Raw genomic sequence first — 115,343 nt, forward strand, 5'->3', positions numbered from 1 at the left:
CAAAAAGCGCAGGAAGACGGCCTTGTGAAACACATCGGCCTATCGGAAGTGACGGTGGAGCAGATTCAGAAGGCCCAGGAATACGTACCCGTCGTGTCGGTGCAGAACATGTACAGCGTCGACAACCGCAAGTAGGAAGCCGAGCTGAATTACTGCGAACAAAACAACATGGCCTTTATTCCGTGGTACCCCTTGAGCGGCGGCAACACCGACGCGCTTGCCAGCCTCGATCGCATCGGCCAGAAGTACGACGCTAGCCGCCAACAAATTGCCCTGAGCTGGCTGCTACACCGCTCGCCCAACATTCTGCTCATTCCGGGCACGTCGAAGGTGAAGCACCTGGAAGAAAACTACAAAGCCGTTTCGATTTCGCTTTCGGAAGAAGACATGGCCGAGCTAGAAAAGCTGAGCGACGCCCAATAAACCAGCCGAAAACTGGGTTGTAAGACGGCTTTTATAGCCCAAAGCGGCTTCTGACGACCTGAATACACGGTCGTCAGAAGCCGCTTTTTTGTACTCCCAATCTGCATTGTGTGTCATAAATATTTACACAATCGTTTGTGTTACATGGCATAAATCCTTATGATTGGCAGACCATTCCGTCTTCCCACCTGCCCTTTCATAAGACCCAATAAATCAGCAATTTATTATGGCAGACAACCTGCTTCTTCCGAAGGCAAAGCCCGCCTTATACGCCGCCGCTGGCCTGCTCTTGCTCTCTGGAATTGCGCAAACCGCTTTTTCAGCTGAGCACGATGGCGCCCGCCAAGGCACCAAGCCAGTGGCTGCCGAAGCCGGAAATCCGATCATCAAAAACAAGTATACTGCCGATCCGGCGGCGCTGGTGCACAACGGCACCGTGTACCTCTACACCGGCCACGATGAGGCTGCGCCGCGTCAGGAAGGGTACGTGATGCACGAGTGGCTGTGCTTTTCGTCGAAGGATATGGTCAACTGGACGGAGCAGCCGGTGCCGTTGCGCGTGAAGGATTTTGCTTGGGCCAAAGACGATGCCTGGGCGTCGCAGGTGATTGAGCGCAACGGCAAGTTTTATTGGTACGCGGCTGTGGAGCACGGCACCATCCACGGCAAAGCAATCGGCGTGGCTGTTGCCGATAGCCCAACCGGCCCGTTTAAGGATGCCCGCGGTTCGGCCCTGATTACCAACGACATGACCACGGAGGCCAAGATTTCGTGGGACGACATCGACCCCACGGTCGTCATCGATGGCAATAACCAGGCGTACTTGTTCTGGGGCAACACGATTTGCTACTACGCCAAGCTCAAGCCCAACATGACCGAGCTGGACGGCCCTATTAAGAAGGTAGAAGGCCTCAAAAACTTCACCGAAGCGCCCTGGATTCACAAGCGTAACGGCTGGTATTATCTGTCGTACGCGTACCAGTTTCCCGAAAAAACGGCCTACGCCATGAGCCGCACCCTCGACGGCCCGTGGGAATACAAGGGCATTCTGAACGAGTTGGCCGGCAACTCCAACACCAACCACCAGGCTATCATTGATTTCAAAGGGCAGTCGTACTTCATTTACCATAACGGCGCTATCTCGCCCGACGGGGGCAGCTTCCGGCGCTCCGTCTGCATCGACTACCTCAACTATAACCCCGACGGCACCATCAAGCGCATCGTGATGACCACGGAGGGCGTGAAGCCAGCAAAATAAGAACACTTACATAAACAATTGATTATCAATACTTTATGTAAAAAGCATTTTTAAGAAATAATGTCGGTCGTGCCGAGCGCAGCGAAGCACCTCTCCCGCTTCGTTGAGTTACCAATCAGGAGAGGTGCTTCGCTGCGCTCGGCATGGCCTTTTATATGCGATAACAACTCACTTTTTGTTATATACAAAGCCAAAAAGGCCCCGCAAGACGGGGCCTTTTTGGTGGCTTAAAAAGAACAAGAGAAGACGAGCAAAAACTTTTTTAGGTAGCCAGATGCGGTAGCACGACATCGAGCGTTTAGGATACATCCGGGTTTGGTTTTGTCATTTACCCGATCGATGTGATGATTTGGGGGTTTTGACGTTTTCGGCACCCATCTTGCCCGGTACTTTTCGTATGCGTTTGACTTTTTCCTTGAGCGGCGGCCTGGTGGCATTGCTGCTTGCTTCTGCTCCGGCTGCGTTTGGGCAACGCGCGGCTCTTCCGAACCTAACCGGCCAATGGACCGGAAGCCTGCGAATCCCAACGGGTTCTTCGCTTCAGCTGTTGCTGCACATGCGCGACGCCAACGGCCGCCGCTCCGCCACGCTCGACATTCCGACTCAGGATGTGCAGGACGTTGCAGTAGACCGGGTGGAGTCGCGCGGCGACAGCGTGTTGCTTTTTCTTACGGATATGAAGGCCCAGTTTGCGGGCCGCCTAGCTCCCGACGGACGGCAACTCAAGGGTACGTGGCGCCAGAACAACGCGCGCTTGCCGTTGATGCTACAGCGGGAAAGCGCCGAGCCAACTCCGGCCTACGCCAAAGGCAACGCCAGGTTGAAGCGGCCGCAGGAGCCCGTACCGCCCCTGCCCTACCGCTCGGAAGAAGTGCGTTTTTCCAACGCCAGTGCGGGCGTGCAGCTGGCGGGCACACTCACGTTGCCGCCCGGCAAAGGTCCTTTTCCGGTGGCGGTGCTGCTGACTGGCTCCGGCCCTCAAGACCGTGATGAAGCCGTATTTGGGCACCGGCCTTTCTTGGTAATAGCCGACTATCTTACCCGTCAGGGCTTAGCTGTCCTGCGCTTCGACGACCGCGGCGTGGGCCAATCAACAGGCGATTCGAAGAACGTGACGGCAGTTGATTATGCGCAGGATGCCCATGCGGCTATGACTTATTTGCGCAGTCGCCCCGATATCAATAGCAAGCAAATTGGCCTGATTGGGCACAGCGAAGGCGGGGCCGCCGGTGTGCGCACCGCCGCCCAGGGCCTGAGCCCGGCTTTCTTGGTGCTGCTGGGCACGGCCGGCTTGCCCGGCTCAGAAGTAGCAGTACGTCAGGCACTTGACATGGCCCGCTTCAAAACCAGCGACCCCAACGTGCTGGCCAACGTGGAGAAGCGCCAGCGCGCTGCCATTCAGGTAGTGCAGCGCACCTTAGACAATGCGCAGGCTCAGGAGCAGATTGTGAAAATTATGCTGCCCGATATTCCGTTGCCCGCCGAGCAAGCCAACCAGCTCAAGGCCGTGGTGCATGCGCAGGCAGCCACCATGACAACGCCCGCGTTCCGGTTTCTGCTCTCCGACAACCCGCAGCAAACTCTGCGCGCAGTAAAGTGCCCGGTGCTGGCCCTTATCGGCTCCAAAGATTTGCAGGTGGCCCCCGACGCCAACCTACAAGCCATCGACAAAGCTTTGAAAGCCAGCGGCAACCGCGACGTAACCGTACGTGAGCTGCCCGGCCTCAACCACATGTTCCAAACGGCCACGACGGGCAACATTGCCGAGTACTCGCAGATTCAGGAGACGGTTTCGCCGGTGGCCCTGCGCACCATGAGCGATTGGCTCATCAAACACGTGCGCTAGCTCAAAACCAGAAACTGATCTAAAGCCGAGGCCTGTTTTATAAGATTCTCACTATAAGGGTCTTATCAAACAGGCCTCGGCTTTACGGCTTTCTTACTTCGCCAGATATGGCGTTACCAGCCGCGTCCAGATGTCGTAGCCGGCGCGCGTCATGTGCAGGCCGTCTTCCACGTATAGCTCCGGGCGCGGTTTGCCATCAGGGCCCAACATCGCCGTGCCGACGTCCAGAAAGTGCAGCCGCTTCGGATGTTTTTGTATGTAACTCTTAATCATGTTGTTAGCACTTTGCATTTGCGGCCATAAGGCCCAACGCGCTAAGCTAGGTTTGATGGAAATGAACACCAAGTCCGTCTTGGGCAAGTCGTGGCGCAGGCGCTTTTCGAACGCGCGAAAGGATTCGTACACCTGCTCCGGCGTGGCGCCAGCAGCAAGGTCGTTATCTCCTTCATACAGAAACACTTGCCGCGGACGGTATTTCAGCACCAGCTGCTCGAAATAGAAATTGGCGTCGGGAAAACGGGAGCCGCCAAAACCACGGTTTAGCACCGGGTGTCCCGCCAGATCAGTAGCCAAGGTTTCCCATTTGCGAACCGAGGAGCTACCCGTAAACACAATGCCCTTGGTGGGAGGCGGCGTCAGGCTGTCTTGGTGCGCAAAGGCCGCCATTTCGGTAGTCCATTGCTGCGGGGTAGCAAGTTGCGGGGTTACGGTTTGGGCCCACGACGGACAGCCCAGAAACAGCAACAAGAACAGGAAGGCCCCGTGACGCAAACGAGTTGATAAAGCCATAAGAGTGAGTAAATGAGATATGCAAGCAAGCTATAAAACGGCCGCCATCGGATAAAGTCCAGCTTGGCCTATGTAAAAAAATGCCTTGGTGGCTTCACAATTCAGAGCCGGGCAAAAAGGAAACAATATCTTACTGCTTGATTAGCACTTTTTTCCGAACTTTCGGGCGTAATAGCGGCTATGCGCTACTGATATTTGTACTATATGCATAAACATTTATACAGAGCCTTTCTCACCTACTTCTTCCTGAGTATCTCTTTGCTAGCGATAGCTGAGCGGAAGCAGACCATTGAAGCGGCCGCGCTGAGTGGCCAATGGAAAGGCCCTTTGAAAGTACCCGGTGGTAGCCTCGACTTGGTTGTCACGGTGGTGCCGCTCACCAACGGTACATTTTATGCCGCGCTGGATGTGCCCCAGCAAAAAATTAGCCGCATGCCGGTGGAAGTGCAGCTACAGGGCGACGAGGTAACGTTTCGCATTGAGCAGGCCGGCAGCCGCTTCACGGGCAAGCTGGCCGCGGGTGGCAAGCAGCTCACCGGTACTTGGCAGCAGCCAGGCCTCACTACGCCCATAGTGCTACAGCACGCTGTCGCGTCGGCCCCAATGGCCAAACGCCTCACGCGCCTCACGCCGCCCTACCGCGAAGACGAAATCGTATTCCCAAACACGGTGGCTAAGCTGCGGCTCAGCGGCACACTCACGGTACCAGCCGGTCCGGGGCCTTTCCCGGCCGTGGCTTTGCTTTCCGATACTGGCCCCCAAGACCGCGACGCTGCCCTCCAGGAATACCGCATGTTTGGGATGCTGGCCGATTTCCTGACGCGCCGCGGCATTGCAGTGCTACGCTTCGACGACCGCGGCGTGGGCAAATCGGGGGGCACCTATGCCAGCACAACCACCGCCGATTTCGTGACTGATGCACAGGCTGCCATGGCTTTTTTGCGTTCTCGCAATCTCATTGATCCTCAGCATATTGGCTTGATTGGCCACGGCGAAGGTGCTAATGTGGCCCTACTGGCTGCCGCCCAACCTCAACCGCAGGCGCCGGCATTTGTGATATCCTTGGCGGGGTACGGGCAGCCGGGCCGTGACGTGCTCGTGCGTCAGCAAGTTGAGATTATGCGCCTCATCGGGGCGGATGCAGCCCAAGTAAAAGCTGCTCTCGATCTGCACGAGCGCATGGTGGACATCATTCGCCAGACGCCTAACGACGCCCAGGCCCGCGGCAAAGTGGCCGGCATTATTCGCCTCAACAACATGGACATCGATCCCGTGATGGCCCGCGCCCGCGCCGCACAACTCACCTCGCCGTGGTCGCGCTACTTCCTCGACTTTGACCCAACCCTTAAGCTGGCGGAAGTGCAATGCCCTGTGCTAGTTCTCAACGGCACCGCCGACCTGCAAGTGGGCGTTCAGAACCTCGCGATTTTGCAGAAAGGCCTCAAAAACAACCGCGACCTCACGGTGCGGAAGCTGACGGGCGTAAACCATTGGTTCCAGCCACCGTCGTCCGAATGGCCCTTGGTCAATGGGCAGCAACAGCCGGCGTTTTCTCCCAAAGCCCTGGAAACCATGCGCAGCTGGATTGTGGCCCGCAGCGCCAAATCCAAAGCCACCTCGGCCGCTAAGATTCGCAGCACATTGTTCGGCTCAAAAGACACCCAGAAACTTTCGCAGTAAAGGCGATCGACAACGGTGCGCTTGAAACGCCAAGGGCCCACGGAAATACTGCATTTCCGTGGGCCCTTGGCGTTTCTATTTGCAGTAAGTGCGGCACTTTCGCTTTGGGCTTTATTGAGGGCGCACGGGCGTAACCGTTTTGGGCAACACCGTATCGCGGCGAGGCAAACCGCTCTGCGACTGCACTTTACGCTTAGCAAGCGAATCGATGGCCGCCGTAGTGCGCCGGGAAAGGCGACCCAAGGCTTCGGACGTGGATTTGGCCTGAAGTTGTGCTTTCTTTTTGAGGCGGGCCAACGTGGCAGACAGCGATTCGTCACGCGCGGCGCTTGCTTTTCGGGCTACGCTGTCGCTGGCCGCTGAGGGTGGCAGAGCGCCGGGAGGCGCTGAAGCCGAAGCGGTTGGGGGCGCGGGCAGGGCTGGTCGGTTGGGGGATTTCGTGACTGCTGTGGGCACCTTTTGGGCTGCGCGTGCGCGGTCCGATTTACCGGCGGAAGCTACGGGCGCATTCGACTTGGCAGATGCGGTTGTATACGCACGTTTCCGCAAAACTACCTGGTTACCAATTACTTGATAAGTAGCCCCCGTTTCCTTAAGCAACACATCCAGCACCTCACCTACTGGCTGCGGGCCAGCCGTGTGCAGCGTAACGCGCTGTTGTAAAGGCACAAAGTTGCTGCTGTAGCTAAAAGCGACATCGCTGCTGCGTGAGATGTCGCGGAGCACCTGTTCCAGCGGCACATTGTCGGCGGCTACTTGCACCGGCCGGGACAGCACCGACGCCGACGCTTGCGCCAGCAGGGAATACGCAGGCAGCCCCAAAAGGAAAAGCAAAGCAAGAATGCGTCGCATGGCAATCGAAAGTATTACCTACTGAAAGTGAATAACTTAACTGCCGCTAAGCACAAGCTGCCGTTACTCGGGGCGCAGCTCGTAGCCGCTGGCTGCGTCGCCGGTGAGTTGCGCGTTGGTGGCGGCGCCGACAACCTGCAACACCTGCGCCGGGGCGGGGCTGTGGAACGTGCCCGTGAAGCGATACTCGAGCAGGCGCGGATCGGCAACAGTGATTTTGGTGCCGAACGTGGTGCGTAACGTGCGCAGCACATGGCTCAGGCGGGCATTTTCGAACACGAGCTCGTCGTTTTGCCAAGCCCGGAAATTGGTGTCTTGCACAACCGTCCGCCGTGGCGTAGCGCGAACCGGCGCAGTACCGTTGGCGGCGTACAGAATCCCGCGCTTGCCGGGCGTGAGCAGCACGGTATCGCGCTGCTGTGCAAGGCTTGCAAAGGCCACCCGACCCGTCACGACGGCAACTTCTACCGAATCTTCGGCCTTGTACGCCCGCACGTTGAACGACGTGCCGAGCACCTGCGTGCGCGAAGTAGCGCTCAGGACCGTGAACGGTCGCCCGTGGTCTTTGCGCACTTCAAAAAAAGCTTCGCCCACCAAATGCACTTCGCGCGGGCCACGGCTGAAATCGGCAGCGTACTGCAGCGTTGAATGGTGGTTTAGCCACACTTTGCTGCCGTCGGGTAAGGCCACCAGGCGTTTCTGCGCGCCCGTACGCACGGCCACCGGCTCAGCTCCTGACCTGCTTTTTCCGCTGTACATCCGGAACAGGAGCGTTGCCCCAATCAGCAGGGCCAGCGCCGCCGCAATGCGCAGCCACGATTGCGTAGAAGGCCGGTTGATGGGTACTATCTTAGTCTTGCTTGGAAGATGTTCTTTTTTATCTATTTGATTATCAAATACTTGCAAACCATCATCCGGAACCAGTTTTGCCAGCATCTGCGGCCGGAAGCGTTGCCAGGCGGCTTCGACCTCGGCATCCGAAAACAGATCGGCGACCGGTGCGGCGCCCACGCGCTCCCAGGCGCGCGTGGCGTCGGTGAGCAAGCCGAGGCGCTCGGGGCGCGCCGCTACCCACATTCGCAGCTGCTCTTGCTCCGTGGCCGTAGCTTCCCCGGCTAGGTGTTTCGCTAGCAAGTCCCAGGGCACTTCGGTATCGGCAGGCAGGGCAGACATGAGGGGCGTTAGAATCGGGCGCGGCGACGGCTGCGCGACTGGGTCACAAAATCCACAATTTCTGCGGCTTTCAACAATACCCCGAGCGGGCAACTCCAAAGCCGCCCCCGCTGCCCCGATTCTGGCGGCAAAATCTAGTTCGAGCTAAGCACCTTCCCTGAGCCCGAAATGCGCGAGTTGACGGTGGGGTTGCCACGGTAGTACACCGACCCGCTGCCGGAGATATCGGCGGTGAGGGTGCGGGAGGCATACAAATGGTTTTTGCCTGATCCTGAGATCGATACGTAGGTATCCTGCGTGATCAGGTCAAACGCGTCAACGTCGCCAGAGCCGCTGATCGACGAGGTATGGCTTTGGGCCGCACCGCGCAGGCTGATTTTGCCCGAGCCCGAAATGTGGCTTCGCAGGCCTTCGACTTGCTGCAACTGCATGTCGATTTTGCCCGAGCCCGCCACGTCGAGCTTGAGGCTGGGCGCCGTCCAGGCCGTGCTGCTGCGCACCTTACCCGAGCCCGACACATTCGCTTCCGAGAGCGTTGGCACGGTGATGTAGATTTTGATGGGCGAGTGGCTGCGCACGTTGTAGTGCCCGTACTCGATTTCGAGCTTGTTGCCGGTTATTTCCGTTTCCAGCACGTCGAGGATGTTGCGTTGGGCTTCGATCCGGACTTCTTGCTGAGGGCCCTGCGTGAGGTACACGTCGGCATCGATTTTCAGATCCAACTCGGTAAAGTTGTTGACGGTGCGCGTTTGGGACTCGGTAGGGCCGACGCCGCGCACCCGCGGCGCGATCACATCGTTGTTGCAGGCCGAGAAGAGCAGCGCCGGCACGAAAGTGAGAAGGAGAGCAAGTCGTTTCATAGTTAAGGAGTAGAAGAAAAGGAACGGATCAGATGCAGCATGCTTTTGCTCTTATGATCCGCAACCCCGCTTCTACCCCCACGCCCGCTCCGAAAAAATTTTCTCGTCCCACCCAAAAACTTATAACAGCAAGGAATACAGGTTTTTAAGCAACGTACTCAGCTCCCGACGCAGAATGCGCAGGGCCTTTCCCATCTGGTTTTCCACCGTTTTAGGCGAAAGCTCCAGCGCCTCCGCAATCTGCTGGTAACTCAATTCCTCGTAGCGGCTTAGCTCAAACACGGCGCGGCACTGCGGCGGCAATAGGTTCAGGGCCGCCGCGACGGAGCTTTCGGCTTCCTGGTAATGCAGGTCGTCGGTGGCCGCGCTGCCAGTTGGTTCGGCGCTGGGCGGGGCGGCGTCCCAGGCAACTTGGCGCTTGCTGCGCTCTTGGTGGCGCAAGGCCGCGTTGAAAGCTGCCCGGTACAGATAGGCCCGGTAAGTGGTGCTGATGGTCAGCGTTTCGCGATTGTTCCAGACGCGCAAAAACACGTCCTGTAGCAAATCTTCGGTCGCATCCCGGTCTTGCACTACCCGGTAGATGACCTGCCCCAGCGGCTTATAGAATTCCTTGAATAGCAGCTCCATAAAGGCCGCCTCGTCGGTGCTGCGCAGGTGTGCGAGCCGAGCTTCGAGAATGTCGGGAGCGAGTGCGGCCATAACAGAAGACTCCTTTGACAAACCCAACGCCAGATGAGCCCGGCTACAAATTTAAGCTATATAGCGAAACACCAATAGAAGGCTACTGGATGGCGTGGGCTAGGCTAAGCGGGCGTCGGCTCCGGCGGTTTGGGCGTCAGATCGAGCCGGCGCAGCTTATCGGCTCGCAACGCTGTGAAGCCGACCACCACCAACGTCATCACGCCGCCAAATACCACCGACGGCACCGTACCCATCAGTTTGGCCGCCACGCCCGATTCGAAAGAACCAATCTCGTTGGAAGAGCCAATAAAAATGTTGTTTACGGCCGAAACCCGCCCTTTCATGTACTCCGGCGTGAACGTATGGATGAGCGTGGAGCGCACAATCACGGACACCGAATCGAAAATACCGGTCATGAATAACAGGAACAACGACAGGTAGAAGTTTTTGGACAGCGCAAATAGAATGGTGGCAATGCCAAAGCCCGCCACGGCCCACAACAGCTTCCAGCCAGCCTTTTGCCGTAACGGAAAGTAAGTCAGGGAGATAGCCATAATTACGGAACCCACTGCTGGCGCCGCCCGCAAATAGCCCAAACCGTCGGGACCAATTTTCAGGATGTCGTCGGCGAAGATTGGCAATAAGGCCACTGCCCCGCCAAAGAGCACAGCAAACATATCCAGCGATTGCGCGGCCAGCACCAGCTGGTTGCGGAAGATGAACTGCACACCCGACAGAATGCTCTCCTTAAGCCCCAGCTTTTCTCCTTCGATGGGCGGCAAGGGCCGACCGGCAATGCTCAGGAATAAGAGCAGCGACAACCCCATCAGCACAGCATCGACGGCATAGGCCGTGGGCTTGCCTAAGTGGGCAAACAACAAACCGCCCACCGCGGGGCCCAGCACCGCGGCTGTCTGCCACGTCGAGCTATTCCACGTAATGGCGTTGGCCAATCGCGGGCGGTCGGGCATGAGCTGGGGCATGAAGGAAAACAAAGCCGGCCCCAAGAACCCCCGCGCCACGCCGCTCACAAAAATAACCGAGTACAGCGGCAGGGTATAAAATCGGTCGCGGGCGAGCAAGGCAGCCCCGGCCGGCTGGGTAAGTAGCCACAGCGCCACCGAGCACCCCAATAACACCGCTACCGTGGCAATGATGATGTTTTTGCGCCGCACCGAATCGGCCACGTGCCCGGCGTACAACGACACCACAATGCTCGGGATGGCTTCGGCCAACCCAATAAAGCCCAACGCCAACGGATCTTTGGTCAGCTCATACATCTGCCAGCTTACTACCACCCCCTGAATCTGGGTGGCAACGGTCATGCAAACCCGCGCCGAGAGCAGGCGACGGAATTCGGGCAAGCGCAGGGCGGCATATGGGTCGTGGCGGAGGGCAGATTCGGAAGCAGACATACTATCACTGAGGCAATTAGCGAAGGGCGCAAAGGTAGCCTAAAACCGTAGGAAGAGAGGTGAAATCCCTTGTCTAACGGTTTAGTTTTTTGTATACTTGTTTCCCTGCCCTCTTCCTGTTCCCGCACCTAGCCACGCTCTCATTTTGCAAGCTCTATGGCTATTGTGGCAGATTCTGCGCATTTCCTTGTCCGCCCCGAACAGCAGTTGCTGGAGGTTACGTGGCAAGCGCCCGTTTCGTCGCCGGAACTACGTTCCACATATCGCTCTGTTTTAGAACAAGTTACCCAGCAGCATATTTTCCGATTGCTGTTTGATGCCCGGCGCCGGGGTCGGGCCAGCTCGGCCGATGAGCTTTGGGTCGCCAACGAGTTCATGCCGCTTCTGCCTGCGCGCCTGCCGCCGGGCCTACGTCCCCGCCTCGCCTATTTGGTTGCCCCTGTTTTTTACGAGTCCGTGCGGGCCGAAACGCACAACGGTGATATGGTCACGGAAAGCGAGTTGCTGACCCTGAACCACTTCACCGACAGCCTGAGTGCTCGCCAATGGCTGCTCAGTGAGTAGCTGCCCGCGCTTCATCCGCAAGGTAAGTTTCCACCGTTTTCCTACGCCCATGACCGGAACCGCTACAAATTTTGTTGAACTGACCTTCCGGGCCGATTTGGATACGCTGCTGGGTCGGTGGCTGCGGGCTGTCACACACAGTGAGTTGCAAGTGGGCTACGAGGCCACCATGACCGCCGCGCTCTACAACAAGGCCCGGTGTTGGCTCCTGGACGTGCGCCGCCGCGGCCCCATTCCCGAAGAATCCACGCACTGGGTGATCGAAGCCTTTTTGCCGCGCTTGGTGGTAGCGCTGGGCGGCCGCGTGTACATGGCGTTTCTGGTATCGCCGGCTCACCTCAACAGCTTAGAGCAGGAGCAGCAACTGATTTCCCACAGGTCCGACGCGTACTGCGAAGTGCAGCTGTTTACGGAAGAAGGACCGGCCACCCAATGGCTGGCCGGCCATTGCCAGCCCGGCTGCGAAGTGCAACCTTCCGCCTGACCCACCTGTAAGAATTGATAGCGGCCTGCTTTTCGGCTGCTGTTAACCCTCACTTTTCATGCGCTTAAGAATGTTGCTCTGGGGCTGCCTGTTTGCCGTCTTAGCAAACCTCACGATTCTATCGGCGGTCCGTTCCCAGTCGAAGGCGACTGTTGCTCCGGCCCTGCGCGACGGTGTTTTTCGGCGCGGCAGCATAATGATGCGACTGCAAGCAGGGCGAATTTCGCGCCTGACAGCACCGCTTACGCTGGCCAACGGTATGGTAGTCGAACCCAACGGCACGGTTATCAGCAAAGACGGCGCCCGGCAACTGCTGGGAGCCGGTCGTGCCGTCAATCTGCAAGGTGAAATCGTGAACTTCCGCGACGACATGATGTCTGCGACCGCCATTGAGCAGTATGATCAGCAGGTTACCGGCGCCGCGGCTACGCGCATCGAGGTGCCCAGCACCGGCCCAGTCCCTCCCAATGCCGCCGCCGAGCTGTTGCGGACAGAGCGCCGACTGGCCTTGCTTCAGCAACTATCCGAGCTCCTCGACCAACGGGCTTCTACTACTATTAAATCGGCGCGCTTTCAACAGCTCGACGCCGAGATCAAGTCGCTTGCGGCGCAGCTCTAGCTTATTACCAAAAATACCAGCGCCCGTCAGCCCGCAAAAAAGCCCGTGTACACGGGCTTTTTTGCGGGCTGACGGTGTTAGCAAAGCCCTTAAACTGATTTATTTTTTCTCGATAAAACAGTATATTAAGTATGTCAGATTTCGAATTCTGGGTTTTATTTTCTTGTAAAAAAATTTTGTTATTGGACTTCTAAGGCATTGTGTTTGCGGGAGCAGTTTTCTACATTTGATTTCTTCGAGAAAATTCATCTGCCCCTCATTCTTCTAATCTCACCGGTAACCTGCATCTATGGCCTAAAGCTCTACGTTCCCTAACCCGTAGCCTTTATGGAAACCACCATGCAGCCGAGCGATTCCGCTCTGATTTCGCTCTATATAACCGGCAAAGAAGAAGCATTCGAGCTATTATTAGACCGTCACAAAAGCCGTGTTTTTACCACGATCATGCTGATCGTGCGCGATGAAGACATTGCCGAAGATTTATTGCAGGATACCTTTATCAAGGCCATCCACACAATGCGCAGCGGTCGCTACAACGAAGAGGGAAAATTCTCGTCCTGGATTTGCCGCATTGCCCATAATTTGGCGATCGACTTTTTCCGACGCGAAAAACGTAGCCCTTTATTGAATCTCGACACAACAAGTCACGCGTTCAATACGTTGTCACTAGCAGAAGAAGGCGCGGAAGCCGTCCTTACTCGTGAAGAAACCTACGCTCGGCTACGGGAACTGATCCAAGAGCTGCCGGCTGCTCAAAAGGAAGTACTGATCATGCGTCATTACGGCGACATGAGCTTCCAAGAGATCGCAGACGCAACGGGGGTAAGCATCAACACGGCGTTGGGGCGCATGCGATATGCGCTAATCAACCTGCGGAAGAAGATGGCCGCACAACCCGTTTTCTATGATCAAAACCTTTACCCACGAGAAGCTGCTCCGGTACGTGTACAACGAATTGCCAGCTAAGGAGCACCAAGCCATCGAAGAAGCCCTGCTCCACGATCCGGAGCTGGCCTCCATTTGCGCCGACCTGCTATTAGCACAGCGCACTCTTAATGAGTTGCAGCGCGGGCCACGGGAAAGCACGACGCGCTCCATTCTGCAGTACTCCAGAACGTTCATGCAGAAATCTTAGCACGACCCTTATAAATACTTGGTAGTCAAGTATTTATAAGGGTCGTGCTTTTAGCTCCTTTTGGTGATTCGGCTTTTGCTAACTCCCTTGTTGGCCAAGCCGGTGCAATTTGTGCGCGCCCTGCTTGAGGGTTCATCTTGCCCTGCGTTCCTTTGCGTAAGTCTTTTATCCGATAGCAATGCGCAAGTCAGAGCGGTTTCGCCGCTTCCTCGAGTATTTCCTGACCAATTTCCCCAAGCCTAAAACCGAGCTTCTCTATACCAACCCCTACGAACTGATTGTGGCGGTGGTGCTGAGCGCGCAGTGCACCGACAAGCGCGTTAACCAGATCATGCCGGAATTGCTGAATCAGTTTCCGACGCCCGCTCATTTGGCGCTGGCTTCGGCTGAGGAAATTTTTCCGTTTATCCGCAGCGTATCGTACCCCAATAACAAAGCGAAGCACTTGGCTGGTTTGGGTCGGATGTTGGTTGAGGATTTTGGGGCAGAAGTACCTAGTTCCATCGAAGAGCTTCAGCGCCTGCCGGGCGTGGGCCGCAAAACGGCCAACGTGGTGGTGTCGGTGATTTATAACCAGCCCGCAATGGCCGTCGATACCCACGTATTTCGGGTGTCGCACCGGTTAGGCTTGGTTAGCCGCACAGCCACTACGCCCCTGGCCGTGGAGAAGGCTCTGGTTAAGTACATACCCGAAGAATTGATTCCGAAAGCGCACCACTGGCTGATTCTGCACGGACGGTATATCTGCGTGGCGCGGCAGCCCAAATGCAACATTTGCCCGCTTACTGACATCTGCGAGTACTACGCAAAAAACGTTGCTAATAATCCAGACACGCCTCAAAACCAGCCTGCAAAGCGCCTACGCCCCTAATTATCTGACAATCGGCACAACTTAGCACAAAAGTAGTACTAGGAGGTTTTAAAGTTACCTGCTGCTGTTTCCAGTACGCTTTGCATCGTTGTCGCAATTCGTTTTCGGTCGAACTGCGCGTACGCAACGGCTTTGGCAGCTTCTCCCGCTGCCTCCAGAATGTCGGGTTTATCCAGCAAATTTCGAAGGCAAGCAGCCAAGGCTTGGGCATCGCCAGCCGGGGAGTGCCACCCGCACCGATGCGTTTCGACCAGCGATTTGGTCCAGCCCTGGTTGGTGACTACCACTGGCGTCCCGACGGCTAGGCTATCGTAGAATTTGGCCGGCGAATTGGCATCCAGCACCGGCAAGTTTAGAAATGATACCACCGACACATCGGACATCCGGAACCACGCAAACACGGCGTGCCGCGGCTGCGGGGCCACCAACCGAATAGAAGAACATCTTGCAGCGGCTGCCCGAATCAGAGGCTCATAAAAGCCAAGGCCCATAAACAGCCATACCACATCGGGCTGATGTACAGCCAGTTGCTCGGCTGCCTGCACCAGCGTTGGAATGTCGTTGGCTCGGCCGAAGGTGCCGGCATACAGAATAACCCGCTTCCCGAGCAAGTTGTATTGCTGCCGGAGCTCGGATACTGCTGCTTCCGTAGCCAACGTGGCCAACTCAAGATCCGTGCCGTTGAGTACGGTTGTAATTTTCTGGTTATCAATGCCTTGCTCTTCGACGTAGCGAGTCATGTCGGGCGAGAGGGGCAGAATATGCGACGCGCTCTGGTAGAGGCGCTTTTCCAAAGCAAACAACTGGTTTTTAGCAACCTGCGTCGGAACAGCACCCATCGCAATCGGGAACGAAGGCCACAAATCCTGCACCTCAAATACCCACGGCAATTGCCGCCGCCGCGCCACCTGTGCGGCGGCCCAAGCGGCCGTAAGCGGCGTCGAAATTCCCCAGATTACGTCGGGGCGCTCCATGCGCAGTCCTTCGCGCAGCGCAAAGGCGGCATATTGCCCAAACGACAGGAGCCGGCGCGCCACGCCCATCTTGTTTTGGTAGGGTACATCGGCAGTGCGGATCTCTACGCCTTCCGGTACCCACGGAAAATCATGCGTCAGGCGTTGGCGCTCCCAAGTGCGGGTCGTAATCAGCGTAACGCGGTGCGTGCGGGCAATGTGCGCCAGCAACGAGTAGTGCCGACTAGTGGCCGGGCAATCGGGGTTGGTGTGGTACTGACTGAAAACCGCGATGTGCACCGCTAGCGAATTAAGAAGCAGGAGGTAATATCAACAGAACAGCTGCCACTTATGACTCAATTACAACGCACTATATAGCAATACCTTAGCTTTTCTTCCGCGGTCGATAATGCGACTCCGACAGGATGCACTGCGGATTCTTCTCGGCCATAAGCTGAGCCAGTGTCACGTTAGGATGCTCCGTCATGTATTTGCGCACGATTTGCCACCCAATCCAAGCCCCTACCCTACCGGGGCAGGTTTTGTCGATCTCGGGCACGTTGGGCCGCTCGCCCACGTACTTCTGAATGGTGAAGGGCGCAGTGTTGTAGAGCAAGTTTTTCTCGATAAAATGCGCCCAGACTTTGCCTTCGTTGAACTCTAACCCTTCCAGCTCTTTGGCGGTGTAACCCATAAGCACTGAGTCGGGCGTGCAGGGCAGCGTCTTTTCGGCAAAGTAGAGCGACTTGCCGTACTGCACCATCTCGCCGAGCATGGTCTGGTTGGTGAGCTGGTGCTGGTTGTACTTGCTCGATACGGCCAACGCAGCCGTGGGCATCAGGTGGGCAGGTGTGTAGCGGCGCAAAATGTAGTCGGGTACGTTGGGGCGATAGCTGGCTTTGGGGCCAACGAAAAAATCGAGGCCAACCACCATCAGGCTGTCGTTGACGAACATATCCTGGCTCAAACCGCTAATGAAGGTTTTCACCGGCGGCACCCGGAAGCTTGGGAAGTAATAGCGTACGTGCTGAAAAAATTGCTTCAGTTCGCCTTGCAGCTTGTTGGTATCCTTAAATTCTGTTTCGGTTTCGCGCGCTAACTTTTGCAACCCAGCGTTGGTAGCCAACCGCGTAAGCGTATTGGCCAGAATTGCTTCCGACGGATATTGCCGGCGCTGCAAAAACTGATCAGCGAACAGCGAATGCTGCTTGAGAAACTGTTTGGCGTCGGCTTCGTTTCGGATTTTGAAGAAGGGCTGTTCGAGCCTTTCCAGTTGCACGGGGGCAGCTACTTTGGCCACTTCCGGGTTTATTTCGCACTTCTCGCTTTCCCGCTTGCAAGCCGTGAACAAGAGGGTGTAGCCAAGCAAGGCAACGAGTAAAGGACGCATTCGGGCCGTATTGTGAGTCACGCTTCTATCTTTAGGGCGAAAATAGCCAAAACGAAACGCCGCACGGCGTGCTTTCGTGTTTTACCTAGCGTTTTACTAGTTCTTCTATGAAAAAAACATTGTTGTCTCTGCTTGCTGTCGCTGCTACGGCGGGCACAGCTTCCGCGCAAGTTGAAATCGGCCTCAAAATATCGCCCTCCATCACCAACCTCCGCGTTGATTCGCCCACGCAGTATGCTTTTCAAAACGAAAGCAGCAAAGCCAGCCTAGGCGGCGGTGTGATCGTTGATTATTTCTTCGGACAAAACTACGCCTTCAGCACGGGCTTGCTTTTAGCCGGCAAGGGCGGAACTATCAACTATTACGACGAGAATACTAAGGTTCGGGAAAAGCTGAAGTACGGCATTCAATACCTCGAAATTCCTGTCACCATCAAGCTGTTTACAAACGACGTTGCCACCGACACCAAGCTTTACTTTCAGGTAGGCGGCGCGGTTGATGCGGCTATCGCGGGCAAGCTCAACGGCAATAAGTTTTATACCGATCCCGGTACGGGCGCTGAAACGAAAGCCGCCAAGCACGTTATCGTTCCGGATGCCGCCCTGATCGCAGGTTTTGGTGCCGAATACCAACTAGGCCAGAGTACTAAGCTTATGGCAGGCATCTCGTATCACCGCGGCCTGTTCAACATCGACCGCTACTTCGACAATACGCGCAAATTCAAGAGTGTGACCCTCAAGAACAACGAGTTTGCTCTGGATCTCGGGCTAAAATTCTAGCTCTCGCATAAGTAATTGACTATCAACTACTTACGAAAAAGCCCGTCCTGCTCATCGAGCAAGGCGGGCTTTCTTCTTATCAGGAAGGTTTTTCGCAGAAAAAACCGGCTAATCTATAACGTCTTCGATCTCACGATCTTGTAAGCGACTCATGGCGGCAGCCGGAGAATGCAGTTCAATCTCCTCGCCGCGTTCATCCTCGATGCGATAGTCGGTGAGGCCCATAGAAGTGTCCTTCATAACCTTCACCCACTTGTAATACTTAAGATACCACTTCATCTGCTTCGACACCAATCCCTTGGTGTAGTAGGCGTGCAGGAAGGGGTGCACATACAGCGTGATGCCCGACTGGTTTTGAGTTACCAACAAGTCCTCAATGCTGTTGTCGATTTCGTCCGTTACGAGGATAGAGGCCGAAATCTTGCCCGTACCACCGCATGTGGGGCACACCTCACCGGTCACGATGTTCTCGGCGGGGCGTACGCGCTGCCGCGTAATTTGCAGCAGCCCAAATTTGGTGATAGGCAGAATGGTGAAGCGCGCTTTGTCGGACTTCATAATGTCCTTCACGGCGTCTTCTACCTTTTTGCGGCTCTCAGCCGATTTCATATCAATGAAATCGACTACAATGATGCCGCCCATGTCGCGCAGGCGGAGTTGGCGGGCCACCTCCCGCGCGGCCGACAGATTCACGTGCAAGGCCGTAGCCTCCTGATCGCTTTCCTGATTGCTTTTGTTACCGGAGTTCACATCGATAACATGCAGTGCTTCAGTGTGTTCGATAACGAGATAGCCGCCACCTGGCACTGTCACGGTTTTGCCGAAAAGCGTTTTGAGTTGCTTCTCTATGCCGTGTTGCTCAAACACTTTTACCTTGCCAGTATGCAGCTTCAACAAGCCCATTTTGTCGGGCGCGATCTTCTGCAAATAGCTGTGCATTTCCTCGTACATCGGCGCCGAATCCACAGTGATAGAATCGAAGCTTTCGTTGAGCATGTCGCGCAGCATGGAACTCGTTCGGCCCAGTTCGCCCAGCACCTTATCCCGCTCTTTGGCAGTGCGTAAGGTTTGGAAAAGCTGTTCCCAATTGGCGACCATGCTTTGCATGTCCTTGTCGAGTTCGGCTACCTCACGGCCCTCTGCTACGGTACGGATGATGACGCCAAAATTGTCGGGTTTGATGGAAGCAATAAGGCGCTTGAGGCGCTCCCGCTCCGTCTTGCTGACGATTTTTTTGGAAATGCTGATGGTATTGGAAAAAGGAACCAACACCAAATAGCGCCCGGCCATGGAAATATCCGTGGAAAGCCGAGGGCCTTTGGTTGAAATAGGTTCTTTTACGATCTGAACCAGCATTTGCTGGCCCTTTTTGAACACGTCGGCCGCCTTGCCGACTTTGTCCAACGGCCCTTCCAACTGAAAGTTCTTCAGGGCCGCTACGGTAATTTTCTGCGATTGAACGCCTTTCACCCACTTAGCCAGCGAAGGGTATTGTTCTCCCAAGTCGCCGTAGTGCAGAAAAGCATCTTTTTGGTACCCAATGTCAATGAACGTAGCGTTCAGACCGGGCATAACTTTCTTGACCGTGCCCAGGAAGATGTCGCCAACCGAATAGTTGGTGTCATTGCGGTCGAAGTGGTATTCGATGAGCCGCTTGTCCTGGAGCAGGGCAATTCGTTCTCCTTCCTGAGTAGAATTAATGATTAATTCGTTACTCAATGGATCAGATAGGTTAATTGATCCGCCAGCCAGCAGCCATACGCCACCCCCGAAACCCGTAAAGGGAAGCCAGCGCACGCAGCGCCAGCTTCCCTTTCAAGCCATGGGGAAAGCGAACTATTAGCCACTCTCGGGGATACTAGATGAGAGATAAACAAGTGTCTCTGAGCTACTTACTCATTACACTCGCCAGCAAACCCCAAAGGCTTACTTCTTCTTGTGACGGTTTTTGCGCAGGCGCTTTTTCCGCTTGTGAGTGGCAATCTTGTGACGCTTTCTCTTCTTACCGCAGGGCATGAGATGATGGGTTAGATGGGTGAATGATTGAATCTTCGGGTTACAGCTGCCAACTGAAGGCAATAATCCTCAGCACTATGCAAGCAATTGGGAATCAACGACTTGCAAATACCACACTATTAGCTACCAACAGCCGACCGCTATTTGCTATTCAGCTTTTGTAGTTGCTCGTCTACCGAGGCCAGAAACCCAGGATCAGTACTTAAGGTTCTGGCTTTGGTGAACGCTTTTCGGGCGTCGTCTTTAGCCCCAGTCAGAGCTAGGGCCACGCCCAAATAAAACTGTCCGTTTAGGTTTTCAGGGTTGATGATCGTCAACTCCCGGAAACGCTCTACGGCTTTGTCGTTCTGGTTACTTTGCAACGAGAGCAGGCCTAAATTGTAGATGGCTTTCTCGTTTTTTGGATCGGCCACCAACACTTCACGTAACAAAGTCACGCCCTGTACTGGGTTTTCGCTGGCCATGTAGGCCATGCCTAAGTTGGTTTTTGCATCGAGGTTTTCGGGGTTGTTTTTCAACACCCGCTCGTACAATTCCCGCGCTTTGGCGCCCAACTCCTTCTGCCGATCTTGAGTGGCAGCAAAGCTAAAAGCTTCAAAATATTCGTCAGCGGCGCGCTTCCATGCCTGCTCGCCGGGGCGAGCCTGCGCTACTTGCTCGTAGTAGTAGCCGGCACTGTCGAATTTCTCAACGGCTTTATACTTGACGGCCAGATCAGTAGCCAGCCGTAGCTTAGCCATTGGGTCTCGCTCAGCAGTGTATTTGGCCAGCAGTCCTCCGATTTCTCGGCGTTGGGCTGGCGCAACCTGCATGTGCGGCTGTTCAGGCGTAGCTCCGGTTGGGGCACTGCTCTCTACCGAAGCGGTAGAAGGCATGGCCGCTCCGTTATCGCGGTTGGCCGTTTGGGCAGCACCTTGAGCAGTCAGTTGGCTTTTGCCCTCTTTTGGCTTCACAATGACCTTCGGCAACAAAAACAGCGCGGCTACCAACCCAAGAGCGACAGCCAGAACAATCAGTTGATGCGAAGATTTGCGAGGAGCCATAAAGCAAAGACAGGCCGCCGGACTTCGCAAAACGAAAAGCCCGGCGGCACAGCCGACATGTTACTAGAACGAAAACTAGGCGTTAGCCGATTCTTTGATCTTCTTGCTGTTCTTGATCTTGCTGGTGAAGGTCTTCGAAGGCTTGAAGCTCGGGATGAAATGCTCGTCAATGATGATCGACGTGTTTTTCGAGATGTTACGGGCCACTTTTTTAGCCCGCTTCTTGTTTACGAAGCTCCCAAAGCCGCGCACGTAAATGTTGCTGCCTTCGGCCATCGAGTCTTTTACAACTTTGAAAAAGGCTTCGACTGTTGACGAAACGTCTGCTTTTTCAATGCCGGTTTTTTCGGCGATTTCGGCGATTACTTCTGCTTTAGTCACGCTGGTAAGTGTACTATGTGGAGTGAAAAAAATGTCTTGGGCAAAAGGTCCTAATTCAAGACGTAAGCCCTTGCCCGGTAGGCTGTTCGCTACTGAATTAGGGCCACAAAGGTAGTCCCCTTTTTTGGTTTTGCAATACTTTTCCAACAATCCTCGTCGATCTAGGTTCCATCGACAACTCTTTCTGCCTCACCACATTGAATACACAAACTGCCCTACCTGCACACCCTTACTTCGCACAGGCACTCTTGGAATGGTACCCGCGGCACCGTCGCGATCTGCCTTGGCGCCATACCCGCGACCCTTACGCAATCTGGCTTTCGGAAGTTATTCTTCAGCAGACTCGGGTGAAGCAAGGACTGCCGTATTATCTTGATTTTGTTACTACTTATCCCACCGTTCATGACCTTGCAGCTGCCCCAGAGGAAGAGGTTTTGCGTCACTGGCAAGGGCTTGGTTATTACTCGCGTGCTCGCAACATGCACCACACTGCCCAGCAGGTAGTGCGCGAGTACGGCGGGCAGTTCCCCAACAACTATGCCGAGCTGCTGAAACTGCGAGGTGTAGGCCAGTATACGGCAGCAGCTATCGCCTCTTTTGCCTTCGGCGAAAAGGTAGCCGTGCTCGACGGCAATGTGTTTCGTGTTTTGTCTCGCGTGTTTGGCATCACGGCTGATATTGCGGCGCCGGCCAGCCGCAAGGAATTTCAACTTCTTGCAAATCAGCTTATTCCGGCTGAAGCTCCGGATGAGTTCAACCAAGCCGTCATGGAATTTGGCGCTATTCAGTGCACGCCCGTTAACCCCGATTGCCTTTTTTGCCCGCTGCAACGCGAATGCTATGCTTTTCAGCACGGTATGGTTAACCAGTTGCCAGTTAAGACAAAAGCCAAGGCTTCGCGCACGCGGTACTTTCACTATTTGGTGCTGCGCCACGGCGATACGGTGTACATGCGCCGCCGGGGTCCGAAAGACATTTGGCATGGACTTTACGACTTCGCGCTCACCGAAACCGAAACGCCCGAACTCTCTGCCCTAGAAGTACTTGACACGTTAGAGGCGCTTGGCGGTCAGGTAGCGACCAATCGGGCTGAGGAGCCGGTACAGGCGTTGCGCCACGTGCTCAGCCACCAAAAAGTTGAGGCCCGCTTCCACTCGATCTGGCTTGAAGCGCCTTTACCAGCTTCAGTTATAACCACTTCAGGATTAGCACCTTATACTGCATCGCAAACAGAAGAATTGCCCAAACCCATTATGATTGCTAATTATATTAACAATAGACTGAACAAAAACTAATTTATTTGGAAATGTTGCCTGAGTTTTGTATTTTTATATCAAATACAACTCCCTTTTCCAGTATCATAAAAACTTAATTACCAACAAGATGGCAGGCATTAACAAAGTAATCTTAGTAGGCAACCTGGGCAAAGATCCGGAGGTTCGTCATTTGGAGGGCGGTGTGAGTGTAGCCAGCTTCACGCTCGCCACCAACGATCACTACAAAGACAAGCAAGGCAACCGGGTGGAACGCACGGAGTGGCACAACATTACCGCTTGGCGTGGCTTGGCCGAGATGGCTGAAAAGTATCTCAAGAAGGGCCAGCAAGTGTACATCGAAGGCAAAATCCGGACGCGGCAGTATCAGGATAAGGACAACCAGACGCGCTACATCACCGAAATCGTGGCCGATGAGATTTCTATGCTGGGAGGCCGCCCGCAGGGCGATGGCCCCACGGCGCAGGACCAAGTACAGGTGCAAATGTCTGCGGAGGAAACTCCGCAGACGTTCCGCCAAGAGCCCGAACTCAACCAGTTGCCTTTCTAACTCCAGAATACAGGCGATGATCGCCTCAAACCGGGAGCCTCGGCACGAAGCCGGGGCTTTTTGCGTTGTGAGCGTACTAACCGCGCTTTCCGGTTACCTTTGGTGAGTAAATTCGCATCGCTTCGCATGCTTTCTTCTCGATTTTTTCGCGGCATCCTTTTGGTATCAGGCGTTGCGACGCTGCTCGTAGGCTGCACTTCTGCGCCCGATTATACGCCCAAGCCCAAGGGCTACAACCGCATCGACTTGCCACCGCATAGCTACCAGCAGCTGGCGCCAGGGCATCCGTACACGTTTCAGTATTCGCGCTATGCGAAGGTGCTTCGCGACTCATCATACTTGGCGCAGCCCCACTGGATTAATGTGTATTACCCGACGCTCCACGCCAACATCCAGATTACTTACACCGACATCAATCGCGATAAAAAAGTGTTTAACAGAATGTTGGAAAGCGCTCGTAAACTAACCAGCAAGCACGAGATCAAGGCCATAGCCATCGACGAGAGCATGCTCAAAACGCCCAGCGGTATGCGTGTATCGGTGTTTGAGCTTTCAGGTGAGGTGCCCAGCCAGTTTCAGTTTTACACCACCGACAGCACTAAGCATTTTTTCCGCGGCGCCTTATATTTCCCCACTGCCACTGCCAACGACTCGTTGTCGCCCGTCATCGACTATGTCAAGAAAGACATTGTGCAGCTCATCAACACTCTGAAATACAAGTAGTTAAATCGCATGACATTTATCAATTAACAGCAGCAAGGCCTGCCAAAGCCTATGTCTTCGCAACTATTTGATTATCAAATGCTTGCAATTGTTATATGATGGATGTTAACTGTTGATTGAAATGAGTTTTTTCAACACCAAAATAGAGTATTTACGGGGCGTAGGCGTACAGCGGGCGCAGCTGTTGCAGAAGGAGTTAGGCATTTTTACCTACGGCGACCTTATCCAGCGCTATCCATTTCGCTACCTCGACCGCACGCAGTTTTACAACGTCGTTGACTTGCACGACGACTTGCCTTACGTGCAGGTGAAAGGCATATTGCGGGGCCGCGAAGTGATCGGCGAAGGCCCCAAGCAGCGCATGGTTGCCAAAGTAGCCGACGCCAGCGGCGAGCTGGAGTTGGTGTGGTTCAAGGGGGTAAGATTTCTGGAGAAGATCGTTAAGAACCACCAGGAATACATTGTTTTTGGCAAACCCTCCCTGTTCAATGGCAAGCCGCAAATGGCGCACCCCGAGCTCGAAGAGGTAACGGAAACCAAGGCTGGCCAAAGCTATTTGCAGCCGGTATACAACACCACCGAAAAGCTCAAGAACTACCATCGCATTGATAGCAAGGCAATTATGCGCATGGTTGCTGACCTGCTGCGCATTGCGTTGCCGCAGGTGCACGAAACGCTTTCGCCCGAACTGATCCGACAGTATGGGCTGATGAGCAAGGCGGAGGCGTTACAACAGATTCACTTCCCGCAGAGCACGGATCTGTTGCAGGCGGCCCGTTTTCGGCTGAAGTTCGAAGAGCTTTTTTACGTACAGCTCAAGCTGTTGCGTCAGAAAGATCAGCGCAAGGCCACTTTGGCAGGCCAGATTTTTAAGGAAGTGCCCACGCTGGTCGACTTTTACAAAAACCACCTCGCCTTCGACCTGACGGGTGCCCAGAAACGTGTCATCCACGACATCTACAAAGACTTCTGCTCGGGCAAGCAGATGAATCGCCTATTGCAAGGCGATGTAGGCTCCGGCAAGACCATTGTAGCCTTCATTTCCATGCTCATGGCCGCCGACAACGGCGCGCAGAGTTGCCTGATGGCGCCCACGGAAATACTTGCAGATCAGCATTATGTGGGGCTGAAGGCCTACGCCGACCTGCTGGGCATCAACTTGGGCAAGCTCACGGGCTCGTCGCGGACTTCGGAGCGGCGCGAGCTGCACGAACAACTTCGCAACGGCACCATGCACATGCTGGTGGGCACGCACGCGCTGCTCGAAGACGTGGTACAGTTCCGTAATCTCGGCCTTACTATCATGGACGAGCAACATCGGTTTGGCGTAGCGCAACGCTCGAAGCTGTGGCAGAAAAATCCGCATGTGATTCCGCACGTGCTCGTGATGACGGCAACGCCCATCCCGCGGACGCTGGCCATGACGCTCTATGGCGACCTCGACGTATCGGTGATTGACGAGTTGCCGGCCGGGCGGAAGCCCATCGTGACAGTACACCGCTACGATTCTAACCGCCTGAAAGTCTTCCAATTCTTGCGCGATCAGATCTTGCTGGGTCGGCAGGTATACATCGTTTATCCGCTTATTGAGGAAAGCGAATCGATGACGGAGTACAAAGACCTCATGGACGGCTACGAAAGCGTACAGCGGGCCTTTCCGGAGTGCCAGATCAGCATTGTGCACGGCCGCATGAAGGCCGAAGAGAAGGACTACGAGATGCAGCGGTTCGTGCGCCGCGAAACCCAGATCATGGTGGCCACTACCGTAATCGAAGTGGGCGTGAACGTACCGAATGCTTCGGTGATGGTGATTGAGTCGGCGGAGCGCTTTGGGCTCTCGCAGCTGCACCAGCTCCGGGGCCGCGTGGGCCGGGGCGCCGAACAGAGCTACTGCATTCTGATGACGGGCTTCAAACTCAGCAAAGACTCGCGCACCCGCCTCGAAACGATGGTGCGGACCAACAACGGCTTCGAAATCGCTGACATTGACCTCAAGCTGCGCGGTCCCGGCGACCTAATGGGCACCCAGCAAAGCGGCGTTTTGGATTTGCTGATTGCCGATCTGGCCAAAGATGGCCGCATCCTGACCGAGTCGCGGGCAGCAGCGCAACAGCTTCTTAGTGAGGATGTTACATTAAGCAAGCCCGAAAATCAGAATATCCGCCGCCACATAGAATCGTTGCCGGCAACGGCGGTCAACTGGAGCCGCATTAGTTAACGCCAAGGTAGCTCGTCAGGTAAGGGCACAAAAAAGGCGACTTCGAGGAAAGTCGCCTGCTTCAAATTATTCGTACCGAACGGATGCTTCTGTATGCATCGGGGGGGTTTGCCACAAATGGCTCGCGTTGCTGGAAAAACTTCCTTGGTTGCTTACCTGTCGGGTGAAAAAGGAAGTCTGTTGAGCGGGACTAGCAGAAGCATTAACAGGAGCAGGTAACGGCTGTTTGGAGAATTTTCCTGCTACGATCAAGGCAAACAGGACTAAGAAACGTAATAAAAACTTCATAAAGTAAAGACACTAGGGTAAGACACGAAGGCCACGCGCATCAAAATTAAAGCCAAAAGGAGAAAGATTTCAAAAAAAGATTTGGGCAACTGTGCAATTTAGGTTTGAGTACTTTGCGCCGTTGCTCCACGTTTGAAGTTGAATAGTTCAGCTTGTACCCGAGTCGCATTGCTCGTCTTTGCTGTTTAGCTTCTGGGCAAAGATAAAGGGGTACAAGGCAGCAAAGTGGCTAACGGAAGGTTAAGGATGCGTGAAGAAAACGTTGCAAGACCTTTGCTACTGTTGAGATTCGGGCGGTGTACGAGGGCAGACCGTAATTGGATACCCCGGCGCAGCACTTTTTTCTGATATTTGTATTATTCCATACTTAACTCGCTTTGTTCGTGCGTCTTAATTTTTCGATTTTCACAGGTTTAATGCTCGCGTGTGGCCTTCTAACCCAAGAGCTCGCTGTAGCACAACGCGTAAAATCCGCACCGTTTAGCTACTTGCCCGAGCAGACAGAAGACCGCTATAACCAGCGCGTCACCCGCAAAACCCTTCCGATTGGAAACGACGGCTTTATCATTTTAGCGCACAAAGCAGCGGGCGAATACGCGGTAGAGCGCTACGATAACGACCTTAAGCGGTTGTGGTCGACGGGAGTGCCGGTTGGGGCGGGGGAAAGTATAGAAGCCTTTGCTCGCAGCGCCACGCAGGCCTTGGTAGTTATTCACCATAAAGATGCCGCCACACAATCTTTGTCGGTTGCGCCTATCGAGCTGAAAAGCGGACAAAAAGGCCCTGCCAAGAAATTAGTAGACGCCGCTGCCCGCGACCGCCGGCCGGGGGTTGCGTTTTCTCCTGACGGCTCGAAGCTGGTGGCCTTTCGCTACCTGACCCGCGACGTGCAGATCCGGGCGATTACGGCGGCGGTATACGACCAATCGCTTACCAAACTGAAGGACCGCACTTACGATTTCCATGATCTAGGCGACTTCTTCTCCCCTACTGTGTACATCGGCAACGACGGCACGCAGTACGTAGCCCTGATCAGCGACGCCATGAAAAAGCTGACCGTGCGGCGCTACCGCAACGACAACGCCGATATCAAGGTGATGTCGGTGGCCGTAGGCGGCACGTTTGGCGGCAAGGAAGTGATGGTGTTCGACACGAAGTATGCTTTGCAGCCCGACAGCTCGCTGTACGCGGCGGCCATCTGCACGGATCGCAAAACCGGCCAGTACTACAGCCTGAAAGTGGTGAAGTTTGATTTTGCGGGCAAAAGCGATATGAAGTTTGCCCCCGAAATGCTATTTACCCCAGCGTACCTAGCCGAAACTAACAAAACGACACAAAGCGCAGCTAAACGTCTAGAGGACATCTACTTATCCGACCTCTTGCTAACGGATGATAAGCAACTGGTAGTTATTGCCGAAAAGAAGTACGAAGAAGGGGGCGACGAATCGCCGGTGCATGCGCGCGAACTGCATTTGTTTGGCTACAACGAGTTTCAGAGCCCTGCCTGGCATTCTATAATCCCTAAAGATCAGGTGGCCTCGCCCACGGAAGCGTTTGCGGGAATTGGATACCGTGCCGCTGTTTTCGGCCCCGACGTGCTTATCCTGACTCAGCAGAAAGTAAAGGGCAAAGCCGACCTTTTCCTGACGCGCGTAAATGCCCAAACCGGCGTCGTGCAGCCTACTAAAAGCTTGGGCCTCAACGTAGCCAGCGACCAGAACTTAGCATACGTGAAGGACTTTACGGCCTGGCAGGACGCCAAAACCATTATCGGCGTGAGTCGCCCCAACAAGAAATCGGCGGCGCTCATGTTAAATAAGATTATGGTGAAATAGCGCCGCTGACCCGAGCGATAGCACGTACAAAAGCCACCCGGATGAATTTGGGTGGCTTTTGACATTTAGTATATATCTGAAAATCAAATAAATATGTCCTAAAATTATTATTTTCCCTTCTAAATCATCGTCCCACCCTTTTTCAGCAAACAGCATGGGTTACTTTGAGATTTACCAAGGCAAAAACGGCGACCACTACTTCCGGCTGAAAGCCGGCAACCACGAACCGATTTTGCACAGCGAGGGCTACAGCAGCCGCGCCGCCTGCGAAAATGGCATCGAGTCGGTGAAGAAAAACTCGCCCAACAACGACCGGTATGTGCGGCGCGAAGCGCCCAGCTTTTCTTTCTCGCTAAAAGCCACCAACGGGCAGGTAATCGGGCAAAGTGAGACGTATAACAGCGCCGCCGCCCGCGAAAACGGCATCGAATCGGTGAAGCGCAACGCTCCGGAAGCCGTTGTGAAGGATCTGACGGCCGCCTGATTCTCCGGCAGCAAACTCACAAAAAAGCCGCTCCTGATCACAGGAGCGGCTTTTTTTGCAACTAATTGACTACCAATCAATTAATAGCAATACTCGTTTGCCTCGACCAAAGCAGCAGCGATGCGGCGGCGGGCATCTTTAACGTTGAACAGTTCGGCTTTGGTGAAGCGCTTCAGGCCCATGGCCAGCAAGCGCTGCTCATCGCCTTCGGTCATGGAAGCGATGGCGTCTTTGCCCGACTTATTCACATGATCCACAGTATCAGCCAGGTACACGCGAGCGATGTCCATCTGGTTGGCAAGGGCTTCTTCGCCTTTCTCGCCGGCTTCTTTTTCGACGCGCAGCAGCGTGCTTTCGGCCGTGTATACTTTGATGGCCATGTCGGCGATGTTCATCAGAACTTCCTGCTCTTTGGCGAGCGAGTTCATGTACTTCTGAACGGCCGTACCCGCCACCATCAGAATGGCTTTCTTCAGCTTGGCGATGGTTTTCTTCTCGGCAGCAAACAAGCCAGTTTCTTCTTCCGTGTTGAAATCCGGAATGGCCATCAGTTCCTGCTGCACGGCTTGCGCCGGCCCCATCAGGTCGAGTTCACCCTTCATAGCCTTCTTCAGAATCATGTCGACGGCCAGCATGCGGTTGATCTCGTTGGTGCCTTCGAAGATGCGGTTGATGCGCGAGTCGCGGTAGGCGCGATCCATGGGGTAATCGGCCGAGAAGCCGTAGCCGCCATATACCTGCACACCTTCATCTACCACATAATCAAGCACTTCCGAACCTTCTACTTTCAGAATAGCACACTCAACCGCAAATTCGCGGGCAGCGCCCAACAGCGCTTCGTTGGCCGATTTGCCCTGGGCCATCAGTTCCTGCTCCATGCGATAAATGTCCATGCCCGCACGGTAAATGGCCGACTCCACGGCGTAAATGCGGATGGCTTGCTCAGCCAGCTTGTGGCGGATGGCGCCAAACTTGGCAATCGGCATCTTAAACTGCACGCGCTCATTGGCATACTTTACGCTCAGCGTAGCCGCCATTTTAGAAGCGCCCAAGCAGGCGGCGGCCAGTTTGATACGGCCGATGTTGAGTACGTTGAAGGCGATGAGGTGGCCTTTGCCAATTTCGCCCAACACGGCATCTTTCGGCACTTTCACGTCCGACAAGAACACTTGGCGCGTGCTGCTGCCCCGAATGCCCATCTTGTGCTCTTCGTTGCCAAGACTTAGGCCGGGTGTATTTTTCTCGATGATGAAGCCGGTAAACTTGTCGCCATCGACCTGCGCAAACACAATAAAAACGTCGGCAAAACCACCGTTGGTGATCCACATTTTCTGGCCGTTGAGCACGTAGCCCGAGCCATCTTCGGTCGGAATGGCTTTGGTTTTGGCACCCAGCGCATCCGAGCCCGATCCGGGTTCGGTGAGGCAATACGCGCCCATTAGCTCACCGTTGGTCAGGCCGGGCAGGTATTTGGCTTTCTGCTCGTCGGTGCCAAAATAGAGAATCGGCAGCATTGCGATGCCCGTGTGCGCGGCAAAAGCCACCGGGAACGAGTGCCCACCGCCTACACCTTCCGTCACGCGTAAGGCGGTGGTGAAGTCCATATCGAGGCCGCCGTATTGCTCCGGGATGCTCACGCCGAACAGGCCCAATTGGCCCGCTTTCTCCATCAGGCCACGCATCAACCCTTCCTCATGGTTGTCGAGGCGCTCGAGTAAGGGCTGCACTTCCGCGCCCACGAAGTCCAGACAGGTCTGGTACATCATCCGCTGCTCCTCGGTGAATTCGGCTGGGGTGAATACGTCTTGAGCAGCAGTTTCTTTGATGATGAACTCGCCGCCTTTCATCAGTTTGTGGGATACTTCCATGACCGTGAGAGAATTGAAAATTTTGAGGGAATTTCTAAGTTACTATTTTGTTAGGCTTGCAGCCTATTTAGGGCGAAAGAAACCCCGCTTGCGGGGCTTCTAATCTTCTTATTCAGAACAGCTTATACAACCGTCTGGTTCTGTATGTTGGATTGTGATTTGGCTACTTCAGCAGCTCATAAATACCTGCTACGCCTTGGCCACCACCGACGCAGGCGGTTACCATGCCGTACTTTTTGCCGCGCTCACGCAACTCGTCGAACAGCTGAATGCTGAGCTTAGCGCCTGAGCAGCCCAGCGGATGACCAAGGGCAATAGCACCGCCATTCACGTTAAGCTTTTCAGTATCAATGCCTAGCTCACGCACCACCGCAATTGACTGCGAAGCAAACGCTTCGTTCAGCTCAATCAGGTCGATGTCGTCGAGCTTCATGCCGGCTTGCTTCAGGGCCTTCGGGATGGCTTTCACCGGTCCCATGCCCATGATGCGCGGGTCGATACCTTCGGTGGCGTAGGTGACCATGCGGGCGATGGGCTCCAGGTTCAATTCCTTTACCATGCGCTCCGACATCACGATCACGAAGGCCGCGCCGTCGGAAGTTTGGGACGAGTTGCCCGCCGTAACCGTGCCGCCCGCTGCGAACACGGGCCGTAGCTTGGCCAGCGCTTCTAACGATGTATCGGCGCGCGGACCTTCGTCAGTATCTACTACGTACGAGCGCTTTTTCTTTTTGCCGGTCGCCTGATCGAGGTAGGTTTCTTCGACCGTAATCGGCACGATCTGCTTCTTAAACTTGCCTTCCTGGATGGCTTTAATAGCCTTTTGGTGCGAGTGAAAGGCAAATTCGTCCTGGTCTTCGCGCGAAACCTTGTAGTCCTGCGCTACGGCTTCGGCCGTCAGGCCCATGCCCAAGTAGTACGAAGGGTGCTTCTGCGCGAGCTTATAATTTGGCACCGTTTTCCAGCCCACCGTAGGCACTTGCGACATGTTTTCGGCGCCGCCCGCAATGATGCAGTCGGCCATACCGGCCGCGATTTTGCCCGCTGCCATCGCAATTGTTTCGACGCCCGAACCGCAGTAACGGTTTACTACCAAGCCCGACACGTTCATGGGCAAGGCCAGCAGCGAAATCATGCGGCCAATTTGCAGGCCTTGCTCCGCCTCGGGTACCGCGTTGCCCACGATCACGTCATCGACGCGTGCGGGGTCGAGGGCAGGCACCGATGCGATCAGGTGCTTGATGACCTCGGCGGCCAGATCATCGGTGCGGGTGAAGCGGAAACCACCGCGCGGCGCTTTGCCCACGGCCGTGCGGTAACCAGCTACGATATATGCATTCATCTTTTTGCTCCTTAAAGAGTTGATTGTCAGAACTTAATATTGCCCAACGAGCCACAAAGTCCTTTTATACAACAATTTGTTAATCAATTAGTTACGCAAAGGCTTGCCCGTCGTCAAAATCGACTGAATCCGCTCCAACGTTTTCCGCTCGCCAGTCAGCGACAGGAAAGCTTCGCGCTCCAGATCCAGCAGATACTGCTCGCTCACTTCCGTAGGCTGCGACAGGTCGCCGCCGCACATCACGTACGCCAGCTTGTTAGCAATTTTCACGTCGTGATCGGAGATGTAGCGGCCTTCTTTCATGGCGTACACGCCGGTCATGAACATGCCCAAAGCGCCTTGGCCGTGTACTTTGATGTTTGTTTTTTGGGTCGGTTGGGTGTAGCCAGCATCCGCAAGTTCCAAGGCAGCTTCTTTGGCCGCCGCAATGGCGCGGTTGCTATTTACCACTATCTCGTCGCCGCGGCGCAGGAAGCCCAAATCATAAGCCTCTGCTGCTGAAGCAGATACCTTAGCCGTACTGATCGTCATGAAGGTGTTGCGGATCAGGTTGAACTCCGGTTCGCCCTCCTCATACTTCGCAGCCGTGCGCAACGTCATTTCCTTGGTGCCGCCACCGGCCGGAATCAGGCCGACGCCAAATTCCACGAGGCCCATGTAGGTTTCGGCCGAAGCCACCACCTTGTCGGCGTGCAGGTTCAGTTCGCAGCCACCGCCCAACGCCAGTCCGTGCGGCACGCCTATTACCGGAATGCTGCTGTAGCGCATGCGCATCATGGCGTTCTGGAACTGCGCGATCATCATATTGATCTCGTCAAACTCCTGATCCAGCGCGTACATGTACACGAGGCCTAGGTTGGCGCCCGCCGAGAAGTTTGGCGCGTCGTTGCCGACCACCAGACCGCGGTAGCCTTGCTCGGCCATGTCTACGCCCTTCAGCAAGCCCTGAATTACGTCGGTACCCAGCGTATTCATCTTGCTGTGGAACTCCACGTTCAGGATGCCGTCGCCGAGGTCGATAACCGAAGCACCGGCGTTTTTCCACAACACCTTGCCCGAAGCGCGCAGGTTGTCGAGAATGATGAAGTTCTCGACGCCCGGAATCGGCTGGTAGCTCTTCGACTCGAAGTCGTAGAACTGCTTCACGCCCTGCTCGTTAACTTTGTAAAACGACGTATTGCCGGCATCGAGCATTTCCTGCACCCAGCCCGCCGCTTGCTTGCCTTCGGTCTGAATCAGCTCCAGACCTTTCGGCACGCCCAGCGCATCCCAGGTTTCAAACGGACCCATTTCCCAGCCGAAGCCTGCACGGAGCGCGTCGTCGATCTTGTACAGCGAATCGGTGATTTCGGGTACGCGGTTGGTCACGTAAGCAAACAGGCCCGCAAACATTTTGCGGTAAAACTCGCCGGCTTTGTCTTTACCCGCAGCCAAGACCTTGAAACGGTCGCCTAGCTTTTCAATGGGCTTCGTAGCTTCCAGCGTAGCGAATTTTACGCGCTGGCCGGGCTTATATTCAAGTGTTTGTAAATCAAGTGCTTGTATTTCCGACTTGCCGCCCTCGCCTTTTACTTTTTTGTAGAAGCCCTGGCCGGTTTTGTCGCCGAGCCATTTGTTTTCGCCCATCTTCTTGAGGAAGTCGGGCAGCATGAATGCGGCTTTGGCTTCGTCGTTGGGCAGGCCTTGGGCCAGGCCATTGGCTACGTTGATAAGGGTATCTAAACCAACGACATCCGACGTGCGGAACGTGGCCGACTTGGCATGGCCAATTACCGGCCCCGTCAGCTTATCGACTTCCTCCACCGTCAGGCCGAGTTGCTGCATCACTTGCAGCACGTCCATGATGGCGAATACGCCCACGCGGTTGGCAATAAACGCCGGCGTGTCCTTGGCCAGCACCGTAGTTTTGCCCAGGTATAGGTCGCCATAGTGCATCAGGAAATCTACGATGGCCGGATCGGTATCCGGCGTCGGGATGATTTCCAGCAGCTTCAGGTAGCGCGGCGGGTTGAAAAAGTGCGTACCGCAGAAGTGCTTCTTGAAGTCATCCGAACGGCCTTCCGACAGCATATGAATCGGAATACCGGAGGTATTGCTCGTGATGAGCGTGCCGGGCTTGCGTACCTTTTCTACTTTCTCGTAGAGACTTTGCTTGATGTCCAGCCGCTCGACTACTACTTCTATGGTCCAGTCGCAGCTGGCAATGTCTTTCAGGTTGTCGTCGAAATTGCCGGTCTTGATCTTGGCCGCATCGGCCTTACGATACAGCGGCGAAGGATTAGAGGCAACAGCTGCCTGCAACGAGCTGTTAACGATGCGGTTACGCACCGCCGGGTTTTCCAGCGTCAAGCCCTTTTTTTCTTCGTCGGCGGTTAGCTCACGGGGCACGATGTCGAGTAGCAGCACCTGCACGCCAATGTTGGCAAAGTGGCAGGCAATGCGCGAGCCCATGACACCGGAGCCCAATACGGCAACTTTCTTAATAATTCGGTTCATACGAAAAGGAAGCGGGTGTTCGGAATGGCGGGATTGGATATAAAATCAGACCAAGCAAACGCGCCCCGACCGACCTAGGCGGAGGTCGATTCGGAGCGCGAGCTTTTGAGTTTAAAATCGTCGAATAAGCTTTTGCTTTCGATCATGCCAGTGATTTGGCCTACGACCTTAAAGAACACATCAAGCTGATTCTGAGGGATTTTCTCATGCACTTTCTGGTTGAAATGGCGCACGGTTTGGCGCGAAACCTCTTTTTTGCGCAAGCCTTCTTCCGTCAGGAAAATGCGCACCGAGCGTTTGTCCAGCGCGTCGGCTTGTTTATAAATCAGCCCTTTCTCCTCCATCGAGCGCAGAATGCGGGTGAGGCTGCGCGTTTCGAGGCCCAGCAGCGGCGCAATCTTGGTAGCCGGCGTGCCGTTTTCCTGATCTATATTCAACAGCACGAAGCCAATGCTCGTCGTGATGTCGTGCTTGGCGGCCTGCGTATTATACATGCGCGAGATGGCGTGCCAAGCAATTTTGATGTTGTAATCGACGGTTTCTTCGGGTTTCATCGTAGTGCTGAGGTCCGGTAAACATACAAAGAATATGTTAGGCTTGCATACTATCTCCGCAGAAAAAAGTTCGGGGAAAACAGCAGCCTTTCGGCTCGCCTGCTTTCCCCAAACTCAGCATCAGCAGCGATTTTCGGCGCGGCCTATAGCTTTCTAGCGCCGGTCGTCGTGATGGTATAAGCTCTCTATGAGGTCTTTGTTGTTTTCGGTGATGATTTTCCGCTTCACCTTCAGGGTCGGCGTCATCTCGCCGCTTTCTACGGTCCATTGTTGGGGCATCAGCACGATCTTCTTCACCTGCTCCCACTGCGCAAAGCTCTTGTTGTAGTCTTTTACAAGGTCTTCGTACATTTTCACAATGCGCTCATCCTTAACGGCTTGCTCGTTGGAGCCAATTTCCACGCCGTGCCGCTTGCCCCAGTTTTTGAGCTCATCGAAAGCTGGTACTACCAAGCAGGCCGGGAATTTCTGATCGGCACCCACAACCATGGCTTGCTCCACGAGCGGCGACTCTTTAAGCTTGCTTTCAATGACTTGCGGGGCGATGTATTTGCCGCCCGAGGTCTTGAACATTTCCTTCTTGCGGTCGGTGATTTTCAGGAAGCGCCCGTTGACAAATTCGCCGATGTCGCCGGTATGGAACCAGCCTTCGGCATCAATTGCCTCTTTGGTAAGGTCAGGCCGGTTGTAATACCCCTTCATTACCGAAGCCGATTTGGTCAGGATCTCGCCGTCCGGAGCGATTTTCACTTCCATGTTGTCGATGAGCGGCCCCACGGTCCCGATCATGTTATCTTCAGGTTCGAAGCCCCCTACGGCAATCACCGGCGAGGTTTCGGTCAGGCCATAGCCTTCCATCACCCGAATGCCTGCGGCCCAAAACACGCGCGCCAAGCGGGGCTGCAACGCACCGCCACCCGATACGATGCATTTTAAGTTGCCGCCCAAAGCTTCCCGCCACTTATTGAAAATGAGCTTGTTAGCCAAGGCAAGCTGCGTATTGTACACGAAACCCTGGCTTTTCTGGGTATCGTACTTCAGGCCCAGATCCAGAGCCCAGAAAAACAACTGCTTCTTGACGCCCTCCAAGTCGTGCCCTTTGGCGACGATCTTATCGTAGACTTTCTCCAGCAGACGCGGTACCGTGGTGAAGATCTGCGGCTTTACTTCGCGCAGGTTATCGGCGATCACCTCCATGCTTTCGGCGTAGTAAATGCTCACGCCGTTGATCATGTATAGATACGTCACCATCCGCTCGAAAATATGGCAGAGCGGCAAAAAGCTGAGCGCCGTATCGTTGTCATGCACAGGCACATACCGCTGCGAGTTACGGCAATTGCTCAGGATATTGTCGTGGCTAAGCATGACGCCCTTAGGGCTGCCAGTCGTGCCGGAGGTGTAAATCAGGGTCAGCAGATCATCGGGCTGAACGGCAGCGCGCAACGGCTCTAAAGTCTTCGGATCACCTTTTTTGCCGGCTTCCAGCAGCTCAGAGAAATGGCGAGCGCCTTCAATTCGATCGAAAGTAAAAACGTTTGCGGCCGGAATATTCATGCCGGCGGTGGCTTCTTTTACCTTGTCGTATAGCTTCTGATCGGCCACGAACACGGCCTTCACCCCCGCATCGCCGAAGATGTATTTGTAATCCTCGACCGTGATGCTCGGGTACATGGGCACGCTCACCGCACCGAGCTGCGAAATGCCGAAATCGGCCAGCATCCACTCGGGCCGGTTCATCGAGATGATGGCAACTTTATCGTCTTTCCGAATGCCCAAGCTCGCCAAACCTAAACTTACCAGGTTGGCTTGGTCGAGCACTTGCTGCGTGCTTAGTTTTCGCCATTCCCCGTCGACCTTGGCCGCGAGGCAATCGGCTTTGGGGTATTTGGAAAGCTGATACGGGAGAATATCAAACGCACGACGGACTTCCATGAAATAGGGCAATAGGGTGGGAAAAGCAGCTTAAATAAATGGATTTTTTGGCGTAAAGCCTATTAGAAGGGCCTGTGAAGCGCCGCCGCTCCGGAAAAGGCAGGCGGGGTGCTGCTATTTGCTTAGTTTTGTCTGCCTGCACTGCCTGCTCCCAATGAATCTGGCTATTTTCTTTGATCCGCTCCGCGAAGAGTTGGTAGGCTCGCCTTCCGCTCCAACCACGCTGGCAGCTTACGTTACCGCTTTTCTCGATACGTTTCCCGACTGGCGCGACGCCGATCTGGCCCTTATCGGGCTGGACGAATGGCGCGGAAGCTCGGCAGGTGCGCCGGCGGCTCACGGTGCCGATGCCGTGCGCCAACGCTTTTATCAGCTTCAGAAAGGTACTGGCGCTCTGCGCATTGTGGACCTGGGCAACCTGCGGCCGGGACTCACCCTTGAAGACACCTACCTTCGGGTGCGCGAAATTGTGGCGGCGCTCTTGGAGTACAACACAGTACCGATTTTGCTGGGCGGCAGCCACGACCTCGACTACGGTCAATTCCTGGCTTACGAAACCGTGGAGCGCGCCATCAGCTTTGCTACCGTCGATGCCCGCGTAGATATGGCCGAGCACACGGCTGCCCCCGCCGAAGAATCGCACCTTAGGCGCCTACTGGTGCACGAGCCCAACTTTATCTTCAATTTTGCCCAACTAGCTCATCAGCAATACTTTGCTGCTCCTGATGTATTGGCCGCGCTGGAAAAGCTGCACTTTGAAACGCTGCGCCTTGGCGAAATTCATACGGATGTGCGGCAGGCCGAGCCGCTGCTGCGCCAAGCCGATTTTGTGAGCTTCGACGTGGCCGCTTTGCGCTGGAACGATGCCCCCGCTTATTACCCAGCCAACCCGTTTGGGCTTACCAACGAAGAAGCCGCGCAACTGGCTTGGTATGCCGGCCACAACGACCAGCTCAGCAGCTTCGGCCTCTACGGCTACCGCCCCGACCACGACACGCATGGCTTGGCCGCGGCTACGTTGGCCACCATGCTCTGGTATTTTGTGGAAGGCTACTACCATCGGCGCGGCGAAACGGATTTTCAGAGCCGACGCTTTATTCGGTACGCGGTGGGGTTGCCGGGCACGCCGGCTAAGCTGGTCTTTTACAAAGCCAAACGCACCGAAAAGTGGTGGCTGGAAGTCGAAAGTCTGGCCGACAGCAATTTGAAACGCATCGTGCCGTGCAGTTACCAGGATTATCTGCATGCTGCCCAAGGTGATTTGCCCAACCGTTGGATATTAACCCAAGCCCTGTTAGGATAACCAAACCAATACCAAACATATCTATTTGATATTCAATTAGTTATGAAAACACCATCCCATAGTTTGCCCACTACTGCCCTGCCGGAATATAGCCTTGCACAGCTGGCTTTGCGTAATGGGCAGGATCGGGATGAAATTTGGGTGTGTTACCAAGGCTTGGTGTACGACGTTAGCCGGTCGCGTTTGTGGCGGCGCGGCAACCACTACGAGCACTGGGCCGGCCAAGACCTGACCCAAGAGCTTCAACGAGATGCGCCGCACACGGAAAATGTCTTCGACAATTTCCCTATTATCGGTCGCCTGAAAGCTGCCGCCACTCCCAACTCCTAACCCGCGCAGCCGTAAGCGGCCAAGCATTTCTTTTTCCCCTTCCGTACCGTGAGCACTACCGAAAGCCCGTCCCTTTTCAACAACCTCGAAACCCTTTCCACGCGTGAGCTGCTCGCCGGCATCAACAGCGTCGACCAAACGGTGCCCTTGGCTGTAGCCAAAGCCCTGCCGCAGGTAGAAGCGTTGGTGGAGGCTACAGTTGCTCAACTACAGAAGGGCGGCCGGCTGTTTTACATCGGCGCGGGCACCAGTGGGCGTTTGGGCATCTTGGATGCTTCGGAATGCCCGCCTACGTTCGGGGTGCCGCAGGGGCTGGTGGTGGGCATCATTGCCGGTGGCGATACGGCCATTCGCAAAGCCGTAGAGAATGCCGAGGATGATGCTGAGCAAGCGTGGCACGACCTTTCAGAACATTCTGTGAACCAGAACGATATCGTGGTGGGGATTGCTGCTTCAGGCCGTACGCCCTACGTGATCGGCGGGCTGCAAATGGCTCGTCAGCAGGGCATTGCTACGGGGTGCATCGTCTGCAATGCCGGTTCGGAAGTGGCCGCCGCCGCCGAGTTTCCGGTGGAAGTCGTAACCGGGCCCGAATTTCTGACGGGCAGTACGCGCATGAAAGCCGGCACGGCTCAGAAGCTGGTACTCAACATGTTGACTACCGCCACCATGATTCGGCTGGGCCGCGTGAAAGGCAACAAGATGGTGGACATGCAGCTCTCCAACCAAAAACTCGTTGACCGCGGCGAGCGCATGATCATGGACGAACTGGGCATCGGGCAAGAAGAAGCCGCCGCACTTCTGCAACGCTACGGAAGTGTGCGCGCGGCGCTAGACGCGCAAAAATAGCAAACGCTTTCCGGGGTGAGTCCGTTAGAATGAAACTGAAACACGGAGCTTTTTTGCGACCGAATTGTTAGAATTTCATCCGCTCACCTTTACTCGCTGCCCCCGTGCATACCATCGAGCCGCATTACAACTGGATCGAGCAATATTCTGCTTCCGAAGACCCACGCTCGCCGCTTTTTGAAGCCGAAAACAGCCTCGACAGCTTCACCAATACCATTTATGGCTATTACATTCATCCTCAATGGGATAGCCTCGACTCGGATACGCTGTTCCTAAAAATCCTGTTTGTCGATTACGAGTTGGGGCTGGGCGTAATCGAGTTTATCGGTGAGTGGAACGACGCCATCGAAAATGACATTATGCTGCTCAAGCGCAACATCATCGACCTGATGGTGCACGAAGGCATCCGCAAGTTTATCCTGATCGGCGAGAACGTGTTTAACTTCCACGGCTCCGACGACGACTATTACGAAGAGTGGTTTGAGGATGTAGAAGACGGCTGGATTGCGGGCGTCAACTTTCAGGAGCACGTCGTTCGCGAAATGCGCCAGTACAATCTCGACAGTTACATCAACTTTGGCGGCCAACTCGACGATCTCCCGTGGCGCACGTACGCGCCGCGCAAGCTCTTTACTGTAGTCGATGGCATGCTCCAGCGACGACTGGGTTAAAATACTTTTGCCAAGTGCTTGAAAGCAAAAAAGGCTCCCCTGTTTGGGGAGCCTTTTTTGTAGCTAAAGATTGGGTCAGACTACTTGGTAGTTGCGCCGTTAGCAGGCTGAGGAGTTGCAGTCGAAGGGTTAGCATCAGCAGCATCTTCCATTTTGTCGGAAGTAGCGTCAGCTGAGTCACGTACGGCGTCAGCCTTATCTTCCAAAGAGTCAGCCTTTACTTCGCCAGCGTTCTCTACTTGGTCAGCAGCATTCTCTTGAGCGTTTTCTTTTTTGCTGTCGCAAGAAGTGAACGAGAAAGCAGCAGCAGCGATGGCAAGAAACAGTACTTTTTTCATGGTTTTGTTTTTGAGGGAGGTGTTGGAGTCTATTTAATTAATTATCAACACCTTGCGTAGCAGTTGATGTTGAAATTCGAGACTTTATACCTCGTCTTTAGAAAGGTAACCCAACCAATTAAAAATAATTACCCTGTTTTTTCAGGACGTGAAGCTATTTCTTCCGGAAAACGATGCCGATGGGCACGCCTTCGAAGCCGAAGTGTTCGCGCATGCGGTTTTCCAGGAAGCGTATGTACGATTCCTTCACGTACTGCGGCAGGTTGCAGAAGAAGGCAAATACGGGGTTGTGGGTGGGCAGCTGCGTTACGTACTTGATACGCACCATCTTCCCTTTTACCGACGGCGGCTGGTGCTGCTCGATCTCGCGCAACATGACCTCGTTGAGCTGCGACGTCGGGATTTTCTTCCGCTTGTTTTCGTACACCTGAATTGCCACTTCAATGGCTTTGTGCACGCGCTGCTTGGTGAGTACCGACGTGAAAATGATAGGCGGATACGCAATCGGAGCAATTTTCTCCTTGATGCGCTCTTCGATTTCCTTGATGGTATTGGTCTCCTTGTTCTCGATCAAGTCCCACTTGTTCACCAAGATCACGATGCCCTTGCGGTTTTTGTCGGCCAGCGCGATGATGTTAACATCCTGAGCCTCAATACCACGCGTGGCGTCAATCATCACGATGCACACGTCCGACTCTTCCATGGCCCGAATGGAACGGAGCACAGAATAGAACTCGATGTCTTCGCTTACTTTCGACTTGCGGCGCAAACCGGCCGTATCGACCAAGATAAATTCGTTGCCAAAAGCACTGTAGTGCGCCTGAATGGCGTCGCGGGTGGTGCCGGCAATGTCGGTCACGATGCTACGCTCGGCGCCAAGCAGCAGGTTTACCAACGACGATTTGCCCACGTTTGGGCGACCTACTACGGCAATCTTGGGCAGTCCCGAATCGGGCTCTTCTTCCCACGGATCATCGAAATGCGATACTACCGCATCCAGCAGATCCCCAGTGCCGGAACCGTTGGCCGAAGACACCGTGAAAATCTCGCCGTCGCCAACTCCTAGCGCATAAAACTCACCGGCAGCGTGGGCACGCTGGTTTGTATCTGCCTTATTAGCAACCAGATAGATCGGCTTCTTGCCTTGGTAGCGGCGCAGCACGTTGGCAAATTCTTCGTCGAGACCGTGCAGGCCCGTGTCCACGTCGACCATGAACAGAACCACATCGGCCTCTTCAATAGCGAGTTTTACCTGCTTGTTGATTTCGCCCTCGAAAATATCGTCGGAGTTATGGACGTAGCCACCCGTATCGATCACGGTGTAATACTTGCCCGTCCACTCGCCGTAGCCATAGTGGCGGTCGCGGGTCACGCCGCTTTGGTTGTCCATGATGGCCTTGCGCTGGCCGACCAAGCGGTTGAATAGCGTGGATTTGCCCACGTTGGGCCGCCCCACAATGGCGATGGTATTTTTCATACAGTCTGACTCCAGCCGCCAGTCCGACCAAATCTGGCGGTGCCCGGAGTAGTTAAGTGAATGTGTGGTCGGAATATAGGGGCGCTTTGCGAGCGCCGTTATTCTTTATAACCGAAGCGGCTCAGGGCCTTCGGGTCAGTGCGCCAGTTTTCGTTGACTTTGACGTGGATTTCGAGGAACACCTTCTTGGCGAAGAATTTTTCCATTTCCTCGCGCGCCCAAGTGCCTACTTTTTTCAGCGCCTCGCCTTTTTGGCCAATGATGATGCCTTTCTGGCTGGCGCGCTCCACGTAAATGATGGAGCGCATCCGGATGATATTTTCTTCCTCTTTGAACTCCTCAATGGCCACTTCGCAGCTATACGGAACCTCTTTTTTGTATAGCTTGAAGATCTTTTCCCGAATCATCTCAGCCGCGAAGAAACGCTCGGGCTTGTCGGTGAGTTCATCTTTGGGGTAAAACGGCGGGTGCTCCGGCAGGCGCTCCAGCACCAGTTCCAGCACGCGTTCCGTACCCAAGGCATTGAGCGCCGAAATGGCCAACACCTCGACCGCATTGGGCAGTTGCTCGCGCCAATATGCGATCTTAGCTTCTACCTCAACCTGCTCGGCTTGATCTATCTTATTGATTATCAATATGATAGGTGTATCCGACTTGCGCAGACGCTCAACGATGGGCTCTTCGTCGTGCTTTTCGTAAATATCTGTTACAAAGAGAATTACGTCGGCGTCTTCCAACGACGAATACACAAAGCTCATCATGGCGTTGTGCAGCTCGTATTTGGGCTGAATAATGCCGGGCGTATCGGAGTAGACGAGCTGGAAATCGTCGCCGTTCAGAATGCCCATGATGCGGTGGCGCGTGGTTTGGGCTTTGCTCGTAATGATGCTGAGCCGCTCGCCCACGAGCACGTTCATGAGCGTCGACTTGCCGACGTTGGGCTTGCCGATAATGCTCACAAAGCCAGCGCGGTGCGGTTTAGATTCGGGGTTCACGGGATTTCGGAATAATTTTGCAAAGGTACGACATTCCGGCCGCCGGGCCGCTCATCCCTAAAACATCCGCCGTAGGTTGCTTGTCTGATGGACACGGCAGCTTATGGAGCGGCCACTTTCTCTGCATTCATGGCTTCACCTGCTTCTTCTTTAGGCCGCATCGGCGTTTTGTTGGTTAACCTGGGCACGCCCGACTCGCCCCAAACCAGCGATGTGCGGCGCTACCTCAATGAGTTTCTGACCGACGGCCGCGTCATCGACATTCCGGCGGCGGTGCGGTATCCGTTGTTTCAGGGGATTGTGGTGCCGTTGCGGGCACCCAAATCGGCGAAGGTGTACCAGCAGCTCTGGACCGAGCGCGGCTCTCCCCTGCTCTACCACGGCCTTGATCTGAAGCGCCTTGTGCAGGAGCAACTCGGTGAGCAATACGTAGTTGCCTTCGGGATGCGTTACCAGAAGCCCAGCATCGAAAGCGCTTTGGAAGAATTACGCGATGCTGCCGTCGATCGCATTATTGTGCTGCCGCTTTTTCCGCAATACGCGGCGGCCAGCACAGGCTCGGTGCAGCAAAAAGTAATGGAGATCGTGAGTAAGTGGTGGGTGGTGCCCAGCATCAGCTTCATCAGCACGTTCACCAACGATCCCGGTTTTATCAACACGATTGCCACTCTGGGCAAGGAAGAAATGGCCAAGCACAAGTACGATCACATCGTATTCAGCTACCACGGCATTCCGGAGCGCCACGTGCTGAAAGGCAGCTACAAGGGTTATTGCCAGCTCGGCAGCTGCTGCGATACTTACAACGAAAAGAACCGCTACTGCTACCGGGCCCAGTGCTACGAAACCTCGCGCCTGGTAGCCAAAGAGCTGGGAATCAGCAAGGACCAGTACACGGTCTCGTTTCAGAGCCGCTTGGGCCGCGACCCGTGGCTGCAACCCTATACCGACTTCGTCTTGAAGGATTTCCCCGCCAAAGGCATCCAGAATGTGCTGGCTTTCAGCCCCGCTTTCGTCGCCGATTGCCTCGAAACTACTGTGGAAGTGGGATTTGAATTCAAGGAAATGTTTGAAGCGGCCGGTGGCAGCCATTGGCAGTTGGTGCCCTCGCTCAACTCGCACCCGCTGTGGGTGCAGGCCGTAACGGATATGGTGCGAAATAACTAGGCAGTATTAAACTGTATAAGTATTTGACAATTAAATACTTATACAGTTTAACTTACGTTCTCAGACGGATGCTGCGCGGAACCTAGCCGGGCCGGACGACGCGTGTAGAAGCGCGAAGCATCGTAGGAATCGCCGGTGTAAAAGTCATTCGAACTGGCTATGGGCACCGGCAAGTTGAGGGCGCGCAGCATGGCTTCCTCGTATTCGCGGGAGATGTAAATGTCGGCGTAGGGCGGATAGTTGACCACGGCTTCTTTGGTCAGCGAAGGCACGAACACGTTGTCGGCTTCGTCGTCGAGGGCGGCAGCTCCGATGGGCAGCAGGATGTGGCGGTCGCGCTCGTTCACGTTGAAAGACGCGTCCAGCTCCACTTCCAGATAGCGCACTTTCATGGCTTCGGGCTCCACGATGAGCTCGTACACTTCGCCGAACTTTTCGCCGTCGTTGCCGCGCACATCCCAGCCGCGTACGTCGGGGTTGCCGTCGGCTACTTCAAAATCGGTGAGGTCGCGCAAGCGGCGCAAGTGCATGCCGGCGGCTGGCGGTATAGCATTGGGTTCCATTGCAGAGGATGTGGAATTGAATCAAAAACGTTGAAAAGCAGCGGACCGGCCTTCAAACATAACTAACTCTAAATCAAATATTTACTTCTCAGCCGGTTGACTAAGCGTACGAATGACCTCAGCCGCTTGGGCAAAAAACTTGTGCAACTGCTCCTGATCGGCGGCGGTGCTACGGCCGCTCAACTGCTGCGCTTGTTCCGCCAATTCGCCCACCGGTTTCTCCAGCTCCGGGTACGATTTCTGTTGCATTGCCTGCATCAAGGATGTAGCCGCTACTAGCCCGGGGCGGAGGCTGGCGTTCTCTTCGTTGAGGCGGCTGGTGGCGCTGGTAAGGTCGTTGCGGCGCTCCTGTACAGTGGCGTCGCGCAGGTCGTCGCGGTCGGCCAAGTCCACCAAGGTCGCGCTTAGCATGCGCATGCCACGCCGGCCGTAATCGGGTTCGTTGCTTTCGGATTTGGCATATGCAGCGAGCTCCTCCGGCGAAACGGGCGCATCGTCGGTGGCCATATCGGCCACGGCGGCCCCGCCATCGGCGGGCGGCGGAGTGGGTTGAGCGGTCTGAGGCGAGTCGGCGACCGCTCCCGGAGCGGCAGCACTGGTCCCGACTGCTCCGGCGGGCAGCGGCTCGGGAGCAGCCGTTGGCTCACGAAGGAAAAAATAAGCCAGCAACCCCAGCACCAGCAAAACCACCAAAACCAGCAGCCACGGACTGGGCGAAGATTTCTTTCGTTGAATGTTGATGTCGGCCATGGAAAAGCGGGAACGAGTGAGGAAAAATCGGCCATTGCCACCAGCGGCAATGGGATATCGGCAAAGAATACGTAATTCGCTGGAGTTGGTATGCTTGCCTGGCTTTCGTTCTCCTCTTTTGCTGCGAATATGGTATCCGATGAAATCCTCATCGACCTACAGGCCAAGGGCTTGTTGTCGCCAGAACAAACTGCCGTTATTGGCAATTACGAGCATACCCGGCCTTTTTCCCTGCACTACGAGCTGCGCACGGTGCTGTATTTGGGCATCGTGTTGCTCAGCGGCGGACTGGGCGTTTTGCTCTACCAACACCTCGATGACATTGGCCACAGCGTAATAGTGGCCGCCATTTCGGGCCTGATGGCAGCGTGCTTTGCCTATGCCGTTCGGCACCAATCGCCGTTTACCTGGGAGCAAGCACCGCGTGCCGGCGTGGTCCCCGACTATCTGCTGCTCCTGGGCTGCCTGCTGTTTCTCACGCTCGAAGGATACTTGCAAGCTCAGTATGAGCTGTTTGGCACGCGATATGGGCTGGCTGTATTCATTCCGGCCGCGTTGTTTTTCTGGCTGGCGTACCGCTTCGATCACCGGGGCGTGCTCTCGATGGCCATTACGGCCTTGGCGTCCTGGATTGGGCTTTCCATTGCGCCGCTGTCGGCTTTTACTGAGAACAATTTCTTCCGCTCCGGCCTCGGCGGCGCGGCGGTGTTGCTGGGCTTGGCCCTGATGGGCGCCGGATTCGTTTCGGAGCAGCGCAACCTGAAGCGCCACTTTGCTTTCACGTATCTTTCTCTGGGTAGTAACCTGGCCCTGATTGCCACTACGGCCGCGTTGCTTTCGTCGGAGCCCACGCTGTTGGGTACTATCGCCGCGCCGCTGGTGCTGCTTCTGAGTGGGTTCCTGATCTGGTATGCCCGTCGCACGCACTCTTACTTGTTTTTGCTGATGGGTGCGGTGTATGGCTATATCGCCTTCACCTACCTGTTTTTCAAGCTGTTCGATTCTAGCTCAGAGCTCCTTACCCTATACTTTCCATTCACCACCTTCGTGATTATCCTTCTGTTTGTCAAAGCCAAAGAGATTGTCGGAAAGCCATGATTCTGAAAGCCTATAATCCGGCTTGGGCGCGGGCTAAAGCCACCCGTGAAGCTGCTGCTCGCTGGCAAAAACAAGGACTCCTTAGCCCAGCACAGCTCGACAGCATTTACGCGACCCATCCGCTCGACTATTACCGGCCGCATATTTTTCTGCGCATTGCGCTGTTCATTTTCACGTGCTTGGGAAGCGGTGCAGCGTCGGGTTTCTTTAGCTTGTTTGGCCTGAGCAATTACTTCCTTGTGGTTTGCGTATTGTCGGCTCTAGGATGCTTGGTGGTGCTGGAAATCTCGATCAAAAGCTCACGTCTTTACCACGCTGGCCCCGATAATGCGCTGTTGTACATGACGCTAGGTTGGCTGACAGCGCTGGTGTTTTACAGTGTCAGCCTTGCGGTACCGGCAGCGTTTCGCAATAGCTTTTCACCAGGCAATCCGTTTTTGCCCTTGGCGCTAATTCCGGTGCTGGGTCTACTAGTAGCTGCTGTTGTCCGTTACGCCGATCGGCTTGTATCGGCCTTCGCCTTTATGATATATATCCTATTGATATTCAATATATTATCACACAGCACTATAGGCCGCTTATTACTTCCCTTTGCACTCATGCTGGCTTCCGCAGCAGCCTATTATGCCGTTTGGAAAGTCATGCAGCACGTCGACCGGTTTTATTATCAAGCGTGCTTCACCGTGCTGAAAGCCCTGTCTCTGAGCGTGTTCTACCTCAGCGGCAACTACTTGGTTGTGCGGGAAGGCAATGCCCTGCTCAACGACATGCCCGCCTCCACTCAGATTCCTTTTGCTGCGCTTTTTTACTTTTTTACGGTCAGCATTCCGGTGGCATATGTGTACGTCGCGCTGCGAAAGCACGACCGCGTCTGGCTGCTGATTGGGCTTTTGAGCGCGGCTTTCTCCTGCTACACCATCCGGTTTTATCACAGCATTCTTCCACCCGAAATAGCGGCTACGATTGCCGGCGTGGTGCTTATCGCTTTCGCCATCTGGGCGTTGCGGTACCTGCACACGCCTCGCCACGGCCTGACCTCAGTGGCTGAGGGCGAAGAGCCTCTCTCGTTTAGCCTAGAGTCGCTGGTAGTGGCCCAAACCGCACCTAGCGCTTCGCAGCCCGAGCCGGCTAGCTTCCAGTTTGGGGGCGGGCATTCGGGCGGTGGCGGGGCCGACAGCAGCTACTAATGGCCCGTTACTGCACGATCGGCAGCGGAATAAAGTCGGCCGGGGCCGGATTCAGCGTACCTCTCGGGCCTTGCACCTTAGCCAAAATAGCCTCCAGCAACGGCCGCATCGAGTTGAGCTGCCGCGTTTTGATCATGAAATTCCAGAGTGTCTCGAAGCGTTTCCAACCGCCAGCATAGGCAAAATGCTTGATCTGGTGCTTGAGGGAAGTATGCGCCAAACTGGCTTTCGTGATATTAGCCCACGAATAAAATTCGCGATAGGCCCAGTCGTAACCCGTTTTGAGCTGTTCGGCCGTGAGGAGTGGCCCTGGTTGGTGCACCACCGTGCGGGTGTCGTACTGATCCCAGCGGCGGTGCAGCAGCCGCCCTTCTGCCTCGATACGTTTGAAGTAGTCGGTGCCAGGGTAAGGGGTAGCGATGTGAAACGTAGCGGTGGTAATTCCTTGTTTCACAGCCCATTCTACGGTGCGCGCAAACACATCGGGCCCGTCGTCATCGAGGCCAAATACAAAACTACCGTTGATCATTATGCCGAGGGCATGCAGGCGCTCGATGGCTTGCGCGTAGTCGCGGCCCAGGTTTTGGCGCTTGTTGCTGGCCCGAAGGTTTCGCTCACTGAGCGTTTCAAAGCCCACAAACAAACTCCGTAGGCCCGCTGCCGCAGCTTTTTCCAGCAAGCTCGTATCGCGCAGGATACTATCGACGGTGGCCGCGCCCTGAAACAGACGGCCCATGCCGCGCATGCCGTCGAAGAGTGAAGCCGCAAACCGCTGGTGCCCCAGCAAATGATCGTCGAGAAAATACAGATGGCGGCCCGGCAAGCGGTCGATTTCGGCCAGCGCATCGTCGACGGGCTGGGTATAAAACGATTTGCCACCCTCAAAAAAGGCATCTTTGTAGCAGAAATCGCAGTGGTGCGGGCACCCGCGCGTCACGACAATAGAGTTCGGCACTAGGTATAGCTCCCGCCGGATCAGGTCGCGCCGGATTGGCGGCACGCCTACCAGCGTCCGCACCGACGACTCGTAGCGCGGTTGGGGCCGCCGTTGCTGCCAGTCGCGCAAAAACTGCGGAAACGTTTCTTCGCCCGGCCCCAGGAAGATGCTGTCGGCATGCGCCGCTGCCTCGGCAGGCAAGCTGGTAACGTGCAGCCCGCCCAAACACACGTAGCTCCCCCGGCTGCGGTAAATGTCGGCCAGTGCGTAAGCCCGATATGCGTTGGTGATATATACTTGAATCACAACCAGTTCCGGCGCATCGTCGAGGCGCAGGGGTTCGACGTGTTCATCCTGCAATTCTGCTTCCCAATCATCGGGCAGATAAGCAGCTAGCGTTGCTAAGCCCAGCGGCGGAAACAACGAATATTTGATCGGGCGCCAGTAAGGGTTAGTAGCCTCTGTAAGGGCCGGCAGAATGAATTTGACACGCATAGCTCGTAACCGTTAGGTAATGACGAGCGAAAGGAAGAAAATTTACTTTGAAATACAAAGTACTTTATAACATGAAGAAAAATTATCAAGTAAAAAAGTAAAGGCCAGACACCTAGCAGGTATCTGGCCTTTGCAACTAATTAATTATCAATTACTTACACAGCCACCTTGCGATACATTTTGGCAAGCTGTTCCACGGCGAAGTCCACCTCTTCCGGCGTGTTGTATTTACTCATCGAAAAGCGAATGGCCCCCCGATCCGGGTCGGCCGCTAGGGCCGTGAGTACGTGAGAGCCCGCGTTGGCGCCGCTGGTACAAGCCGAGCCACCCGAAACTGACACATGATTGATGTCCAGATTAAATAGCAACATCTCATTCAACTCGGACGGCGGCAGGCTGACGCTCAGCACCGTGTACAGGCTTTGGTCGGCTTCGGTCGAAAGTCCGTTGAACTGTACATCCTCAATTTCGGCGCGCAACCGCATAATGAACCGGTCTTTCAGGGCTTGAATGTAGCGTTGGTGGTCGGCCATGTTGCGGCAAGCGATTTCCAACGCTTTGGCCAGGCCTACGATGCCATACACGTTCTCGGTACCGGCGCGAAGGTTGCGCTCCTGCGAACCGCCATGAATTAGTGAATTAACCTGAATTTCGGAGCGCCGATACAAAAACCCCACTCCTTTCGGGCCGTGAAACTTGTGTGCCGAACCCACCAGAAAATGTGCCTTGAGTTGCTGCACATCGTGGCGGTAATGGCCCATGGTCTGCACCGTATCGGTGTGATAGACAGCCTTATGCGCTTGGCAAATTTCGCCGATGCGCTGAATATCGTTTAGGTTGCCAATCTCATTATTACCGTGCATCAGGCTTACAAACGAGCGCGAATGCGTTGCCAGCAGCTCATCCAGATGCTGCAAATCCAGGCGGCCGCGCTCGTCGTGGCGCACGTAACTCAGCTCAATATCTCCGGCTTTCTCCAACGCCTGCAACGTATGCAACACGGCGTGATGCTCGAGCGGCGACGTGATGGCATGACGCAGCCCTAGCGTGCGCACAGTCCCGAACGCTGCGTAGTTATCGGCCTCCGTCCCCCCCGACGTAAAGGAAATTTCGGCCGGTGCCGCGTTGATCAGGTGGGCAATGGTTTTGCGGGCATTTTCGATGGCTGCGCGCACCTTTCGGCCGTGTCCGTGGATGCTGCTGGGGTTGCCAAAGTGCTCCCGCATAAACGGCAGCATGGCGTCCAGCACCTCCGGGTCGAGGGGTGTGGTGGCGGCGTTGTCGAAATACACTGCCATCGGAGCAGGCGACAAAGGAGAATCGGAAGAGTGATGCATAGCGAGCAACCGATTGGAAAAGTGAGTTGCGCCGAGGTGACGCAAGAAAAGTTTGGCCCAAAAATAAAGGATTCCGGCAGGGCAGCCAGAATCCTTTAGCAACTAATTGACTACAAGCAATTTACAACAAGGCATTAGGCTTTCACCGAAATGATTTCTTTGATATCGGCAATGATCTTGTTGGCCAAGTGGTCCGCCGTAGCATTGGAATCGGACTCGGCGTAGATGCGAATGATGGGCTCAGTGTTAGACTTGCGCAGGTGCACCCATTCCTTGTCGAACTCAATTTTCACGCCGTCGATGCTGTTGATGGGCTGCTTGATATAGCGCTTTTGCATCTGACTCAGCACCTGGTCAGTATCGATGTCGGGGGTCAGCTCAATCTTATTTTTCGAGATAAAGTAACTTGGGTACGAAGCCCGCAGGCGCGTCATGGTAAGCCCCGATTTAGCTAAGTGCGTCAGAAACAGCGCAATGCCTACTAAGGCGTCCCGGCCGTAGTGCAGCTCGGGGAAAATGATGCCTCCGTTGCCTTCACCACCAATGACGGCATTGGTTTCCTTCATCATGTTCACCACGTTCACTTCGCCCACAGCGGCGGCGGCATATTGGCCGCCGTGCTTTTCGGTTACATCGCGCAGGGCGCGGGTGCTGCTGAGGTTGCTGACGGTGTTGCCGCCGCCGTGCTGCTTAAGCACGTAGTCGGCCACGGCTACCAAGGTGTATTCTTCTCCGAACATAGAGCCGTCTTCGCTGACCAGCGCCAGACGATCTACATCCGGATCGACCACGATGCCCAAGTCGAAGCTACCTTTTTCGATCACCCGCGCAATGTCGCGCAGATTTTCGGGCAGCGGCTCTGGGTTGTGCGCGAAGTCACCAGTGGGCTCGCAATACAGCCTCTCCACTTTTTCTACACCCAATGCTTCCAGCAACAGAGGCACTGCAACGCCGCCGGTCGAGTTAACGCAGTCGATAGCCACCCGGAATTTTTTGGCGCGAATGGCTTCCACATCCACCAGTGGCAACTTCAGGATGGCTTCAATATGCTTTTGCAGAAAAGTATCGTCGGTGCGATACTGTCCGAGCTTCGTAACCGGCGCAAAATCGAAAGCTTCCTCGTCGGCCAAGGCCAGCACGCGTTGGCCTTCAGTATCCGAAATAAATTCGCCCTGTGCATTCAGCAATTTCAGTGCATTCCACTGCTTGGGGTTGTGCGAGGCCGTCAGAATTATGCCACCGCCCGCTTGGTGAGCCGGCACGGCAAGCTCCACGGTAGGCGTTGTGCTCAGCCCCAGATCAATAACGTCGATGCCTAATCCCTGCAAGGTCGCGGTCACCAACTTATTGACCATTTCGCCCGAAATACGGGCGTCCCGCCCGATAACGATCGTGTTATTCTGAGTTGTTTCCTGCACCCAAGCGCCGAATGCGGCTGCGTACTTGACGACATCAATGGGGGTAAGGCCTTGGCCTGACGCACCGCCGATGGTACCCCGAATGCCTGAAATAGATTTGATCAGTGCCACAAGAAATGGATGTGTTGAAGTCGCAAAAATAGATAAATGCGCCTGCTTTCCCTACGGCTACCTCCGATTGCTACTGCTGGCTAAGTGCAAATTAAATAGCTGTACGAAGCGGCAACCGAAATCGCCTTGCTCTAGTAGTACTAGTCTGGGAAATGTATATTTGACTCAATGGAAAATACATCATCTATCCGACGACAGGAGCAGTTAGCGGCTTTTGGGCGCTTGCTCGACGTGCTGGATCGGCTGCGGACCGAATGCCCATGGGATCAAAAACAGACCATTCAAAGTTTGCGACATCTTACTATCGAAGAGACCTACGAGCTCTCCGATGCCATCCTGCGCAACGATTTGTCCGACCTGAAAAAGGAACTTGGGGACGTGATGCTGCATTTGGCTTTCTACGCCAAAATTGCCTCCGAAACCGGCCACTTCGATATCGCAGATGTACTTAATGCTCAATGCGATAAACTTATTTTCCGTCATCCGCACATCTACGGCGACACGAAAGTCAACGACGAAGAAGACGTTAAGCGAAACTGGGAACAAATCAAGCTTAAAGAGAAAGGAAACTCCTCCGTGCTGGGTGGCGTGCCTACCTCGCTGCCCGCCTTGGTGAAAGCCATGCGTATTCAGGAAAAAGCGCGGGGTGCCGGGTTTGACTGGGAGCGGAAAGAGCAGGTATGGGAAAAGGTACAGGAAGAACTGCAAGAGTTTGGTACCGAATACCTTGATGCCCAAGTTTCGGATGAGGCCCAGCAGCGGGCCGCCGATGAATTCGGCGATTTGCTTTTCTCTCTTGTCAACTTTGCTCGTTTCGCCGGCATTAACCCTGAAGAGGCTTTAGAACGTACAAACAGAAAATTCATCCGCCGCTTTCAATATTTAGAAACAGAAGCTGCTCGTGAAGGATACCGCCTTGCCGAGCTTACTTTGGCTGAAATGGATATTTATTGGGAACGCGCAAAACAACTCCCCACCACAAACGATCCCATCCCGACTTCCAAAAACTAGCTTTTTTCATAAAAAAAAGCGGTTTAACGCGCTTAAACCCATTTTTCTTTTGGCAGCGTGGGTTTTTTCCTTAGGTTTGCCAAGGCTAGACTCTCTAGGGAACAGGCCCCGCACACGAGCAGACCCACGATTTTCACACTGCATTTTTGGTGCAGAGCGTGCGGGTGAGCGGGGCCAGCGTTTTTGTTTAGTCAACCGTTTGTTTACCTTTTTTCTCTCATTCAACCTTTCACCAACAACACCCTAATTCTCCGGAACAATGGAACAAAAGAATGCCATGAACAAGAACGTGCGGCCTGCCGCTCCTGCTGCACCTAAAGGTGAGGCAAAAGGCGGGTCTGTGTTTGCCGCCATCGTGATTCCGTTGGCACTTGTAGTCGCCGTCGTGATTTATATGTTTGTTCTGGGCAACCCAGGGAACTTTCAGGGCAATAACCCCGAAAACAACCCGTTGCCAGGCAACTACTTAGGTGTTGTGTACAAAGGAGGCTTTATTGTGCCTATCCTGATGACCATGCTCATCTTGGTAATCACCTTCTCGATCGAGCGCTACCTGACTATCGGCAAAGCAAAAGGCACTAAGAGCATCGAAAGCTTCGTGCGCTCAATCCGCCAGAAGCTGAACGTGAACGACATCACGGGCGCTATCGCTGTATGCGATCAGCAAAAAGGCTCGGTAGCCAACGTAGTAAAAGCTGGCTTGCTGAAGTATCAGGAAATGGCGCGTGAGCGTGGTATGGACAAAGACCAGAAGATCCTGTCGATCCAGAAAGAGATCGAAGAATCAACTGCTCTGGAACTGCCAATGCTTGAGAAGAACTTGGTTATCATCTCGACCTTGGCTTCGATCGCCACGCTGGTTGGTCTGCTCGGTACGGTATTCGGTATGATCCGGGCATTCGCCGCACTGGCTCAGGCTGGTAACCCAGACGCAGTAGCTCTTGCCAACGGTATCTCGGAAGCTTTGATCAACACGGCTTTGGGTATCGGTACTTCGGCGCTGGCTATCGTTGCCTACAACTTCTTCACCAGCAAAATTGACGAGCTGACTTACAGCATCGACGAAGCTGGTTTCAGCATCATTCAGACGTTCGCTGCTCAGCACGGCGAAAAGGAAACTTATACGGCTTAGGCTGCGGTTAACGCACTAAAGGCTAGTTCCCTTACGTTACTGAATCAAGCTACTTAACCACACCACAAATGCCCAAAGTAAAGCCCCATAGAACGTCCCCTTCGCTGGATATGACCCCGATGGTGGACCTGGCATTCCTGTTGGTGACCTTCTTCATGCTCACCACCAAGTTTTCTCCTGAGGAAGCAGTGGTGGTGGATACTCCCTCTTCTACGTCGGAGCTACGCCTGCCAGAAAGCAACGTTATCACCATTTCCGTTGACAAGGACAAGCGTGTGTTCTTCGGCTTTGACAGCGATAAGGCCAAGCCCAAGTTGCTGGATTACGTTGCTGCCAAGCGTGGCGTAAGCTTTACGCCGCAGCAAAGAGCGGAATTTGCCAACCTGCAAAGCTTCGGCGTTCCGGTTGAGCAGCTCGGCTCTTTTCTTAACGTGGAGAGAGAACAACGGAAAAGCATCAAGCAGCCCGGTATTCCTGCCGACTCGCTCAACAACCAGATCACCGATTGGGTAGTTGAAGCGCAACGGGCAAACCGGGAAGCAATTGGTAAGCCGGCTTATATCGCTATTAAAGGCGATGGAAATGCTGATGTGCCAACCGTGAGGAAGATCATCAAGTTTCTGCAGGACAAGAACATCAACCGTTTCAACTTGATCACGGACTTGGAAACCAAGCCAACCGCGCTCAAATAACCTGACTGTAGAGAAATGGCAGAAATCCAACAAAAAGCCGACTCCGGCGGGAAAGGCGGGAAGAAGCGGGCCAAGAAAATGTCGACCAAAATCGACATGACACCGATGGTGGACTTGGCCTTTCTGCTCCTGACTTTCTTCATGCTGACAACTACGTTCAGCAAGCCGACTGTAATGCAGGTCACCATGCCGGTAAAGCCGGATCCCAAAGATCCAGAACCACCGGCAATCAAAGCTTCGAATGCTTTCACCATCTTGATGGGCGAAAACAATAAGGTTTACTACTACGACGGCTTGCTGTCGTCGGATACTAAGCCCGAACTGAAGCTTTCGAATTACGGCCCCGATGGCATCCGGAAAGAGTTGCTGCAACGCCGCAGCAACAAAGATCTGGTGGTGCTGATCAAGCCTGACGACAAGGCACAATACAAGAACATGGTCGATATCCTCGACGAGATGAATATTACCGGCCAGAAAAAATATGCGCTGGTTGACATTTCCAAGGCGGATGAAGACCTAATTAAATCATCAGGATTATGATGGACAATGCACAACTGGCTACTGCGAGCTTCGACGATATCGTCTTCGAAGGTCGTAATAAAGCCTACGGAGCTTATGTGCTTCGGCGGTTGTACAGCAGTCACATCACTCGTGCCCTTCTTATTGCAGTAGCGCTTTTCGCACTCTTCGTAAGCTTTCCGCTCATCGCGCGGATGTTTAGCCCAAAAGAGGATGTTCAAGCAGCTAAGAACCTGAAGGTCAATGAGTTGATGGAGGCTCCGCCGCTGGATGAAACCAAGCCACCGCCCCCCCCACCGCCACCTGAGGCGCCACCACCCCCACCGCCCAAGCTCTCCACTATCAAGTTTGTGCCTCCAGTTGTTAAAAAGGACGAGGAAGTGCGCAAGCAAGAGGAGATTCCGGACCAAGAGGAGTTGAAGGATAAGGTAGTTGCCACTGAAACTGTAAAAGGTAACACGGACAACCCTGCTGACTTGAACGGCCTTGAGTCTGGAGATGGCAACAAGGTGGTAGAAGAGGTAGTAGAAAACAAAGTCTACACCTACGTGGAGCAAATGCCCACACCTCCTGGTGGTATGGAAGCCCTCCTGCAGTACATCGGCAAGAACATTAAGTATCCGGCGATGGCACTGCGCAACCAAGTTGAAGGCAAAGTATTCGTTGCCTTCGTAGTTGGTCCGGATGGCGCCATTTCGAACGTTACAGTGCAGAAAGGCATTGGCGGCGGCTGCGACGAAGAAGCAGTTCGCGTGATCAAAGGCCTCCCGCGTTGGACACCTGGTAAGCAGAACGGACGTGCAGTAAGCGTTTCGTTTACGGTTCCGGTAACTTTCGCCATCAAGTAAATTCTACTAACGCGACATCTTTTGGCCGCTACTTTAGAACCCGAATTGAGCTAGCTCAATTCGGGTTTTTTGTTGGCAAAATTGTTCTCGCTATGCATACTAATATTTCTATACATCACGTTTTTAAGTCGAAAGCCAGAGCTGGAGGCGGTTTGTGAAGGGTGCTTTAGGCTTGGGTAATGCGCGTCGCGAACCTCGTTCACCTCTAGCCATATAACCCCATGAAAACCCTCAACTTGCTCACCGCCTCACTGGACGAAATTGTCTTCGAGGGCCGCAACAAAGCGTATGGTGCTTTTGTCCTGCGCCGGATCTATAACCGGCACCTTATCACGGCGGCCTTCACTGCGTTTGCGCTGTTTCTGCTGTTGGTTAGCATTCCGTTGGTTGTTCAGAAACTATGGCCAGACCCTGTTGTAGCGCCAGTAATTGAAATTTTGCCGCCGCCAATAACATTCATTGCTGACCCCACGCATCCTAAACAGCCGGTCGTCCCTTCTCCTACTGCTAAGCCGATTGTAGTTACCCCGCAGGCCAGTATAGCGACGAGAGTTGTGAAGGATGATCAGGTTAAAAATCCCGTCAAGGATGTACAGCTACCGCTGGCCAATAGCACTACGCCAGGCGATGTCACCGGCTTAGGTGATATTCCGGCTGGGACGGGTGTGGGAATTGGTACTGGAATAAGTGATACCGGTCATGCAGTAGCGCCTCCTCCTACTAAACCTTTCATCTATGCTGAAGTGATGCCCGAATTTGCTGGTGGGGCCGACGCACTGCAACGCTACATGCAGCGCAACCTCAGGTATCCAAGCCAAGCTTTGTCGAACAGCATATCGGGGCGCGTATTTGTTGCCTTCACCGTAAATGCTGATGGAAGCATTTCGGACGTCGAGGTTGTGAAGGGCTTAGGCTACGGTACTGAACAGGAAGCCGCTCGCGTGGTAAGAAACATGCCGGCCTGGACCCCCGGACGCCAGAATGATGTAGCAGTGCCGGTTCGCTACACCATGCCCATTACCTTCCGTTACGAATAATTTTTTGCGTGTCCGTTCGTTCTGAGTAACACCTCCAGAACGAGGGACTTCGCCTTTCCGAAGTCAAAAATTGGTTAGCTTCTTTGAAGCGGCCAATTTTTGACTTTTTTTGTACCACTGATAAATAGCGTTTTTCAGATTTTCCCGTTAAGAAAAGCGAACAATCTGCCCGCTATTTCTCGTTATAGAAGAAATTCATCTATTCTACATCCATCAGCATGTCAAACCTTCCGACAACGGATGAAAGATTAGGCCAGCAAACACCCCAGCGAATAGTCCGTTACTTTTCGCTGATTATGGCCGCTGTGTATTTAGGGCTAGGCCTATATTTGGCATTCGCCGCGGGCGATACGCTGCCTCTCGCACCCGGCGCACGCCGTATTTTAGGCTTCGTTTTCGTGATGTACGGAATCATTAGATTTGTTCGCACCTACCAGCAACATTTTAGAAAGCGTTCCGACCATGTCCGTTAACCTGCGAAAAATCAGCTCATCTTTAGTACTAGCAAGCTTAGTGCTGGCAGGGTGCAACCGCGGTGGCGGCGCATCAGATGAGTCATCGGATACAGCCACCAGCGGCAAAATCAACATCAGCGTTGACGAAACCTTCCAGCCTATTGTGAAGTCTCAGGTTGATACCTTCCAAAAGCTGTATCAGTATGCTAAAATTCAGGCGGCCTACAAACCGGAGGAAGAAGTAGTACAGGACTTGCTCAAAGGCTCAGTGCGGGTAGCGGTAATAGCTCGTGATCTGAACGCTACCGAAAAAGCTGAGTTTGATCGCCTAAAAATCGTACCCCGCTCTACCCGTATTGCTACCGACGGGCTGGCCATCATCTTGCACCCGAGCAACCCTGACACCTTGCTGACTATGAGCCAGTTACGTGATATCTTCACGGGCAAAACGCAACAGTGGAGCCAAGTCAGCGGCAAGAAAGGCTTGGGCGAAGTAAACGTAGTATTCGATGCCAACCGCTCCAGCACTACGCGTTATATTCAGGATTCGGTATCGAGGGGTGGTCCGCTCACCAAACGGGCTTTTGCTGCCAAATCGAACCCTGCGCTGCTTGATTACGTTGCTACCCATCCCAACGCTATTGGTGTTGTGGGAGTCAACTGGATCAGCGACCGGGACGATACTGCGGTGCAAAGCTTTCTTAAGAAAGTCCGCGTAGCAGCGATCAGCCGCGCCGCTAATCCGCAGAAAACAGATGATTATCTGCAACCGTATCAGGCATACTTGGCGCTGAAGACTTACCCGCTACGCCGAGATGTGTATATTATCAGCCGGGAAGCCCGGGCAGGTCTTGGCACCGGTTTTGCCTCCTTTGCAGCCGGCAACAAAGGCCAGCTTATCGTGTTGAAGTCGGGGCTTATGCCGGCCACGGGTCAGACCCGCATCATCACGACCAACCAACAATAATACCCTACTCCTTTTCCTTTCGCTTTTTCACTAAACCTTTTGCTCATGAACTTCAAGCCCTGGAAGCTTTCGCTCCTCGCTGTCTTGTCAGTTTACGGCTCTGCCGCTTATGCTCAGGATGTACAAAGTGCCAAGAAGGCCATTGACCTAGAGCGCTATAGCGAAGCCCGTGCTTCGTTGTTGCGTCAAGGACAATCGCCAGAAGCCTTGTTCCAATTGGGCCGCCTGTACCAAATGCGGGATATGCCTGACTCGGCTGCGTTTTACTTCAACCGGATTCCCCTCAACCCCAAAGACGCTACCAGCCTGGTAGCTGCCGGCCGTGCAGCGCTGGCGCAAGGCAAAGCGGCTGAGGCCCAAGTGCAGTTTGACAACGCTGTCAAAGTGACCAAAGGCAAAGATGCCAAGGTGTTGACGATGATCGCGCAGGCATATGCCGAATCGGACATTAAGGACATCACCAAAGCAGTTGGCTACGTCGACGCGGCCCATAAAGCCAACAAGTTGAAAGACGATGCTGCCCTGATGGTGGCCCGCGGCGATATCTACCAGAAAAGCGAAACCGGCGGTGGTGAAGCGGCTAGCAGCTACGACCGCGCCATTGCCGCTGACCCCAACTACGTGGCGGCCTACGTGCACAAAGGCCAGTTGAACCAGCGCTCGCGCAACTACAACGAAGCCCGCGCCAACTTTGAGAAAGCCATCAGCCTTGATGCCAATTACGCCCCTGCTTACAACGGCTTAGCCGAGACGTATTTTTACGCCGGCAAGTACGACGACGCTCTGGCCCAGTTTCAGAAGTACACCAGCGTTGCTGAAAAGTCACCGACTACGGACGCCAAATATGCTTCGTTCCTGTTCCTGACCAAGAAGTATCCGGAAGCGCTTGCTGAAATTGACAAGGTTTTAGCCCGCGACCCTAACAACGTGACTATGAACCGTTTGCGCATGTACTCGTTGTACGAGACAGGCAAAAACGATGAAGCCGCGGCCGCCATGCAGAAATACATGCAGGTAACCCCGCCCGATAAGCTCATTGCGCAGGACTACGTGTACCAAGGCAAAATCCTGTCGAAAAGTGGTAAAGGTGCTGAAGGCATCGCGGCCATTCAGAAAGCCATTCAATTGGACCCGAAGCAAGCCGCTGATCTGCAGAACGACTTGGCTTCGGCGTACTTAGCGCAGAAGGACTATCCGAAAGCCATTTCTACTTACAAGGCCAAGATCGCGCAGAACGGTGGGAAAGCAGAGCTAACGGACCAAGTGCTGCTGGCCCGTGCCTATAGTTTCAACAAGCAATACCAGCAGGCTGACAGCCTTTACAACATCGTATTGACTGCTCGCCCTACTTACACAGCCGGCTATCAGCTACGGGCTCAAAATGCCTATAACCTGGACCCGGACTCCAAGCAGGGCTTAGCAAAGCCTTATTATGAGAAGTATATCGAAAGCGCCAACGCCGCCGATCCGTCTAAGTTCAAGTCGGGTTTGGTAGAAGCTAACGGTTACTTGGGCTACTACTATTACCAGAAAGGCGATAAGGCCGCTGCTGCGCCTTACTACCAGAAGGTACTGGAAATGGATCCCGGCAACGAAAATGCCAAGCGCGTACTTGACTCGATGCGCAAGCCAGCTGCAACTAGCAAGGCACCTGCCAAGAAGAAGTAATCACTTCCTGCTCAGTAAAAAGGCTCGTTACGTATGTAACGAGCCTTTTTTTTGTAACTACTTGTTTATCAATCAATTATCTAACTAACGTATTGTTCCCATTTTGCCAGCACAGCTTCAAAGTCGGCGGGCAGTTCGGTTTCAAAATGCATAAACTCGCCGCTTACGGGGTGCACAAAGCCCAAAGATTTAGCGTGCAGGGCTTGGCGGGGCATCACTTCAAAAGCCTTTTCCACAAATGCCTTGTAGGCTCCTACGCGCTGCCCATACACAATCTTATCGCCACCGTAGGTCGCATCCGAAAACAGCGGGTGCCCGATGTGCTTCATGTGAACTCGAATTTGGTGCGTACGCCCAGTTTCGAGATTACACTGAATGAGGGATACATACTGAAATGATCGTAGCACCTTATAGTGCGTAACGGCTTCTTTGCCATGGTCCGCGTCGGGATATACGGCCTGCACCTTGCGGTCTTTGAGGCTACGCCCAATGTGGCCGCGCACAGTGCCCTGCGTTTCTTTGGGTACGCCCCACACCAAGGCTAAGTAAGTGCGCTCGATGGTATGGTGGAAGAATTGCTGCGAGAGGTGCGTCATGGCGTACTCAGTCTTGCCAACGACTAACAGGCCCGAAGTGTCTTTGTCAATGCGGTGCACCAAACCCGGACGGATTTCGCCGTTTCGGCCCGTGGGCAAGTTGCTCAGATGGTAAGCCAACCCGTTTACCAACGTACCGGTCCAATTGCCAAACGCGGGATGTACTACTAGTCCAGCCGGTTTATTGACGAGCAGCAACGACTCATCTTCGTACCGAATATCCAACTCCATCGGCTCGGGCGTCACCTTAAAATCTATCGGCGGCTCCGGCAACGTGATGGTAATCAGGTCAAGGGGCTTGACGCGGTAGTTCGATTTGATGGGGTTACCGTTTACCTGCACCGCCTCCGCCTTGATGGCACTCTGAATTTTGGTGCGCGAGGAATGAGGCAGCCGGTTCATCAGGAATTTGTCGATCCGGAGGAGTTCCTGCTTTTTATTAGCTCGGATGCGGTGGTGCTCATATAGCTCATCACCACCTTCTTCCTCCTCTTCTTCCTCGGGTAATTCGGGCGACGGCAGATCTTGATTCGTCATGAATCGGCAAAATGTATGTGGGGTTCAAAATAAGAAAGCCGGAACGTAGGGTTCCGGCTTTCGCACTTCGAAACAAGCAAACGAGTTACTTATTTCTTCTTGGTTTTGGTCTTGGAAGCGCCAGCCGGCGTAGCGGCAGGAGCTACGGAAGGAGCAGAAACCTTAGGAGCCGCAGCGGCTGCCCCGGGGGTAATGCCCATTTTCTTCAGCACCAAGTCAGAGATGTCGCCATCTTTCGGGCCGTGCAACAGCACTGGGCTGGCACCGTCCGAATTCAGCACGTACGTGTAGCCATTTTCGGTAGCTACGTCGTCAATGGTCTTCTGCAATTTGTCTAGAGCTGGCTTAAGCAGGGTTTGCTGCTTTTGCTGCAAGGAAGTCTCGGCGTTCTGCTGGAACTCCTGAATCGAGTTCTGCAGGTTTTGCAGTTCTTTTTCTTTGTCAGCCCGCACGACATCCGTCATAGTCGAAGCGCCTTTCTGGTAAGCTTCGCCTTTGGTGCGGTATTCGGTAGCCTTTGTGTCCAGCTGGGTTCTCAATTGGGTGCTATAATCCTTCAGCTGCGACTCAATCTGCTTGCTTTCTGGCATTTGGCTTAGGATGTACTCAACACTGGTATACCCGATTTTCAGGGGTGCCTGCGCTTGAACAGCCGTAGCCGTAGTAAAGAGAAGAGCGGCCGCAGCCAAGACAACGCGAATTTTGTTCATGGTGATCATTAAGGAGAAAGTCAATTGTTGATGAGGCAAAGTTAGTTTTTTCGGTTAGTTGGTTGCTGGCTGCCTGTATTGGTGCGTACAGGCTGACGCCCAGTAGGGGCATTCTGGTCCGTGCCAGTAGCGGCGTCGCCGGCAGGCGTTTGGGGAGTGGTAACGCTGCGCACGGCCCCTTTCTGCCCTGGTTGGTTGCGTTCCTCTGAAGCTAAGCCCAGTTCCTCCAGCACAAACTCGGTGTAGTCGTGCGCTGGATTGGTGTAAAGCATAGTCAGATCGCCAGCTTTATCGAATACGATGGCCAGCTGCTTTTTCTTAGCCACTTTTTCGATAGCCTCAAACACCTGATCCTGAACGGGTTTCGTCAATTCTTGGCGCTTCTTGAAGAGCTGGCCCTCGAAGCCGAAGATTTTGTTTTGGTAGGCCTTAACTTCTTGCTCCTTCTTCAGAATCTCGTCCTGCCGCTTTTTCTTCATCGGCTCGGTAAGTAACACTTCCTCAGCCTGATAAGTGCGATACATCTTATCAAGATCCTTTTTCTGGTTTTCGATATCCTTTTGCCAGTTCTGAGAAAGAAGGTTTAGCTCCTGTTGAGCCTGCGCGTAAGCAGGAATTTTGCTCAGCACGAACTCCGAATCTACGTAACCAAACTTCTGCGCGAAGGCTGTCGGCACGGTTAGCACCGTTAGGAAAGCCACCGACAGCCAGAAAGTTATCTTGTTCATAGCAGTAGAGAAAATCCGGCCTCAGGCTGACCGGGGAGTTATCGTATTTGCTGACCGATGATGAAGTGGAAGTGGCCTTTGGGAGCCACCGCCGGATTAGCTCCAACCGTAGCATTACCGGGTACGGCAGGTACCGTGTCGAAACCGTAGCCGTAGTCGAAACCTAGCAAACCAAATGCCGACATGAAAATGCGGGCACCTACGCCGGCCGAACGGTACAGTTTGTAAGGATTGTACTGCTTGTAATTGTCGAAAGCATTACCTGCCTCCGCAAAACCCAGAACATAGACGGTCGCAGCCGGGTTCAACGAAACTGGGTAGCGTAGCTCCATTACGTACTTGTTATAGGCTACGCCGCCTGCTGACACCTGCTTGGCAGAAGGAATGGCTTCGGCATCGTTTGGATCACCGTAGCCGCGCAGACCAATGTATTCGGTACCTACAATGAAGTTCTGTGCCCCGCCGTAGCCTAGGCCGGAGCCGCCCATTTTGAAGCGCTCGAAAGGCCCAATAGAACGATTTGAGTTATAGGAGCCAATAAAGCCAAAATGCGCGCGGGTGTTCAATACCAGCTTGCCAACAACAGGCGTAAACCACGAAGCGTCGAACATCCATTTATGGAATTCTATCCACTCGTTCACGCTGGGATGTGCGCCGGGCAGAATAGAATAAGGCGGCGTCAGGTTAACGCTGAGCGAAAGCGACGAGCCCCGACGCGTATAAGTCGGGTTGTCGATGCTGTTGCGCGACAACGTGGTGTTGAACGAGATATTTTTGGCATTTCCCGTATTATTTTTGAAAAAGTCACCGCCAATCGGGTACTTCTGCAAAATATACTGAGTAACTGATAATGAGTTACTTAGTGTAAAGTAGTCATCGGGGAAACGCAACTGACGACCAAGGCCAATTGAGGCGCTGTTTGATTTGATGAACGCATCAGACTTAACATCAAACACGCCCGTAGTAGAGTAACGGCTGATACTCTTGTTCAAGCTGAATGACAAGGAGTTAGGCCGACGACCGCCTAACCAAGGCTCTGTGAAGGAGAAGGAGTAGGCTTGGTATTGCAAGCCGTTCGCCTGCACGTTCAGCGACAACCGCTGACCATCGCCGGCTGGTACCGGGGTCCAATTGCGTAAACTTCCGGCTTTGCGCAGCGAAAAGTTGTTAAATACAAGTCCTACGGTACCAATAAAGCCTTGGTAACCACCCCAGCCACCCGAAAGGGTAATCTGGTCAGAAGGCTTCTCCACCACGGTATAGTTGATGTCTACAGTGCCATCAGCGGGGTTAGGCACCGGGTTGATTCCTACTTTCTCCGGGTCGAAATAGCCCAACGTAGCCAACTGCCGTTGCGAACGAATCAGCAGCTCTCGGTTGAAGTTATCGCCAGGCAGCGTCCGGAGTTCGCGGCGTACCACATGGTCGCTGGTTTTAGTATTGCCCGCAATGTTGATTTCTTTGACGCGAGCCTGTACGCCTTCGCTAATGCGCATTTCGATGTCAATCGAGTCTCCTTCTACCTTAGTCTCAACCGGATCGATGGAGAAAAACAGATAGCCATCGTTCATGTAGAGCGAGGTAATATCCTGCCCTGTAGGGTTGTAGTTCAGGCGCTTGTCCAGGGTTTCCTTGCTGTAGACACTGCCTTCCTTAATGCCCAGCACCGAAGCGAGCGTTTTGTCGTCGTAGAGGTAGTTACCGCTCCACGTAATGTTGCGGAAGTAGTACTTGGGACCTTCATCTACTCGAATACGAAGCGCAAGCCCCTCAGTATCACGCTTTAACGAATCAGATAAGATAACAGCATCTCGGTAGCCCTCGGCATTGTAGAAGTCGAGAAGCTTTTTCTTATCTTCCTCAAACTCAGTCTTTTGGAATTTACCCGAGGTGAGCAGCTTGTACGGCTTCTTTTCCTTGGTCTTCTTGAGTTTGCCCTTAAGCTTACGATCGGAGAAAGCGGTATTGCCTTCGAAAGTGATGTCGTGAATGCGGACTTTGTTGCCTTTGTCGACGTTGATATTCAGCACCACGCTGTTCGATAAAGCTGAATCCGGAGTTTGCGTGATAGTTACTTTGGAATCTAGGAAGCCCTTATTTGTGTAAAACTTCCGAACCTGGGTCTTGGTATTGTTCAGCAAAGCATCGGTTACTACTTTGCCGCGAATGAGCTTAATCTTATTCTTAAGCTCATCAGCTTGGCCTTTACCAATGCCCGTAAACACAAATTTGGACAAGCGCGGACGCTCCTGCAGGTTGAAATCCAAGAAGATACGCTTGCCTTCCGTACGAACGATAGACACGCTGATATCACCCAAGATGCCCTGATCCCAGAGCTTACGGATTGCCTTGCCAATTTCTTCGCCAGGAACGTTTATCGGATCGCCGATTTTTAAACCCGAGATTCCGATAAGCGTATTAGAGTCCAAGTAACGGGCACCACTGACCGTAATACCGCCCAACTCATAGTGTTGCGGCTCGGCTTCGGCACCGGCTGCCGGCTTATTTTGCGCCGCAACCTGTCGCGCCGACAAGCTGAACGTCAGCACGACTGCCAGCAGCCAGAAAAATCTATTGCAAGAAGAATTCATTCGAAATAATTACGAGACGGTTATCTGCTCACTGGTTTTGCCAAAGCGCCGTTCCCGACGCTGGTAAGCCTGAATCGCGTCGTAGAAATGCTCACGGCGAAAGTCCGGCCATAGCAAGTCGGTGATATACAATTCGGTGTAGGCAAGCTGCCACAGCAAGAAGTTGCTGATGCGTTGTTCTCCGCTTGTCCGGATAAGCAATTCTGGATCAGGCATTCCGGCGGTAGCTAGGTAGCCTGCTACGGTAGCCTCGTTTACTGCCTCGGGCAATAACCGGCCAGCCGCTACATCTTGGCTAAGTCGCCGAGCCGCCTGGGCCAGGTCCCACCGGCCACTATAGCTCAGCGCCAACACTAATGTCATGCGGGCGCCTTCCTTAGTCAATTCAATAGCTTCGCTCAGTTCACGCTGACACGATGCCGGAAGGCTAGTGATATCGCCAATAGCTTTGAGGTTGATGCTATTTTTAAGCAACGTGGGCGTTTCCTGCCGGATCGTGTGCACCAACAGTTGCATTAAGGCCGAAACCTCGTGCGCAGGTCGTGCCCAGTTTTCGGTTGAAAAGGCATAAAGCGTTAGAAACCGCACACCTAGTTCCGCTGCCGCCTCTACTGTGTCACGCACAGCAGTGATGGCATTCTGGTGACCAAAAATGCGCAATCCACCTTTTTTCTTGGCCCAACGGCCGTTGCCGTCCATTATAACGGCAACATGCGTGGGTATATTTTGGGAATCTATCTCGGACCGGGCGGCCATCGGTACTTTTTGCGTAAAGAGGCCGCAAGTTACGCAAATGGTTGCATTTAGCCCTGATTTGAAGCGCTCTACTTCAAGAGCTTGGGGTTACGCTTATATTGATCGGGGCAACGAATCTTGAAGAAAGTATACGATATGCTCACGCCATTGTAGAAATACCAATCCATGTCGTGCTTATTGGCATAGGTCGCATCCTGATCGCTGAGGTGGTCAATCTGATCGGTAAAAGTCTTTCGGGCGCCGGCTTCCAGCCCTAGATTCCAATGTTCGGATAGCCCTATTTTGAAGCCCAAACCGGCTGGCACAGCAAAATTCAAGAGGCTGCCCTGCCTCTTATCGAAACGGCTTTCGGTGGTGGTTTTGGTATAAAATCCTGCCAAGCCGACAAATACGTACGGCGTAAAGTGACTTTTATCCTTGCGGTAATGGTAGTCGAAGAAATTATACTCCAATACGCCAGAAAGTTCGAGCAAATGCCCCTTCATGTTGGCATTGCGATAAGTCGACAAAGGTGCCTGCTTGCCATTTATGCCGTTCACATTGGCATCGTCTGCTCTAAGAAAGCCACCCGTAAAAGCGCCACGTAGCGTTACGGGTGCTGAAATGTCCTTCCGGTAGAAAACAGTGAGCGCCGGACGGTTATTTTGAAATTGATAGTTGGGAGAGATTTCGCCTTTGTAATTCAGGCCGCCAATTCCAATACCTATCTCACTGGTATTCTGAGCAATAGCGGAAGAGGCAAAAAAAACACTCCCTGCATGCACGAAGCAAGCAAGGAGTGTCAAACGGAGAACCGAATTCGTCATTAGGCTGGCTGATTTGGGTAAATGGCAGCCAGTAAGAACTGGCTAGCGGAATTTAGGGCTTTTAACGCGGGGGGCGAGAATATAGTTAACGTGGATACCCGTAACGATGTACCAGTCTTTTTCATTGCTCTTACCCCGACGCTCGCTTGGACTCGTGAACGAAGCAAAGTCGATGCCTTGGTCTTTTCTTGTGATATCGCGGCCAAAATACTGAGCCAGCGGGGTAGGTAGGTTAGCAGCAGCTGTGTAGTTTTTGCTAACGTCGTCAAGATAATCGGTAAATGTTTTGCGCCAGCCGATTTCTAAAGCAATGTCAAATTGCTTGTTGATTTTGTAGCGTACGCCACCACCAAAAGGAATAGAAAACTGTGTGAGGTTGTAGGTGCCGCCTCCGCCTGCTACACGCTGGCCTTCAGTGCCCAAGGGCTGAAGCGCTACGTATTCGCCTTGGCTGCTAGGCCCATCGCTACCTACTAGACCTTTAGGATTGTGGTGAAATACGGCTACACCAGCAAATACATAAGGAACCAGGTCTGGGCGACGCAGGTAATTGTTGCGGTTTTCGATCAGATCGAAAATACCTACGGCCGATAACTCAAGGATGTCGTTGCGGAAGTTCATGTTCCGGTTGTAACGGAAACGAGCGTCCGGATCGTTTTGATCAGCAGCTTTAGCATCATCGCCGGTTATACGACCATAGGCGAAATTGGCACGGGCCGAGATACGGGGGGCAAAACGCCGGGTGAAACTTAGACCAATATTGGGGCGGGTAGCGGCAAACCGAAAGCTAGGAATGCTCGGTTTCGGCACAATGTCACCGAAGTAGTTCATTGCGTTCAGGCTGACCCCTACGGAGTTATACTGCTTACGCTTACTGAATTGTTGAGCACTCGCCTCGGTGGCTACCAGCGTTATCGCCAGAAGCAGAGTCAAGATGTGAGCGAAAAGATGCTTCATATTAAGCGAAGGTTAAGGATATCTAGATTCAGAAAGCGATAAAAACCCGTATGGACACGGTCGCAGTCACGCACAAAAGTAGAAGTTGCTGGGAACTTAAAAAATAAATACTTAAAAAAGTCGATGTTCTTATACCGGCAGCCCCGATGGATTTCGCCGGTCTAACCCCCAATTTAGCTTGCTACGAAGCGTACTGAGGAAGTTTACATGGTTGAGCTTAACTAAGCGGGCGTTGAAGGTTTCCCGCCTAACTGCAATTTGCACACTTGCATCAACGGGTACCGAACGCGAGTCCAGCGACAGCAAGAAATTGTTACTCCTACCCTCAATTTCGAAGGAGATCACACTTCGGTCCGACACGATCAGCGGGCGAACGTTCAGATTGTGGGGGCATACGGGAGCGATAATGAAATTGTTTGTTTGGGGCAGCATTACCGGCCCGCCACAGCTCAGAGAATATCCGGTTGAGCCCGTAGGAGTTGCCACGATAAGTCCATCTGCCCAGTACGAATTCAGGTATTCGCCGTCGATGTAAGTGTGCACCACAATCATCGAGGAAGTATCACGCTTCAGAATAGAGAACTCGTTGAGTCCGAAGTTGATGCCTCCAAAAACATCTGGATCGGTATCTACCCGAATTAGGCTGCGCTCTTCGATTACAAAGTGTCCCTTAAACAAGGCATCGAGGGCATGCGAGATGTGACCGGGCGTAATGGTGGCCAGAAAGCCTAGCCGTCCGGCATTGATTCCCAAGATCGGAATCTGTAGGCTGCCGACGTACGTTACTGTATCAAGCAAGGTGCCGTCGCCGCCGATGCTGAGCACAAACTGCACGCCGCGCAGCGAATCGCCGCGCCGAAAGGTACCTGTTCCTTCTGGCAGTCGCAGACGGTTGTCGAGGTAGGTGCGAAACGATTCGGCAATCAGCACTTCCGCCCGCCGTCCGATCAGATCGTCGAGTAAAGTCTGCACAAAAGGCAGCGTTTCTTCATTGAAAGGCTTACCCAGAATGGCGATTTTCATAACGATACGTTTCCGTCAGAAGCAAGTAGCTGCATCAAATAGGGAATTCTGTCCGGAAGAAAAACCCGCGCTGACCGAGGCCATTGAGGGTATATTCCATGGTGAGCACACGGTCGTAGTACGTAACCAAATGCAGGCCTACACCAACTGCTGACAGTAGTTGATTGGGCAAACGGTTATTGGCTGCTACCGAACGGCTAGCTACGTAACCAGCATCAACAAAGGTATTTAAATAAAATACCAGCGGGATGCTGTTGAGTTTGGGATTGTTCAGCCCGCCTAGCTTCAGACGGCCCGCATCCAGCAATCGGTACGATACGCCCTGCTGCACCAGCCCGTAATGCCGGCCGTTTATTACGTAGCGGTCGTAGCCTCGCACCAAGGCATCGTAGCCAAAGGCGCGGTTGTCGGCGTAGGCCACACGTTCGGCAAAACGTAGCTGGCCCTGCAAGCTGAAGTTGTAGTAAAAATCGCCTCCCAGGGCAAAATACTGGGAATACTGCGCTCGGGCGACCGTAATATTAGGGCTTCCTGAGGTAAGAAAAGCCCGGTATGCTACCCCCACCTGCACGTAGCGCCCCGTAAGCGGATAGGCAAAGGTGTTGCGGCGGTTGAGGGTAGTGGTAAGGCCAAACTCAACGTAACGGCGGCGGGAAGGGCCCAGGAAAAAATCCGGGTTGAGCTTCTGAATTGAATCCGAGATGCGCTCTTGGTGGTACGAAACATCGAAAGCCGTCAGGCGCTGCACGGTGTGCCGCCAGCGCACGCCCGCAGTAACATATTGACGCTCAATAGGATAGATATCATGCTCCCGGAAGTTCACCAGTCGGTCGCTGACTACGTCGTAATCGAGGGCACGGCTGCGGTAATAGGAAACCCCGCCGCCAAACCCAACGCGCCGGCGACGACCGTAGCCAGGAGCCTCGTAAAAGAGTTCGTATTTTTTGTTGAAGCCGAGCTGTAAGTTGGCGGTAACTTGCTCGTTGCGGCCGCGAAAGTTGCTGCGCACGACGTGCAGACCGTAATCGACGCGTTGCCAGCGATCGCGCCGGTCGAGCCAGGAGCGGAAGTTGCGGTCGGCCAACGAAAAGATAGGGACAGGAAACAGATACCACCGTTCCTGCACGCCAAACAAGATGGTGATGTCGCCGTTGCGGCACACCGTCTGAATCCCGACCGAGTGGAAAAGTTGCAGGTTGAAAATCCGACGGCGGTTGGCTTCTAGGCGCTTGGCCAGAGAGGTTGCCGGCAGCGTGTCGCCTTCGTGAATATCGAGTTCAGCGCGCAACACGCGCTCTTTGGTTACCTCATTTCCTACAAACAGAATGGTGGCCACCCGCAGCGTCGCGTATTCCGGGCACTGCGCCCGAACCAAACTGTCGAGAGATGAAACTCTGAGAGTATCCGTAGAAGTCGCCTTCGGGGCCGGCAGACAGCTCAGCAGTACGGAAAGTAAACAAACAAGCACTTAGGGAGGAGTTATGGCGGGTAGATGCTGAGCCAGTGAATTGAGGTGAGCTTCAATTAGCAATCCGGAACTCAACATTCAAAATTCATAACACCTTTATTATCAAAGACTTAGATACTTAAGAAGCGCATCAAAACGCTCTTGCTCATTCTCGCTGATTTCGCCCGCTCCGGCAAATTGCGCTGTGATAACGTAGCCAAATCGCTCGAGCGTGGCGATGATGCGGGTCAGGTTGGCCGTGTTGAGCTTGAGCGTGAGCCGGATTTTGTAAGGATCGTTTTCGTCCTGCGCGACGTGGGAGCTCAAGATTTTGGCGTTGTTTTCTTCAACGTACCGGCTGATCTGCGTCAGGGAATAGTCGCGCTCGTCCATTGAAAGGACGAGGATGCCTCCCTGCCCAGCCCCGATGGTCAATTGCCCAAACGCGGCAATGGTGTCGCCTACGGTCACGACTCCCATATACTCGTGCTGATCGTCGAGCACGGGCACCAGTTGCAATTTGTTTTGAATTGCCATCTCCATCACGCTGTAAAAATGCTGGTCGCGCTGCACATGCACGTTGGCGTAGCCGAAAGGCACGGCAGCCAGCAGTTGGGTAGAATTCTCGTAATCCAGCAGATCGCTTTCCGTGATCAGGCCGCGATATTGGCGGTTTTCGAGCACGGGAAGCTGGCCGACGTGAAATTCTCCAAGCCACTTCGCCGCCTTCCCGGCCGAATCCGAGACCTTGAGCGGCGGAATCATTTGATTTATCAATTCTTCGGCAATCATCGATGCAGCAGCGAAAAGCGGGAGAAAGGTGAAGGGCAGACCAGCGGACGAACCCCCTCAATAAGCCTTGAATATAGGACAATGTTCAACGCGGCGTAACAATACCCTGTTCTTTCTTCGGCGACTATCGGCTAATGGCTTGTTCGGTGGGTTGCTGAAGAAACTGTCGGAGCAGGCCATTAAATTCCTTCGGGCGCTCCATCATGGGGGCATGGCAACAATGGTCGAGGAAGCGCAACTCGGAATGTGGGATGAGCCGGTGAAACTCGTGCGCTACTAGGGGCGGCGTAATCGTATCGTTTAGGCCCCACACAAGCAAGGTGGGGGCTTTTATTTTACCCAGCTCCTTGCTCAGATTATGCCGTTGCGCCGAACGAGCTATCGCGATGATACGCAGGCATTTAGCATTTGAGTTGGTAACGTTGAATACTTCGTCTACCAGCTCTTTGGTGGCCACAGCCGGATCGTAGAAGGTGTAGGCAACTTTTTCCTGCACGTAGGCATAATTGCCGCGCTTGGGGAAGGAGCCGCCCATGGAGTCTTCAAACAGGCCGCTGCTGCCCGTGAGCACCAGCCGCGCCACACGCCCGGGATTGCGCAGAGTATACACAAGCGCCACATGGCCGCCCAGCGAGTTGCCCAACACGGTAGCCGGCTCCGTCAGGCCAAGCTCGGCGAGGAAGTCTTCCACAAAATTTACCAGCCCCGGCACGCCGGCTTTGGTGAGGGGCATATCGTAAATGGGCAACAGCGGGATAATGACGCGGTAATCGTTCTGAAATTCCTCGACTACGTCCTGCCAGTTGCTCAGGGCGCCGAACAGGCCGTGCAGGAGCAGCAACACGTCGCCGGTGCCCTCGTCCACGTACTCAAATCCGTTTCGTTCCTTAATCAGCAAATCCATATGTTCAGGGGCGGACGGGCGCCAGATTGAGCGGCAACCCCTCCTGTGCAATGATACAACACTTGACCCAATTGCCCAGAATGGCGAGCCCGTGGGTCGTGAGCAGGGCTTCGGGGTGAAATTGAACACCGTACAGCGGTAAGCTACGGTGCCGGAAGGCCATGAGTTCGCGGTGGTCGTCGGCGGTGTAGGCCAACGGCACTAGGTGCGCCGGCAACTCTTTGAGTACCAAAGAGTGATACCGGGTAACCGAAAGTTGCATGGGCAGGCCCGCGAAAAGCGCTTCATCGGGCACTGCCTCTATCTCCGAGACTTTTCCGTGCATCGGCCGCGCCGCCCGCGTAAGCCGCGCCCCGAAGAACTCGCCCAACGCCTGATGCCCCAAGCACACGCCCAGAATAGGTACCCGGCGGTGATATTCAGCGATGGCGGCAGGCATCACACCGGCGTCGGCGGGGTGGCCGGGCCCAGGCGAAAGTACCAGGGCGTCGAACGTCTGCGCTTGTAGTTCGGCTAGCGGCACATCGTTGCGCAGCACCTGCACCGTCGCGCCGAGCTGCCGGAAGTAGTCGAGCAGGTTGTAGGTAAACGAATCGAAGTTATCGAGCAGCAGGATTTGCACGAGCCAGGCAAACGAGAATTGCAGACGCAAACGGCACCAGAGAGACAATATATAACTAAATGACAATCAGATAGTTATATAAGTATCAAAATACCCCGCGCAGTTTGTTTAATAGGGTGCCCGCGAACGGCAATACGAAACCAACCACGCCGAGGGCAAACGGAGTGGCTTGCTGTACCACCGGCAACACCTGCGACTCTGCAACCAGCGAAGGCGAAAGTAGTTTCAAACCCGCCAAACCCAGTCCGTGCAGCAACAAGCTCAGGCCAAGCACCCACTTCACAACGCCCGCCGCGCCACCCAGCACATTATCGAGCACGCCCAGCGGCGTGAGGTGCACAGCCGTTTTCAAAAAGCCGCCTAGTAAATGCACCCCCCAGACAATAAGGGCGAAAACCAAGACGAATGACACCAGCGGCAACGCCCCAAAGGCGTCGCCCACGTAGTGTCGCACCAACGGAATAGCGTCGTTGAGCAGCATCAGGCCGCCCACTACCCCCAACACAAAAGCCAGCAGCGAGGCTACTTCCAGCACCAAACCGCGCCGAAAACCTTTGACGGCACCAACGCCCAGCGGCAGCAAAAGCAGGATATCAAAGCCGGACATTTTTCTGGGCAGAGCGAAGAACAAGGAATGAAGAATTGTGCAGATGCTATGCACCCTCGTTCTTCATTCCTTATTCTTTCTTCGTTTATAAGTTGGTGTTATTCAGCAAGTTACTTACTACTTGCGAAATCATGCGGCCGTCGGCCTGGCCCGAAAGCTCGCGGGCAGCTACGCCCATTACTTTGCCCATGTCGGAAGGGCCGGTAGCCCCTACTCGCTGGACGATTTCGACCAGCTTTTCGATCAGATCGGCTTCGGAGAGCTGCTGAGGCAAGTACTCCTCAATGATGGCCAACTCGGCTAGCTCGGTTTCTTCCAGGTCGGAGCGAAATTGCTTTTGGTAGGTTTCGGCGGCTTCGCGGCGCTGTTTGGCGGCTTTGGTCAGGAGCTTGATTTCGGCGTCGGGCGTGAGGGCCGCGCCGTGCGCGCCTTCGGCGGTTTCGGCCAGCAAAATCTGCGATTTGATGCTGCGCAAGGCTTGCAGACGGATCTTGTCTTTAGCCAGCATGGCCTTTTTGATATCAGCGTCGATGGTTTCTTTCAGGGCCATTGGGAAAGGAAATGGAGCGTGGGAAGGAAGGATGGCAAGGCCGCAATGCGCAAGCCACCTGGGCTCGTATATAGCCACTGTTACCGATATTTGTTTTACTAGCTGAGCCTACTCAGCGACTGCAACGTAATCAGCGGCAAACAGCGATCCATGACGAAACTAAGCGTAAACATAAATAAAATAGCCACGCTGCGGAATGCGCGCGGCCACAACCGCCCCGACCTGCTGCAGGTAGCCCTTGACTGTGAGCGCTTTGGCGCGCAAGGCATTACGGTGCATCCGCGGCCCGACGAACGCCACATTCGCTACCAAGACGTGCGCGACCTCAAGAAGATCGTGACCACCGAGCTTAACGTCGAAGGCAATCCGACCCCCGACTTTCTGGCCTTGGTACACGAAGTTCGGCCCGAGCAGGTGACCTTGGTGCCCGATGCGCCCGATGCCATCACCTCCAACGCCGGTTGGGATACGATTGAGCACCAAATTTATTTGCTGGGTGTTGTGACGGAGCTAAAGGCCATCGGCTGCCGGGTTTCCATCTTTCTCGATCCCGATCTGGCGATGGTGAAAGCCGCGTTGGCAACGGGCACCGACCGAATCGAGCTCTACACTGAAGCCTATGCGCAGCAATACGCCCAAAACCCCGCAGCGGCCCTCGCGCCGTACCGTGCGGCGGCCGAGCTGGCCAAAGAGCTAGGCATTGGACTGAATGCAGGCCATGATCTTGATTTAGAGAACCTTGCGTATCTGCACCAGAATTTACCCGGCCTGGAAGAAGTAAGCATCGGGCACGCGCTCATCTGCGATGCGTTGTACCTGGGGCTTGAGAATACCATTCAGCTGTACCGCCGGCAACTACAATAACCCTTACGTTCCTTTATGCCTCGTCTCTCCCTCCCCGACTTTCTAACCGGCCCTACCGAAGCGCCCATCCTGGATGCGCGAGCGCCGGTGGAATATGCGCAGGGCCACATACCGGGGGCAGTCAGCTTTCCGCTATTCTCCGACGAGGAAAGAGCCCGCATTGGCACTACTTACAAGCAAGTAAGCAAGGACAAAGCCGTGCTGCTGGGCCTCGATTTCTTCGGCCCCAAGATGAGCCGAATGGTAAAACAGGCGCAAAAAATCGCCCCCGACAGGCAGGTGCGGTTGCATTGCTGGCGCGGCGGCATGCGCAGCGGTGCCGTGCAGTGGCTCCTGGAACTAGCTGGTTTTCAGGTTTCTCTGCTCGACAAAGGCTACAAAGAATATCGGCACTGGGCACTGGCGCAGTTTGCGCAGCCTCGCTCCATGCTGGTGCTGGGCGGCCTGACGGGTTCGGGCAAAACCGATGTATTGCATGAACTGATCCGCCAAGGCGAATCGGTGATTGATCTGGAAGGCATTGCCCACCACAAAGGATCTTCGTTTGGGGCCATTGGGTTGCCTCCGCAGCCCACGCCCGAGCAGTTTGAAAATAACCTTGCCTGGGAGTTGGACCGGTTACCGGCGCAGGCCGTGTCGTGGGTGGAAGACGAAAGCATTGCCATCGGGGCGGTGCCGGTGCCAAAACCCTTTTTCACTCAAATGCAGCAAGCGCCGTTGGTTGTGCTGGAAGTTCCACGCACGGCCCGAACACGCAAGCTGGCCGTAGAATATGGCAGCCAAGATCCGCAGCTACTCGGCGAAGCCATTCAGCGCATCAGCAAGCGCTTGGGCGGTTTGGCCACGAAAGAAGCACTGGCCGCTATTGAGGTAGGCGACATGGAAAAAATGGTCGACATCGCGCTTAGCTATTACGACAAAACCTACGGCTACGGCCTCACTGTCAAGCAAAACGTGCGCGTGGTGCGCGTACCCACCGACTCGACCGATGCCGCAGAAAACGCCGCGCGGGTGCTGTCGGCGGCGCGGCAGGCAGGATTGTACGCACTGGCCAAAACTTCGCTCGTTGGCAATGCCTCTTTCCTATCCTAAGCTGCGCGTAGCCCGCCCCACCGATAACATATTGCTAGTCAAGCAGTTCTATTGCGATGGATTGGGCTTGCAGGTTCTCAGCTCCTTCACCGACCATCAGGGCTTCGATGGCGTGATGCTGGGTCACCCGCAAGCGCCTTACCACCTGGAGTTTACGCATCAACAGGGGCACCGGGTGGGCCGGGCGCCTACTGCCGATAACCTGCTCGTCTTTTATTTACCGCACGCTGTCGAGTGGCAGGCGGCCGTACAACGCATGTTGGACCACGGGTATGCTGCTGTGCCCGCCTACAATCCTTATTGGGACGAGCGCGGGCGCACGTTCGAAGATCCTGACGGGTACCGCGTAGTTTTGCAACAAGCCGCTTGGGACCTTTAAGGGCTTACGTGGTTGTTCTCTGATATACTTAGCCAAAAAGCCTTCTGATGCCTTCTCAAATTCCCGCTTCCGAAACCTCGATCGAACAAGTCCGCCTCACCCAGTATAGCCACGGGGCTGGCTGCGGCTGCAAAATCGCGCCCAAGGTTCTGGATCAGATCCTGCACACCAGCATTCCCCAGCCCCACGACGATAAGTTGCTGGTTGGCAACAGCTCCCGCGACGACGCAGCGGTTTACGACATCGGCGGCGGACAGGCCTTGATTAGCACGACCGACTTTTTCATGCCCATCGTTGACGACGCCTACGACTTCGGGCGCATTGCCTCGGCCAACGCCATTTCCGACGTGTACGCCATGGGCGGGCGCCCCGTGATGGCCATTGCTATTCTGGGGTGGCCCATCGATAAGCTGGCGCCCGAAGTGGCCCGCCGGGTCATCGAAGGCAGCCGCAGCATTTGCCTGGAAGCCGGCATACCGCTGGCGGGTGGCCACAGCATCGACTCACCGGAGCCCATTTTTGGCCTCGCCGTGACCGGCATGCTCGACATCAAAAACCTTAAGCAAAATGACACCGCCACAGCCGGTTGCGAGCTGTATTTGACTAAGCCGCTGGGCGTAGGGATGCTTACCACAGCCCAGAAACGCGAGATTTTGCAGGACGAGCACGCCCACCTTGCTCCTCAGCAAATGATGCAGCTCAACAAAATTGGGGCAGAGCTAGGCCAGCTGGAAGCCGTGCGCGCCATGACCGACGTTACGGGCTTTGGTTTGCTAGGTCACCTTTCGGAAGTGTGTGAAGGCAGCAACCTGACGGCCGAAATCGACTTCGGCAAAGTGCCCCTGATTGCCGAAGCCGAAACCTATCGTTTGCAAAAGGCCATTCCGGGCGGCACGGTGCGCAACTGGGCCAGCTATCATCACAAAATCGGGGAACTGACCGACGAGCAGCGCGAGTGGCTCTGCGACCCCCAAACTTCGGGAGGCTTGCTGGTGTGCGTCGATCCGGCGGGCCGCGCCGAAGTGCAAGCCATCTTCCATCGCTACAACCTTGATCTTCAGCCTTTTGGCGTATTGCGCGAGCATCACACCGACGAGCCCTGGATTCAGGTTCGCTAACCGATGAAGTTTCTGCCGTTTTTGCGGCCGTTGCTAGAGTTTAGCTTCGCCGTACTTGCCATTATTCTGGGTCTGCGTTTCATCACCAGCTTTTTCAGCCGCGAAAGCAAGGTGTACCGCCCTATGTTTTTGCGGCAGCTTTACCTGCTGTTCTGGCCGCTGCTGTGCATGGGGGTAGGCCTGCCGTTTCTGGCGTCCTTTGTGTATTTGGGCAGCATTTCTTCGGCTTTCGAGTTGGTGCTCTTGCTGGCTCTGGCGTCCGTGGTGTTGGGCTTTTCGATACCGGCGCTGGTGCTGCACGCGCAGTATTACGCTCGCAATCTGCGCACTACGCTGGTTTTCGACCCGAAGCAGAACCGCTTGGAAGTATACGAAGGCCGCGTGCGAATTCCGTTTCGGCAAGCCGACATGGTGCGCGTCGAGCGTGTGACCTGCAAATCGCGGCGCTTGTTTTGGAGTAACTACGACTACGTGCGCCTGTACCTGCGCACCGGCGAAGTTCTAACTTTGACTTCCATCCTGACCAACTTAGAACCCTTAGCGGAGTTCTTGCGCAACACCAATCTGCAACACCGCGAAAGCTGGTTTTGCTTTGCATGATTTTTCATAAATAATTGATATTCAATTATTTATGAAATTTAACATTTCCTCTCTTATGCAACTACATTATCGCGAAATGGGCGCCGGATCGCCACTGGTGATTTTGCACGGCCTATTTGGGACTGCTGACAACTGGCAGACGCTGGCGCGGCGCTGGTCGGAGCGGCAGCGCGTCATTCTGGTTGACTTGCGCAACCACGGCCGCTCGCCCCACACGCCTGAGCACACGTACGAGCTCATGAGCCAAGATGTACTGGAACTGTTTGATAGTCTGCAGCTTACTAATGTCACGCTGCTTGGCCACAGCATGGGCGGCAAAGTGGCCATGCGCTTCGCCCTCGACCACCCGGAGAAGTTGGAGCGCCTTGTCGTGATGGACATCGCCCCGCGCCTTTCGGATATGCGCCACCAAGACGAAATTTTAGCCGGCCTTAACGCGGTTAATCTGAGCACGTTGCAGAGCCGCCAAGAAGCCGACGACGCGTTGGCGCGCTACATTCCGCAAGTGGACGTTCGGCAATTTTTGCTCAAAAACTTGTATCGGCGCGACGATAACTCGTTTGCGTGGCGCCAAAACCTGACGGCCCTCACCACCAACATGAGCCGGATTGGTGCGGAAATCATGGACGATCAGCCGTTTATGAAACCTACGCTGTTTATCCGCGGCGGCAAATCCGACTACATCAGTCCCGAAGACAAGCTCTACGGCATTCCGCAGCTGTTTCCAAACAGTCAGGTCGAAACCATACCCGATGCGGGCCATTGGGTACATGCCGAAGCACCGGATCGGGTGTTTGAGCTAGTAGATGCGTTCGCCCGACAATCAGATTCTATATAAAACGCTGATTGTTAATAATTTGCACAATTAGTTCGATTCATAGTCCTAATCCCCAGTCACCTTGTCCGGCACCCTCTATCTGATTCCTACCGTTTTGGCCGACGATACGGCGGCCCAAGTTTTGCCGGCACAGGTGGGGGCGCAGGTGGCCGCGCTCACGTATTTTCTGGTTGAAAATGCCCGAACAGCGCGGCGTTTTATCAAAAGTGTGGCCCCCGCGCAAGTTATTGAGGATCTGCGCATTGGCATCATCGACAAGGATTCCACTGAAGCCCAAATCAACGAAGCGCTGAAACCCGTAGCCGCCGGCCTCGACGCCGGCGTGATTTCGGAAGCGGGTTGCCCTGGCGTAGCCGATCCTGGCGCAGAGCTGGCGCGCGTAGCGCACCGGATGGGCATCAAGGTAGTGCCGCTGGTGGGTCCCTCGTCGCTGCTTCTGGCCCTGATGGCTTCGGGCATGAACGGCCAGAGCTTTGCTTTTCACGGCTACTTGCCTATCGAACGGGCCAAACGTATAACGGCACTCAAAAACCTCGAAGGACACTCGATCCGGCATCATCAGACGCAGCTTTTCATCGAAACGCCGTATCGCAACATGCAGCTGCTAGAAGATTTGCTGGCGAATCTGCAGCCTTCGACGCGGCTATGCATCGCCGCCAACCTAACGGCGCCCAACGAGTACGTGCGCACCGATACGGTAGCGGGCTGGAAGGGCAAACTACCTGAGATTCATAAGCAGCCGGCCGTCTTTCTGATCGGGCGGTAGCTTTAGGGTTATTTCATTAACTGAAATACCACCAGCGACGACACGTAAGCCAGCCCCGTCATGTAGAGCATCTGCATGATGGGCCAGCGCCAGCCTTTGGTTTCGCGGTACGTAGCAGCCAGCGTGCTCATGCATTGCATGGCAAACACATAGAAAACAAGCAGCGAAAACGCGCGGGCCGGCGTAAAAAACGGCTGGCCGTTTTCGTCTTTTTCGGCGGCCAACTTTTGCTGAACTGTGCTCATGTCAGCATCTTGGCCCACGCTGTAAATGGTGGAAATCGTACCTACGAATACTTCGCGCGCCGCGAAGGAAGTAATAAGCGCAATGCCAATTTTCCAGTCGAAGCCCAGCGGCCGAATCACCGGCTCGACGGTACGACCGAAAGTGCCGGCATACGAGTTTTCCAAGCGCTGAGAAGCGACCTGCATATCGACTTCCTTGGCGGTCAGGCCTTGTTGGGCGGCACTGGCGCGTACTCGCTGCTCGGCCCGCGCCATTGAATTACCGGGCCCATAAGAGGCTAATACCCAAAGAATTACGGATATAGCTACGATCACTTTGCCGGCTTGCAGTACAAAGGTCTTGACCTTTTCCACAATGGTAATGCCCACGTTTTTCCAACGCGGCCAGCGATACACCGGAAACTCCATGATGAAATAGCTTCGCTCCTTGCGCCGCAGCAACAGTTTGAGCGCTAACGCCGAGAAGATGGCCGCCAGAAAACCAAGCAAATACAAGCCCATCAGGGCTATGCCTTGCAAGTTGAAGATTCCTAACACTTTATGATCTGGCACCACCAGCGCAATCAGCACTGTGTAGACCGGAATGCGGGCCGAGCAACTCATCAGCGGGGTCACGAAAATCGTGATCATGCGGTCCTTCCAGTTCTCGATGGTACGGGCGCTCATGATGGCCGGCACGGCACACGCCACCCCCGAAATAAGGGGCACCACGCTTTTGCCGTTGAGCCCAAACTTGCGCATGATGCGGTCCATCATGAAGGTGACGCGGGCCATATAGCCGGTTTCCTCCAGCACCGCGATGAAGGCAAACAGCATCGCAATCTGCGGCACGAACATCAGCACACCGCCAAGGCCGGCCAATACGCCATCGGTCAGCAAGTCAATCAAGGGGCCGTGTAAATTGGCCTTGATCAAGGAGTTGACCCACGCCACGCCTTGGTCGATGAGGTCCATGGGGTATTGCGCCCAGGCAAAAATCGCCTGAAACATCAAGAACAAGACGCCAAAGAAAATCAGGTAGCCCCAGACCTTATGGGTCAGGACCCGATCGAGGCGGTTGCTGTAGGGCTCGTTGCGTTCGGTGCGCGTGACCGATACCGTATTGAGCAAAATGTCGTTGATGCGGGCGTAGCGGGCAATGGTTTCCTGCGCCTGCTGCGCCGTGGCGTCAAAGCCGTATTTCTGCGTTAGCTCTTCAACGTAAGCGCGCTCGTCGGCCGTCAGGAAATTGATCTGACGAAACTGATGCGCGTAATGCAGCGCCAGATAATCGTTGTGCAGATTGAAATAGTAGCGAATCTGCCGGATCATGGGCAGCAGATCCTCGTCGGGATCGTAGAAATGAACCGAAGGTGCTCCCAACTCCTGCGACATCACGATTTTGAGTGCAGCCACCCCGATACCTTTGCGGGCGTTCATCGGGATGATGGGCACGCCCAGTTCGCGCTGCAACGCCTCTACGTCGATTTTGACGCCGTGTTGCTCGGCCACGTCCATCATATTGAGCGCAAGCACAGCCGGCAGGCCCAAATCAGCTAACTGGGTAAACAGCAACAGGTTACGTCGGATATTAGACGCATCCGCCGTGATTACCACAAAGTCGGGGTACTGCTTGGAAGTCCGGTCGTAGAGCAGGTCGGTAATAACCTTTTCGTCCAAGCTTTTCGGGTACAGCGAGTACGTGCCGGGCAAGTCAATGATCTCGGCGCGGTGTTGCGGCGTAAGTTGGCTGACGCCCGTTTTGCGGTCGACGGTGACACCGGGGAAGTTGCCGACTTTCTGGTTGAGGCCCGTCAACTGGTTAAACAGCGACGATTTACCTGAATTGGGGTTGCCGATGAGCGCAATGCGCGTCAGAGTGCCGGGTAAGCGGGGCGAGGCAGCCTCCAACACAGCCGCAGAAACAGCTGCGCCCGTCGGGTTAGTGATAGTTGCTGCGCCGGCCATTCAAGCTACTCCTTCAACATGATGGTTGCGGCCTCGTTTACCCGCAACGACAGGGTATAATCCTCATCACCAAGCACTAATGTAATGGGGCAACCGAGGGGAGCCCGGCTGTTGAGGCGCACCGTAGTGCCCGGAATGCAGCCCATCTCCAATAGCTTGAGTGCCATTTCTGGGTCTTTGAGGCAGCAAATCGTCCCGCTTTCGCCGAGACTAAGATCTTTTACGCTGCGAGGCGCGACGGACTTGGCGGGTGTGGGGCGGGCGGGCACGGCGGTAGCTGTTATTTAGATTCTCTTTAAACAAAGGTACCACCCATTTAGGTTTCAGCCAACACTTAAGTTCGAGCGCTGCTTATGCGTGCCGGGCGCCTTATCATTATTCCAAAATCAAATTGCACATTTATAAATATTCTCAGAAGACTTGCAGATTATCAGGCAATTCATTGTAGTTTTGACATATAATAACTGTCAAGCTATGCTCAAACGATTACTCTCACTTGTTGCTTTTGCCTTGCTGGTTCCGGTGCTGAGTTTTGCTCAGGCCACCAAAATTTCTGGTCGCATCGTCGATCAGAAGACGAAGGAGCCGATTCCATTTGCTTCCATAGGCCTTCGGGAAGAACAAACCGGAGCTCTGACCAACGAGTACGGCTTCTTTCAGATTGCCGCTCCCGAAAAAAGCGCGCAGGACTCTCTGATCATCATGGCCTTGGGCTACGAGCGCAAAGCAGTGTTGGTGAAGAAAGGCGCCAACATGACCGACCTGATCATCGAAGTACCTAAGCGTCAGATCGTTCTGGGCGAGGTAACGGTAAAAGGCGGTAAAGTAAAAGATCTGGCTCTCGGGGCTAAGTCCAATACACCCGGCGAAGGCATGATTCAGGGCATGCCCGGCAGCCAATACGCATTTTTCGTGAAGAACGACAAGGGCAAAAAGCTGGGTAACGTGCGTACGGTGTCGTTCTACATCGGCGAAAACGGTTTTCCGCGGGAGCCTTTCCGCGTGCGATTGTACAAGGCCGATGGCAACTACAACTCGCCCAACACCGACTTGCTCATGGACAACGTGGTGGTATCGGCAGCCAAAGGCGGCGAATGGTACACCGTCGATCTGACGCAGTACAACATTACGGCTCCCGAAGAAGGCTTCTTTGTGGCGATGGAGTGGATCGTGAGCGGCGACAAGTTTTACACCACCAACTTCATGGACACCTACACACCCTACGGGCAGATTCTGCGTCCGACTTTCGAATTCAAAGAAAGCCGCACCTGGAACTACACCATCGGTCGGGGTTGGAGCCTGATTACGCTCGCCAACAATGGTTTACGCTACAACGCCATGATCCGGGCCGAAGTAGATATGATAAAGGACTAGGTTTCAGTATGTGCTGATAGGCTGTGTTTGTTGGAAGCCTAGTTCAAAAAAAGCCCGCTACAAAGCGGGCTTTTTTATTTTCCTGTCTTTTACATAAGTATTTGACAGCCAAATACTTATGTAAAACAACTTATTTGGTGCGTACCGCAATTTCTACGCGGCGGTTTTCCTGACGACCGCTGGCGGTAGCGTTGCTAGCCACGGGGTTCGACTCGCCCATCGGCTCGACGCTCACGCGGGCGTTGTCGAGTTTGCCATTTTGCACGAGCCAATTCTTCACGGCTTCGGCGCGTTGCTCGCTTAACTCTTTGTTATAGCTCTTATCACCGCGAGAATCGGCAAACCCCATCACGCGCACCTCATTGGACTTATAGCGCTGCCCAATGGAGGCCGAAATCTGCTGCAAAGTTTTGGACGCGCTGGGCTTGATGGTCGCCTTGTCGGTATCGAACAGCACTTTTTCGTCGACGCCATACACGCTGTACTCGTCATTGCCGCGCACCGAAACATCGGGCAGATTTACTTCCGGAAACTTCACATCCGAGAGCTTGGCTTTGGTCACTTCCCAAGCGTTGCTCATTTTGGAGCCGGCACTGTCGGTGGCAGCGCCGGCACTCTCACCTGTGCGGGCTACCACCGCCGTGTCGGCGGTGGCTTCGCTGAGTTGGTCTTTGGTTTCGGGCTTTTTCAGGTTGTCGCACGAGGCGAGCAGACCAGCAAGAGCTACTACGGAAAGCAGGGAATTTTTCATGATAAAAGGCATAGGGTGGAGAAAAACAACCGCAATGGTTACGCACTGCGCGGTCAATGGTTAATCTCCGGTGAGCCGACTGTTCGCTTTCCGGCCCGCCTGTACCTGCGAATCGCGCCGTTTACTCGGCGAAGAAAACGCGCTTTACGCGTTCGCTGACATTAGTAAGTAGCTCATACGGAATGGTGCCGATGCGCCGGGCCAGCTCCGTTAGAGGCAACGCTGCGCCAAAGATTATCGCCGTATCGCCGGCCTGCGCCAGCGGAATGTGCGTCACGTCGACCATGCACATATCCATGCAGACATTGCCTACCAGCGGCGCCCGCTGCCCCCGGATCATCACCTCACCTACCCCATTGCCAAACCGCCGATCGTAGCCATCGGCATAGCCAATGGCCAGCGTGGCAATGCGCCGATCGTAGTCAGCAGCGGTGCCGCGCCGCCCGTAACCGACCGTTTGGCCGGGAGCTAGGGTTTTTATCTGCGAAATGGTGGTCTGCAAGCTGCTCACGGGTCGTAAGGCGTTCTGTTGCTGCCCGCTCGCTTCCACGCCGTAGAGCCCAATGCCCAGCCGCACCATGTCGAAATGCGCCTCGGGGAAGCGCAAAATTCCAGCTGAGTTAAGTGCGTGTTTTACAATACGATAGCCCAAAGCAGATTCTACCTGTGGGGTCATCCGCTGGAAAGCCGCCAGCTGCTGAAGCGAGAAGTCGTTGTGCTGCTCTTCGTCGGCACCGGCTAAGTGCGTCAGGGCGCTGGCGACGCGCACGTAAGCAGCGTTTTCGCGCAGCACATTGCACAGCGCGGGCACGTCTTCTTCAGCAAAACCCAGGCGACGCATGCCGGTGTCGAGCTTGAGGTGAATAGCGGGCATCGGGTATTCGCGGGCGATGCCTAGGTAATCCTGAAGCCGCTCAAACGAATAGATTTCGGGCTCCAGATGGTATTGCCGCAGCTTCTGAAAGCTGCCCGGCGACGGATTCATCACCATGATGGGCAGGCTGATGCCATGCTGGCGCAGATCCACACCTTCGTCGGCGTAGGCCACAGCTAAGTAGTCAGCTCGGTGGAACTGCAACAGGTTAGCTACTTCGTAACTCCCACTGCCATAGGCAAATGCCTTTACCATCACCATAAGCTTGGTACCAGCTTGCAGCCGTGCGCGGTAGAAGTTGAGGTTGTGCACCAGCGCATCGAGGTCTACTTCCAGCATTGTGCCGTGGATTTTCTGCTGGAAAGCGGCCACGATGCGCTCAAAACCATAGCGGCGTGCTCCTTTCACCAAAATGGTTTCGTGGCGAAAATCATCGGGGCGAAAGCTGGCCAAGAAGGCTTCGGTGCTGTCGAAAAACGTGGCTTCAGCGGCCCCAAACAGCGCCTGGTGCTGGCTGATTTCGGGCCCGATGCCAATCAAACGCTCTACTCCGTGGACTGTGAGCTGTGCATTCACCCGGGTATACAACTCAGCCGATGGCAGACCCGATTCGAGTACGTCGGAGAGAATAAGCGTGCGGCGGCCACGGCGCGGTTGCCGCGCCAACACGTCGAGGGCCAGCGTAAGTCCCGCCAGATCATTATTGTATGTATCGTCGAGCACATAGCAGTCGTTGACGGCCTGCTTCATTTCCAGACGCATCGCTACGGGCTGCAAGCGGTCGAGGCGGCGCTGAATTTCGGCAGCGGGCACTTGCCGCCATAGCAACACGGCTACGCCGTGCAAAGCATTTTCCAGGGAAGGCTCGTCGGCGAAAGGCAGCGTCAGCATGTGCTCCTGCAACACAGGATGCGCAACGCTTACGCGCACTACCGTACGGTCGGCGGAAGCTTCGGCTACCGTCACGGCCACGTTGGTATCGTAATGATGATTGCGGCTCCAAGTAAACCGGCGCGGATCGGTAAGTTGCTGAGCAGCAGTATGCACGGCTTCGTGATCGCGGCAATAAAAGAGCGTGTCCACCTTCTCGAAAAGGCGCATCTTTTCGCCAACTTTTTCGGCAGCCGAAGTAAACCCCGCGTCGTGAGCAGTGCCTAGGTTGGTAAAAATGCCTAACGTAGGTTGTATGACGCGGGCCAGCCGTTCCATCTCGCCGCGCTCCGAAATTCCAGCCTCGAAAATGCCCAATGTATGCGTTGGGTTCAGCTCCCACACCGAGAGGGGCACGCCCACTTGCGAGTTGTAGCTGCGCGGGCTTTTGCAGATTAGCTCGTCGGGACTCAGCAGTTGCGCAAGCCACTCTTTTACAATGGTTTTGCCATTGGAGCCGGTGATGCCAAACACGGGAATGCGGAACTGCCGACGGTGCTGCGCCGCTATTGCCTGTAGCGCCAACAAGCTATCCTCAACCCGTACAAAGCCTGCCTGCGGAAACGCCGCTACGCCACCCGGAATCTCGGCTTCCCGATCGACGACGAATAGCCGCACGCCGCGCTGATAAAGGTCGGTGAGGTAGCGGTGCCCGTTGTGCTGGGCGCCGCGCAACGCAAAAAACACCGTGCCGGCCGGCTGCCCCACGCGCCGACTATCGAGCAGCAGGTGTTGGACGGGCGCCACCGGAGCAGCCGGCGATTGGAGCAAAATACCGCGGGTCAGGGCGGGCAGATCGGCGAAACTCAACATAGTGATGCAAAGGTACGCTTGCCGCTATAACCACGGCAGAGGCCCGTTTGCGAAGAGCAATACCGTACCTTTGCGGCTTCTTTGCTTTTCTCTGTGAAATTCTCTCGTTACCACCTCGCGGCTTTCAGCGCCTTCCTGATCTGGGGCTTCTTCCCGCTGCCTTTGCGCCTACTCAGCAGCTATGCCAGCGGCCAGATTTTGTTCTTCCGTATCTTATTGTCGCTGAGCATTTTACTACTCATACATACCTTCTTCCGGCGCGAAGCCGTGCAAACGGTTTGGCGCCAACTACTTGCCGCCTCGCGGGCCGAGCGCCGGAGCGTAGCCGTTAGCACCCTATTCGGCGGCTTTTTGCTGACGGCCAACTGGCTCTTGTTCATCTACGTCATCAATCAGGTGAGCGTGCAGGCCGGCTCGTTTGCGTACCTAATTTGCCCCATCCTGACGGCGCTGCTTGGCTTTGTGGTGCTGCGCGAACAGCTGCGGCTTAACCAGTGGCTAGCCATCGGTCTTAGCCTGATGAGCTGCGCGCTGCTTGGCTCCGGCGAAGCCCGGACGCTCCTGCTAAGCTTGGTTGTCGCGCTTACGTATGCCCTTTACCTCATCACGCAGCGCGGCCTGCAAGGCTACGACCGCCTCGTGCTGCTAACGGTGCAGCTGATCTTAGCCGCCGCGGTGGTCCTGCCCATCGCTCCTTTGCTCGGTGCCGATCCGGCGGCCGGCTTTGCCGATTCGCACCTGCTGTTAATGGCGGCTGTTCTGAGCGTGGGCTTTACGGTCATACCGCTGTTTCTCAACCTCTACGCCCTCAATGAGTTACCATCCGGCACGGTAGGCATCATGATGTACGTGAACCCGTTGGTCAGCTTTGTGCTGGCATTCACCTACTACGGCGAGCAAGCCCAGGTGCTTCAGCTGGTGGCGTATGGCGTAATCCTGCTTTCGGTGGTGCTGTACAATGTGCAGCTACCGACGCGCGTGCGCCAACCGGCATAGAGACACCTAAACGTTTCGGTGCTGAAGCGCAGGCAAATCGTAGAACGCTCTTAAAAACCCAGCCCGATCCGCAGCCCATTGGCTTGCCGATTGCCGGATTGCAGCGCCGTGTAAAAGTCGACGCGCAGCACTTTCAGGACGTGCTCGACGCCTACACCCAGCTCAACATAATTGCCGGAGCTCGGCGTACGCAAGTAATTGACCGACGCTACTTCCTGCCACTTGAGCCGGCGCATCAGCGGGATTTTGTTCAAGAAGAAGCCGTTGAAATGGTGGTTGTAATGCGCTTCTAAGTAGCGGTCTCTTGTGCTATATAAGTAGTAGTCAAGCAATTGAAATTGGGCGAAATTGCTAGCAAACGCCGTTTGGTTGCCGGAAAAGTGCCGGTAATCCATGAAGTAGAGCCGCGGAGTGCCGAGGTAAGCGCCCGTCATTACGTTATAGCTGCTCGTTCCAAGCAGGCCCATGTTCACAGATTGGCTAACGCCCACGCCTAACCGGGTGTAACGCACATCGGAGCCAAGTGCCTGAATCCCTTGCAGATACGTGAATCGGAACGTTGGCCATTTCGAGCCAAAATTGAGCTTGCCATCAGGCCGCGTAATATAGCGCTGCCCAGGCCTATACGATAAGGTAAGCTCGGCTGTGAGGGCTTGGTTGCGGGCGAAGCTAGTGTTAGGCAGCTCCGCACTTACTGGCCGATTGGGGGTGAAGGCCCGGCCGGCTACATCCTTAATAAGGTCAATAGTAGCATTTTGCAGCTCGCGGCGGTCGTAGTAGCTAAGCGCCGTGCGCACCGTAAGGCCGTTGAGCGGTTCAGTAGTGTAGCTAATGTCGCCGCCGAGGCGCCGGTAATATTTGGCGTAATTGCGATTGCGAAACAGCGTGTACTGGGTATTGATAAAAGGCGTAAGCTGCGAGTTGAGATCGAAATTTTCGATGGTTTGGCCCACGCCCACGCCAAGGCGCGCCAATTTTACGGGGTCGTGTTGCCATACGGCCTCCACGCTCGGGCTGAGCAGCTTGTTGGCGAAACCGTAGCGCAACGCAGGCGTCAGCGAAAATGAGCGACGGTCGTCGGTGTTCTGCGTATAGGTAGCCTGCGCATTGACCACCGCGCCTTCTACCGTGTTGTATTGTAGAATGTTGAAAACAGGCGCAACGGAGAACTGCCACTTCTTGAACGTGTTGCGATACGTGTAGCCCGTCACCAGAAACTTCATGGGTTCGGGCTCATTACGCTTGCGATCCAGGGAATCCTGATACGGGCGGGAGCTGCGGATGACTTCAGTGCTGTCTTTTAGGTGGTAGTCTTTTTTCTCCTCGTCGGTGAGCGGCACGGGGCGCACTTCCGACCAAAAGCTGGTATCGCGCTCATTTACACCTTTTTCCACCACCATTACTTGCCCGCGCGGCATGCGTTCCACGGGTAGGCCCCCGATCGAATCGCTGCGTTCGGAGCGCCGTACGCGCTCCTTCACTTGCTTGGCAAAGCCGTGTAACACGGGCTTTTGCTTTTTCACGTCGGCTACCGACTCGCGCATGACGGGCGCCGGTTCGGCATCTTTACTGGCGACTGCGGGCGGCGCGGTTTGGGGAGCGGGCCGATTAGGATAGGTCGGCGTTACCTGGTAGTTGGAAAGCACGGCCGTCACGTAGCCATTGCCCTTAAAACCAAAGGCTTCGAACCCCATCGTGATCTTCTGCGACTGCATCACCCACACATCCGACGGGCCCGGCGCGGGCGCAAAAAGCTGCTCAATGTGGATGTTGTCGACGTAGTCGAGCTGGGCGTCTTTCGTCAGGTCGAGCGACACGGAATGCAGGCGCCACGTACCTTCTACGACGTAGATGTACCCCGAAAATACCGGATCGGTGCGGCGGCGCGGCGTCACGCGTATTTTATTGATGGTCAATCCGTTCTGCTGCGTACTGCCTTGCAGTTCGTATTTATAAAACAGCATGGCGCCGTCGGCAATCGGCGACACGAAGCCGCGCTCCGAAAAGCCGCTTTTCAGGACGTTGTTGTAGAAATTGAGGCCGCGGCCCGCACTGGCCCGGTTGAAGCTGATGCCCTTGGCATCGCCGCTCACCCGCGACGACAGCATACGCTCCTGTACCACGTTGGGCTGGCGAAACGTCATGTCCGACAACGACTCGGAGAGGTAAAAAATACCCGGCTTCACGTCCGGCCCTACTTTCACCAAGCCCAAAATCTTGCCGGGCACATCGGTGAAGCGGCCCAGCGTTTTGATGTAGACCCGCGCCTTGAAAGCCGCCACCTCGCGCTGGTGGTAACGCCGCCAGTTAATAGCTTGCTGCACAATGGCATACGCGGGGTCGCGGTCGGTGGCGCGCACGACCACTTCGCCCAGCCGGTAGTTTTCCGATTCGAGCACGACGTTCAGGACCGTGGCCGTATCACCGCCGGCTACCCGAATGGTTTCGGTGCGCGGCTTGTAGCCAACGTATTGAAATACAAGCTCATACTGTCCCGGATTGAGGCGTAGCTGATAATTGCCTTGCTCGTTGGTGGCGGTGCTGGTAGAAGTGTTGCGCACGGCCACGTTGGCGAAAGCCAGGGCGGCGCCTTTGGTATCCGTAATCCGTCCTCGCACAATGCCGGCTTGCGCCCCAAAGACGCTTGCCAAAAAAGTCAGCAGCAACAAGTAACGAGCCATCCGGAATATATGCACAGTGTTCGTGAAGATAGAGAGAATCCAGAACCGAACGGTTGCCTCCGCGTGCTTCAAATGCGGAATTTATCCTTCATAGAATCCTACCCTTACAGAACAACTACGCAACCAATAGAATGATTATTTATAATGTATTGATTATTAGATAATTGACAACACATGACTGTACTCCCGTTACCATCTTTAGTGGCGGCGTGCGGCCTTTGTCACGAATAATTGGGTCACTTTGGTCAGGTCACGAAAAAAAGGACAGCCTTTCAGCTGTCCTTTTTACTGGAAATGAAAAGCGTCCGCAGACGCTTATTTGATAAAGTTGCTGGCAATCGAAAGCACAGTCGCCATGTCCAGCGGCTCGTCGAAGGCTTCGGACGCTTTGTTGGTGGAGATGTTGCTGTTGGCAGCGATGTTGATGCCAGCCTGCACCACATTGCCCTCGCTGGGGTACTTGCTGGCGGGGTTGCCGGGGCCATAGATGCCGTTGGTGATGCCGGGCGCCGGCCCGCCGTTGGCATCGCCGGTAATCCAGCTTTCGGGCGAATCCTGCTCGTTGTTGGGCAGGGCTTGTGGGCCGCCGCGGCGCATGGTGCGCAGATGCGAAGCGTGGCGGGCCTCCACCGAGTGAATGTTGAGGGCCGCCTCCAATACGGTGTTGTTGCTCATCAGCAGCGCGGCGCCGCCTTTGTAGGCGCGCACGCCGGTATCCTCAAATGCCTGGGCCACAGCCAAAAACGTTTTCACATTTGAGAATACGTCGGGGAACAGGGCTGCGCGGGCGCCACCCTTCGAGCCGGTAAAGTCGAAAGAAGCTGTTGGGTCTTTGATGGCGTCGGCGCCGAGTACGGCCTTCAGGAACTTAACGTGGTTGTTTTCGTCGGTGCGGATGGTTTCAATGTCGGTGCGGCTCTGGCCCGTCAGCGACGATTGGAGGCCCGCGGCGCTCAGGCCTTGGTTGTAGAAGGCAGCCTCGAGGTATTCGAGGGTGAGGGCGAAATTGAGCACTTCTTTGATCTGCGCACTCAGGCCCGACGACTGCCCGTAGGCCTTCTGGAACATGGAACCCATGGCCAGCGGCACGGCAGCAGTGGCGAGTTTTTTGCCGAAGCCGGCAAAGTGCTTGAATATGGCGCGGCGCTGATCGAGACGCTCGTAAACTTCCGGATCGACTTTTTCGATTTCGGTGATAAGATTGAAAATATTCATGGAGTAGAGATTTTGACGATAGATGGATGAATGCGAAGCAGGGCCAGCTTATTCTTTGGGCAGGTTGCTCACGTTGAGCTTCGAGCCTTTCTTGAGGAAAGCATTGGCCGTCATTACTACCTCAGCAGGCGACTTAGATTTCTCTAGGCCGGTGCTGAAATCCACCACGTCGGGGCCTACAAACGAGCCATTCTGGATCAAATCGCGAATCAGGGCGGCGTGCCGGGCCTCTACCGACACTATTTTGCCGGCCAGCGTCAGGTAATCGGGGTTGGCGATGAGTTTGCCGGCTCCGTTATAAGCCGACACACCCAAATCTTCGAATGCTTTGGCCGTAGTCAGGACACTGGTGCGGTCGGAGAAATTAATCGCCGAAAAATCGGGTTCCAGATTCTTGATTGGGCTGCCGCCTAGCGCCGTAATGGCTTTTTTGAAGAAGTCGCGGTGCGCCACTTCGTGCGCGGCTACATCTTGCAAAATCTGCCGCTCGGCCGCCGAAGCGCCGGCATAGTATGGGCTGGCTACTACTTGCGCATAAAAAGCCGCTTCCAATTGCTCCAAGGCGTAGGCATAGTTGAGGATGCCAAAGTCGCCGGAGCCGACATTTACCTCGTTCTTGTTGGCTTTCGGATTTTTAAAAATCTCTTCCAGCACATCGTTGCAGCCGGTTAGCGCCAAGCTTGTGGCGGCTACTCCGAGCCCGGTATACCGTAGAAAGGAGCGACGCTGCAATGGCGTGTTCAGCCCCTCCTCTACCGAATTGGATTCGGGGGTTAGTAATGGTAGTTTCGACATATTTTTTTGGATAAATGGTGGGAAGATTGAAAGCATACGCAGTCCTGTCGCCACCAGATTTAGTTAGGCATAAAATAAGTATTTAACGCAATTTTATCCGTGTATATTACAGTATATCAGGAGCTTATGAAGCTGTTTTAAGCTTGGATTTATCCTGATATCCACGGATATTTCAATACGATTGCTCCTATTAGCGCTGATGAATTTGAGAGCAGCATTATCGCCTTAGTTTTGCCAACTTGCGGCCTGCAAACCCGAACGCCCGCAGCATTCGCAATGTTAATTGAGTACATCACACCGGCGCTCTTTCACCTGCCGGCTGCTAAGTCGAATGGATCAACCGAAAAAGAAGTTTTACACGCCCGGTGAGGCCCTGCAAAAGATCGCTGCCTTCTGCGCCTACCAAGAGCGCAACCACAAAGAAGTGGAAGAAAAGCTTCGCAGCTACGGTCTCGACGAGGACGAAGCCGGCGAGATTATCATTCGGTTGAGCCGCGAAAAGCTGCTCGACGAAGAGCGGTACGCCAAGAGTTTTGTGCGGGGTCGGTACCGGTTGAAGAAATGGGGCCGGCGCCGCATTACGCAGGAACTCAAGCAGAAAGGTATTTCGGACTTCTGCATTAAAGCGGGCCTGAAGGAAATCGATGGCGACGAATACTACGCCAACCTCACGACGCTGCTCGAAAAGAAAAATGCCCTCGAAAAAGAGCGCCATCCGCAGAAACGCAAGCAAAAGCTCATGCAGTACCTAATGCTAAAGGGCTACGAAATGGACCTGATTCAGATGGCACTGAGCGACTTAGGCAAGGAAAGCGAGGATTGATATAAGTATTTGATATACATATATTTACCTTTTGCCTGGTACTTGCGGGGGCGCCGTTTGCTGCACGAGTACGACGCGCCGGCCAGTCATGGTTTCCAGCATGGGCCTTAGGATTTGCTGGGCATTCTGCTGGGTTTGGGCCAGAATCCCGGATTGCAGGGCCGAGCGGCGCACGTTTTTTTCGGCGTATTTGTAGGCTTCGTCTACCAGCTCGGCGTTGCGCAACAGGCCATTTTCGACGCTATACACTTTGCTTTGGCTGTGGTCGATGCGCCAGCTGCACAGTTCGGCGGGCGGCAGCGCAATGCGCACTACCGAGTCGCCTTCAAACACCACGTCCTGCGCCCGCACTTTGCGCAGATCGAGGCAGCCCACGGCATCGCCCGCCACGATAAGCGCCACTTTTGCGTCTTCCAGAAAACGGTACGTGCCTTTGCGGTACTCCACCACGTCTTTGAAATTGTAGCGCACCAACTCCATGCGGCCCAGGGCCTCGACTTTGGTCAGGACGGTGTTGTGCGTGACCGTGATGCGCGGATCGGAATTGAGGGGGTTGTCCAGCAGCACCGGCTGGACTTTTTTCCAGAGAAACCAACCTAACCCCACTAGGAAAACCAACGGCAGCAAGCGACGCAGCAAACGAACAACAGGCATAAGCACAAACAGAACAAGACACTACTTTAGGGGCAAGGTACGGGAAGCACTGGGTTTGGGTCACTTTTGCTTGGATGCAAGCGGCCCATGCACAGTACGCCATCAAATCCCTGTCCACTGGTATTTTGGATATGAACGTGATCTGAAACACCTAAAGCGAACGCACAAAGTATTGATTTACAATGTTTTGTGGTTTTAATCCAATCGATACCTATTCTATTTCCGGCCACCAGGTGCTGCGCGACTCATAGCGCTGGCGAAAACCGGCCCACGCCTGCAAGCCGCCCGTGTGGACGGCCACCACGGTGCTGCCCGGCTCAAAATAGCCTTTCGCAATCAGGTCGAGCACCCCGAACAATAGCTTGCTGGTGTATAGGGGATCGAGTAGGACACCATGCCGCTGCTGAAACTCACGGATGAATGCCAACAGCGGCGGCGAAAAGCTGGCGTAGCCTCCAAAATGGTAGTCCGTTTGCAATGCCCAGTTGGTATAACGCTGTCCGACAATCTGTTGCGTGAGAGCATTCACGTCGTTGCGCAGGAAATCACCACCTTTCAAGGCGGCTATGCCCACAGCCTGACGCGTGCCGGCAAGGCCTGTGAGCAAACCGGCCAACGTGCCCCCAGTGCCACAAGCCACGCACAACGCATCGAAGGCCGTGTGGGCAGCTAATTCCGTTACCAGCTCAGCGCAGCCGCGCAGGGCCAGCGCATTGGTACCGCCTTCGGGCACAACGTACGCCGGGCCGGTTTGCGCTAGTAGCTCCGCCTGAACTGCCGCTTCGTGCTTGCGACGGTACGTGTTACGATCGAGGTAGCGCAAGGTCATGCCGTGCGCCACGGCCTGCGCCAGCGTCGGATTTAGCTGATCATCTTGGGCCAGTTGTAGCTCGTCGCCACGCACCACGCCAATAGTATTGAAGCCGTATAAATGCCCAGCCGCCGCGACGGCGGCCAAGTGATTGGAGTAAGCCCCGCCGAATGTCAGGAGCGTGTCGTGGCCTTGTTTGCGGGCCTCCAGCAGGTTGTATTTGAGCTTGCGCCACTTGTTGCCGGGTAGCTCCGGGTGGCGCAGATCATCGCGGAGCAGCAGCAGCCGGATGCCCTTTTGCTGGACAACCGTCTCCAGAATATCTTGTATAATTATCTCATTATCAATCATTTACTAATAATATAAAAATCCATCGCCTGTCATCTTAGGAGAAAGATGACAGGCGATGGAGGCTGTTAAAGACGCGCGGCCTGTGCTGCTTACGCTACCAACTGCTGCTCTTCTACTACCGGCTCAGGCTTTTGCCGGATGGCATATACCAAAGCCCCCAGCAGGGCCAGAATCAGGAGAACAGAAGAGACCAGCGATACCGTGTTGCCGATGGCGTAGGCCTTGGGCTCGAACTTAAACTCGATGATGTGGTGCCCAGCAGGCACGGGCATGGCCCGAAGCACGTAGTTGGCGCGCACATGCGGCACCAGCTTGCCGTCGAGGTAGGCGTTCCAGCCGTCGGCGTAATAAATTTCCGAGAACACCACGAAGCCGTCCTGCGCGGCATTGGCGTCGTAGCGCAGTTCGTTGGGCGAGTAATTGGTGAGGCGGATGGTAGAGCCAGCCGCATTGTAAGTGGTTTTGTCGAGAGGGAATTTCGAGGCATCCACGACGGCCGTAGTAGCCACGTTGAGGTTAGTAAGCGCCTGAATTTCCTGGTCAGGGTTCTGCACTTTCTGCACTTCGCTCACAAACCAAGCGTTGCCCAGCGCGCCGGGGTTGCGCTGCACAGGCTGTTTAGGGTCGCCGGTGATGAGGTAACGCATGTTGAGCATGTTGAGCACGCCGGGATTGTTATTGGAAATCTGCCGCTCAATTAGGTCTTGGTAGCGGCGCAGCTTGGCGCCGTTGTAGCCCCCGATGCTCTTGTGGAAGTACGACGTATTGGCCTCACTGAAAGGGTTCTGCAAATTCAGCACGCGGTAGCTCAGGTCTTTGTCCTGCAGAATTTGCTCATCGACTGCGGTCGGTACAAACTGCTGGGCTACGGTTTCGCGCTGGAAGTTGCTGTCGTTGAGGTAGCGCTTGTCCACGGTCCAGAGGTCCACCAACGTCAGGGCGGCCACCAACATAGCCGCCAGCGACACCGACAGCTTGCGCTGCAAATAGAAGTACAAGACGCCACCTGCCATCAAGATGAACACCAGCGAGCGAAGCACGTCGGTACGCATCAGGCTGGCGCGATCTTGGCGCAAAGCATCAAGCGGGAAGCCACTTTGCTGCAACTGAGCGTCGATGGGCGAAGCGAAATTAGCGCCTAACCCAAACAGGAAAGCCAGGATGCAGATGCCGGCCGTGATACCCACGGCGTAGAGCAGTTTGCGCTTCAAATCGGCTGTTTCAGCAGTGTCCACTGCTTTCGGGGCCAATGCCGGATGTGAACCGGCCGGTAGCGGTGCTGTTTCGGGGCGTGTGCGCAGGACGCGAGACAGGGCTAAGATGCCTAGCAGCGGCATGGCCAATTGCGCAATCACGAGTGCCATCGACACAGCCCGAAACTTGTCGTAGCCGGGGAAGTAATCGAACATGAAGCCGTTGAACGACTCGAAATTCTTGCCCCAGGCCAGCACAATCGACAGGACGGTACCGATCAGCAACCAAATGCGCGTGCGACGATCGGCGACAAACAAGCCCAGCACAAACAGCAAGCACACAACCGCGCCCACATACACCGGTCCGCTTGTGCTCGGCTGATCGCCCCAATAAAGTGGCAATTGGCTCAGGTAGTCGCGTAGCTGTACGGGCGGGACTCCTAGCTGCGAAAGGGCTTGCCCCGTAGCCGAGCTTTCACTCAGCTTGGCTTGCGAAGCTCCACCGAAGTAATTGGGAATCAATAAGGTAATGGTCTCGCCGACACCGTAGCTCCACCCGAAAGCGTACTCCCGATCGTGGGCGGTGCTGGCCGATTCACCGTCGGCAGGGGCTGGCGCTTCTTGGCCGGGCGCAGTTGGCAATGGCGTTTTCAGCTCCGACTTGCCGCGGTTGGAATACTTGCTGTATTGTGCCGTAACGTAAAGGCGGCCAAAGCTCACCCCGACAGCCAACACGCTTGCCGCCAGCAGTAACGCCGTGCGGTTCAGGAAAGCAGCCGTGCGTTTTTCGCGCACCGCAAACACCAGCTCCACGATGCCAAACACCAGCACCAGCAGCAGCAGATAATAGGTGATCTGAACGTGGTTGGAACGTAGGTTCATCGTCAGACCCAATGCAAACAAGGCCGCACCCAACCATCGGTTGCGCCGAAACGTGACCAGCAAACCCGCCAGCACCAACGGTGCGTAGGCCAGCGCCAGCGACTTGGTATTGTGCCCGGCTGCCAGAATGACCAGGTTATAACTGGTAAAACCCAACGCGATGGCACCGGCGACGGCTACTAACGGCCTCACGCCCAGCGCGATAAACAACACATAGCCACAGAGCAGCGCCAAAAACAAATTGGCCACCACCGCGGGCAGATGCAGCGTGAAAATCTGGTGCAAGTATACCGACAAGTCGCCCGGGAAGCGGGTACTGATCATGTAGGTGGGCATGCCGCTGAACATGGAGTTTGTCCAGAGGGCTTCTTGGCCGGTTACCTCGCGGTATTGAGCAGCTTCGTGCGCCCCGCCGTTAAACTGCACGATGTCGTGCTGGGCCAGCGTTTTGCCTTCAAACAGGATCGGCGAGAAATACACAGCGGCCAGCGCCAGGAAAAATACAACGGCCAACAGGTGCGGCAACACCCGTCGCCACAGTGGCACGCTGCCGGAAGAAACGGTAGTCATGAAGCGTAAAAAGAATCGGATAGGTCCCGCCAAATCCCCCGATCTGGCCAGGCAGCCCGAAGGTAGCCTGTTTATTTCATTTGCAGCAACCTACCGCTCGGAGCAGCGCTTTGGGCTCAGCAGCAGGTTGAAAAGGGCGTTTGTGCTACGCTGTGCTATAGCAGGCAACCACTCAATCGTTACTTAACCTCCTCAAAATCAACATATTCCCCACCTTTAAACTCCGTAGGCTTTGACTTTTTTTGCTTGGGTGGCACGTAATCTACATGGACCTCACCTGGGGAAGAAGGCGGAGGACCTGTGGGGGGCGTAAAGGGTGATTCGAAAGGCGTACCACCAAATTGCTGCCCGTATTTGCGGGCTTGTTTCTGCACAAAAGCCCCCACCAACAGACGCAACACCACGGGTACAACGTAGCGTACGACAAAGGAAATGATGAGCAGCGTCAGGATGAACTTAACCATTAAGGAACGTCCGAAGTGGCGGGATTAAGAAGTGGGTTGAAAGTAAAAATCGGCGGTAGCAGGGCTGGCCAACTCGGTGGCCGTGCAGGGCACAAGTTCCAAACGCGCAGACAACTGAAATGGTTTGTAGCCCAGCGAATCTAGTAGCGCTACCACGGCCTGGCGGTTTTCGAGGCCGTTTAGCTCGGTTTGGATTAGCGGCCGGAAGCGGCGCAGCGTGCCCTGCATATGGCGAAACACCTCGTACTCAAAGCCTTCCACATCGCACTTCACGAAGTCGAGGCGAGTGAGGTCAGTGAAGAGCTCGTCGGGTTGGCGCATGGGCACGTCGTAGGTGCGGGCGTACTTTTCGGCCGTGTTGCTGGCGGCTACTTTGGTCATGCCGTGGTGCAGCAAGCCGTCGCGCTCAGGCGTGCCCATTTGCACGGTGGTGTTTTGGCCGCCTAAGGCGTAGGGCAGCAACGTGAGGTTGTCGTACCCACTCAAGCGCACGTTGTCGCGCCAGATTTGCTGAAACAGCGGAATAGGCTCAACGGCTAGTACTTTCCCTTGCGGCCCCACCAGCTTCGATAAGGCCACGGAGTAATACCCCAGGTTAGCCCCAATATCAATACAAGTAAACCCTTGATTTACAATATTTTGCAAAAAGAATAATTCCGGATATTTCTCTTTGCCCCAGCCAGCGCCCACCAGTCGCAAATACACACGACTAACCAAACGGATGTAGCGCTCGAAGCCAAGCGCCCGGACGAGGAGTTTGCGGAGTTCTTTCATTACGGGCGCAAAGATGCCGGAAAGGCAGCAAATGCCTGTTATGCCCGTGCTCGGAAAGCCTGAGGATGCAAGGGCATATGCCGCCTACTGGACTTGTACGCCGGCCAGCTGCTTTGCTACCAAATAAGCAGCCGTTTCCGTTGCCTTTTCGCCCAAATTTATGGATATTATATCCTGATATTATTATACTCTTTCACTGCTATCAGTATGTTGAAATCGTGGCATCTGATTTTCATCGCCGGGCTGCTGAGCAGTTCTGCCTACGCCCAATTGGCGGTGCCGGGGTATATCGTTACGAACCATAACGAAGTGATTCACGGCGCCATTCGCATTCAGGACCCAGTGAAACAACAACACGAAGTAGAATTCATTGCGCTCAATGGCCAAGGCTACACCCGATTTGACGGCAGCCAACTGATGGGGTACGGCTACATCACCAAAAAAGACACTGTTCGGTACATCTCCACGGTTGCCACTGCCAAAACCGAGCATGGCAAGGCCAGTCGGCTTTTCCTGCGGCAACTCTGTGCCGGTCCGGTGCAACTTCTGGATTACTATTTTCCGGTTTATTACAGCGGCATTTCCCAATCGCAATACGTCACCAATTACCGGTACCAGGCGCCGCCAGCGTCCTATCTGGGCCGGGTCGATCATTCTGTGCTGGTTTGGCGAGCGGGGCAGGCTGGCTTTGTGGAAACCCGAGCCTGGAAATTCCCTCAAGAGGTAGCAGAATATTTTGCTGATTACCCGGCTCTGAAGTCCGATCTGCACGCCGGCCGCTACCGCCGCCGCGACTTGCAAGCCATCGTGCGGCGCTACAATACATGGCAACTAGCCCAAACGACTAACACTGGTAAGTAGCTACCGCACAGGCGTTTACTTACGAGCCTTACTCCAGAGCCGCGACGCGCCTGCCGCGGCCAGACCGCCTAATAAGTACCACGCTACAGTCATGGCTTTCGTTTGGGGCGTGCGGTTGCTGGGCGCTTTGCCTAAGCCCATCGGACCGGGCAACAACACGCCACCTACGCCCGCGGCCAGTCCCAGCAGAGCACCTCGCCGCCAAGCGTTCTTACCCCGGCCGATGAAGCTGTAATACAAACCGTTGCTGAGCAAATCGCCGGCCAACGTCATGTAATACAATGTTTTGTGGTTGGGAGCGGCAACACCGGCTTTGTCGAAGATCTTGCGCAGGCCGCGCTCGCCAAACAAATCCATGCGCGGGGCATCGTCGCGCCGAATGCGGCGGACGGTTTCGTGCACCACATTCAACACGATGGCTCCGGCCAGGCCGCTGCCCAAAGCCTGTGGTAATGCCGAAGATTTGCCAGATTTTGCCATAACGCTCAAAAGTAAAATGCGGCGCCCCGCATGCGTGAGTAAATAGTTGTTACAACGGCCGCCCAAGCGTGTAGGTTATGAAGGTGTCGGCACCCGGCTCGGCTGCAAAAAAATGCGGCTCCCACTTGTGACATTTCTGTGGGCCTGCCTATCTTTGCCCTCCCCAGCGGCGCTGCCACTGCGGAAACGCCTTCTTAGCTCAGTTGGTAGAGCAGCTCATTCGTAATGAGCAGGTCGCAGGTTCGAGTCCCGTAGAAGGCTCTTTGCACGAAGCCCCGTAGTCAGGTATTGACTACGGGGCTTTTTGTTGTTTGCCTGCCGCAAACGATCACAAAAAAGGCCAGATTCCTAAGAATCTGGCCTTTTTTACAACTACTTATTAATCAATCAATTACAAGCCATTGTCATAAGAGTCATCGGCCATGTTTGAGGCCGAGCTGCCGCTGCTCCGATAACCTTGCTGGCTAGCCGATGGGCCTTGATCGCGGCGCTGGCTTTGGTTGCCGGAACCGGAGGTGTAGCCCGAACTAGAGGAGCCGGAGCTGTACTTCGAGCTAGAGCTGGAGCCGCCACGGTAACCCGAGTTAGACGAGTCTGAGCCGTAGCCGCTGTCAGAACCGTAGTTGCTGCCGCGGTAGCTGTCGCCGGAAGAGCTACGCTTGTTGCCCCACGATTTGTCGTGCTTCGATTCTGGTTTTTCACCTTTCGAGCGCAGCGCCAAGAATACACCGCTACCAACTAAGGCGGCGGCTCCGACAGCCAGCCACTTCTGGCTGCTGCTCATGTTGTTAACCTGCTCTACGGCTTTGTTGCTCCAGTCTTTTACCTGGCTGAGATTAACGTTTTCCAGCAACGACTTGATGCCGCCTTGCGACTCCTGGTTTTGGTTCTGGCGGCTGTCGCCTCTGGAAGCGCCCATATTCCCCGAGCCCGAAGAAGACGAGCCCATACCCGAAGAGGCATTGGCGTCTGAGCTGCTCGTTCTGCTGCTGGAGGCGGTTGAGGCCGAGCCCATGGCAGTATCCTGGTTTTGGTTGCTCTGATTGGAAGCGGAAGAACCTTGTGGCTGTGCAGCCGAAGATGATTTGCTAGCGCCGGCACCCGACGAATTAGGTTTGTTAGCGGACGAATTCGGGTTGTTTTCCATGATACGGGGTGGTTATGTAATTAGGAAAGACTAAGTGCGCCTTTTGCAAGATCGCATAGCAGTCTATTCGTAATTCGGGGTCATGGGGTTGCAAATGGGCCAATACTTTTCGCTACGCTCGGGCCGGGCAACCTTCTGGGTTGTTGGACAGTACCTGAAGGATTGTCCTTTATCAACTACCACCTCAATCATTCTTTCAGATTATGGCTAAGGATCCCAATCTCTCCGTGGCTCTCGTAACCGGGGCCGCCAGCGGCATTGGCCAAGAGCTCGCGCATTTGCTCGCCAAAGACCAATACCAGCTCATTCTGGTCGATCAGAACCCCGGCGGCCTGCAAGGCTTTGCCGACCATTTGCAGAGCGTCCATCACATTCAGCCCACGCTTATCACGCAGGATCTCAGCCAACCCGGCGCGGCCCAACGCGTGTACGACGAAGTAAAGAACAAAGGCCTGCAAGTCGATATCTTGGTTAACGACGCGGGCTTCGGTCTTGCCGGTCCGTTTCTGGATGCCGACATCAACCGGCACGTGGCCATGATTAACACCAACATTACGGCCTTGATGGAGCTCACGTTCCTGTTTGGGCGCGACATGAAGCAGCGCAACAAGGGCCGCATTCTGCAACTGGCGTCGCTGGCTTCGTTTCAACCCAACGCCAACTTGGCGGTGTACGGCGCCACCAAAGCATTTGTATTGTCGTTTACGGAGGCCATCACGGCCGAGCTACAAGACTCAGGCGTTACCATCACGGCACTGTGCCCCGGCGCCACCGAAACTGAGTTCTTCGTGACGGCCCACGCCGAAGACACCAAAGAAGGCCAGAGCAAGAAAGCCGACCCGAAAGACGTGGCTAAAGATGGCTATGAAGCCCTGATGAGCGGCGAGCCGCGCGTAATCTCAGGCGTCAACAACAAAGTAATGGCGACCATCACCAACGTGGTGCCCGACAAATGGCTGGCGGCCATGAGCAAAAAGCAATTTGAGCCGGCAGCTAAACAATAAGCTGTCTTTCTGGATTTTACTTCGGCTGCCGCCTTCTGCTTAAAACAGAGGGCGGCAGTTTTTTACCCTACTCAGCAGCAAGTACCGACCCCATGGAAAAGCGTTTTCAAGACAAAATATGCCTAGTTACCGGCGCCACGTCCGGCATTGGGCGCGCAACGGCCATCCGGCTGGCGCAGGAAGGCGGCCGGGTGGCGGTGCTCGGCCGCAACGAGCAGGAGGGCCAAGAAGTGCTGGCTACCATTGAGGCGGCTGGCGGCGAGGCTATCTTTCTGGACACCGACCTGGCCGACGACGCCCAGCTTGCGGCAGCCGTGCAACAAACCCTCGACAAGTGGCAGCGCATCGATGTGCTCATCAACGACGCCGCCATGATGACGTTCAAACCCATAGTCGACTTGGACCCTAAGGATTGGGATAAGCTGATGAATGTAAACATTCGGGCCCTGTTCCGGCTCTGTCAGCTGAGTTTACCGCACATGCAGGACGGCCGCATTGTGGCCGTCAGCTCGGTGCACGCCCACGAAACCACTGCCAATGTCGTTCCCTACGCAGCCAGCAAAGGCGCGATGGAAGCTTTTGTGCGCGGTCTGAGCCAAGAAATACCGCATTCCAAAGCACGCATCAACGCCGTAGCACCCGGAGCCGTCGATACGCCCATGCTTTGGGACAACCCCAACGTAAAAAGCGGCGCCGAGAAAGTAACCGGGCAAGTCGGCACCCCAGAAGATTTAGCAGCCGCTATTTGCTTCTTGGCTTCCGACGAAGCCAAGTTCATCAACGGCACCACGCTCGTCGTAGACGGCGGCCGTCTCGACGCTTTATAAATACCTTATTATCAATTTATTATACAAAACAAGCGGGGGCGACTATCTATGTGATAGTCGCCCCCGCTTGTTTTGTATAGGGTAGCACGGACTGCAAGTTCGGCGCTATCCCTTTTTCCGTTTGGGGCCAACGCCCTTGTGGCGTTCTTCGGGAGCGGGCAGTGGCAAGCCGCCGGCATACAGGTGCGCTTCGCACTCGCCGGCTTGGCGGGCTTCGGCTTCGAAAGGAATGTTGTAGTAGCCGTGCCGCACCCAGCCCAGCAGGTACTTCCACAGGAACCCCCAATAGCCGTGCTCGCGAAACTGGCGGATGTGGCACATCTCGTGCGCCACCCAGTGCGGATCGCGCAAAAACTCTTCGCGCGTGGCGCCGCTCAGGTGGATGCTATTGCCCAATACCATGGCCACGCTGCCGCTCCCCAGTTTGAGGCGAGCAACACGGGCAAAAGGCGAATTTTCGATGATGCGCGGGAGCTCCATAAACAACTGAAAACGAAGGGGAAATATACGCGGCGCGCAACTGGACAGTTTTATATTATCTCAAGAATTATTTGCCATTTTATTGAACTCAGCAAAGAAAATCGTGTAAAATCCGGGCCAAAACTTGGACCGCAGATTTTTTATGGCTTAGCTTTAACTAATGGCGCAAGAAGAATTCCCGCTTCTACGGCCATTTGTAAAACGCATTTTGCCCACACTTTTTCACCACTTCAGGGACTCGAATTACTCGAAGCAAAACGACCCGACGGCCTTCCGAAAGTTCTCGGAATCCGCCTTTTGCCACCCTACGACGGACAATGAAAAACAGCCTCCTGTATTGCCTCGCCGCTGCCTCCATGGCCCTTTCCTTTTTCTTTGAAAGAAGCCCCGATTCTCACCTACGCAACCGCACCAACGCCCCAATTATTGCCGAAGCCTCGCTGCTTCCTGATTTCAGCGGCGGCAAAGAACACCTAGCCGCTTCAGCCTCCTACCGCGACTCGCTCGCGTATCATTACTACTCCCAAACCTTGGGCCTGAATCTGGCCTATACCGAGAACAAGGACTTGCTGCGTACCGTAACCGACTGGCTCGGAACTCCTTACCGCTACGGCAGCAACTCCAAAAAGGGTACCGACTGCTCCGGCTTCGTGACCCGCGTCTTCAAAGAAGTATACGGCATTACTCTTCAGCGCAGCTCGCGCTCCATGTTTCAGAACGTGCAGCGCGTCGCGAAGGACGAAGTAAAGACCGGTGACCTAGTGTTTTTCCGTCGCGGTCCGGGCCAGCCCATCTACCACGTTGGCATCTATCTGAAAGACGGCAAGTTCGCGCATTCGGCCTGCAACGGCGGCGTGATGGTTAGCTCCCTTAACCAGGCCTATTACCACCGCAACTTCTACGCAGCCGGCCGCGTTGAAACCGAATAGCGGTCGCCGATGATCATTTTTCAAGCCTCGTTCTTCCGAACGAGGCTTTTTTTGTGTCCATTTGCCGACGCAAAGCCTACAAAACCATTTTGGGCTGAAACAGTATAGAGAGGCAACCGCCGAAGCCGCCTGCGGCCACAGCGTCTCTCCCCTTTTCATTTTACTCCTATGGACGCCAAAAATCCCAACGGGGAGCACATTGCTTCCTCCCCCCTCTTCAAGAAATTCCTTGGAAAGGCTGAAGAATACCTCAAAAAGCCTTCCCGCATCAAGACGCTGCTCAACGACGCCTACCAAAAGGCCAGCGACAAAAAAGACATCGGCACTATTGCGCACGAAGCCTGGGAAAGCCTGCAACTGTTGCTACGCTTGGTAAAAGCCTCGGCATCAGGCGAATACACGGGCTTGCCAACCACTACCATTGTGGCAGCGGTAGCCGTTATCATCTACTTCCTAAGCCCGATTGACCTGATTCCGGATTTTATTCCGGTGCTGGGCCTCTTGGATGACGTAGCGCTGGTAGCCTGGTTTACGTCGACGCTGACGGGCGAGCTGGACAAGTTTGCGGAGTGGGAAGCGACCCGCCCTGTAGTCGTGAGCGACCCGAAGGCCAGCGATATTCGTCCCGGTTCGGCCTCGACGCTGCACACTTCCAGCGATGGCACGAGCACCGGTTCCGGCCCCAAGCCCAAAGGCGAAAGAGTGGGCGCGGTTGAACACTTCGAGGAAACCAAAGAATCAACTAAGAAACACGGCACCGAAGATCTGAAGCCCGCTTCCGGCTCGGTTTCCAATACCGATTCTGGCATTTCGTCCCCCGACAGCACCAATCCCAACCCCAGCCTGACCGGTCCCACCGACCCGGATCCTAACCCCAATGCAAAGATTCACTCGGACGCCGCCTACAATACCGATGGCAGCCGCACCCCCAACAACGGGCCTAATGACACGGGTGGCAATGTGAGATAATTATCTCATAATCAATTAGCTACAAAAAAGCCCGTTCCTAATGAGGAACGGGCTTTTTTATTGGCCTATTCTGCCGTGCATGCCGGAGAACCGCGAGGCTGAAAACGCAAACAGTTGTGAGGCCTTACCACTAAACCAGGGCCTCACAACCGTTTGAGGTTAAGCGGCACGTTCGGCTTCGGGCGTGTGCGTAGCCACGTACGTCACGAAATCGCCGACGGTAGCCAACGGCACCTCATCGGGAATCGTGATGTGAAAGCTGCGCTCCAGTTCCAGAATAATATCCACCACGTCGACGGTGTCGAAGCCCAGCTCGCGGCTTAGGCTGCTTCCGATACGCAGGCGACGGGGCTTAATAGCCTTGCGCTTGCTGATGATGCGCAACACTTGCTGCTCGATGGATTTGGGGGCGGAGGTCGTTGAGGTGATCATAAGGGTAACGACGTTGAACGGATAAGGAAGGGTAAGCAATCTAAAATCGCTGGGCGCTAGCTGTCTTTTGTTAATAACTTGGCTATCAAAGCCTTATAATCACCCAAAAGACAGCCAGCACTTCAGGATTCATTAGTATTCGGCCAAAATCGGCGGCTGCGCAGCCTCTACTTCTTCGGCGTCGGCAATGGCTTCATCGGTTGTATCGTCGGCGCGGCGGCCGGTGACTTTTTCGTGGATGCGCTCGTTGAGCAGGTACATCACGGGCACTACCAGCAGCGTAATCATGGTGGCGAACACCAAGCCGAAGATGATGGTCCAGGCCAGCGGGCCCCAGAACGTTACCGATTCGCCCCCGATGAAGAAGTGCGGCTCAAACGAGTTGAACAGCTCGTAGAAGTCGATGTTCAAGCCAATGGCCAGCGGAATCAGACCCAGTGTGGCGGCCGTAGCCGTCAGGATTACCGGGTTCAGACGCGTGCGGCCGGCCATCACGATGGCCTCTTTCAGCGGCATGCCTTGTGAGCGAAGCATATCGGTGAATTCGACGAGCAGAATGCCGTTTTTCACCACGATACCTGCCAGCGCAATGATACCTACTCCGGTCATCACGATGCTGACGTTCATGCCCGTAATGGCCAGGCCCAACAGCACCCCAATAACCGAGAAGATGATTTCGGTGAGGATGATGAGTGGCTTGCTCACGGAGTTAAACTGCGTCACAAGTACCAGGAAAATCAGGGCAATGGCCCCCAGAGCAGCTACGCCGAGGAAGGAGCTGGTTTCCTGCTGGTCTTCCTGAGCGCCCCCCATCCGGATGCTATAGCCGGGTGGTGTGGGGTACGCTTTCAGCGCCGTCTCGATCTGGCGAACCACATCGGGACCGGTGAAACCAGTCAACACATTCGACGAAATCGTGATCACGCGCTTCACATCTTTGCGCTTGATGCCGCCATAAGTCGTGCCGTAGTTTACGCTGGCGACCGACGAGATCGGTACCTGACGAATGGCGCCGGTAGCGTCGCGGAAGGTCAGGGGCGAATTCAGAATGGCGTCAATATCATCGCGATACGGTTTGGCGTAGCGCACCTGAATCGGATAATCGTCGTCGGCCGTCTTGAATTTGCTGGCTTCGTAGCCGTAGATGGCCGTGCGCACTTCTAAGCCAATTTGACCGGTACTGAGTCCTTCGCGGTTGGCCCGCGTCCGGTCGATGTTGACCGCAATTTCGGGGTTACGGTCTTCCAGGTTCGAGCGCAGGTCTTCGATGCCACCGATTTTCAGCGAGTCAATGTAGCGCTCCACATGCTTCGACAGCTTGGCCAACTGCTGGTAATCGTCGCCAACTACCTCAATGGCAATCTCTTTGCCCGTGGGCGGACCGCTGGCCTCTTGGTCAACCGAAATCTCGGCGCCGGGTATGCCTTTTACCGCTTCCCGAATCTTGTCTAGGTAGGTGCTGGTAGCCGGACCGGTGCGCTCACTGGTTTCTTTGAACGCCACGGCCACTTTTGCCAAGTTCGACTGCGACGTACCCGAAGCCGAAGCTTCGCTGGGGTCGGAGGCGCCGATGGCCACGTTGCTAATCACCGATTCCACGTCGTGGTTGTTGCGGCCGACCACGTTGTAGACGCGCTTTTCCAGCTCACGTGCTACCGAATCGGTTACTTCTACCCGCGTGCCCACGGGCATTTTCAGGTAGGTATAGATGAATTTCGGATCGCCTTTCGGGAAGAAATCAACTTTTGGCTGACGGGCCACTACGGCAAAGATGGACACCACAAACAGCACCACCATGCTCAGCATCACCAACACCGGGTTGCTGATGGCCCAGTTGACCAAGCGCGCGTAGCCGTTCTGGAAGCGCGGCAACACTTTGGTCTGGAAGCTGGCGATACCTTTGTTAAATACAAATATGTTCAACCAGATAAAGGCTGCTATAAATAGCAGTAGGTTACCAATGAAGTGACCGTGCTCTTTGAAGAACCCTGGAGATTCAATACTAACCCCAGCTGAGACGCCAGGCGCTACAGCCACGCTGGCTCCTGCAGAACCATTCATACCAATTAGATTGAACAGTACGCCCAACCCAACCAATGCTGCCGTCCAGATCAGCAGGTTACGCGTCACTTTGGGTTTCTCGCCGCTGTGGTGGTCTTCGCGCTGCATGAACGACACGGCAAATACCGGGTTCATGATGAACGCCACCAACAACGAAGCCATAAGTGTAACTATCAGTGTTACAGGTAGATAGAACATAAAGCTACCCACGATGCCCGGCCAGAACAGCAGCGGCACGAAGGGCGCAACCGTCGTCAGGGTGCCGGCCAATACCGGCACGAATACTTCACCCGCCGCGTACTTAGCGGCTTGCGCCGTTGTCAGGTTGGGATGCTCGTGCAGCAAGCGGTGGGTGTTTTCGATGACCACAATGGCGTCGTCGACCACAATGCCCAAGGCGAGCAGGAAGGCGAACAGTACAATCATGTTCAGCGAGAAATCTAGCACCGGCAACATCAGGAAAGCCAGGAACATCGAGATCGGCACGGACAAGCCCACGAACAGCGCGTTGGTGGTGCCCATGAAGAACATCAGGATCAGCGTCACGAGGATGAAGCCGATGATGATCGTGTTGATCAGGTCGTGAAGCGTTACGCGCGTGTCGTTGGAGGTATCGCCGGTTACGGTGATGGTCAGCTCCTTCGGCAGGGTCTGCTTCGAGTCCTTGATGATTTGCTGAATCTTATCGGAAGCGTCGATCAGGTTTTCACCCTGGCGCTTAATTACGTTCAGGGTGATGGCCTGCTTGCCGTCGAGGCGAGCGTACGATTCGCGGTCCTTGAAGGCATCTTCCACGGTGGCAATGTCGCCGAGGCGAACAGCCGAGCCGTTGAGGTTTTTCACCTGAATATCAGCGATGTCGGCAGCCCGCACGTATTGGCCGGCCACGCGCACGGCGCGTTTTTGGTCGCCTACGTCGATCGAGCCACCCGAAACGGTGATGTTCTCGCTCTGGATGGCGCGCTCGATATCCGAGAAGCCCAGGCGCGAAGCCCGCAGCTTGTTCAGGTCCACGTCCACGTTTACTTGCTGCTCCAAGGCACCAATGATATCGACGCGGGTGATTTCGGGCAGGGCTTCAATCTTGTCCTGGAAGTCGTCGGCGAACTTCTTCAGCTGGGTAATCGGCAGATTACCAGCCAAGTTGATGTTCATGATCGGCATCTCCGACAGGTTTACTTCCTGCACGGTAGGCGGCGTGGGCAAGTCGTTGGGCAGCTCGTTGCCGGCTTTGTCCACAGCATCTTTAATGAGCTGCTTGGCATATTGCACGTCGACGCCCGAGTCAAACTCCACGTCCACGATGCAGTAGTCTTGGTTGGAAGTGGAGTTAATTTTCTTCACTCCGTTCACCGACTTGATCTCTTTTTCAAGCTGGCGGGTCACCAAGTTTTCGATGTCGGTCGGCGACGTGCCCGGATACACCGTAGCCACGATAATACGCGGGATAACGATATCCGGGAATTTCTCTTTGCCCAGCTTGATGTAGGCAAATATCCCCGACACGCACAACAGCAGCGTAATAATATATATGCTGGTCTTGTTATCAATCGACCAGCTGGTCGGCTTGAATTCTTTTTCTATGTCTTGCATGCTGATTTGGGTCGTAGGAACGGCTCACCGCCGCCCGTTATTTAGTCCACAATCATCAGGTTGAAATCGCTCGAAGGGCTTAGGCAAGCAGCCCAGCCAGTCGCTTTACAGCGATACGACCTGCCCTTCATTAACATTCTGATAACCAGCTGAAATCACCTGATCATCCAGTTTCAATCCCTGCGTTACCTCTACTTTCCCGTTGTAAGTAGCCCCGGTCTGAATAATGCGCTTGGTGGCCACCTTCCGATCGCCCTTCTGCTCCACCACGTACACATAACTGTTCTGCTCGTCTTTCTGCACCAGATCAACGGGTAATACGGTCGCGTTCGGGCGGTCGTAGTTCTCAATGCGCACCGTAGCCACCATGTTGGGGCGCAGCTGCGCGGCTTCTTTGCTGTTCACGCGTATTTCCACGGTGAACGTGCGGCTGGTTTGGTTGATCGTGCGGCCTACTACCCGCACCGTCGAAGGCACTTCCTGCGCCCCCAAGTCCGGGATGGTCACCAGGGCTTTATCGCCCGCTTTGATGCGGTTGGCATACGCTTCCGATACGTCGGCCAGAATCTTGCCGCCGCTGCCGCTTACCACACGGGCTACCGGCGTGCCCGGCGACACGGCTTCGCCGAGCTTGGGCAGCACGTCGTCGACGGTGCCGCCGAAGGGAGCTACCACGTTGTACATGCTGCGCTGTTGGTTGAGCGTGGCGAGGTTACGTTGCAGGGCTTCGTAGTTATTCTTGGCTTGCAGGTACTGAATTTCGGTGCCAATCTGCTGCTTCCAGAGGCGGTCCTGCTTTTCATAGACGACGCGCGCCAAGTCCATGCGCGTGCGCAGCTCCGCAATGCTGGCATCCAGAATAGAGGCATCGATGGTAGCCAGCACTTGGCCTTTGCCGACGCGGTCGCCGCGCTGCACCCGGATGCTGGTGAGCGTACCGGCAGCGCGGGCCGCTACGTTGGCCGACTGGTCGAAATCGACGCGGCCCTGCACTTCGAGGTAGCTTTTAAAGGTTTCGGGCTGCACCTTGATCACCGATACGTTTACGGCGTTCGGAGCAGCCGCCGCGGTTTTCGTACCAGTTTTGGCTTCCAACTCGGCTATTTTGGCTTGGTTAGCAGCCTGCTCCTTTTTCAGGTTGGCAAGTTCGGCGGCCGGGTCTTTCTGACCGCAAGCAGCCAAGAGAGACAATGCCAACAGAGCCGCGGAAGTAGTGTATTTCATGGGGAAAAAGCTGTTCGCTTTTAAGGAAGAACGGTACATAAGAAAGGGGGCGCGTGCCGCTTATTACTTGGAAGTGTAGAGAGTGCCGGCCGCTTTGTCGAAATCGACTTTTGCCACCAGTGCGTCATAAATAGCTGAGTAATAATTAGTTTGCGCTTGGCGCAAATCCGTCTCAGCAGTAATCACTTCGAGGTTGGAGCCTACGCCCTCCTGAAATTTGATTTTGGCTACGCGGGCCACGTTGGTGGCAAGGTCGAGGTTAGCTTTCTGGTTGGCCAGGATGTCCAGCGAGTTTTGCAAGCTGGTTTCGCCCTGGCGGCGCTGGAGGTCAATGCTTTGCTGAAGCGTGGTAAAACCTTTGTTTGCTTGTTCGAGCGCGAGTTTGCCCTGCTGAATTGAGTACTTCTTGCGGAAGCCATCGAACACCGGAATCTGGAGTTGCAAGCCGTAGTTGCCGAAGCCAAACCAGTTTTCGTTGAGAATAGACCGGCCGCTAGGCGACAAGTAGGTAGAGTTAGGACCGCGGAACTCCAGCAAGCCGCCGAGCCGAGGGTCCGAACCAATAAAGCCGTAATTCGCTACAAAGTTTAAGGTCGGGAGGTAGCCGGCCTTGCGGTTGCGGATGTCGAGCACCGCCAGATCGCGTTGGGTTTCAAGCACCGAATACTCTATGCGCTTGCTATAGTCGAACTCGTCACCGGCGCTCTTGAGTTTTTCACGCGAAGCATCTACCAAGGCTGCATCAAGGCGGTCGGTGAGTTGCACGGGCTGGCGCTGGTCGAGGCCCATCTGAAACTTGAGCAAGGCCACGCTCAGGTCGATCAGACGCCGGGCGTTTTGCTCTTCAATTTTGAGGTTATTGGCCTGCACCTGCAAGCGGTCCACGTCGAGTTTTTCCACAAACCCTTGTTTGAAAGTCTGTTGGGTCTGGTAAAGTAGCGTATCGAGGCGGCGCACGTTGCGGGCAAGCAACTCCAAGCGTTCGCCGGCCACTAACGTGCTGTAGTAGGCTTTCGAAACCTGCTCCACTACGTCAATCTCCGTCTGCTTGGTTTGCCGCACCGACAGTTGCTCGTAGGTTTTGGCAGCCTTTAAGCCAATCAGGTACGAGCCGTTGAACAGCTGCTGCGAAAACGAAGCCGAAGCATTGCCCTGGTAGCGCAAGCCAAACGCCAACGGCGTAGGGCCACTCGACTCGACTTTGGTATAATCGGGCGACAAAATCACCGTTTTGCCGCTGTTTACGTCGGACAGCTGCTGGGGCGTGAGCGTGGCGCCGTTGAGCGTACCGGGCCCGCCGGTGAAGGCACCGAAATCTACCAGCGACTTCTGAAGCTTGTAATTATCTGTAATTGAACCATTTACATTAAGCTGCGGCAAGCCCGATGCCCGAATCTCGCCGACGCGGGCTTCGGCCACCCGCTCATTAATGCGCTGGGATTGTAGCGTCGATTTGTTTTGCAGAGCGTAGTCAATGGCCTGTTGGAGGCTCAGTGCCATGGGGGCACCGGTTGCCACCGGCTGACCGGTGGCGGGCGTCTGGGCAAGCAACTGGTGCAGACCTAGAAATCCCAGCACGCCAAGAAGCAGCAGGAAGCGGAGCGAATTTTTCATAAACGACAAAAACGGTAAGCGAAAAGAAGCAAGGAAGGTCATTTGGCCTCCGCCAGGTGGCGGTACTGGGTAATCAGGTTATATCCTTCTAACGTAACCAAGCCTAACATAAAGTGCTCAGCATGAATCAGTTGCACCCTACGCGGCTCAAACTGGCTGGCTGGATAAACCTCCGGGTTGAAGGCCAGCTCGATCTCCGCCAAGCGAAGGCGCGCCAATACATCCACGTCGAGGTCGGGGCGGTATAGGCCTTCGCTGATGCCCCGTTGCAGGTTGCTTTCTATCTGATTGAGAATGAACTGGTTCTTAAACTTGAGCCACATCTGCCAGGTAGCAGGGTGGTATTTCTGCAGATCGTAGAAGATGCTGGGATGCACGTCGGCAAATTGCTTTTTCATCCATCCCATCATCACGAAGAGCTCCTCAATGGCCGACGAAGCGCGCTGGCTGAGCACGTCGCACTCGCGTTTGTTGAGCAGAAGGTGGTGCTCCATTACACCATATACAATCTGGTCTTTGTTCTCAAACCATTTATACAGCGTCTTTTTGGACATCGCTAGGTGCGAGGCAATGTCGTCCATCGACACACTCTTGATGCCGTTGCGCATGAACAGCCCTTGTGCCGATTGTAAAATGCGGTCTTTGATTTCCATGATTCCGAGGCAAAGATACGGCGGAAACTTTTATTGATCCCAAAGTTTCCATAATCTTTTTACTATCTATTTTCGCCTCGGAATAGTTCCTTATTGGTATAGACGCACAAGCCGCCGCTTTACCCTACGCTCCGGCAATTTTTTCTGAAAAATTTTCGGTGGCAGCGCCGGGCCGTACCTTGTCGGGCAATAGTTGAGTATTCGTCCCCTAGTTCTTCCCGTATGAAAATCCGCACCGGCTTCGGCTACGACGTGCACCAGCTCCGTGAAGGGTTGCCCTTTTGGCTCGGAGGCATCCAAATTCCGCACACCCACGGCGCGCTCGGCCACTCCGACGCCGACGTGCTTATCCACGTCATCTGCGACGCCCTGCTGGGTGCCGCCAACCTGCGCGACATCGGCTTTCACTTCCCCGATACCGACCCGCAATACAAAGGCATCGACAGCAAGCGTCTGCTCTCGGAAGTGGTGCGCCTGCTGCGCGAGCGCGGCTACACCATCGGCAACATCGACTCGACCGTGTGCCTGGAGCAGCCCAAGGTGAACCCGCACATACCGGCCATGCAGGCTACACTAGCCGAAGTAATGGGCATTCCGGCAGATGACATTTCCATCAAAGCCACTACTACTGAGAAACTTGGCTTCGTGGGCCGGCAAGAAGGCGTTGCGGCTTATGCTACTGTGCTGATTGTGAAGCCCTAAGCCGTGCGGTTGAGAGCCAGCGGCTGAACCTTACTTTTTCAGGCCCGGTTTTCTGCCTGTATTGGGGTAGCAACCTTCTCTGCCCTGGTGTGTCTTTCGCCGAATCACTCCACCCGTTTTTCTTTTGTTGCCAACCTGCTTTTCATGAAAAAATACTCCTTCTACGCCCTGCTGCTGGCCGTCTGCTGCGCCACCACAGCCGGAGCACAGAACGCGCCCGACAAAACCAAAGTCAAAATAAAGCGCAAGTCGGAAGCGGCCACCTCAGCTCCGCAAGCCGCAGTTGCCCCAGCTCCTGCTGCCGACCTGGCCCAAACCTACGGCAACACCATCACGCAGGAAGATCTGCGCAAGCACCTGTCTGTTCTGGCTTCCGACGCGTACGAAGGCCGCGAAACCGGCGAGAAAGGCCAGAAAATGGCGGCTGAATACATTGCCAAGCAGTTTGCTGATCTGGGCCTGACAGGTCCGGTGAAGAACTCCGACAACCCTTACTTGCAGCACTTCACCATGGAGCGCTCGACCTGGACCGACGCGGGCACGCTGAAAGTAGGCAGCCAGACCTACAAATGGATGACCGATTTCTACGGGTATGGCAACTCGCCTTTCCAGACGGCGACCGTGGTGCAGCCCGTGTTTGTGGGCTACGGCATCGAGCAGGATGGCTACTCCGACTACGCTACCGCTGGCGACGTGAAAGGCAAAGACCTCATCGTGTTGCTGGGCGAGCCAATGTCGGCCGACGGCAAAGCGCTGCTGGGCAAAGACGGCAACCCTAGCAAATGGGGCAATGAATACCGCGCCAAAGCGGCCGTAGCTACGCAGAAAGGCGCACACAGTGTGTTTTTCGTGGATCTGAACCCAAACAGCAACTTCGGCAAAACAGCGGCGCGAATGGCCCCGTACTTGGCGCGCCCGAGCATCGCGTTTAAGGATGCAACCCAGCCGGGCCGCGCGGCCATGTTCTTTGTATCGCCGGCCGTGGCGTACCAGATGCTCGGCACGACCCAAGCCAACCTGGCAAAGTACACGGCTGCCGTCAACAAGGCAGGCAAGCCTGTAGCTTCGACTTTTAAGCCCGTCAAATTCACCATCACGGCTCCCAAAAAGAAGGAAGACTTCACGACGGAAAACGTGCTGGGCTTTATGGAGGGCACCGACAAGAAAGATGAGATCTTGGTGTTATCAGCTCACTACGACCACATCGGCATTATCAATGGCCAGGTAAATAATGGCGCCGACGACGACGGCTCGGGTACCGTGACGGTGCTGGAAATGGCCCAAGCGTTCGCGCAGGCAAAAAAAGAGGGCCATGGCCCACGCCGCAGCATTCTGTTTCTGACCGTGACGGGCGAAGAAAAAGGCTTGCTGGGCTCGGAGTACTACACCGACCATCCGGTGTTCCCACTTGAGCAAACCGTAGCCGACCTGAACACCGACATGGTAGGTCGCACCGACAAAGAGCACGAGGGCAAACCAACTTACATCTACGTCATTGGCTCGGACAAGCTTTCGTCGGAGCTGCACAGCATTGTGCTGGCTAACAACGAGAAGTACACGAAGATGGACCTCGACTTCCGCTTCAACGACCCGCAGGATCCGAACCGCTTCTACTACCGCTCCGACCACTACAACTTCGCCAAGCACAAAGTACCGGTGGCGTTCTTCTTCAACGGCGTGCACGACGATTACCACGGTGCCGGCGACGAAGTAGAGAAAATCGAATTCCAGAAAATGGAGCCGCGCGCTCGCCTGGTTTTCTACTCAGCCTGGGATTTGGCTAACCGCGACAACCGCATCATGGTGGATTCGA

General features: G+C 54.8%; 105 protein-coding genes, 1 tRNA gene and 2 pseudogenes (2 of these 108 running past the window's edge). 50 read left to right on the forward strand and 58 right to left on the reverse strand.

All coding sequences use genetic code 11. From position 1 onward, the window contains the following. The 3 genes and pseudogenes from FHG12_RS05990 to FHG12_RS06000 form a co-directional block, all read left to right on the forward strand. Positions 1-423, forward strand: a pseudogene (locus FHG12_RS05990) (aldo/keto reductase) (it extends 363 nt beyond the left edge of the window). 226 nt (positions 424-649) lie between these two features. Next, entirely contained in the window at positions 650-1,681 is a 1,032-nt protein-coding gene (locus tag FHG12_RS05995) for a glycoside hydrolase family 43 protein (RefSeq protein ID WP_139514862.1), read from the forward strand. Between the two features lie 397 nt (positions 1,682-2,078). Then, on the forward strand, positions 2,079-3,527 hold the full coding sequence (locus tag FHG12_RS06000) for an alpha/beta hydrolase family protein (RefSeq protein ID WP_139514863.1): 1,449 nt from the start codon (positions 2,079-2,081) through the stop codon (positions 3,525-3,527). Positions 3,528-3,620: 93 nt separating this feature from the next. Here the strand turns inward: FHG12_RS06000 and FHG12_RS06005 are convergent, their stop codons facing one another. Continuing rightward, positions 3,621-4,316, reverse strand: coding sequence for an SGNH/GDSL hydrolase family protein (locus FHG12_RS06005; RefSeq protein ID WP_139514864.1), 696 nt, complete (start codon positions 4,314-4,316; stop codon positions 3,621-3,623). A 204-nt stretch (positions 4,317-4,520) separates the two neighbouring features. On the opposite strand from FHG12_RS06005, the gene FHG12_RS06010 reads away from it, so the two are divergent. Further along, positions 4,521-5,996: an alpha/beta hydrolase family protein gene (locus FHG12_RS06010; protein WP_139514865.1), complete on the forward strand. Its 1,476-nt coding sequence runs from the start codon at positions 4,521-4,523 to the stop codon at positions 5,994-5,996. A gap of 111 nt (positions 5,997-6,107) precedes the next feature. Here FHG12_RS06010 and FHG12_RS06015 read toward each other — a convergent pair whose 3' ends face one another. The 5 genes from FHG12_RS06015 to FHG12_RS06035 form a co-directional block, all read right to left on the reverse strand. Further along, the gene (locus FHG12_RS06015; RefSeq protein WP_139514866.1) at positions 6,108-6,848 is read right to left on the reverse strand and encodes a DUF4974 domain-containing protein; all 741 of its coding nucleotides are present in this window, start codon (positions 6,846-6,848) and stop codon (positions 6,108-6,110) included. A 63-nt stretch (positions 6,849-6,911) separates the two neighbouring features. After that, on the reverse strand, positions 6,912-8,021 hold the full coding sequence (locus tag FHG12_RS06020) for a FecR family protein (protein ID WP_139514867.1): 1,110 nt from the start codon (positions 8,019-8,021) through the stop codon (positions 6,912-6,914). 134 nt (positions 8,022-8,155) lie between these two features. Further along, entirely contained in the window at positions 8,156-8,881 is a 726-nt protein-coding gene (locus FHG12_RS06025; protein ID WP_139514868.1) for a head GIN domain-containing protein, read from the reverse strand. Between the two features lie 120 nt (positions 8,882-9,001). Beyond that, positions 9,002-9,580 (reverse strand): RNA polymerase sigma-70 factor, encoded by a 579-nt coding sequence (locus tag FHG12_RS06030; protein WP_139514869.1) that lies wholly within the window; start codon positions 9,578-9,580, stop codon positions 9,002-9,004. A 104-nt stretch (positions 9,581-9,684) separates the two neighbouring features. Then, positions 9,685-10,977, reverse strand: a complete 1,293-nt coding sequence (locus tag FHG12_RS06035) for an MFS transporter (protein ID WP_139514870.1) — start codon at positions 10,975-10,977, stop codon at positions 9,685-9,687. A gap of 156 nt (positions 10,978-11,133) precedes the next feature. Between FHG12_RS06035 and FHG12_RS06040 the strand changes: the two genes are divergently transcribed. The 6 genes from FHG12_RS06040 (at position 11,134) to nth (ending at position 14,650) form a co-directional block, all read left to right on the forward strand. Continuing rightward, positions 11,134-11,541: a hypothetical protein gene (locus FHG12_RS06040; RefSeq protein ID WP_139514871.1), complete on the forward strand. Its 408-nt coding sequence runs from the start codon at positions 11,134-11,136 to the stop codon at positions 11,539-11,541. A gap of 49 nt (positions 11,542-11,590) precedes the next feature. Further along, positions 11,591-12,025 carry a hypothetical protein gene (locus tag FHG12_RS06045; protein WP_139514872.1) on the forward strand — a complete coding sequence of 145 codons (435 nt, stop codon included), beginning with the start codon at positions 11,591-11,593 and terminating at the stop codon, positions 12,023-12,025. Between the two features lie 58 nt (positions 12,026-12,083). Then, positions 12,084-12,644, forward strand: a complete 561-nt coding sequence (locus FHG12_RS06050; RefSeq protein WP_139514873.1) for a DUF6799 domain-containing protein — start codon at positions 12,084-12,086, stop codon at positions 12,642-12,644. A gap of 327 nt (positions 12,645-12,971) precedes the next feature. Continuing rightward, the gene (locus FHG12_RS06055; RefSeq protein WP_139514874.1) at positions 12,972-13,610 is read left to right on the forward strand and encodes an RNA polymerase sigma factor; all 639 of its coding nucleotides are present in this window, start codon (positions 12,972-12,974) and stop codon (positions 13,608-13,610) included. Next, positions 13,549-13,779 (forward strand): anti-sigma factor, encoded by a 231-nt coding sequence (locus FHG12_RS06060; protein WP_222940550.1) that lies wholly within the window; start codon positions 13,549-13,551, stop codon positions 13,777-13,779. The genes FHG12_RS06055 and FHG12_RS06060 overlap by 62 nt, the downstream gene beginning before the upstream one ends. Positions 13,780-13,957: 178 nt before the next feature. Further along, positions 13,958-14,650: an endonuclease III gene (nth, locus tag FHG12_RS06065; protein ID WP_139514875.1), complete on the forward strand. Its 693-nt coding sequence runs from the start codon at positions 13,958-13,960 to the stop codon at positions 14,648-14,650. 38 nt (positions 14,651-14,688) lie between these two features. Here the strand turns inward: nth and FHG12_RS06070 are convergent, their stop codons facing one another. Together FHG12_RS06070 and gldB are read right to left on the reverse strand one after the other, a co-directional pair. Then, positions 14,689-15,903, reverse strand: a complete 1,215-nt coding sequence (locus FHG12_RS06070) for a glycosyltransferase family 4 protein (protein ID WP_139514876.1) — start codon at positions 15,901-15,903, stop codon at positions 14,689-14,691. An 85-nt stretch (positions 15,904-15,988) separates the two neighbouring features. Further along, positions 15,989-16,993: a gliding motility lipoprotein GldB gene (gene gldB, locus FHG12_RS06075; RefSeq protein WP_139514877.1), complete on the reverse strand. Its 1,005-nt coding sequence runs from the start codon at positions 16,991-16,993 to the stop codon at positions 15,989-15,991. Positions 16,994-17,100: 107 nt separating this feature from the next. Between gldB and FHG12_RS06080 the strand changes: the two genes are divergently transcribed. Next, positions 17,101-17,772 (forward strand): porin family protein, encoded by a 672-nt coding sequence (locus tag FHG12_RS06080; protein ID WP_139514878.1) that lies wholly within the window; start codon positions 17,101-17,103, stop codon positions 17,770-17,772. A 108-nt stretch (positions 17,773-17,880) separates the two neighbouring features. Here the strand turns inward: FHG12_RS06080 and FHG12_RS06085 are convergent, their stop codons facing one another. From FHG12_RS06085 to FHG12_RS06095, 3 genes are all read right to left on the reverse strand, one after another. Then, positions 17,881-19,491 (reverse strand): Rne/Rng family ribonuclease, encoded by a 1,611-nt coding sequence (locus tag FHG12_RS06085; RefSeq protein WP_139514879.1) that lies wholly within the window; start codon positions 19,489-19,491, stop codon positions 17,881-17,883. Positions 19,492-19,928: 437 nt separating this feature from the next. Beyond that, the gene (locus FHG12_RS06090) at positions 19,929-20,831 is read right to left on the reverse strand and encodes a tetratricopeptide repeat protein (protein WP_139514880.1); all 903 of its coding nucleotides are present in this window, start codon (positions 20,829-20,831) and stop codon (positions 19,929-19,931) included. Between the two features lie 75 nt (positions 20,832-20,906). Continuing rightward, positions 20,907-21,212 carry an HU family DNA-binding protein gene (locus tag FHG12_RS06095; protein WP_139514881.1) on the reverse strand — a complete coding sequence of 102 codons (306 nt, stop codon included), beginning with the start codon at positions 21,210-21,212 and terminating at the stop codon, positions 20,907-20,909. Between the two features lie 197 nt (positions 21,213-21,409). Between FHG12_RS06095 and mutY the strand changes: the two genes are divergently transcribed. The 6 genes from mutY (at position 21,410) to FHG12_RS06125 (ending at position 28,584) form a co-directional block, all read left to right on the forward strand. Next, positions 21,410-22,507 (forward strand): A/G-specific adenine glycosylase, encoded by a 1,098-nt coding sequence (mutY, locus tag FHG12_RS06100; protein WP_139514882.1) that lies wholly within the window; start codon positions 21,410-21,412, stop codon positions 22,505-22,507. Positions 22,508-22,595: 88 nt separating this feature from the next. Next, positions 22,596-23,036, forward strand: coding sequence for a single-stranded DNA-binding protein (locus FHG12_RS06105; protein WP_139514883.1), 441 nt, complete (start codon positions 22,596-22,598; stop codon positions 23,034-23,036). A 126-nt stretch (positions 23,037-23,162) separates the two neighbouring features. Further along, positions 23,163-23,759 (forward strand): gliding motility lipoprotein GldD, encoded by a 597-nt coding sequence (gene gldD, locus FHG12_RS06110; RefSeq protein WP_139514884.1) that lies wholly within the window; start codon positions 23,163-23,165, stop codon positions 23,757-23,759. 121 nt (positions 23,760-23,880) lie between these two features. Then, positions 23,881-25,977 (forward strand): ATP-dependent DNA helicase RecG, encoded by a 2,097-nt coding sequence (recG, locus tag FHG12_RS06115; protein WP_139514885.1) that lies wholly within the window; start codon positions 23,881-23,883, stop codon positions 25,975-25,977. Positions 25,978-26,753: 776 nt separating this feature from the next. After that, entirely contained in the window at positions 26,754-28,100 is a 1,347-nt protein-coding gene (locus tag FHG12_RS06120; RefSeq protein WP_139514886.1) for a hypothetical protein, read from the forward strand. A gap of 154 nt (positions 28,101-28,254) precedes the next feature. Beyond that, positions 28,255-28,584, forward strand: a complete 330-nt coding sequence (locus tag FHG12_RS06125; RefSeq protein ID WP_139514887.1) for a YegP family protein — start codon at positions 28,255-28,257, stop codon at positions 28,582-28,584. An 80-nt stretch (positions 28,585-28,664) separates the two neighbouring features. On the opposite strand, the gene FHG12_RS06130 is transcribed toward FHG12_RS06125, so the two are convergent. The 5 genes from FHG12_RS06130 to FHG12_RS06150 form a co-directional block, all read right to left on the reverse strand. After that, the gene (locus tag FHG12_RS06130) at positions 28,665-30,452 is read right to left on the reverse strand and encodes an acyl-CoA dehydrogenase family protein (protein ID WP_139514888.1); all 1,788 of its coding nucleotides are present in this window, start codon (positions 30,450-30,452) and stop codon (positions 28,665-28,667) included. Positions 30,453-30,615: 163 nt separating this feature from the next. Then, positions 30,616-31,794, reverse strand: a complete 1,179-nt coding sequence (locus tag FHG12_RS06135; protein WP_139514889.1) for a thiolase family protein — start codon at positions 31,792-31,794, stop codon at positions 30,616-30,618. An 87-nt stretch (positions 31,795-31,881) separates the two neighbouring features. Next, positions 31,882-34,290, reverse strand: a complete 2,409-nt coding sequence (locus FHG12_RS06140) for a 3-hydroxyacyl-CoA dehydrogenase/enoyl-CoA hydratase family protein (protein WP_139514890.1) — start codon at positions 34,288-34,290, stop codon at positions 31,882-31,884. A gap of 74 nt (positions 34,291-34,364) precedes the next feature. Continuing rightward, positions 34,365-34,844 carry a MarR family winged helix-turn-helix transcriptional regulator gene (locus FHG12_RS06145; RefSeq protein WP_139514891.1) on the reverse strand — a complete coding sequence of 160 codons (480 nt, stop codon included), beginning with the start codon at positions 34,842-34,844 and terminating at the stop codon, positions 34,365-34,367. A 153-nt stretch (positions 34,845-34,997) separates the two neighbouring features. Then, positions 34,998-36,776: an AMP-dependent synthetase/ligase gene (locus tag FHG12_RS06150; protein ID WP_139514892.1), complete on the reverse strand. Its 1,779-nt coding sequence runs from the start codon at positions 36,774-36,776 to the stop codon at positions 34,998-35,000. A 154-nt stretch (positions 36,777-36,930) separates the two neighbouring features. Here FHG12_RS06150 and FHG12_RS06155 point away from each other — a divergent pair, with 154 nt between their 5' ends. The 4 genes from FHG12_RS06155 to FHG12_RS06170 all read left to right on the forward strand — a co-directional run bounded on the left by FHG12_RS06155 (position 36,931) and on the right by FHG12_RS06170 (position 39,929). Next, complete coding sequence (locus tag FHG12_RS06155) at positions 36,931-38,079, forward strand: formimidoylglutamase (RefSeq protein WP_139514893.1); 1,149 nt, start codon at positions 36,931-36,933, stop codon at positions 38,077-38,079. A gap of 42 nt (positions 38,080-38,121) precedes the next feature. After that, positions 38,122-38,409: a cytochrome b5 domain-containing protein gene (locus tag FHG12_RS06160; protein ID WP_139514894.1), complete on the forward strand. Its 288-nt coding sequence runs from the start codon at positions 38,122-38,124 to the stop codon at positions 38,407-38,409. Between the two features lie 48 nt (positions 38,410-38,457). After that, on the forward strand, positions 38,458-39,258 hold the full coding sequence (murQ, locus tag FHG12_RS06165) for an N-acetylmuramic acid 6-phosphate etherase (RefSeq protein ID WP_139514895.1): 801 nt from the start codon (positions 38,458-38,460) through the stop codon (positions 39,256-39,258). Positions 39,259-39,362: 104 nt separating this feature from the next. Then, a complete protein-coding gene (locus FHG12_RS06170; protein ID WP_139514896.1) occupies positions 39,363-39,929 on the forward strand; it encodes a hypothetical protein in 567 nt (188 codons plus the stop codon). A gap of 80 nt (positions 39,930-40,009) precedes the next feature. Here FHG12_RS06170 and FHG12_RS06175 read toward each other — a convergent pair whose 3' ends face one another. From FHG12_RS06175 to era, 3 genes are all read right to left on the reverse strand, one after another. Beyond that, a complete protein-coding gene (locus FHG12_RS06175) occupies positions 40,010-40,267 on the reverse strand; it encodes a YtxH domain-containing protein (protein WP_139514897.1) in 258 nt (85 codons plus the stop codon). A gap of 154 nt (positions 40,268-40,421) precedes the next feature. Then, a complete protein-coding gene (der, locus tag FHG12_RS06180) occupies positions 40,422-41,744 on the reverse strand; it encodes a ribosome biogenesis GTPase Der (RefSeq protein ID WP_139514898.1) in 1,323 nt (440 codons plus the stop codon). Between the two features lie 98 nt (positions 41,745-41,842). Next, positions 41,843-42,739: a GTPase Era gene (gene era / locus FHG12_RS06185; protein ID WP_139514899.1), complete on the reverse strand. Its 897-nt coding sequence runs from the start codon at positions 42,737-42,739 to the stop codon at positions 41,843-41,845. Between the two features lie 129 nt (positions 42,740-42,868). Between era and hemH the strand changes: the two genes are divergently transcribed. Next, positions 42,869-43,903: a ferrochelatase gene (hemH, locus tag FHG12_RS06190; protein ID WP_139514900.1), complete on the forward strand. Its 1,035-nt coding sequence runs from the start codon at positions 42,869-42,871 to the stop codon at positions 43,901-43,903. A 47-nt stretch (positions 43,904-43,950) separates the two neighbouring features. On the opposite strand, the gene FHG12_RS06195 is transcribed toward hemH, so the two are convergent. Both FHG12_RS06195 and FHG12_RS06200 read right to left on the reverse strand, forming a co-directional pair. Then, positions 43,951-44,466 (reverse strand): PRC-barrel domain-containing protein, encoded by a 516-nt coding sequence (locus FHG12_RS06195; RefSeq protein WP_139514901.1) that lies wholly within the window; start codon positions 44,464-44,466, stop codon positions 43,951-43,953. Positions 44,467-44,547: 81 nt separating this feature from the next. After that, a complete protein-coding gene (locus FHG12_RS06200; RefSeq protein ID WP_139514902.1) occupies positions 44,548-45,216 on the reverse strand; it encodes a hypothetical protein in 669 nt (222 codons plus the stop codon). Positions 45,217-45,345: 129 nt separating this feature from the next. Between FHG12_RS06200 and FHG12_RS06205 the strand changes: the two genes are divergently transcribed. Both FHG12_RS06205 and FHG12_RS06210 read left to right on the forward strand, forming a co-directional pair. Continuing rightward, complete coding sequence (locus FHG12_RS06205; protein WP_165699315.1) at positions 45,346-46,314, forward strand: DUF2157 domain-containing protein; 969 nt, start codon at positions 45,346-45,348, stop codon at positions 46,312-46,314. Continuing rightward, the gene (locus tag FHG12_RS06210; protein WP_139514904.1) at positions 46,311-47,501 is read left to right on the forward strand and encodes a hypothetical protein; all 1,191 of its coding nucleotides are present in this window, start codon (positions 46,311-46,313) and stop codon (positions 47,499-47,501) included. The genes FHG12_RS06205 and FHG12_RS06210 overlap by 4 nt, the downstream gene beginning before the upstream one ends. Positions 47,502-47,508: 7 nt before the next feature. Here FHG12_RS06210 and FHG12_RS06215 read toward each other — a convergent pair whose 3' ends face one another. The 3 genes from FHG12_RS06215 to glmM form a co-directional block, all read right to left on the reverse strand. Further along, positions 47,509-48,933, reverse strand: a complete 1,425-nt coding sequence (locus FHG12_RS06215) for a B12-binding domain-containing radical SAM protein (RefSeq protein WP_139514905.1) — start codon at positions 48,931-48,933, stop codon at positions 47,509-47,511. A gap of 155 nt (positions 48,934-49,088) precedes the next feature. After that, on the reverse strand, positions 49,089-50,231 hold the full coding sequence (locus FHG12_RS06220) for a cysteine desulfurase family protein (protein ID WP_139517708.1): 1,143 nt from the start codon (positions 50,229-50,231) through the stop codon (positions 49,089-49,091). A 173-nt stretch (positions 50,232-50,404) separates the two neighbouring features. Beyond that, a complete protein-coding gene (glmM, locus tag FHG12_RS06225; protein WP_139514906.1) occupies positions 50,405-51,799 on the reverse strand; it encodes a phosphoglucosamine mutase in 1,395 nt (464 codons plus the stop codon). 168 nt (positions 51,800-51,967) lie between these two features. On the opposite strand from glmM, the gene mazG reads away from it, so the two are divergent. The 8 genes from mazG (at position 51,968) to FHG12_RS06265 (ending at position 60,128) form a co-directional block, all read left to right on the forward strand. Next, complete coding sequence (gene mazG / locus FHG12_RS06230; protein WP_139514907.1) at positions 51,968-52,810, forward strand: nucleoside triphosphate pyrophosphohydrolase; 843 nt, start codon at positions 51,968-51,970, stop codon at positions 52,808-52,810. A gap of 259 nt (positions 52,811-53,069) precedes the next feature. Then, entirely contained in the window at positions 53,070-53,942 is an 873-nt protein-coding gene (locus FHG12_RS06235; protein ID WP_222940552.1) for a MotA/TolQ/ExbB proton channel family protein, read from the forward strand. 68 nt (positions 53,943-54,010) lie between these two features. After that, on the forward strand, positions 54,011-54,634 hold the full coding sequence (locus FHG12_RS06240; RefSeq protein ID WP_139514908.1) for an ExbD/TolR family protein: 624 nt from the start codon (positions 54,011-54,013) through the stop codon (positions 54,632-54,634). A 15-nt stretch (positions 54,635-54,649) separates the two neighbouring features. Next, positions 54,650-55,174, forward strand: coding sequence for an ExbD/TolR family protein (locus tag FHG12_RS06245; RefSeq protein ID WP_139514909.1), 525 nt, complete (start codon positions 54,650-54,652; stop codon positions 55,172-55,174). Beyond that, positions 55,171-56,001 (forward strand): energy transducer TonB, encoded by an 831-nt coding sequence (locus FHG12_RS06250; protein WP_230471312.1) that lies wholly within the window; start codon positions 55,171-55,173, stop codon positions 55,999-56,001. The genes FHG12_RS06245 and FHG12_RS06250 overlap by 4 nt, the downstream gene beginning before the upstream one ends. Positions 56,002-56,222: 221 nt before the next feature. Further along, positions 56,223-57,038: an energy transducer TonB gene (locus FHG12_RS06255; protein WP_139514910.1), complete on the forward strand. Its 816-nt coding sequence runs from the start codon at positions 56,223-56,225 to the stop codon at positions 57,036-57,038. Between the two features lie 462 nt (positions 57,039-57,500). Then, positions 57,501-58,460, forward strand: a complete 960-nt coding sequence (locus tag FHG12_RS06260; protein WP_139514911.1) for a PstS family phosphate ABC transporter substrate-binding protein — start codon at positions 57,501-57,503, stop codon at positions 58,458-58,460. A gap of 45 nt (positions 58,461-58,505) precedes the next feature. Next, positions 58,506-60,128, forward strand: coding sequence for a tetratricopeptide repeat protein (locus FHG12_RS06265; RefSeq protein WP_139514912.1), 1,623 nt, complete (start codon positions 58,506-58,508; stop codon positions 60,126-60,128). 80 nt (positions 60,129-60,208) lie between these two features. Here the strand turns inward: FHG12_RS06265 and FHG12_RS06270 are convergent, their stop codons facing one another. From FHG12_RS06270 to FHG12_RS06335, 14 genes are all read right to left on the reverse strand, one after another. Continuing rightward, positions 60,209-61,261, reverse strand: a complete 1,053-nt coding sequence (locus FHG12_RS06270; protein WP_139514913.1) for an RluA family pseudouridine synthase — start codon at positions 61,259-61,261, stop codon at positions 60,209-60,211. Between the two features lie 89 nt (positions 61,262-61,350). Beyond that, positions 61,351-61,971, reverse strand: a complete 621-nt coding sequence (locus tag FHG12_RS06275; protein WP_139514914.1) for an OmpH family outer membrane protein — start codon at positions 61,969-61,971, stop codon at positions 61,351-61,353. A gap of 41 nt (positions 61,972-62,012) precedes the next feature. Beyond that, complete coding sequence (locus tag FHG12_RS06280; protein WP_139514915.1) at positions 62,013-62,699, reverse strand: OmpH family outer membrane protein; 687 nt, start codon at positions 62,697-62,699, stop codon at positions 62,013-62,015. 38 nt (positions 62,700-62,737) lie between these two features. Further along, a complete protein-coding gene (gene bamA / locus FHG12_RS06285) occupies positions 62,738-65,290 on the reverse strand; it encodes an outer membrane protein assembly factor BamA (RefSeq protein WP_139514916.1) in 2,553 nt (850 codons plus the stop codon). Positions 65,291-65,299: 9 nt separating this feature from the next. Then, complete coding sequence (locus FHG12_RS06290) at positions 65,300-66,046, reverse strand: isoprenyl transferase (protein WP_139514917.1); 747 nt, start codon at positions 66,044-66,046, stop codon at positions 65,300-65,302. 68 nt (positions 66,047-66,114) lie between these two features. Further along, complete coding sequence (gene porG, locus FHG12_RS06295; RefSeq protein WP_139514918.1) at positions 66,115-66,852, reverse strand: type IX secretion system protein PorG; 738 nt, start codon at positions 66,850-66,852, stop codon at positions 66,115-66,117. A 42-nt stretch (positions 66,853-66,894) separates the two neighbouring features. Further along, a complete protein-coding gene (locus FHG12_RS06300; protein WP_139514919.1) occupies positions 66,895-67,809 on the reverse strand; it encodes a DUF6089 family protein in 915 nt (304 codons plus the stop codon). 129 nt (positions 67,810-67,938) lie between these two features. Beyond that, positions 67,939-68,832, reverse strand: a complete 894-nt coding sequence (locus FHG12_RS06305) for an NAD kinase (RefSeq protein WP_139514920.1) — start codon at positions 68,830-68,832, stop codon at positions 67,939-67,941. Between the two features lie 34 nt (positions 68,833-68,866). Next, entirely contained in the window at positions 68,867-70,207 is a 1,341-nt protein-coding gene (locus tag FHG12_RS06310) for a BamA/TamA family outer membrane protein (protein WP_165699316.1), read from the reverse strand. A gap of 195 nt (positions 70,208-70,402) precedes the next feature. Next, positions 70,403-71,071 carry a CBS domain-containing protein gene (locus FHG12_RS06315; protein ID WP_139514922.1) on the reverse strand — a complete coding sequence of 223 codons (669 nt, stop codon included), beginning with the start codon at positions 71,069-71,071 and terminating at the stop codon, positions 70,403-70,405. A 124-nt stretch (positions 71,072-71,195) separates the two neighbouring features. Beyond that, on the reverse strand, positions 71,196-71,975 hold the full coding sequence (locus tag FHG12_RS06320) for an alpha/beta fold hydrolase (RefSeq protein ID WP_139514923.1): 780 nt from the start codon (positions 71,973-71,975) through the stop codon (positions 71,196-71,198). A 4-nt stretch (positions 71,976-71,979) separates the two neighbouring features. Beyond that, positions 71,980-72,627 carry an anthranilate synthase component II gene (locus FHG12_RS06325; RefSeq protein ID WP_317129704.1) on the reverse strand — a complete coding sequence of 216 codons (648 nt, stop codon included), beginning with the start codon at positions 72,625-72,627 and terminating at the stop codon, positions 71,980-71,982. Between the two features lie 55 nt (positions 72,628-72,682). Beyond that, entirely contained in the window at positions 72,683-73,204 is a 522-nt protein-coding gene (locus FHG12_RS06330) for a CvpA family protein (protein WP_139514924.1), read from the reverse strand. 85 nt (positions 73,205-73,289) lie between these two features. Then, the gene (locus FHG12_RS06335) at positions 73,290-73,754 is read right to left on the reverse strand and encodes a GatB/YqeY domain-containing protein (protein WP_139514925.1); all 465 of its coding nucleotides are present in this window, start codon (positions 73,752-73,754) and stop codon (positions 73,290-73,292) included. Positions 73,755-73,904: 150 nt separating this feature from the next. Here FHG12_RS06335 and FHG12_RS06340 point away from each other — a divergent pair, with 150 nt between their 5' ends. The 7 genes from FHG12_RS06340 (at position 73,905) to FHG12_RS06370 (ending at position 79,411) form a co-directional block, all read left to right on the forward strand. Beyond that, positions 73,905-74,618, forward strand: coding sequence for a pyridoxine 5'-phosphate synthase (locus tag FHG12_RS06340; RefSeq protein ID WP_139514926.1), 714 nt, complete (start codon positions 73,905-73,907; stop codon positions 74,616-74,618). Between the two features lie 15 nt (positions 74,619-74,633). After that, the gene (gene mnmH, locus FHG12_RS06345; RefSeq protein ID WP_139514927.1) at positions 74,634-75,710 is read left to right on the forward strand and encodes a tRNA 2-selenouridine(34) synthase MnmH; all 1,077 of its coding nucleotides are present in this window, start codon (positions 74,634-74,636) and stop codon (positions 75,708-75,710) included. Beyond that, positions 75,691-76,089, forward strand: coding sequence for a VOC family protein (locus FHG12_RS06350; RefSeq protein WP_139514928.1), 399 nt, complete (start codon positions 75,691-75,693; stop codon positions 76,087-76,089). Before mnmH ends, FHG12_RS06350 begins: the two co-directional genes overlap by 20 nt. Before the next feature lie 47 nt (positions 76,090-76,136). Further along, positions 76,137-77,207 (forward strand): selenide, water dikinase SelD, encoded by a 1,071-nt coding sequence (gene selD / locus FHG12_RS06355; protein ID WP_174805789.1) that lies wholly within the window; start codon positions 76,137-76,139, stop codon positions 77,205-77,207. A 3-nt stretch (positions 77,208-77,210) separates the two neighbouring features. Next, positions 77,211-77,807 carry a hypothetical protein gene (locus FHG12_RS06360; RefSeq protein ID WP_139514929.1) on the forward strand — a complete coding sequence of 199 codons (597 nt, stop codon included), beginning with the start codon at positions 77,211-77,213 and terminating at the stop codon, positions 77,805-77,807. 55 nt (positions 77,808-77,862) lie between these two features. After that, on the forward strand, positions 77,863-78,645 hold the full coding sequence (locus FHG12_RS06365) for an alpha/beta fold hydrolase (protein ID WP_139514930.1): 783 nt from the start codon (positions 77,863-77,865) through the stop codon (positions 78,643-78,645). A 61-nt stretch (positions 78,646-78,706) separates the two neighbouring features. Continuing rightward, positions 78,707-79,411 (forward strand): SAM-dependent methyltransferase, encoded by a 705-nt coding sequence (locus FHG12_RS06370; RefSeq protein ID WP_139514931.1) that lies wholly within the window; start codon positions 78,707-78,709, stop codon positions 79,409-79,411. An 8-nt stretch (positions 79,412-79,419) separates the two neighbouring features. Here FHG12_RS06370 and feoB read toward each other — a convergent pair whose 3' ends face one another. Both feoB and FHG12_RS06380 read right to left on the reverse strand, forming a co-directional pair. Continuing rightward, entirely contained in the window at positions 79,420-81,603 is a 2,184-nt protein-coding gene (gene feoB, locus FHG12_RS06375) for a ferrous iron transport protein B (protein ID WP_139514932.1), read from the reverse strand. 5 nt (positions 81,604-81,608) lie between these two features. Next, the gene (locus tag FHG12_RS06380; protein ID WP_230471313.1) at positions 81,609-81,872 is read right to left on the reverse strand and encodes a FeoA family protein; all 264 of its coding nucleotides are present in this window, start codon (positions 81,870-81,872) and stop codon (positions 81,609-81,611) included. Between the two features lie 205 nt (positions 81,873-82,077). Between FHG12_RS06380 and FHG12_RS06385 the strand changes: the two genes are divergently transcribed. Then, positions 82,078-82,977, forward strand: coding sequence for a carboxypeptidase-like regulatory domain-containing protein (locus FHG12_RS06385; protein ID WP_139514934.1), 900 nt, complete (start codon positions 82,078-82,080; stop codon positions 82,975-82,977). Positions 82,978-83,107: 130 nt separating this feature from the next. Here FHG12_RS06385 and FHG12_RS06390 read toward each other — a convergent pair whose 3' ends face one another. Both FHG12_RS06390 and FHG12_RS06395 read right to left on the reverse strand, forming a co-directional pair. Continuing rightward, positions 83,108-83,728: an OmpA family protein gene (locus FHG12_RS06390; protein WP_165699317.1), complete on the reverse strand. Its 621-nt coding sequence runs from the start codon at positions 83,726-83,728 to the stop codon at positions 83,108-83,110. 121 nt (positions 83,729-83,849) lie between these two features. Further along, entirely contained in the window at positions 83,850-86,345 is a 2,496-nt protein-coding gene (locus tag FHG12_RS06395; RefSeq protein WP_139514936.1) for a bifunctional UDP-N-acetylmuramoyl-tripeptide:D-alanyl-D-alanine ligase/alanine racemase, read from the reverse strand. Positions 86,346-86,438: 93 nt separating this feature from the next. Here FHG12_RS06395 and FHG12_RS06400 point away from each other — a divergent pair, with 93 nt between their 5' ends. Continuing rightward, a complete protein-coding gene (locus tag FHG12_RS06400) occupies positions 86,439-87,341 on the forward strand; it encodes an EamA family transporter (RefSeq protein ID WP_165699318.1) in 903 nt (300 codons plus the stop codon). Positions 87,342-87,391: 50 nt separating this feature from the next. Here the strand turns inward: FHG12_RS06400 and FHG12_RS06405 are convergent, their stop codons facing one another. The 3 genes from FHG12_RS06405 to FHG12_RS06415 form a co-directional block, all read right to left on the reverse strand. Next, positions 87,392-90,022, reverse strand: a complete 2,631-nt coding sequence (locus FHG12_RS06405) for a DUF5686 and carboxypeptidase regulatory-like domain-containing protein (protein WP_139514938.1) — start codon at positions 90,020-90,022, stop codon at positions 87,392-87,394. Between the two features lie 315 nt (positions 90,023-90,337). Then, on the reverse strand, positions 90,338-91,237 hold the full coding sequence (locus FHG12_RS06410; RefSeq protein WP_139514939.1) for a ferritin-like domain-containing protein: 900 nt from the start codon (positions 91,235-91,237) through the stop codon (positions 90,338-90,340). Positions 91,238-91,285: 48 nt separating this feature from the next. Further along, the gene (locus FHG12_RS06415) at positions 91,286-92,032 is read right to left on the reverse strand and encodes a ferritin-like domain-containing protein (protein ID WP_139514940.1); all 747 of its coding nucleotides are present in this window, start codon (positions 92,030-92,032) and stop codon (positions 91,286-91,288) included. A 331-nt stretch (positions 92,033-92,363) separates the two neighbouring features. On the opposite strand from FHG12_RS06415, the gene FHG12_RS06420 reads away from it, so the two are divergent. Then, positions 92,364-92,855 carry a regulatory protein RecX gene (locus FHG12_RS06420; RefSeq protein WP_139514941.1) on the forward strand — a complete coding sequence of 164 codons (492 nt, stop codon included), beginning with the start codon at positions 92,364-92,366 and terminating at the stop codon, positions 92,853-92,855. A 24-nt stretch (positions 92,856-92,879) separates the two neighbouring features. Here FHG12_RS06420 and FHG12_RS06425 read toward each other — a convergent pair whose 3' ends face one another. The 5 genes from FHG12_RS06425 to FHG12_RS06445 all read right to left on the reverse strand — a co-directional run bounded on the left by FHG12_RS06425 (position 92,880) and on the right by FHG12_RS06445 (position 98,554). Continuing rightward, positions 92,880-93,509: a DUF4230 domain-containing protein gene (locus FHG12_RS06425; RefSeq protein ID WP_139514942.1), complete on the reverse strand. Its 630-nt coding sequence runs from the start codon at positions 93,507-93,509 to the stop codon at positions 92,880-92,882. 211 nt (positions 93,510-93,720) lie between these two features. Continuing rightward, entirely contained in the window at positions 93,721-94,671 is a 951-nt protein-coding gene (locus tag FHG12_RS06430; protein ID WP_139514943.1) for a 1-aminocyclopropane-1-carboxylate deaminase/D-cysteine desulfhydrase, read from the reverse strand. A gap of 89 nt (positions 94,672-94,760) precedes the next feature. Next, positions 94,761-97,316 (reverse strand): YfhO family protein, encoded by a 2,556-nt coding sequence (locus FHG12_RS06435; RefSeq protein WP_139514944.1) that lies wholly within the window; start codon positions 97,314-97,316, stop codon positions 94,761-94,763. Positions 97,317-97,495: 179 nt separating this feature from the next. Then, positions 97,496-97,780, reverse strand: a complete 285-nt coding sequence (locus FHG12_RS06440; RefSeq protein ID WP_139514945.1) for a DUF4834 family protein — start codon at positions 97,778-97,780, stop codon at positions 97,496-97,498. A gap of 24 nt (positions 97,781-97,804) precedes the next feature. Beyond that, the gene (locus FHG12_RS06445; protein ID WP_139514946.1) at positions 97,805-98,554 is read right to left on the reverse strand and encodes an FkbM family methyltransferase; all 750 of its coding nucleotides are present in this window, start codon (positions 98,552-98,554) and stop codon (positions 97,805-97,807) included. Between the two features lie 207 nt (positions 98,555-98,761). Here FHG12_RS06445 and FHG12_RS06450 point away from each other — a divergent pair, with 207 nt between their 5' ends. Next, positions 98,762-99,415 (forward strand): hypothetical protein, encoded by a 654-nt coding sequence (locus FHG12_RS06450; RefSeq protein WP_139514947.1) that lies wholly within the window; start codon positions 98,762-98,764, stop codon positions 99,413-99,415. Between the two features lie 15 nt (positions 99,416-99,430). On the opposite strand, the gene FHG12_RS06455 is transcribed toward FHG12_RS06450, so the two are convergent. Then, the gene (locus FHG12_RS06455; protein WP_139514948.1) at positions 99,431-99,895 is read right to left on the reverse strand and encodes a hypothetical protein; all 465 of its coding nucleotides are present in this window, start codon (positions 99,893-99,895) and stop codon (positions 99,431-99,433) included. Between the two features lie 188 nt (positions 99,896-100,083). On the opposite strand from FHG12_RS06455, the gene FHG12_RS06460 reads away from it, so the two are divergent. Next, positions 100,084-100,156 (forward strand) — tRNA-Thr (locus FHG12_RS06460). Positions 100,157-100,286: 130 nt separating this feature from the next. On the opposite strand, the gene FHG12_RS06465 is transcribed toward FHG12_RS06460, so the two are convergent. After that, the gene (locus FHG12_RS06465; RefSeq protein WP_139514949.1) at positions 100,287-101,042 is read right to left on the reverse strand and encodes a hypothetical protein; all 756 of its coding nucleotides are present in this window, start codon (positions 101,040-101,042) and stop codon (positions 100,287-100,289) included. Positions 101,043-101,245: 203 nt separating this feature from the next. Here FHG12_RS06465 and FHG12_RS06470 point away from each other — a divergent pair, with 203 nt between their 5' ends. Both FHG12_RS06470 and FHG12_RS06475 read left to right on the forward strand, forming a co-directional pair. Then, positions 101,246-102,046, forward strand: coding sequence for an SDR family NAD(P)-dependent oxidoreductase (locus FHG12_RS06470; RefSeq protein WP_139514950.1), 801 nt, complete (start codon positions 101,246-101,248; stop codon positions 102,044-102,046). A 92-nt stretch (positions 102,047-102,138) separates the two neighbouring features. After that, on the forward strand, positions 102,139-102,873 hold the full coding sequence (locus FHG12_RS06475) for an SDR family NAD(P)-dependent oxidoreductase (RefSeq protein WP_139514951.1): 735 nt from the start codon (positions 102,139-102,141) through the stop codon (positions 102,871-102,873). Positions 102,874-102,978: 105 nt separating this feature from the next. On the opposite strand, the gene FHG12_RS06480 is transcribed toward FHG12_RS06475, so the two are convergent. Further along, complete coding sequence (locus tag FHG12_RS06480) at positions 102,979-103,353, reverse strand: hypothetical protein (RefSeq protein WP_139514952.1); 375 nt, start codon at positions 103,351-103,353, stop codon at positions 102,979-102,981. Between the two features lie 317 nt (positions 103,354-103,670). On the opposite strand from FHG12_RS06480, the gene FHG12_RS06485 reads away from it, so the two are divergent. Next, positions 103,671-104,282, forward strand: coding sequence for a C40 family peptidase (locus FHG12_RS06485; protein ID WP_139514953.1), 612 nt, complete (start codon positions 103,671-103,673; stop codon positions 104,280-104,282). Positions 104,283-104,726: 444 nt separating this feature from the next. Beyond that, a pseudogene (locus FHG12_RS06490) lies at positions 104,727-104,804 on the forward strand (YkvA family protein); the annotation flags it as partial. A gap of 606 nt (positions 104,805-105,410) precedes the next feature. On the opposite strand, the gene FHG12_RS06495 reads toward FHG12_RS06490, so the two are convergent. From FHG12_RS06495 to FHG12_RS06515, 5 genes are all read right to left on the reverse strand, one after another. After that, positions 105,411-105,722 (reverse strand): acyl carrier protein, encoded by a 312-nt coding sequence (locus tag FHG12_RS06495; RefSeq protein WP_230471314.1) that lies wholly within the window; start codon positions 105,720-105,722, stop codon positions 105,411-105,413. Positions 105,723-105,815: 93 nt separating this feature from the next. Further along, positions 105,816-109,337, reverse strand: a complete 3,522-nt coding sequence (locus FHG12_RS06500; RefSeq protein ID WP_139514955.1) for an efflux RND transporter permease subunit — start codon at positions 109,335-109,337, stop codon at positions 105,816-105,818. Between the two features lie 105 nt (positions 109,338-109,442). Beyond that, complete coding sequence (locus tag FHG12_RS06505; protein WP_139514956.1) at positions 109,443-110,561, reverse strand: efflux RND transporter periplasmic adaptor subunit; 1,119 nt, start codon at positions 110,559-110,561, stop codon at positions 109,443-109,445. Between the two features lie 63 nt (positions 110,562-110,624). Then, positions 110,625-112,175 (reverse strand): TolC family protein, encoded by a 1,551-nt coding sequence (locus tag FHG12_RS06510; protein ID WP_139514957.1) that lies wholly within the window; start codon positions 112,173-112,175, stop codon positions 110,625-110,627. A gap of 38 nt (positions 112,176-112,213) precedes the next feature. Continuing rightward, positions 112,214-112,828 carry a TetR/AcrR family transcriptional regulator gene (locus FHG12_RS06515; protein WP_139514958.1) on the reverse strand — a complete coding sequence of 205 codons (615 nt, stop codon included), beginning with the start codon at positions 112,826-112,828 and terminating at the stop codon, positions 112,214-112,216. A 222-nt stretch (positions 112,829-113,050) separates the two neighbouring features. Between FHG12_RS06515 and ispF the strand changes: the two genes are divergently transcribed. Together ispF and FHG12_RS06525 are read left to right on the forward strand one after the other, a co-directional pair. Beyond that, the gene (gene ispF / locus FHG12_RS06520; protein ID WP_139514959.1) at positions 113,051-113,530 is read left to right on the forward strand and encodes a 2-C-methyl-D-erythritol 2,4-cyclodiphosphate synthase; all 480 of its coding nucleotides are present in this window, start codon (positions 113,051-113,053) and stop codon (positions 113,528-113,530) included. A 144-nt stretch (positions 113,531-113,674) separates the two neighbouring features. Continuing rightward, positions 113,675-115,343: the 5' portion of a M28 family peptidase gene (locus tag FHG12_RS06525; RefSeq protein WP_139514960.1), read on the forward strand. The gene runs 11 nt beyond the window's last position; 1,669 of the gene's 1,680 nt are visible here — the first part of the coding sequence; the start codon lies at positions 113,675-113,677; its stop codon lies off the right edge, out of view.

The sequence above is a fragment of the Hymenobacter jejuensis genome, assembly GCF_006337165.1.
GTDB classification, from domain to species: domain Bacteria; phylum Bacteroidota; class Bacteroidia; order Cytophagales; family Hymenobacteraceae; genus Hymenobacter; species Hymenobacter jejuensis.

Bases quoted from the DNA above. Each gene is read 5' to 3' on its own strand.
- FHG12_RS06160 (WP_139514894.1), top strand. From the start codon at position 38,122: ATGAAAACACCATCCCATAGTTTGCCCACTACTGCCCTGCCGGAATAT.
- FHG12_RS06210 (WP_139514904.1), top strand. From the start codon at position 46,311: ATGATTCTGAAAGCCTATAATCCGGCTTGGGCGCGGGCTAAAGCCACC.
- FHG12_RS06250 (WP_230471312.1), top strand. From the start codon at position 55,171: ATGATGGACAATGCACAACTGGCTACTGCGAGCTTCGACGATATCGTC.
- FHG12_RS06105 (WP_139514883.1), top strand. From the start codon at position 22,596: ATGGCAGGCATTAACAAAGTAATCTTAGTAGGCAACCTGGGCAAAGAT.
- FHG12_RS06420 (WP_139514941.1), top strand. From the start codon at position 92,364: ATGGATCAACCGAAAAAGAAGTTTTACACGCCCGGTGAGGCCCTGCAA.
- der (WP_139514898.1), bottom strand. From the start codon at position 41,744: ATGAAAAATACCATCGCCATTGTGGGGCGGCCCAACGTGGGCAAATCC.
- FHG12_RS06080 (WP_139514878.1), top strand. From the start codon at position 17,101: ATGAAAAAAACATTGTTGTCTCTGCTTGCTGTCGCTGCTACGGCGGGC.
- FHG12_RS06060 (WP_222940550.1), top strand. From the start codon at position 13,549: ATGATCAAAACCTTTACCCACGAGAAGCTGCTCCGGTACGTGTACAAC.
- FHG12_RS06315 (WP_139514922.1), bottom strand. From the start codon at position 71,071: ATGATTGCCGAAGAATTGATAAATCAAATGATTCCGCCGCTCAAGGTC.
- FHG12_RS06455 (WP_139514948.1), bottom strand. From the start codon at position 99,895: ATGGCAAAATCTGGCAAATCTTCGGCATTACCACAGGCTTTGGGCAGC.
- ispF (WP_139514959.1), top strand. From the start codon at position 113,051: ATGAAAATCCGCACCGGCTTCGGCTACGACGTGCACCAGCTCCGTGAA.
- FHG12_RS06155 (WP_139514893.1), top strand. From the start codon at position 36,931: ATGAATCTGGCTATTTTCTTTGATCCGCTCCGCGAAGAGTTGGTAGGC.
- FHG12_RS06265 (WP_139514912.1), top strand. From the start codon at position 58,506: ATGAACTTCAAGCCCTGGAAGCTTTCGCTCCTCGCTGTCTTGTCAGTT.
- FHG12_RS06030 (WP_139514869.1), bottom strand. From the start codon at position 9,580: ATGGCCGCACTCGCTCCCGACATTCTCGAAGCTCGGCTCGCACACCTG.
- FHG12_RS06145 (WP_139514891.1), bottom strand. From the start codon at position 34,844: ATGAAACCCGAAGAAACCGTCGATTACAACATCAAAATTGCTTGGCAC.
- FHG12_RS06385 (WP_139514934.1), top strand. From the start codon at position 82,078: ATGCTCAAACGATTACTCTCACTTGTTGCTTTTGCCTTGCTGGTTCCG.
- FHG12_RS06360 (WP_139514929.1), top strand. From the start codon at position 77,211: ATGAAGTTTCTGCCGTTTTTGCGGCCGTTGCTAGAGTTTAGCTTCGCC.
- FHG12_RS06010 (WP_139514865.1), top strand. From the start codon at position 4,521: ATGCATAAACATTTATACAGAGCCTTTCTCACCTACTTCTTCCTGAGT.
- FHG12_RS06340 (WP_139514926.1), top strand. From the start codon at position 73,905: ATGACGAAACTAAGCGTAAACATAAATAAAATAGCCACGCTGCGGAAT.
- FHG12_RS06465 (WP_139514949.1), bottom strand. From the start codon at position 101,042: ATGGAAAACAACCCGAATTCGTCCGCTAACAAACCTAATTCGTCGGGT.
- FHG12_RS06000 (WP_139514863.1), top strand. From the start codon at position 2,079: ATGCGTTTGACTTTTTCCTTGAGCGGCGGCCTGGTGGCATTGCTGCTT.
- FHG12_RS06220 (WP_139517708.1), bottom strand. From the start codon at position 50,231: ATGGCAGTGTATTTCGACAACGCCGCCACCACACCCCTCGACCCGGAG.
- FHG12_RS06505 (WP_139514956.1), bottom strand. From the start codon at position 110,561: ATGAAATACACTACTTCCGCGGCTCTGTTGGCATTGTCTCTCTTGGCT.
- FHG12_RS06195 (WP_139514901.1), bottom strand. From the start codon at position 44,466: ATGGAACCCAATGCTATACCGCCAGCCGCCGGCATGCACTTGCGCCGC.
- FHG12_RS06425 (WP_139514942.1), bottom strand. From the start codon at position 93,509: ATGCCTGTTGTTCGTTTGCTGCGTCGCTTGCTGCCGTTGGTTTTCCTA.
- FHG12_RS06035 (WP_139514870.1), bottom strand. From the start codon at position 10,977: ATGTCTGCTTCCGAATCTGCCCTCCGCCACGACCCATATGCCGCCCTG.
- FHG12_RS06410 (WP_139514939.1), bottom strand. From the start codon at position 91,237: ATGAATATTTTCAATCTTATCACCGAAATCGAAAAAGTCGATCCGGAA.
- FHG12_RS06050 (WP_139514873.1), top strand. From the start codon at position 12,084: ATGCGCTTAAGAATGTTGCTCTGGGGCTGCCTGTTTGCCGTCTTAGCA.
- FHG12_RS06240 (WP_139514908.1), top strand. From the start codon at position 54,011: ATGCCCAAAGTAAAGCCCCATAGAACGTCCCCTTCGCTGGATATGACC.
- mnmH (WP_139514927.1), top strand. From the start codon at position 74,634: ATGCCTCGTCTCTCCCTCCCCGACTTTCTAACCGGCCCTACCGAAGCG.
- FHG12_RS06275 (WP_139514914.1), bottom strand. From the start codon at position 61,971: ATGAACAAAATTCGCGTTGTCTTGGCTGCGGCCGCTCTTCTCTTTACT.
- FHG12_RS06330 (WP_139514924.1), bottom strand. From the start codon at position 73,204: ATGTCCGGCTTTGATATCCTGCTTTTGCTGCCGCTGGGCGTTGGTGCC.
- FHG12_RS06305 (WP_139514920.1), bottom strand. From the start codon at position 68,832: ATGAAAATCGCCATTCTGGGTAAGCCTTTCAATGAAGAAACGCTGCCT.
- FHG12_RS06270 (WP_139514913.1), bottom strand. From the start codon at position 61,261: ATGACGAATCAAGATCTGCCGTCGCCCGAATTACCCGAGGAAGAAGAG.
- FHG12_RS06390 (WP_165699317.1), bottom strand. From the start codon at position 83,728: ATGAAAAATTCCCTGCTTTCCGTAGTAGCTCTTGCTGGTCTGCTCGCC.
- FHG12_RS06450 (WP_139514947.1), top strand. From the start codon at position 98,762: ATGTTGAAATCGTGGCATCTGATTTTCATCGCCGGGCTGCTGAGCAGT.
- FHG12_RS06335 (WP_139514925.1), bottom strand. From the start codon at position 73,754: ATGGCCCTGAAAGAAACCATCGACGCTGATATCAAAAAGGCCATGCTG.
- FHG12_RS06045 (WP_139514872.1), top strand. From the start codon at position 11,591: ATGACCGGAACCGCTACAAATTTTGTTGAACTGACCTTCCGGGCCGAT.
- FHG12_RS06260 (WP_139514911.1), top strand. From the start codon at position 57,501: ATGTCCGTTAACCTGCGAAAAATCAGCTCATCTTTAGTACTAGCAAGC.
- FHG12_RS05995 (WP_139514862.1), top strand. From the start codon at position 650: ATGGCAGACAACCTGCTTCTTCCGAAGGCAAAGCCCGCCTTATACGCC.
- FHG12_RS06020 (WP_139514867.1), bottom strand. From the start codon at position 8,021: ATGTCTGCCCTGCCTGCCGATACCGAAGTGCCCTGGGACTTGCTAGCG.
- FHG12_RS06440 (WP_139514945.1), bottom strand. From the start codon at position 97,780: ATGGTTAAGTTCATCCTGACGCTGCTCATCATTTCCTTTGTCGTACGC.
- FHG12_RS06365 (WP_139514930.1), top strand. From the start codon at position 77,863: ATGCAACTACATTATCGCGAAATGGGCGCCGGATCGCCACTGGTGATT.
- FHG12_RS06500 (WP_139514955.1), bottom strand. From the start codon at position 109,337: ATGCAAGACATAGAAAAAGAATTCAAGCCGACCAGCTGGTCGATTGAT.
- FHG12_RS06290 (WP_139514917.1), bottom strand. From the start codon at position 66,046: ATGGCCGCCCGGTCCGAGATAGATTCCCAAAATATACCCACGCATGTT.
- recG (WP_139514885.1), top strand. From the start codon at position 23,881: ATGAGTTTTTTCAACACCAAAATAGAGTATTTACGGGGCGTAGGCGTA.
- FHG12_RS06140 (WP_139514890.1), bottom strand. From the start codon at position 34,290: ATGAACCGAATTATTAAGAAAGTTGCCGTATTGGGCTCCGGTGTCATG.
- FHG12_RS06480 (WP_139514952.1), bottom strand. From the start codon at position 103,353: ATGGAGCTCCCGCGCATCATCGAAAATTCGCCTTTTGCCCGTGTTGCT.
- porG (WP_139514918.1), bottom strand. From the start codon at position 66,852: ATGACGAATTCGGTTCTCCGTTTGACACTCCTTGCTTGCTTCGTGCAT.
- FHG12_RS06405 (WP_139514938.1), bottom strand. From the start codon at position 90,022: ATGGCTCGTTACTTGTTGCTGCTGACTTTTTTGGCAAGCGTCTTTGGG.
- FHG12_RS06430 (WP_139514943.1), bottom strand. From the start codon at position 94,671: ATGATTGATAATGAGATAATTATACAAGATATTCTGGAGACGGTTGTC.
- FHG12_RS06125 (WP_139514887.1), top strand. From the start codon at position 28,255: ATGGGTTACTTTGAGATTTACCAAGGCAAAAACGGCGACCACTACTTC.
- FHG12_RS06130 (WP_139514888.1), bottom strand. From the start codon at position 30,452: ATGGAAGTATCCCACAAACTGATGAAAGGCGGCGAGTTCATCATCAAA.
- FHG12_RS06515 (WP_139514958.1), bottom strand. From the start codon at position 112,828: ATGGAAATCAAAGACCGCATTTTACAATCGGCACAAGGGCTGTTCATG.
- FHG12_RS06395 (WP_139514936.1), bottom strand. From the start codon at position 86,345: ATGTTGAGTTTCGCCGATCTGCCCGCCCTGACCCGCGGTATTTTGCTC.
- FHG12_RS06205 (WP_165699315.1), top strand. From the start codon at position 45,346: ATGGTATCCGATGAAATCCTCATCGACCTACAGGCCAAGGGCTTGTTG.
- FHG12_RS06350 (WP_139514928.1), top strand. From the start codon at position 75,691: ATGCCTCTTTCCTATCCTAAGCTGCGCGTAGCCCGCCCCACCGATAAC.
- FHG12_RS06485 (WP_139514953.1), top strand. From the start codon at position 103,671: ATGAAAAACAGCCTCCTGTATTGCCTCGCCGCTGCCTCCATGGCCCTT.
- FHG12_RS06470 (WP_139514950.1), top strand. From the start codon at position 101,246: ATGGCTAAGGATCCCAATCTCTCCGTGGCTCTCGTAACCGGGGCCGCC.
- FHG12_RS06510 (WP_139514957.1), bottom strand. From the start codon at position 112,175: ATGAAAAATTCGCTCCGCTTCCTGCTGCTTCTTGGCGTGCTGGGATTT.
- FHG12_RS06435 (WP_139514944.1), bottom strand. From the start codon at position 97,316: ATGACTACCGTTTCTTCCGGCAGCGTGCCACTGTGGCGACGGGTGTTG.
- FHG12_RS06215 (WP_139514905.1), bottom strand. From the start codon at position 48,933: ATGCGTGTCAAATTCATTCTGCCGGCCCTTACAGAGGCTACTAACCCT.
- FHG12_RS06235 (WP_222940552.1), top strand. From the start codon at position 53,070: ATGGAACAAAAGAATGCCATGAACAAGAACGTGCGGCCTGCCGCTCCT.
- FHG12_RS06025 (WP_139514868.1), bottom strand. From the start codon at position 8,881: ATGAAACGACTTGCTCTCCTTCTCACTTTCGTGCCGGCGCTGCTCTTC.
- gldD (WP_139514884.1), top strand. From the start codon at position 23,163: ATGCTTTCTTCTCGATTTTTTCGCGGCATCCTTTTGGTATCAGGCGTT.
- FHG12_RS06005 (WP_139514864.1), bottom strand. From the start codon at position 4,316: ATGGCTTTATCAACTCGTTTGCGTCACGGGGCCTTCCTGTTCTTGTTG.
- FHG12_RS06300 (WP_139514919.1), bottom strand. From the start codon at position 67,809: ATGAAGCATCTTTTCGCTCACATCTTGACTCTGCTTCTGGCGATAACG.
- FHG12_RS06255 (WP_139514910.1), top strand. From the start codon at position 56,223: ATGAAAACCCTCAACTTGCTCACCGCCTCACTGGACGAAATTGTCTTC.
- selD (WP_174805789.1), top strand. From the start codon at position 76,137: ATGCCTTCTCAAATTCCCGCTTCCGAAACCTCGATCGAACAAGTCCGC.
- FHG12_RS06445 (WP_139514946.1), bottom strand. From the start codon at position 98,554: ATGAAAGAACTCCGCAAACTCCTCGTCCGGGCGCTTGGCTTCGAGCGC.
- FHG12_RS06415 (WP_139514940.1), bottom strand. From the start codon at position 92,032: ATGTCGAAACTACCATTACTAACCCCCGAATCCAATTCGGTAGAGGAG.
- gldB (WP_139514877.1), bottom strand. From the start codon at position 16,993: ATGCGTCCTTTACTCGTTGCCTTGCTTGGCTACACCCTCTTGTTCACG.
- FHG12_RS06245 (WP_139514909.1), top strand. From the start codon at position 54,650: ATGGCAGAAATCCAACAAAAAGCCGACTCCGGCGGGAAAGGCGGGAAG.
- nth (WP_139514875.1), top strand. From the start codon at position 13,958: ATGCGCAAGTCAGAGCGGTTTCGCCGCTTCCTCGAGTATTTCCTGACC.
- FHG12_RS06015 (WP_139514866.1), bottom strand. From the start codon at position 6,848: ATGCGACGCATTCTTGCTTTGCTTTTCCTTTTGGGGCTGCCTGCGTAT.
- FHG12_RS06090 (WP_139514880.1), bottom strand. From the start codon at position 20,831: ATGGCTCCTCGCAAATCTTCGCATCAACTGATTGTTCTGGCTGTCGCT.
- FHG12_RS06320 (WP_139514923.1), bottom strand. From the start codon at position 71,975: ATGGATTTGCTGATTAAGGAACGAAACGGATTTGAGTACGTGGACGAG.
- FHG12_RS06055 (WP_139514874.1), top strand. From the start codon at position 12,972: ATGGAAACCACCATGCAGCCGAGCGATTCCGCTCTGATTTCGCTCTAT.
- FHG12_RS06280 (WP_139514915.1), bottom strand. From the start codon at position 62,699: ATGAACAAGATAACTTTCTGGCTGTCGGTGGCTTTCCTAACGGTGCTA.
- FHG12_RS06175 (WP_139514897.1), bottom strand. From the start codon at position 40,267: ATGAAAAAAGTACTGTTTCTTGCCATCGCTGCTGCTGCTTTCTCGTTC.
- bamA (WP_139514916.1), bottom strand. From the start codon at position 65,290: ATGAATTCTTCTTGCAATAGATTTTTCTGGCTGCTGGCAGTCGTGCTG.
- FHG12_RS06150 (WP_139514892.1), bottom strand. From the start codon at position 36,776: ATGGAAGTCCGTCGTGCGTTTGATATTCTCCCGTATCAGCTTTCCAAA.
- FHG12_RS06135 (WP_139514889.1), bottom strand. From the start codon at position 31,794: ATGAATGCATATATCGTAGCTGGTTACCGCACGGCCGTGGGCAAAGCG.
- feoB (WP_139514932.1), bottom strand. From the start codon at position 81,603: ATGGCCGGCGCAGCAACTATCACTAACCCGACGGGCGCAGCTGTTTCT.
- FHG12_RS06040 (WP_139514871.1), top strand. From the start codon at position 11,134: ATGGCTATTGTGGCAGATTCTGCGCATTTCCTTGTCCGCCCCGAACAG.
- FHG12_RS06475 (WP_139514951.1), top strand. From the start codon at position 102,139: ATGGAAAAGCGTTTTCAAGACAAAATATGCCTAGTTACCGGCGCCACG.
- mazG (WP_139514907.1), top strand. From the start codon at position 51,968: ATGGAAAATACATCATCTATCCGACGACAGGAGCAGTTAGCGGCTTTT.
- hemH (WP_139514900.1), top strand. From the start codon at position 42,869: ATGGCTTCACCTGCTTCTTCTTTAGGCCGCATCGGCGTTTTGTTGGTT.
- FHG12_RS06200 (WP_139514902.1), bottom strand. From the start codon at position 45,216: ATGGCCGACATCAACATTCAACGAAAGAAATCTTCGCCCAGTCCGTGG.